Annotated in this window: 102 protein-coding genes (2 of these 102 cut by a window edge); 67 read left to right on the top strand and 35 right to left on the bottom strand. The window is 67.7% G+C overall.

From position 1 onward, the window contains the following. The 3 genes in view from ACFQ9R_RS17845 to ACFQ9R_RS17835 are tightly spaced (at most 19 nt apart) and all read left to right on the top strand, a layout consistent with a single transcriptional unit that may run on beyond the window. Positions 1-132, top strand: partial view of a hypothetical protein gene (locus ACFQ9R_RS17845; protein WP_378629053.1) — the 3' portion only. Its footprint begins 225 nt before the window's first position; the window shows 132 of its 357 coding nt (coding positions 226-357); its start codon lies beyond the left edge, outside the window; its stop codon occupies positions 130-132. Between the two features lie 6 nt (positions 133-138). Next, entirely contained in the window at positions 139-672 is a 534-nt protein-coding gene (locus ACFQ9R_RS17840) for a hypothetical protein (protein ID WP_378991844.1), read from the top strand. A 19-nt stretch (positions 673-691) separates the two neighbouring features. Beyond that, a complete protein-coding gene (locus ACFQ9R_RS17835; RefSeq protein ID WP_378991843.1) occupies positions 692-2,770 on the top strand; it encodes an MMPL family transporter in 2,079 nt (692 codons plus the stop codon). Between the two features lie 5 nt (positions 2,771-2,775). Here the strand turns inward: ACFQ9R_RS17835 and ACFQ9R_RS17830 are convergent, their stop codons facing one another. The 8 genes from ACFQ9R_RS17830 to ACFQ9R_RS17795 form a co-directional block, all read right to left on the bottom strand. Then, the gene (locus tag ACFQ9R_RS17830; RefSeq protein WP_378991841.1) at positions 2,776-3,870 is read right to left on the bottom strand and encodes an asparaginase; all 1,095 of its coding nucleotides are present in this window, start codon (positions 3,868-3,870) and stop codon (positions 2,776-2,778) included. An 87-nt stretch (positions 3,871-3,957) separates the two neighbouring features. Then, positions 3,958-4,746: an SDR family oxidoreductase gene (locus ACFQ9R_RS17825; protein WP_378991839.1), complete on the bottom strand. Its 789-nt coding sequence runs from the start codon at positions 4,744-4,746 to the stop codon at positions 3,958-3,960. Between the two features lie 69 nt (positions 4,747-4,815). Next, on the bottom strand, positions 4,816-5,391 hold the full coding sequence (locus tag ACFQ9R_RS17820; RefSeq protein WP_378991838.1) for a TetR/AcrR family transcriptional regulator: 576 nt from the start codon (positions 5,389-5,391) through the stop codon (positions 4,816-4,818). 81 nt (positions 5,392-5,472) lie between these two features. Continuing rightward, positions 5,473-5,805, bottom strand: coding sequence for a VOC family protein (locus ACFQ9R_RS17815; protein ID WP_378991837.1), 333 nt, complete (start codon positions 5,803-5,805; stop codon positions 5,473-5,475). 199 nt (positions 5,806-6,004) lie between these two features. After that, positions 6,005-6,868: a heme ABC transporter ATP-binding protein gene (locus tag ACFQ9R_RS17810; RefSeq protein WP_378991836.1), complete on the bottom strand. Its 864-nt coding sequence runs from the start codon at positions 6,866-6,868 to the stop codon at positions 6,005-6,007. Then, positions 6,865-7,986, bottom strand: coding sequence for a FecCD family ABC transporter permease (locus ACFQ9R_RS17805; RefSeq protein ID WP_378991835.1), 1,122 nt, complete (start codon positions 7,984-7,986; stop codon positions 6,865-6,867). The genes ACFQ9R_RS17810 and ACFQ9R_RS17805 overlap by 4 nt, the downstream gene beginning before the upstream one ends. Before the next feature lie 31 nt (positions 7,987-8,017). Continuing rightward, on the bottom strand, positions 8,018-9,031 hold the full coding sequence (locus ACFQ9R_RS17800; RefSeq protein WP_378991834.1) for a hemin ABC transporter substrate-binding protein: 1,014 nt from the start codon (positions 9,029-9,031) through the stop codon (positions 8,018-8,020). Positions 9,032-9,048: 17 nt separating this feature from the next. Then, on the bottom strand, positions 9,049-10,026 hold the full coding sequence (locus ACFQ9R_RS17795; RefSeq protein ID WP_378991833.1) for an aldo/keto reductase: 978 nt from the start codon (positions 10,024-10,026) through the stop codon (positions 9,049-9,051). Between the two features lie 240 nt (positions 10,027-10,266). Here ACFQ9R_RS17795 and ACFQ9R_RS17790 point away from each other — a divergent pair, with 240 nt between their 5' ends. The 8 genes from ACFQ9R_RS17790 to ACFQ9R_RS17755 all read left to right on the top strand — a co-directional run bounded on the left by ACFQ9R_RS17790 (position 10,267) and on the right by ACFQ9R_RS17755 (position 16,361). Continuing rightward, positions 10,267-11,196, top strand: a complete 930-nt coding sequence (locus ACFQ9R_RS17790; protein ID WP_378992048.1) for an undecaprenyl-diphosphate phosphatase — start codon at positions 10,267-10,269, stop codon at positions 11,194-11,196. A gap of 32 nt (positions 11,197-11,228) precedes the next feature. Continuing rightward, positions 11,229-11,945: a histidine phosphatase family protein gene (locus ACFQ9R_RS17785; RefSeq protein ID WP_378991832.1), complete on the top strand. Its 717-nt coding sequence runs from the start codon at positions 11,229-11,231 to the stop codon at positions 11,943-11,945. 49 nt (positions 11,946-11,994) lie between these two features. Next, positions 11,995-12,582: a DUF3090 domain-containing protein gene (locus ACFQ9R_RS17780; RefSeq protein ID WP_266288581.1), complete on the top strand. Its 588-nt coding sequence runs from the start codon at positions 11,995-11,997 to the stop codon at positions 12,580-12,582. Between the two features lie 6 nt (positions 12,583-12,588). Further along, positions 12,589-13,386: an SCO1664 family protein gene (locus tag ACFQ9R_RS17775; RefSeq protein ID WP_378991831.1), complete on the top strand. Its 798-nt coding sequence runs from the start codon at positions 12,589-12,591 to the stop codon at positions 13,384-13,386. Positions 13,387-13,629: 243 nt separating this feature from the next. Beyond that, positions 13,630-14,814, top strand: a complete 1,185-nt coding sequence (locus ACFQ9R_RS17770; RefSeq protein WP_378991830.1) for an alanine--tRNA ligase-related protein — start codon at positions 13,630-13,632, stop codon at positions 14,812-14,814. 163 nt (positions 14,815-14,977) lie between these two features. Continuing rightward, positions 14,978-15,343, top strand: a complete 366-nt coding sequence (locus ACFQ9R_RS17765) for a DUF4345 family protein (RefSeq protein WP_378991829.1) — start codon at positions 14,978-14,980, stop codon at positions 15,341-15,343. A gap of 86 nt (positions 15,344-15,429) precedes the next feature. Beyond that, positions 15,430-15,981 carry a dihydrofolate reductase family protein gene (locus ACFQ9R_RS17760; protein ID WP_378991828.1) on the top strand — a complete coding sequence of 184 codons (552 nt, stop codon included), beginning with the start codon at positions 15,430-15,432 and terminating at the stop codon, positions 15,979-15,981. A 122-nt stretch (positions 15,982-16,103) separates the two neighbouring features. Beyond that, positions 16,104-16,361: a hypothetical protein gene (locus ACFQ9R_RS17755; RefSeq protein ID WP_194828263.1), complete on the top strand. Its 258-nt coding sequence runs from the start codon at positions 16,104-16,106 to the stop codon at positions 16,359-16,361. Between the two features lie 51 nt (positions 16,362-16,412). Here the strand turns inward: ACFQ9R_RS17755 and ACFQ9R_RS17750 are convergent, their stop codons facing one another. Both ACFQ9R_RS17750 and ACFQ9R_RS17745 read right to left on the bottom strand, forming a co-directional pair. Continuing rightward, positions 16,413-17,252, bottom strand: coding sequence for an alpha/beta fold hydrolase (locus ACFQ9R_RS17750; protein ID WP_378991827.1), 840 nt, complete (start codon positions 17,250-17,252; stop codon positions 16,413-16,415). After that, complete coding sequence (locus ACFQ9R_RS17745) at positions 17,249-17,671, bottom strand: helix-turn-helix domain-containing protein (protein WP_378991826.1); 423 nt, start codon at positions 17,669-17,671, stop codon at positions 17,249-17,251. The genes ACFQ9R_RS17750 and ACFQ9R_RS17745 overlap by 4 nt, the downstream gene beginning before the upstream one ends. Before the next feature lie 295 nt (positions 17,672-17,966). Here ACFQ9R_RS17745 and mshC point away from each other — a divergent pair, with 295 nt between their 5' ends. From mshC to ACFQ9R_RS17720, 5 genes are all read left to right on the top strand, one after another. After that, positions 17,967-19,205, top strand: a complete 1,239-nt coding sequence (gene mshC, locus ACFQ9R_RS17740; RefSeq protein ID WP_378991824.1) for a cysteine--1-D-myo-inosityl 2-amino-2-deoxy-alpha-D-glucopyranoside ligase — start codon at positions 17,967-17,969, stop codon at positions 19,203-19,205. A gap of 143 nt (positions 19,206-19,348) precedes the next feature. Further along, the gene (locus ACFQ9R_RS17735) at positions 19,349-21,802 is read left to right on the top strand and encodes a heavy metal translocating P-type ATPase (RefSeq protein ID WP_378991822.1); all 2,454 of its coding nucleotides are present in this window, start codon (positions 19,349-19,351) and stop codon (positions 21,800-21,802) included. 130 nt (positions 21,803-21,932) lie between these two features. Next, positions 21,933-22,718 carry a universal stress protein gene (locus tag ACFQ9R_RS17730; RefSeq protein ID WP_378991820.1) on the top strand — a complete coding sequence of 262 codons (786 nt, stop codon included), beginning with the start codon at positions 21,933-21,935 and terminating at the stop codon, positions 22,716-22,718. A gap of 209 nt (positions 22,719-22,927) precedes the next feature. Then, the gene (locus ACFQ9R_RS17725; protein ID WP_378991818.1) at positions 22,928-24,346 is read left to right on the top strand and encodes a hypothetical protein; all 1,419 of its coding nucleotides are present in this window, start codon (positions 22,928-22,930) and stop codon (positions 24,344-24,346) included. Positions 24,347-24,349: 3 nt separating this feature from the next. Then, positions 24,350-25,177, top strand: a complete 828-nt coding sequence (locus tag ACFQ9R_RS17720; RefSeq protein WP_378991816.1) for an Abi-alpha family protein — start codon at positions 24,350-24,352, stop codon at positions 25,175-25,177. A gap of 5 nt (positions 25,178-25,182) precedes the next feature. On the opposite strand, the gene ACFQ9R_RS17715 is transcribed toward ACFQ9R_RS17720, so the two are convergent. Next, positions 25,183-25,839 carry an enoyl-CoA hydratase-related protein gene (locus ACFQ9R_RS17715; RefSeq protein ID WP_378991814.1) on the bottom strand — a complete coding sequence of 219 codons (657 nt, stop codon included), beginning with the start codon at positions 25,837-25,839 and terminating at the stop codon, positions 25,183-25,185. 15 nt (positions 25,840-25,854) lie between these two features. Beyond that, on the bottom strand, positions 25,855-26,463 hold the full coding sequence (locus ACFQ9R_RS17710; RefSeq protein WP_378991812.1) for a TetR family transcriptional regulator: 609 nt from the start codon (positions 26,461-26,463) through the stop codon (positions 25,855-25,857). Positions 26,464-26,676: 213 nt separating this feature from the next. On the opposite strand from ACFQ9R_RS17710, the gene ACFQ9R_RS17705 reads away from it, so the two are divergent. Continuing rightward, on the top strand, positions 26,677-27,222 hold the full coding sequence (locus ACFQ9R_RS17705; protein ID WP_378629092.1) for a TetR/AcrR family transcriptional regulator: 546 nt from the start codon (positions 26,677-26,679) through the stop codon (positions 27,220-27,222). Between the two features lie 82 nt (positions 27,223-27,304). Here ACFQ9R_RS17705 and ACFQ9R_RS17700 read toward each other — a convergent pair whose 3' ends face one another. Both ACFQ9R_RS17700 and ACFQ9R_RS17695 read right to left on the bottom strand, forming a co-directional pair. Continuing rightward, on the bottom strand, positions 27,305-29,164 hold the full coding sequence (locus tag ACFQ9R_RS17700) for a Na+/H+ antiporter (protein WP_378991810.1): 1,860 nt from the start codon (positions 29,162-29,164) through the stop codon (positions 27,305-27,307). A 117-nt stretch (positions 29,165-29,281) separates the two neighbouring features. Beyond that, positions 29,282-30,037: a histidine phosphatase family protein gene (locus ACFQ9R_RS17695; RefSeq protein ID WP_378991809.1), complete on the bottom strand. Its 756-nt coding sequence runs from the start codon at positions 30,035-30,037 to the stop codon at positions 29,282-29,284. Positions 30,038-30,186: 149 nt separating this feature from the next. Here ACFQ9R_RS17695 and ACFQ9R_RS17690 point away from each other — a divergent pair, with 149 nt between their 5' ends. Then, positions 30,187-30,918 (top strand): DsbA family oxidoreductase, encoded by a 732-nt coding sequence (locus ACFQ9R_RS17690; RefSeq protein ID WP_378991808.1) that lies wholly within the window; start codon positions 30,187-30,189, stop codon positions 30,916-30,918. Between the two features lie 25 nt (positions 30,919-30,943). Here ACFQ9R_RS17690 and ACFQ9R_RS17685 read toward each other — a convergent pair whose 3' ends face one another. Then, positions 30,944-31,969: a glucose 1-dehydrogenase gene (locus ACFQ9R_RS17685; protein WP_378991806.1), complete on the bottom strand. Its 1,026-nt coding sequence runs from the start codon at positions 31,967-31,969 to the stop codon at positions 30,944-30,946. Between the two features lie 330 nt (positions 31,970-32,299). Here ACFQ9R_RS17685 and ACFQ9R_RS17680 point away from each other — a divergent pair, with 330 nt between their 5' ends. From ACFQ9R_RS17680 to ACFQ9R_RS17635, 10 genes are all read left to right on the top strand, one after another. Beyond that, positions 32,300-33,088 (top strand): DUF1460 domain-containing protein, encoded by a 789-nt coding sequence (locus tag ACFQ9R_RS17680; protein WP_378991804.1) that lies wholly within the window; start codon positions 32,300-32,302, stop codon positions 33,086-33,088. A gap of 17 nt (positions 33,089-33,105) precedes the next feature. Then, positions 33,106-33,663: an isochorismatase family protein gene (locus ACFQ9R_RS17675; protein ID WP_378991803.1), complete on the top strand. Its 558-nt coding sequence runs from the start codon at positions 33,106-33,108 to the stop codon at positions 33,661-33,663. A 17-nt stretch (positions 33,664-33,680) separates the two neighbouring features. After that, on the top strand, positions 33,681-34,226 hold the full coding sequence (locus ACFQ9R_RS17670) for a class I SAM-dependent methyltransferase (RefSeq protein ID WP_378991802.1): 546 nt from the start codon (positions 33,681-33,683) through the stop codon (positions 34,224-34,226). Between the two features lie 9 nt (positions 34,227-34,235). Continuing rightward, entirely contained in the window at positions 34,236-34,688 is a 453-nt protein-coding gene (locus tag ACFQ9R_RS17665; protein ID WP_378991801.1) for a MerR family transcriptional regulator, read from the top strand. Continuing rightward, the gene (locus tag ACFQ9R_RS17660; protein ID WP_378991799.1) at positions 34,685-35,128 is read left to right on the top strand and encodes a helix-turn-helix transcriptional regulator; all 444 of its coding nucleotides are present in this window, start codon (positions 34,685-34,687) and stop codon (positions 35,126-35,128) included. The genes ACFQ9R_RS17665 and ACFQ9R_RS17660 overlap by 4 nt, the downstream gene beginning before the upstream one ends. Positions 35,129-35,138: 10 nt before the next feature. Continuing rightward, positions 35,139-35,549, top strand: a complete 411-nt coding sequence (locus ACFQ9R_RS17655; protein WP_378629104.1) for a VOC family protein — start codon at positions 35,139-35,141, stop codon at positions 35,547-35,549. Between the two features lie 55 nt (positions 35,550-35,604). Then, entirely contained in the window at positions 35,605-37,986 is a 2,382-nt protein-coding gene (locus tag ACFQ9R_RS17650) for an ATP-binding cassette domain-containing protein (protein WP_378991797.1), read from the top strand. A 50-nt stretch (positions 37,987-38,036) separates the two neighbouring features. Continuing rightward, on the top strand, positions 38,037-38,453 hold the full coding sequence (locus ACFQ9R_RS17645; RefSeq protein WP_378991795.1) for a GNAT family N-acetyltransferase: 417 nt from the start codon (positions 38,037-38,039) through the stop codon (positions 38,451-38,453). A gap of 87 nt (positions 38,454-38,540) precedes the next feature. Further along, positions 38,541-38,981: an Rrf2 family transcriptional regulator gene (locus ACFQ9R_RS17640; protein ID WP_378991793.1), complete on the top strand. Its 441-nt coding sequence runs from the start codon at positions 38,541-38,543 to the stop codon at positions 38,979-38,981. An 82-nt stretch (positions 38,982-39,063) separates the two neighbouring features. Beyond that, positions 39,064-40,488 (top strand): MFS transporter, encoded by a 1,425-nt coding sequence (locus ACFQ9R_RS17635; protein ID WP_378991792.1) that lies wholly within the window; start codon positions 39,064-39,066, stop codon positions 40,486-40,488. 85 nt (positions 40,489-40,573) lie between these two features. Here the strand turns inward: ACFQ9R_RS17635 and ACFQ9R_RS17630 are convergent, their stop codons facing one another. Continuing rightward, positions 40,574-41,476: an aminoglycoside phosphotransferase family protein gene (locus tag ACFQ9R_RS17630; protein ID WP_378991791.1), complete on the bottom strand. Its 903-nt coding sequence runs from the start codon at positions 41,474-41,476 to the stop codon at positions 40,574-40,576. A 264-nt stretch (positions 41,477-41,740) separates the two neighbouring features. On the opposite strand from ACFQ9R_RS17630, the gene ACFQ9R_RS17625 reads away from it, so the two are divergent. Further along, positions 41,741-42,541: a carbonic anhydrase gene (locus tag ACFQ9R_RS17625; RefSeq protein WP_378991790.1), complete on the top strand. Its 801-nt coding sequence runs from the start codon at positions 41,741-41,743 to the stop codon at positions 42,539-42,541. Positions 42,542-42,560: 19 nt separating this feature from the next. Here the strand turns inward: ACFQ9R_RS17625 and ACFQ9R_RS17620 are convergent, their stop codons facing one another. Then, entirely contained in the window at positions 42,561-43,358 is a 798-nt protein-coding gene (locus ACFQ9R_RS17620) for a thioesterase family protein (protein ID WP_378991788.1), read from the bottom strand. Positions 43,359-43,445: 87 nt separating this feature from the next. Between ACFQ9R_RS17620 and ACFQ9R_RS17615 the strand changes: the two genes are divergently transcribed. Next, on the top strand, positions 43,446-44,072 hold the full coding sequence (locus ACFQ9R_RS17615) for a TetR/AcrR family transcriptional regulator (RefSeq protein WP_378991787.1): 627 nt from the start codon (positions 43,446-43,448) through the stop codon (positions 44,070-44,072). Between the two features lie 51 nt (positions 44,073-44,123). On the opposite strand, the gene ACFQ9R_RS17610 is transcribed toward ACFQ9R_RS17615, so the two are convergent. Beyond that, positions 44,124-44,720, bottom strand: coding sequence for a TetR/AcrR family transcriptional regulator (locus ACFQ9R_RS17610; RefSeq protein ID WP_378991785.1), 597 nt, complete (start codon positions 44,718-44,720; stop codon positions 44,124-44,126). A 78-nt stretch (positions 44,721-44,798) separates the two neighbouring features. Between ACFQ9R_RS17610 and ACFQ9R_RS17605 the strand changes: the two genes are divergently transcribed. The 3 genes from ACFQ9R_RS17605 (at position 44,799) to ACFQ9R_RS17595 (ending at position 49,227) form a co-directional block, all read left to right on the top strand. Further along, positions 44,799-46,094 (top strand): DUF3533 domain-containing protein, encoded by a 1,296-nt coding sequence (locus tag ACFQ9R_RS17605; protein ID WP_378991784.1) that lies wholly within the window; start codon positions 44,799-44,801, stop codon positions 46,092-46,094. 29 nt (positions 46,095-46,123) lie between these two features. Then, positions 46,124-47,935 (top strand): AMP-dependent synthetase/ligase, encoded by a 1,812-nt coding sequence (locus ACFQ9R_RS17600; RefSeq protein WP_378991782.1) that lies wholly within the window; start codon positions 46,124-46,126, stop codon positions 47,933-47,935. A 134-nt stretch (positions 47,936-48,069) separates the two neighbouring features. Further along, a complete protein-coding gene (locus ACFQ9R_RS17595) occupies positions 48,070-49,227 on the top strand; it encodes a fatty acid desaturase family protein (RefSeq protein ID WP_378991781.1) in 1,158 nt (385 codons plus the stop codon). 421 nt (positions 49,228-49,648) lie between these two features. On the opposite strand, the gene ACFQ9R_RS17590 is transcribed toward ACFQ9R_RS17595, so the two are convergent. Further along, positions 49,649-50,830, bottom strand: coding sequence for an epoxide hydrolase family protein (locus ACFQ9R_RS17590; protein WP_378991779.1), 1,182 nt, complete (start codon positions 50,828-50,830; stop codon positions 49,649-49,651). An 81-nt stretch (positions 50,831-50,911) separates the two neighbouring features. Here ACFQ9R_RS17590 and ACFQ9R_RS17585 point away from each other — a divergent pair, with 81 nt between their 5' ends. The 4 genes from ACFQ9R_RS17585 to ACFQ9R_RS17570 all read left to right on the top strand — a co-directional run bounded on the left by ACFQ9R_RS17585 (position 50,912) and on the right by ACFQ9R_RS17570 (position 54,952). Further along, complete coding sequence (locus tag ACFQ9R_RS17585; RefSeq protein ID WP_378991778.1) at positions 50,912-51,487, top strand: CGNR zinc finger domain-containing protein; 576 nt, start codon at positions 50,912-50,914, stop codon at positions 51,485-51,487. A 91-nt stretch (positions 51,488-51,578) separates the two neighbouring features. After that, positions 51,579-53,063 carry an FAD-dependent oxidoreductase gene (locus tag ACFQ9R_RS17580; RefSeq protein WP_378991777.1) on the top strand — a complete coding sequence of 495 codons (1,485 nt, stop codon included), beginning with the start codon at positions 51,579-51,581 and terminating at the stop codon, positions 53,061-53,063. A 36-nt stretch (positions 53,064-53,099) separates the two neighbouring features. Beyond that, a complete protein-coding gene (locus ACFQ9R_RS17575) occupies positions 53,100-53,300 on the top strand; it encodes a hypothetical protein (protein WP_378991775.1) in 201 nt (66 codons plus the stop codon). 29 nt (positions 53,301-53,329) lie between these two features. Beyond that, on the top strand, positions 53,330-54,952 hold the full coding sequence (locus ACFQ9R_RS17570; RefSeq protein ID WP_378992047.1) for an AMP-binding protein: 1,623 nt from the start codon (positions 53,330-53,332) through the stop codon (positions 54,950-54,952). A gap of 21 nt (positions 54,953-54,973) precedes the next feature. Here the strand turns inward: ACFQ9R_RS17570 and ACFQ9R_RS17565 are convergent, their stop codons facing one another. Both ACFQ9R_RS17565 and ACFQ9R_RS17560 read right to left on the bottom strand, forming a co-directional pair. After that, on the bottom strand, positions 54,974-55,636 hold the full coding sequence (locus tag ACFQ9R_RS17565; protein WP_378991774.1) for a TetR/AcrR family transcriptional regulator: 663 nt from the start codon (positions 55,634-55,636) through the stop codon (positions 54,974-54,976). After that, positions 55,633-55,953 (bottom strand): hypothetical protein, encoded by a 321-nt coding sequence (locus ACFQ9R_RS17560; RefSeq protein WP_378991773.1) that lies wholly within the window; start codon positions 55,951-55,953, stop codon positions 55,633-55,635. The genes ACFQ9R_RS17565 and ACFQ9R_RS17560 overlap by 4 nt, the downstream gene beginning before the upstream one ends. Positions 55,954-56,185: 232 nt before the next feature. On the opposite strand from ACFQ9R_RS17560, the gene ACFQ9R_RS17555 reads away from it, so the two are divergent. Together ACFQ9R_RS17555 and ACFQ9R_RS17550 are read left to right on the top strand one after the other, a co-directional pair. After that, the gene (locus tag ACFQ9R_RS17555; RefSeq protein ID WP_378991772.1) at positions 56,186-57,370 is read left to right on the top strand and encodes an LLM class flavin-dependent oxidoreductase; all 1,185 of its coding nucleotides are present in this window, start codon (positions 56,186-56,188) and stop codon (positions 57,368-57,370) included. A 2-nt stretch (positions 57,371-57,372) separates the two neighbouring features. Further along, positions 57,373-58,449 carry an alcohol dehydrogenase catalytic domain-containing protein gene (locus tag ACFQ9R_RS17550; RefSeq protein WP_378991770.1) on the top strand — a complete coding sequence of 359 codons (1,077 nt, stop codon included), beginning with the start codon at positions 57,373-57,375 and terminating at the stop codon, positions 58,447-58,449. A 41-nt stretch (positions 58,450-58,490) separates the two neighbouring features. Here the strand turns inward: ACFQ9R_RS17550 and ACFQ9R_RS17545 are convergent, their stop codons facing one another. From ACFQ9R_RS17545 to ACFQ9R_RS17525, 5 genes are all read right to left on the bottom strand, one after another. Further along, positions 58,491-59,264, bottom strand: a complete 774-nt coding sequence (locus tag ACFQ9R_RS17545; protein WP_378991768.1) for an SDR family NAD(P)-dependent oxidoreductase — start codon at positions 59,262-59,264, stop codon at positions 58,491-58,493. Positions 59,265-59,337: 73 nt separating this feature from the next. Continuing rightward, the gene (locus ACFQ9R_RS17540) at positions 59,338-60,168 is read right to left on the bottom strand and encodes an SDR family NAD(P)-dependent oxidoreductase (protein WP_378991767.1); all 831 of its coding nucleotides are present in this window, start codon (positions 60,166-60,168) and stop codon (positions 59,338-59,340) included. An 8-nt stretch (positions 60,169-60,176) separates the two neighbouring features. After that, on the bottom strand, positions 60,177-60,671 hold the full coding sequence (locus tag ACFQ9R_RS17535; protein ID WP_378991766.1) for a nuclear transport factor 2 family protein: 495 nt from the start codon (positions 60,669-60,671) through the stop codon (positions 60,177-60,179). A 156-nt stretch (positions 60,672-60,827) separates the two neighbouring features. Then, a complete protein-coding gene (locus ACFQ9R_RS17530; protein WP_378991765.1) occupies positions 60,828-61,214 on the bottom strand; it encodes a hypothetical protein in 387 nt (128 codons plus the stop codon). Between the two features lie 175 nt (positions 61,215-61,389). Beyond that, positions 61,390-62,616, bottom strand: coding sequence for a PucR family transcriptional regulator (locus tag ACFQ9R_RS17525; protein ID WP_378991764.1), 1,227 nt, complete (start codon positions 62,614-62,616; stop codon positions 61,390-61,392). Between the two features lie 263 nt (positions 62,617-62,879). On the opposite strand from ACFQ9R_RS17525, the gene ACFQ9R_RS17520 reads away from it, so the two are divergent. The 4 genes from ACFQ9R_RS17520 to ACFQ9R_RS17505 all read left to right on the top strand — a co-directional run bounded on the left by ACFQ9R_RS17520 (position 62,880) and on the right by ACFQ9R_RS17505 (position 82,374). Continuing rightward, complete coding sequence (locus ACFQ9R_RS17520) at positions 62,880-79,334, top strand: amino acid adenylation domain-containing protein (RefSeq protein ID WP_378991762.1); 16,455 nt, start codon at positions 62,880-62,882, stop codon at positions 79,332-79,334. A 180-nt stretch (positions 79,335-79,514) separates the two neighbouring features. Then, a complete protein-coding gene (locus tag ACFQ9R_RS17515) occupies positions 79,515-80,261 on the top strand; it encodes an alpha/beta hydrolase family protein (RefSeq protein WP_378991760.1) in 747 nt (248 codons plus the stop codon). Positions 80,262-80,359: 98 nt separating this feature from the next. Beyond that, positions 80,360-81,481 carry a serine hydrolase domain-containing protein gene (locus tag ACFQ9R_RS17510; RefSeq protein ID WP_378991759.1) on the top strand — a complete coding sequence of 374 codons (1,122 nt, stop codon included), beginning with the start codon at positions 80,360-80,362 and terminating at the stop codon, positions 81,479-81,481. Between the two features lie 116 nt (positions 81,482-81,597). Beyond that, positions 81,598-82,374: a MerR family transcriptional regulator gene (locus tag ACFQ9R_RS17505; RefSeq protein WP_378991758.1), complete on the top strand. Its 777-nt coding sequence runs from the start codon at positions 81,598-81,600 to the stop codon at positions 82,372-82,374. A gap of 9 nt (positions 82,375-82,383) precedes the next feature. On the opposite strand, the gene ACFQ9R_RS17500 is transcribed toward ACFQ9R_RS17505, so the two are convergent. The 6 genes from ACFQ9R_RS17500 to ACFQ9R_RS17475 all read right to left on the bottom strand — a co-directional run bounded on the left by ACFQ9R_RS17500 (position 82,384) and on the right by ACFQ9R_RS17475 (position 86,542). Further along, on the bottom strand, positions 82,384-82,863 hold the full coding sequence (locus ACFQ9R_RS17500; RefSeq protein ID WP_378991756.1) for a hypothetical protein: 480 nt from the start codon (positions 82,861-82,863) through the stop codon (positions 82,384-82,386). An 8-nt stretch (positions 82,864-82,871) separates the two neighbouring features. Continuing rightward, positions 82,872-83,282, bottom strand: coding sequence for an NUDIX domain-containing protein (locus tag ACFQ9R_RS17495; protein ID WP_378992046.1), 411 nt, complete (start codon positions 83,280-83,282; stop codon positions 82,872-82,874). A 98-nt stretch (positions 83,283-83,380) separates the two neighbouring features. Then, positions 83,381-83,860, bottom strand: a complete 480-nt coding sequence (locus ACFQ9R_RS17490; RefSeq protein ID WP_378991755.1) for a carboxymuconolactone decarboxylase family protein — start codon at positions 83,858-83,860, stop codon at positions 83,381-83,383. Further along, on the bottom strand, positions 83,857-84,936 hold the full coding sequence (locus ACFQ9R_RS17485) for a dihydrodipicolinate reductase (RefSeq protein ID WP_378991753.1): 1,080 nt from the start codon (positions 84,934-84,936) through the stop codon (positions 83,857-83,859). Before ACFQ9R_RS17485 ends, ACFQ9R_RS17490 begins: the two co-directional genes overlap by 4 nt. Before the next feature lie 49 nt (positions 84,937-84,985). Then, on the bottom strand, positions 84,986-86,098 hold the full coding sequence (locus tag ACFQ9R_RS17480) for a winged helix DNA-binding domain-containing protein (protein WP_378991752.1): 1,113 nt from the start codon (positions 86,096-86,098) through the stop codon (positions 84,986-84,988). 66 nt (positions 86,099-86,164) lie between these two features. Further along, positions 86,165-86,542, bottom strand: a complete 378-nt coding sequence (locus ACFQ9R_RS17475) for a BlaI/MecI/CopY family transcriptional regulator (RefSeq protein ID WP_378991750.1) — start codon at positions 86,540-86,542, stop codon at positions 86,165-86,167. Between the two features lie 215 nt (positions 86,543-86,757). Here ACFQ9R_RS17475 and rox point away from each other — a divergent pair, with 215 nt between their 5' ends. The 5 genes from rox to ACFQ9R_RS17450 all read left to right on the top strand — a co-directional run bounded on the left by rox (position 86,758) and on the right by ACFQ9R_RS17450 (position 91,441). Further along, positions 86,758-88,197, top strand: a complete 1,440-nt coding sequence (gene rox / locus ACFQ9R_RS17470) for a rifampin monooxygenase (RefSeq protein WP_378991749.1) — start codon at positions 86,758-86,760, stop codon at positions 88,195-88,197. Positions 88,198-88,302: 105 nt separating this feature from the next. Next, positions 88,303-89,193 carry an RNA polymerase sigma-70 factor gene (locus tag ACFQ9R_RS17465; RefSeq protein WP_378991747.1) on the top strand — a complete coding sequence of 297 codons (891 nt, stop codon included), beginning with the start codon at positions 88,303-88,305 and terminating at the stop codon, positions 89,191-89,193. A 91-nt stretch (positions 89,194-89,284) separates the two neighbouring features. Then, positions 89,285-89,758, top strand: coding sequence for a flavodoxin family protein (locus ACFQ9R_RS17460; protein ID WP_378991745.1), 474 nt, complete (start codon positions 89,285-89,287; stop codon positions 89,756-89,758). 33 nt (positions 89,759-89,791) lie between these two features. After that, entirely contained in the window at positions 89,792-91,027 is a 1,236-nt protein-coding gene (dinB, locus tag ACFQ9R_RS17455; protein ID WP_378991743.1) for a DNA polymerase IV, read from the top strand. Positions 91,028-91,087: 60 nt separating this feature from the next. Beyond that, positions 91,088-91,441, top strand: coding sequence for a PLD nuclease N-terminal domain-containing protein (locus ACFQ9R_RS17450; protein ID WP_378991741.1), 354 nt, complete (start codon positions 91,088-91,090; stop codon positions 91,439-91,441). Between the two features lie 31 nt (positions 91,442-91,472). On the opposite strand, the gene ACFQ9R_RS17445 is transcribed toward ACFQ9R_RS17450, so the two are convergent. Further along, on the bottom strand, positions 91,473-92,552 hold the full coding sequence (locus ACFQ9R_RS17445; protein ID WP_378991739.1) for a class 1 fructose-bisphosphatase: 1,080 nt from the start codon (positions 92,550-92,552) through the stop codon (positions 91,473-91,475). Positions 92,553-92,678: 126 nt separating this feature from the next. Between ACFQ9R_RS17445 and ACFQ9R_RS17440 the strand changes: the two genes are divergently transcribed. The 18 genes from ACFQ9R_RS17440 to ACFQ9R_RS17355 all read left to right on the top strand — a co-directional run bounded on the left by ACFQ9R_RS17440 (position 92,679) and on the right by ACFQ9R_RS17355 (position 111,504). Continuing rightward, positions 92,679-93,152, top strand: coding sequence for a MerR family transcriptional regulator (locus ACFQ9R_RS17440; protein ID WP_378991738.1), 474 nt, complete (start codon positions 92,679-92,681; stop codon positions 93,150-93,152). After that, complete coding sequence (locus ACFQ9R_RS17435; RefSeq protein WP_378991736.1) at positions 93,149-93,496, top strand: thioredoxin family protein; 348 nt, start codon at positions 93,149-93,151, stop codon at positions 93,494-93,496. The genes ACFQ9R_RS17440 and ACFQ9R_RS17435 overlap by 4 nt, the downstream gene beginning before the upstream one ends. 52 nt (positions 93,497-93,548) lie before the next feature. Further along, positions 93,549-94,481 (top strand): hypothetical protein, encoded by a 933-nt coding sequence (locus ACFQ9R_RS17430; protein ID WP_378991734.1) that lies wholly within the window; start codon positions 93,549-93,551, stop codon positions 94,479-94,481. A 92-nt stretch (positions 94,482-94,573) separates the two neighbouring features. Beyond that, entirely contained in the window at positions 94,574-94,975 is a 402-nt protein-coding gene (locus tag ACFQ9R_RS17425; RefSeq protein ID WP_378991733.1) for a hypothetical protein, read from the top strand. 372 nt (positions 94,976-95,347) lie between these two features. After that, positions 95,348-95,728 carry an NADH-quinone oxidoreductase subunit A gene (locus ACFQ9R_RS17420; RefSeq protein ID WP_056819816.1) on the top strand — a complete coding sequence of 127 codons (381 nt, stop codon included), beginning with the start codon at positions 95,348-95,350 and terminating at the stop codon, positions 95,726-95,728. Positions 95,729-95,738: 10 nt separating this feature from the next. Next, positions 95,739-96,293, top strand: coding sequence for an NADH-quinone oxidoreductase subunit B family protein (locus ACFQ9R_RS17415; protein ID WP_019047013.1), 555 nt, complete (start codon positions 95,739-95,741; stop codon positions 96,291-96,293). After that, on the top strand, positions 96,290-97,042 hold the full coding sequence (locus ACFQ9R_RS17410) for an NADH-quinone oxidoreductase subunit C (RefSeq protein ID WP_378991732.1): 753 nt from the start codon (positions 96,290-96,292) through the stop codon (positions 97,040-97,042). Before ACFQ9R_RS17415 ends, ACFQ9R_RS17410 begins: the two co-directional genes overlap by 4 nt. Then, complete coding sequence (nuoD, locus tag ACFQ9R_RS17405; RefSeq protein WP_378991731.1) at positions 97,042-98,355, top strand: NADH dehydrogenase (quinone) subunit D; 1,314 nt, start codon at positions 97,042-97,044, stop codon at positions 98,353-98,355. The genes ACFQ9R_RS17410 and nuoD overlap by 1 nt, the downstream gene beginning before the upstream one ends. Beyond that, the gene (gene nuoE / locus ACFQ9R_RS17400) at positions 98,352-99,068 is read left to right on the top strand and encodes an NADH-quinone oxidoreductase subunit NuoE (protein WP_378991730.1); all 717 of its coding nucleotides are present in this window, start codon (positions 98,352-98,354) and stop codon (positions 99,066-99,068) included. The genes nuoD and nuoE overlap by 4 nt, the downstream gene beginning before the upstream one ends. Beyond that, a complete protein-coding gene (nuoF, locus tag ACFQ9R_RS17395) occupies positions 99,068-100,387 on the top strand; it encodes an NADH-quinone oxidoreductase subunit NuoF (protein ID WP_378992045.1) in 1,320 nt (439 codons plus the stop codon). Before nuoE ends, nuoF begins: the two co-directional genes overlap by 1 nt. Beyond that, positions 100,384-102,843 (top strand): NADH-quinone oxidoreductase subunit G, encoded by a 2,460-nt coding sequence (locus tag ACFQ9R_RS17390; RefSeq protein WP_378991729.1) that lies wholly within the window; start codon positions 100,384-100,386, stop codon positions 102,841-102,843. The genes nuoF and ACFQ9R_RS17390 overlap by 4 nt, the downstream gene beginning before the upstream one ends. Continuing rightward, the gene (nuoH, locus tag ACFQ9R_RS17385; RefSeq protein ID WP_378991727.1) at positions 102,836-104,626 is read left to right on the top strand and encodes an NADH-quinone oxidoreductase subunit NuoH; all 1,791 of its coding nucleotides are present in this window, start codon (positions 102,836-102,838) and stop codon (positions 104,624-104,626) included. Before ACFQ9R_RS17390 ends, nuoH begins: the two co-directional genes overlap by 8 nt. After that, positions 104,623-105,444 (top strand): NADH-quinone oxidoreductase subunit J, encoded by an 822-nt coding sequence (locus ACFQ9R_RS17380; protein WP_378991726.1) that lies wholly within the window; start codon positions 104,623-104,625, stop codon positions 105,442-105,444. Before nuoH ends, ACFQ9R_RS17380 begins: the two co-directional genes overlap by 4 nt. Beyond that, a complete protein-coding gene (gene nuoK / locus ACFQ9R_RS17375; RefSeq protein ID WP_378991725.1) occupies positions 105,441-105,740 on the top strand; it encodes an NADH-quinone oxidoreductase subunit NuoK in 300 nt (99 codons plus the stop codon). The genes ACFQ9R_RS17380 and nuoK overlap by 4 nt, the downstream gene beginning before the upstream one ends. 1 nt (position 105,741) lies before the next feature. Continuing rightward, positions 105,742-107,628: an NADH-quinone oxidoreductase subunit L gene (nuoL, locus tag ACFQ9R_RS17370; protein ID WP_378991723.1), complete on the top strand. Its 1,887-nt coding sequence runs from the start codon at positions 105,742-105,744 to the stop codon at positions 107,626-107,628. Further along, positions 107,625-109,247: an NADH-quinone oxidoreductase subunit M gene (locus tag ACFQ9R_RS17365; RefSeq protein WP_378991721.1), complete on the top strand. Its 1,623-nt coding sequence runs from the start codon at positions 107,625-107,627 to the stop codon at positions 109,245-109,247. The genes nuoL and ACFQ9R_RS17365 overlap by 4 nt, the downstream gene beginning before the upstream one ends. Beyond that, positions 109,244-110,866, top strand: coding sequence for an NADH-quinone oxidoreductase subunit NuoN (gene nuoN / locus ACFQ9R_RS17360; RefSeq protein ID WP_378991720.1), 1,623 nt, complete (start codon positions 109,244-109,246; stop codon positions 110,864-110,866). Before ACFQ9R_RS17365 ends, nuoN begins: the two co-directional genes overlap by 4 nt. After that, positions 110,866-111,504 carry a class I SAM-dependent methyltransferase gene (locus ACFQ9R_RS17355; RefSeq protein ID WP_378991719.1) on the top strand — a complete coding sequence of 213 codons (639 nt, stop codon included), beginning with the start codon at positions 110,866-110,868 and terminating at the stop codon, positions 111,502-111,504. Before nuoN ends, ACFQ9R_RS17355 begins: the two co-directional genes overlap by 1 nt. A 157-nt stretch (positions 111,505-111,661) precedes the next feature. Here ACFQ9R_RS17355 and ACFQ9R_RS17350 read toward each other — a convergent pair whose 3' ends face one another. Further along, entirely contained in the window at positions 111,662-112,207 is a 546-nt protein-coding gene (locus ACFQ9R_RS17350; protein ID WP_378991718.1) for a GNAT family N-acetyltransferase, read from the bottom strand. Between the two features lie 69 nt (positions 112,208-112,276). On the opposite strand from ACFQ9R_RS17350, the gene ACFQ9R_RS17345 reads away from it, so the two are divergent. Next, the gene (locus tag ACFQ9R_RS17345) at positions 112,277-112,669 is read left to right on the top strand and encodes a VOC family protein (RefSeq protein WP_378991717.1); all 393 of its coding nucleotides are present in this window, start codon (positions 112,277-112,279) and stop codon (positions 112,667-112,669) included. A gap of 56 nt (positions 112,670-112,725) precedes the next feature. Here the strand turns inward: ACFQ9R_RS17345 and ACFQ9R_RS17340 are convergent, their stop codons facing one another. After that, positions 112,726-113,632: the 3' portion of a carboxylesterase/lipase family protein gene (locus ACFQ9R_RS17340; RefSeq protein ID WP_378991716.1), read on the bottom strand. 602 nt of this gene lie beyond the right edge of the window; 907 of the gene's 1,509 nt are visible here — the last part of the coding sequence; its start codon lies off the right edge, out of view — the gene reads right to left on this strand; it ends in the stop codon at positions 112,726-112,728.

The following is a 113,632-nucleotide window of genomic DNA, read 5'->3' as shown; positions in this document are numbered from 1 at the left end:
GAACGCAGCGTCAGCGCCTTCGTGCGCGATCTGCTCCTCGACGCCGACCCTGTCGAGGCGCCCGCAACCAGTGACATCTCCACAGTTCGCGCCATCCTGGGACGGATCAGTGCCGTCATTGATGGTATGTAGATGGTGATGTCTTCCACACTTTCCGCCAGGGCCGCTGCGGCCACCGCCTGCCTCACGGCCCTCGTCGCCCTCGCCGCGTGCGCGGGAACCACCGACGAGGCCTCGGTCGACGCCGCACGGTCTTCGGCCAACGCCTCCCTCGCTTCCTCCGTCGCGACCTCGGCCAGCAAGGCCAATGTGCCGCTGCCGACCGCCCAACAGCTCGACGCGCAGATCAAACGCGCGCTCGACCCCAACCTGCCCGATGTCGAACGCACCGAACTGATCGAAGACGGCGCCGCGTTCTCCGACGCCATCCCCGACATGTACAAGGCGCTGCGCGACAACCCCCACGCGGTGTACGGCGTCGTCGACCCGGTCTTCGACAACCGTGACGGCACACTCACCGCCACCATGCGCCTGGACAAGGACGGTTCGGGCACCAACGTGCGCACCACCATCGTGCATTTCGTGTTGCTCGACGGTAAGTGGAAGATCTCGCGCACCGACCTGTGTGGCATCCTGCGCTCGGCCGACTACCGCACCGCCGCCTGCGGCTGAGATGCGCGAATCTCGATCCATGCGGTGGGGCAGGTTCGTCTACCGCCACCGATTCCTCGTGCTCGGCTTCTTCGTGCTGACCGTGCTGATCTCGGGGTGGTTCGGTCGCGACCTCGCCGACCGCTACACCCAGGAGGGCTGGTTCGACGAGTCGAGTCAGTCGGTGGCGGCGTCCAAACTGGCCGATGACATTTTCGGCCGCGACACCGACGGCGATCTGATCGTCATCTACACCGCCCCACCCGGCACCACTGTCGACGATCCCGCCGTCCGGGGACCGGTGACGGCCGCGCTGGCCGACCTGCGCAAACAGCACGGTGAGCGCATCCACAAGATCGACAGCTACTGGGACAGCCCCTTCTCCGCCAATGCCTCCGACCCGACCAAACAGCACGCCTTCGCCAGCATCGGGCTGGCCGGGGGCGGCGGAACCGCGACGGTCAACAACTACCTCGCGCTGAAACCCCACCTGCACGCCGATGTCCCCGGCGCCGGGCCCGGCGGGACGACAGTGCAGCTGGCAGGGCTGCAGCCGGTGGTCGAGGGCATCAATATCGGGATGCAGCACGACATCAAGCGCGCCGAGATCATCGCCTTGCCGATCGTGGCGATCCTGCTGTATTTCGTGTTCGGTGGGGTGATCGGCGCACTGCTGCCGGTGCTGATCGGTGGGCTCACCATCCTCGGCACCTCCGGGATCTTGCGGGTGCTCACCGCCCATATCGAGGTCAACGTGTTCGCCAGCGCGGTGATGACGTTGGTCGCGCTCGGATTGGCGATCGACTACGGACTGTTCACGGTGACCCGGTTCCGGGAGGAACTCTCGGCCGGGCGATCGGTCGAGGACGCGACCGCGCGGACCGTCGCCACAGCGGGGCGCACGGTGCTGTTCTCCGCGGCGATCATCGCTTTGAGCCTCGGTGCGCTGTTCATCTTCCCGAACGGGGTGCTGCGCTCGGTGCCCTACGGTGGCATCTCCGCGGTGATGCTGGCGGCGCTGCTGTCGGTCACCGCGCTGCCCGCCGCCTTGAGTATCGCCGGCCACCGGATCGACTGGCTGGGCTGGAAACGTTTCTCGCGCAGCAAGACCGAAGCCGAGATCGATGCCGGGTTCTTCTCCCGGCTGGCGCAGTGGGCGATGCGACGGCCGTGGGCGGTGGTGATCCCGATCGTGCTCGGACTGCTCGCGCTCAGTATTCCGTTGCGCCACATCGAGTTCGGTGGGATCAGCGAGAAATACCTGGCTGCCGACAACCCCGCGCGGGTGGCTCAGGAAGACTTCGATCACCTGTTTCCCGGTTTTCGCACCGAACCGCTGAAACTGATCGTGGTCGGTGCCTCACCCCAGCAGTTGAGCGATATCCGGTTCGAGGCCAATCAAGTTCCCGGACTGACCGGGCGGTTCGAACCTGCGGCGGCGACCAAGGACAACGTCAACGTGCTCTCCGCCGGGCTCGGCGACAAACGCGACGCCGACCGCGTGATCGACGCACTGCGTGCGCTGCCCGCCCCACCGGGCGTGCAGGTGATGGTCGCCGGCATCCCCGCGCTCGAACGCGACAGCATCAACGGGTTGATCGACGGGTTGCCACTGCTGTTGGCGATCCTGATCGCGGCGGCGCTGGCATTGATGATCGTGGCGTTCCGGTCGGTGATCCTGGCGGTGAAGGCCGTCGCGATGAGCGCGCTCAGCCTGGTCTCGACCCTGGGTGTGCTGACCTGGATCTTCGTGGAAGGGCACGGGTCCGGGGCATTCCAGTTCACGCCGGGACCGCTGATGTTCGCGGTCGTCGCGTTGATCGTGACGGTGATCTTCGGATTGTCCACCGACTACGAGGTGTTCCTGCTGTCCCGGATCGCCGAGAAACGGGCCGCGGGCGCCGATGCCGCCGAATCCATCCGCTACGGCGTGGCCCACACCGGCGGGGTGATCACCTCGGCGGCCGCGATCCTGATCGTGGTGACCGGCGCGTTCGGCTTCTCGGATCTGGTGCTGATGAAATACATCGCCTACGGGATGATCGTGGCCCTGATCATCGACGCCACGATCATCCGAATGGTGCTCACACCGGCCCTGCTGAAGATCATCTGGAAATAGCCCGCTCAGAACTGCTGATTGCCGTAATCACGGAACCAGGCCACGATCTGGTCGTGGTCGGCGGTTGTGGCCAGTGCCAGCAGGAGCAGCAGGCGTGCCTTCTTGGGTGCGAGGTCGCCGCCGCTGACGACGCCCATACTCGGGTCGACGGTGATCGCGCCCGAGCCGTAGCCGTTGGTGGCGACCAGGGCGATGCCCTTGGTCGCCATCGCGGCGCTCGCCTGGCTCGGAGACGGAGTGCCCGCGAACACGATGCCCTTGGCGCCCGCGGCGACGGCGGCGGTGATGGGCTCGGCGGGGGCGTCGAGGTAGCTGTGGGCGATGTCGACACGGGGGAGGGTGTCGCGGGGGATCGTGGTGAGGTCGAACGGGGTCGTCCAGCGGGCGGGGTCGTCGCAGTGCCGGATGCGGGCGGGGGCGCGTTGCACGCGGATGCCGGCCTGGTCGATGGTGCCGAGGTCGCCGTATTCGTGGGTGGTGAAGGTGTGTACGCGGGTCGAGTCGGTTTTGGTGGCGTCGCGGGCGGGCAGGATCTGCTCGTTGAGGGCGATGACCGTGCCGAAACAGGTGGTGCGGTTGCTCGCCGCGAGGCGGATCGCGTTGTACAGGTTGATCGGTCCGTCGCTGCCGATCGCGGTCCACGGTCGCATCGCCCCGGTCACCACCACCGGTTTCGTGCTGCGCACGGTGAGGTCGAGGAAGTAACTCAGTTCTTCCATGGTGGCCGAACCGGTGCTGACCACGACCGAATCATGGTCGCGGAGGCGACGTTCGACCAGCTGCGCCAGGTCGTAGAGGTCGGCGACGGTGTATTCGCCGGATCCCTTCTGCCCGAAGTCCTCGGTGGTCACGGCGGCGACGTCACCGATTTCGGGGCGCAGCGAGTCGACGAGTTCGGCGATCGGGCGGGTGCCCGGCCGATAGCTTTCGAGGTCGGTGCGCCGGTCGGAGGTGCCTGCGATGGTGCCGCCGAGGCCGATCACCGCGACTCGTTGCGCGGCACCGGTCGGTGCGGAGTCGGCTGAGCTGACACCGATTCCGGCACCGGCGACGGTTCCGGCGAGAGCGATCGTGGCGGCGATCTTCGAGACTGTGGGCATATCACTCACGCTAGGAACGCCACCTGCCCGACCACATCACTCCCGCGCGGTACCTCGATCTGATACCGAGGTACCGCGCGGGCCAGATCAGATCGTCTTGATGATGCCGCCGTCGATCACCACGTCGGCGCCGAGGATGTTGGCGGACTTGGCCGAGGCGAGGAAGGCGATCAGCGCGGCGACCTCGTCGGGTTCGGAGATCCGGCGCGAGGCGATGTCGAACTGTTCGGGCAGCGCCTCGAGCAGTTGCTCGTGGGAGATGCCTTGGGCGGCAGCCAGTTTGGCGCCGATGCGGTGTTCGTCGCGCCAGATCCTGGTGCCGACGGGGCCGGGGGAGACGGTGTTGACCCGCACGCCCTGCGGGCCGAACTCCTCGCTGAGCCGTTTGCCGAGGGAGGTGAGGGCGGCTTTGGCTTCGCTGTAGCCGGTGGGGCCCACCGCGGGCAGGTGTGCGTTGATGGACGAGACGTTGATGATGGTGCCGCGGCGATCGAGCAGGCTCGGCAGCGCCGCGCGGGTGGCCCGGATCGCGCTGAACAGGTTGATGTCGAGGAAGTGGTGCCACTGGTCGTCGGTGGTGTCGAGGAACCCGGCCAGCGTGAGCCGATCCGGGTCGCCGCCGCCGACATTGTTGACCAGGATGTCGATGCCGCCGAGTTCCTCCAGCGCGGTGTCGATGACTGTGGCGACGCCCTGCGCGGTCCCCAGATCGGCGGCGACCGTCGCGGCCGCGACCTTGTCGAGCTCGGGAGTGATCGTGCGTGCGGCGCCGACGACACGCACGCCCTCCGCGGCGAGTGTTTCGGCGACGGCCAGACCGATGCCGCGTGAGGCTCCGGTGACGACGGCGGTCTTGCCGGTGAGTTCGAGATCCATGCTCGTACCTTTCTTGAACTACAGGTCAATAATTAGGGCATGCGGAAAGTGCTGGCGGGAAGAAGGGTTTCAGAGGGTGGTCAGTGCTACGTCGACGAGGCGGTACAGCTGGGCGGCATCGTTGGTCTTCGCCATGAGACGCAGACCCGCGCTGGTGGTGAACAACAGGGCCGCAATCGAATTCGGGTCCACCTCACGGTCGACGTCGCCGTCGCGGCGGCCCTGGTCGATACGGGCTGCCAGGGTGGCGACGATGCGTTGTTCGATGCCGCGCAACACCGCGGTGGCTGCCGCGTCGTGACCGCCGAGTTCTGCCGCGGTGTTGACGGCGAGGCAGCCGCGCCGGGTCGGCGAGGCCATGTCGAGATCGACCGCGGCGCGCAGGTATTCGCGCAGACACTCGCGGGTGGTTCCGGGCCGGGACATGTAATCCTCGGCCATGGCCACGCCGAGTCGGCCGTAGCGGTCGAGAACGATGTCGAACAGGGCGCGTTTGCTGCCGAAGGTGTTGTACAGGCTGCCTTTCCCGATGCCGGTGGCATCGGCGAGCTGTGCGGGGGAGGTGTTGGCGTAGCCGTGGGTCCAGAACTGGTCCATCGCGCGGTCGAGGACCGTGTCGGTGTCGAAGTTCTGGGGCCTGGCCATGTCTCGACGGTAGACGTTCTATACCTCTAGGTCAATAACTCGGGCGAAAGATCGTGGCCGTGCGTGCCACGATCTCGTGCGCTACTTGCCGATGATGCCGAAAGCGTTGCCGTCGGTGTCTTCCAGGACGCAGATACGGGCGCCGGGGCTGACTTCGCGCGGGGCGGTCCGTTCGGTCGCGCCCGCGGCGATCGCCGCTGCTCTGGCCTTGTCCACATCGTCGACTCCGGCGAAGGCGACCGGACCCGCCGTGACGTCACCGCTGGGGTCGAGGCCGATCTGGACGTCTCCGACTGCCCAGCCGACGTAGTACGGCTCGTCGGTGTGGGGTTCGCCGTAGAGGGTGGTGTAGACGGCTTTCGTCGCGGCCAGATCGGATACGGGGATGACGACGCTGGCGATGGTGGGGCTCATCGGATCTCCTCTTACGATAGGAGCGAGCCACGTTCGCGAGCGACGAGTGGACCGATCGTCGTGTGCGATGGTGACCGCGGTGGACGAATGACCTCGGCGCCCAGCCTACTCAGCCCCGCTCAGCCCTCCGTCGCTGCTGCGGCCCGCGTGTCGACGCTTCCTCGGCACGGTCGCGTTCGATCAGGACGAACCCGTTGCGTCAGTGGTGACCGCGTTCGGGCAAGACGAGTTGGGCGCCGGTAGTCGGGTGGTCGAAGACGTCGACGGGGTGGTGGTAAACGGCGGTGAGCAGTTCGCGGGTGAGGATCTCGCGCGGGGGGCCGTCGGCGGCGACGCGTCCCGCGTCCAAGACGGTGACCCGGTCGGCGTAGGCGGCGGCGACCCCCAGGTCGTGGACCACGACGACCACAGCGGCGCCCTCGGCGGCGCGGGTGGCGGCCAAGCGCAGGACGGCTTCCTGGTGACCGAGGTCGAGGGCCGCGGTCGGTTCGTCCAGCAGCAGGGTGGCGGTGTCCTGGGCCAGAACGCGAGCCAGGGCCACCCGGGCACGCTCGCCGCCCGACAACGACGGGAACACGCGCGTGGCGAGGTGGGTGACGTCGGTGGCGGCCAGTGCCGCGGTGATGAGGGCGTCGTCGTCGCCGGCGGCGGGCGTGTGCAGCCACGGGGCGCGGCCCATGGCGACGACCTCACGCGCGGTGAACGGGAAGCCCACGGCGTGCGATTGGGGCAGCACCGCGCGGCGGCGGGCCATATCGGCGGGGGTCCAGTGCGAGAGCGCGTGGCCTTCGAGTTTGACCGTGCCTGCGCTGGGCTCGAGTTCGCCGGCGAGCGCGGCGAGCAGGCTGGACTTGCCCGCACCGTTCGGGCCGACGAGCGCGACGATCTCTCCGGCCGCGACCTGGAAGTCGACCTCGTCGAGGACGGTACGGGTGCCCCGCTCGACGGTGAGCCCGGTGGCGCGCAGGGTGACGGCGCCGAGCTCCGGGCGCGTGGGCACGTCGGGGGTTCGTGCGAACAGCGAACGCCAGGATGCGCGGCGCTCGCGGGTGGTGTCGGTCATCCCCAACCTCCTGCGCGGGCACGGGTGCGGCGCAGCAGCCAGAAGAAGAACGGGCCGCCGATCAGGGAGGTGAGCATGCCCAGTGGCAGGTCCGCGTTGTGGACCAGCGTGCGGGCGACGACGTCGGCACCGAGCAGCACCACCGCGCCCACGATCGCGCTGAGCGGGACGAGCACCCGGTGGCCGGGGCCGACCATCATGCGCACCAGGTGCGGCACGATCAGGCCGACGAACAAGATGATGCCGCTGAACGCCACGCCCGCGGCGGTGAGCACGGCGACCACCACGATCACCTGCCTGCGCAGCCGCTCCACGTCGACACCGAGGTGGCGGGCCGCGGAATCGCCGAGCGCGAGCAGATCCAGGCGTGGTGCGATGAGAATCGCGGCCAGGATGCCGACCGAGGCCAGCGCCGCCACCACCGCCACCGACTGCCAGGTGGCGCCGTTGAGGCTGCCGAGCTGCCAGAACACGATCTGATCCCGCGCGGCGGGGCTGGCGACGAACAGCAGCAGCGCGATCAACCCGCCGGCGAAGGCGTTGATCGCGACACCGGTGAGGATGAGGGTCACCACTTCGGTGCGACCGCCCGACCTCGACAGCACGTAGACCAGCGCGGTGGTGATCAGACCGGCGACGAAGGCGGCCGCTGCCACCGACCACGCGGCGACGAACGCGCCGCCGACCACGATCACGGTGCCCGCCCCGACCGCCGCGCCGGCCGACACCCCGATGACGCCGGGTTCGGCCAGCGGATTGGCGAACACGCCCTGCAGCAACGCACCCGCTGTCGCGAGCGAGGCGCCGACCAGGACGGCCAGGGCCACGCGAGGGAACCGCACCTCCCACAGCGTCACCTCACCGGCCGGATGCGCGGGCAGGGGCCCGATATCGAGGCCGATCCGGTGCGCCACGCTGCCGAGCACCTCGGCGGCGGTCGTGGGGACCTGCCCGAGCACCGCCGACACCACGGCCAGCACGAGCAGGGCGAGCAGCGCGACCGCGAACACGACGGTCACGCGCGTGGCCCGGTGCGCGGTGGGCGGCAGCGGATCAGGAGTGGAGTCGGTGATCCGCGGGGCGTTCGCGGACTCGGTCAGGTCGGGCACCTCGCTCATGCGGTGTCCACCCGGCACGGTTGCTGATCGCTCATGCCGATTTGCCGTAGACAGCGTCGGACAGCGCGGAGACGACGCGGCCGGTGTTGGGGCCGAAGCTGAGGATCACCGCGTCGGACATGTCGACCACGCGCCGATTGCGCCCCGCCGGAGTCTGGGCGATGCCGGGCACCTTCTCCAGTCCCTCGACGCCACCCACCGATTTCAGCCCGTCCGACATCACGAGCAACACATCGGGGGCGGCGGCGATCATCGCCTCGCTGGTGATGGACACGAACGGTTCGTTCACCCCGGAGGCGGTGCCCGCGTCCACGCCACCGATCGCGGTGATCAGCGAATCGGCGCCCGAGCCGCGTCCGGCGATCATGGTGATCGCGGCACTGCGCAGATACAGGAACGCGATCTTGGGCTGTGGATCCTGCTTCGGCACGCGGGCGGTCGCGGCGGCGATCTCGTCGTGGGTGCGCGCGCCGAGCTGCTTGCCCGCCTCGGGAACGCCCAGTGCGGTGGCCACGGCCTCGATCTGCGGGACGACGCCGTCCATGCTGCGCTCGGGGTCGAAGTAGACGACGGTCACCCCGGCTGCGCGTAGCTGCTCACGCACGGCGGGGGCCGCGCTGGTGGTGTCGGTGAGGAACACCGACGGGCGCAGGTTCAGGACCGCTTCGACGCTGAGGCTGCCGTTGCCACCGGCCACATTGGGCACGGACGCGACGGCGGGGAACGAGGCCGAGGTGCTGCGGCCGACGAGGTTCGCGCCGAGGCCGAGGGCCCAGACGGTTTGGGCGAGGGTGCCGTACCGGTCGACGGCGATGATCCGCGAGGTGTCGGTGATCGTCACATCGGTGCCGTCATGGGACTTCACCGTCACCGGCAATCGCGGACTCGGCGCGGGTCCGATCGGTACGGGGTCGAGGTCGGCGAGCTGGGCTGTCACCGGCCCACCGGAATTGGCAGTCGATGCAGGATTGCTTGCGGTGCAAGCGACGGCGCCGGTCAGCACCGTCGCCGCGAGCATCGCCGTCAGCACACCACGCAGTTTCATGCAGGTAAGGCTAGCCATCATTCGGAACGGGCGCTCACATCGTCCAGCGCTGCCGCGATCGCTCGCGGCAACTCGAGTGTCTCGGCGGCCAGCACACCGGTGAGCTGACCGATATCGCGGGCACCGACGATCATGCTCGTGATGCCCGGCCGATCACGGATCCAGGCCAGCGCCACCGCCAGCGGCGACGTGCCGAGCCCGTCGGCGGCGGTGACCAGCGCGTCGACCACCCTGGTCGCGCGATCGTCGTCGAGCCTGCGCCGGATCTCGGCCGCGGTCGCCTCGTCGGCACCCCGCGAATCCGCGGGGACACCGTCGCGATACTTGCCGGTCAGGATCCCACCCGCCAGCGGCGCCGACGCGATGACGCCCACCCCGTGGTGGCGGGCGGCGGGAATCACATCGTTCTCGGTGCCACGCGCGAGCAGCGAATACGGCGTCTGCGCGGCGCTGATCGGCGCGATCGCGGCCAGACTCGCCAACTGCCACGCCGCGAAACCACGCACCCCCGCGTACCGGGTGCGTCCGGTACGCACCGCGGTCTCGAGGGTTGCCGCGACCTCATCGAGCGGGGTGTACGGATCCCAGGCGGCGATGCTCCAGATGTCGAGATGGTCGGTGCCCAGTTCGAGCAGGGTCCGATCGAGTTGTTTGAGCAGCGTGCGCCGCGACGCGTCGACCACCGGACCCACCGCCGCGGGCGCGGGCACCGAGTCGCCGACCCCGGCGCCGGGCGCGTGCATCACCACACCCGCGCTTCCGCTGAGCACCAATTCGTCACGCGACACCAGGTCGCCGAGCAGGTCCGCCAGGATCCGCTGCGCCACCCCCTCGCCGTAGACGGGCGAGAGGTCGACGAGCGTGCCACCGGCCTCGGTGAACGCCGCCAACTGCACCGATGCCTCATCGGCATCGGTATGTGTCCCCCAGGTATGGGTCGCCAACCCGATTCGCGACACCCGAAGTCCGCTGCGTCCCACCGTTCGCTGTTCCATCACCGCGCCCGCGCATTCGTCACGGCGACAGCCTAATGCGCGCACCACCACTGCCTCGCTCGGCGACCCGTGCCACGGCGCGGCAGAACTCGATCTCGGTGATGGGAGGGCGACGACCGACCGCGACGACGGGTAGGGTCGCTGCGAGATCGTGGCGGTCACAGCCGCAGGTGCAGGAAAAGCCCAGGAGGACGCCGTCTTTCGGGCGCGAGTCAGCAGGAGGACGTGTTGGGCGAGTCGATGACCTGGTTCCAGGCATTGGTACTCGGATTGGTGCAGGGACTCACCGAGTTCCTGCCGATCTCCTCCTCCGGACACCTTCGGATCGTCTCGGGCGTGTTCTTCGGCGACGACGCGGGTGCCTCGTTCACCGCTGTCACTCAACTCGGCACCGAACTCGCGGTCCTGGTGTACTTCGCCAAAGACATCTGGCGCATCCTCGTCGCCTGGTTCACCACCCTCGGCATGCGGTGGCGGGAACGCTCGCAGCGTGAGGTCGCGGTCGGCGATCGGGTGACCACGAAACTGCCGGTGATGGACCGCAGCGCCCGCGAAGCTCATGAACGTGACACCCAGCGCGAACTCGACTATCGCATCGGCTGGTACGTGATCATCGCCACGATCCCGATCGGTGTGTTGGGGTATCTGTTCAAGGACGAGATCCGCACCGGTGCCCGCAATCTGTGGCTGGTGTCGTTCATGCTGATCGCTTTCGCCCTCGTGATCGCAGCCGGTGAGTACTTCGGTAAGAAAGAACGCCCCATCGAACAGCTCACCACCCGCGACGGCATCGTCATGGGCTTGGCACAGTGCCTGGCGCTGATCCCGGGCGTCTCCCGCTCCGGCGCCACCTCCACCGCGGGTCTGTTCCTCGGCTTGAAGCGTGAGGCGGCTGTGCGGTTCTCCTTCCTGCTGGCGATCCCCGCAGTGACCGCGTCCGGGCTGTTCAGCCTGCCTGACGCGTTCGAACCGGCAGGTGAGGGGCTCAATGCCAGTGGGCCGCAGTTGCTGGTCGCTACCGTGCTGGCGTTCTTCGTCGGGTATGCCTCGGTGGCCTGGCTTTTGAAGTTCGTCGGCAAGCATTCGTTCTACTGGTTCGTCGGGTATCGGATCATCGTCGGCCTCGCTGTGATGGCCCTGCTGGCCGCCGGCGTCGTCTCCGCCACCTGATCCCGACCCCGACCCATGGTTAGGCTGGTCCCATGACGGTGATCCTGCTCCGGCACGGAGTGTCCACCTCCAACACCGCGCGCACCCTCGCGGGCCGCGCCCCCGGTGTCGAACTCACCGAGCGCGGTACCGAACAGGCCGCCGCGGTGGCCGACCGGCTCGCGATGCTGCCGATCGAACACATCGCCAGCTCGCCGCTGCTGCGCTGTCAGCGCACGGTGGCGCCGCTGGCCGAGAAACTCGGTCTCGAACCCGACCACGACGAACGCCTCATCGAGGTCGACTACGGCGACTGGACCGGGCGCCCGATCGCCGAGCTGGTCACCGAACCACTGTGGCGGATCGTGCAGGGTCACGCCTCGGGCGCGGTGTTCCCCGGTGGGGAAGGGCTGGCCCAGGTCCAGCAGCGCGCGGTCGCCGCGATCCGCGACATCGAACGCACGCTGGCCGAGAAAGCGGGCCGGGATGTGCTGTGGGTGGCGTGCGCGCACGGCGACGTCATCAAATCGATCCTTGCCGACGCCCTCGGCCTGCACCTGGACAGTTTTCAGCGGATCGCGGTGGAACCGGCCTCGATCAGCGTCGTCCGCTACAGCCCGCACGGGCCGTCGGTGTGGAAGTTCAACGACACCGGCGCCGATCTTTCCGCGCTGGCCGCGTCCGCACCGACGACACCGACACCTGGTGGAGAGGTACCTGCGGCCGCGAACGCGGATAATGGGAATGCGGGGCACCGCGATTCTCCTTAGAGGAGTGTGTTCGTGAGTGTCGATCAGGGTCACGTATCAGGAGGTGCATGTGTCACGCGCAATCCATGTATTTCGCACCCCCGATCGTTTCGTCGCCGGGACCGTCGGTGAACCGGGCGATCGTTCGTTCTACCTGCAGGCTGTGCAGGAGCCGCTGGTGGTGAGTGTGCTGCTCGAGAAGCAGCAGGTGAAGGTGCTCGCCGACCGGATGGGTCTGCTGCTCGACGAGGTAGCGCGCCGCTTCGGCGCCGAGGTGCCACCCGAAGGTGAGGACGTGCGCGATGTCGCGCCGCTGGTCACCCCCATCGACACCGAATTCCGGGTCGGCACCATGGGTCTGGGCTGGGATTCCGACGCAGGCGCCGTGGTGGTCGAGTTGCTCGCGATCACCGAGACCGAGGTCGACGAATCGGTGGTGCTCGACGACACCGACGAAGGCCCCGACGCGGTGCGGGTTTTCCTGACCCCCATCCAGGCACGCGAGTTCGCGTTGCGGTCGGCGCGGGTGATCGCGGCAGGCCGCCCACCGTGCCCGCTGTGCGGGGAACCGCTGTCCTCGCGGGGGCACATGTGTGTGCGCACCAACGGGTACAAGCGCGGCGAGATCTTCGGCGCTGCCGAGCTCGAAGAGGAGTGATCTTCTGTGCCGGTACTCACCGAAGGTGACCTCGACATCGTCGGCCGGATCGGCGTCGCCAGCAACCTCACACTGGTGTGTGAGATCGCCGCACCCGAACCCGACGGTGCCCCGCTGCGGGTGGTGTACAAGCCGGTGCGTGGTGAACGGCCGCTGTGGGACTTTCCCGACGGCACCCTCGCGGGCCGAGAGGTCGCGTCGTATCTGATCTCCGAACACCTCGGCTGGGGTGTGATCCCCGAAACGGTGCTGCGCGACGGGCCGCTGGGGCCGGGCATGGTGCAGCGCTGGGTCACCTCGGTCGACAACCGCACCGATGCCCGTCAGCGCCTCGACCTGGTCGATCTGTGCACGCCGGGAACCGTGCCCGCGGGATTCTGCGAAGTGCTGCGCGCGCTCGACGAGCAGGGCAACGAGGTCTCGCTCATCCACGCCGACGATCCGCGCCTGCAGCGGATGGCGGTGCTGGATCTGTTGCTCAACAACGCCGATCGCAAAGGTGGGCACGCGCTGGAAGGTGTCGACGGGCAGGTCTACGGCGTCGACCACGGCATCTGTCTGCACGCCGAACCGAAACTGCGCACCGTGCTGTGGGGCTGGGCGGGACGACCGGTGCACGAGTCGCTGATCCCCGACATCACCACCTTCGCCGCGAATCTGCCCGGCGTCGTGGCCGATTCGCTGGCCATCCACATCACCGACGCCGAGATCACCGCTCTGGCCGAACGGGCGAAGGCCTTGCTGGATCACCCGGTGATGCCTGTCCCCAACTCCTCGCGTCCGATCCCCTGGCCCGCATTCTGACAGCAGGTCCGGCGCCGATAAATCGGTCGTGCTCCGCCCGGCCCGGTTGCTACCGTTGCCGCCATGAAGGTCGAATCCCGATTCGCTGCCGCGACCGCACGAGCTCTCAGCTCGCCGGTCGCTGCCGCCTGACCTTCTCTCCCATGCCGGCGACCGGAAACGGTCCGCTGGCGTGCGTCGGTCTTGTCGCTGTTCGTCATGGTGGCCGCTTCCGGTCGATGTCACCTCGATGGAGCAACCACCATGATCACCACAGACCAGACCGTTCGGACCTTCCTCGACTATTTCCGCGAACGCGGGCACGAACTCACACCGGACGGATCACTCATTCCCTCGCCGGGGGATCCGGTGCTGTTCACCACCTCCGGGATGCACCCGTTGACCCCGTATCTGAGGGGTCGGCCCCACCCGCTGGGCCGGCGACTCACCGGCTCACAGCGATGCTTGCGCACCACCGATCTCGACGAAGTCGGTGACGACACCCACCTCACCGTGTTCGAGATGCTCGGATCGTGGTCACTCGGCGACTACAGCGGCCCGCAGAGCCTGCGGTGGGGAGTGGAACTGCTGCGCGACGGCTTCGGTATCGACCCGAACCGGATGCACGTCACGGTGTTCGGCGGTGACGACCACGTCGAGCCCGACCACGAGTCGTGGCGCACCTGGGACGAGCTGGGTCTGCCGGTCGAACCGACCGTCGACGAGAACTGGTGGTCCAACGGCCCGACCGGACTGTGCGGGCCCGACTCCGAGATCTTCGTCTGGACCGGAGACGACACGCCGCAGGGCACACCGATGACCGATGACCGGTGGGTGGAGGTGTGGAATCACGTCATGATGCGCTACCTGCGCCATCCCGACGGCAGCCTCGAACCGATGCGCCGACCCTGCGTCGACACCGGGCTGGGGCTGGAACGGCTGGTGCGAATCCTGCGGAACTCACAGTCCGTCTTCGAGATCGACCTGTTCGAGCCCTGGCTGAACACCCTGCCCCGAATCTGGGGCCCGCTCGATGATCGGTCGCTGCGAGTGCTGTCGGACCATCTGCGATCGAGCATCGTCGTCCTCGGCGACGGGGTCACCCCGTCCCCGTCGGGCCGTGGTCACATCCTGCGGCGTTTGCTCCGCCGCACCCTCACCACGTTGTGGCGCGACGATCCGACCCGCACTCTGTCGGACCTGCCGATCGAGCTGGTGGACCACACCCTCGGGCACTTCCGGCAATCCGTGCGCTCCCAGGACGTGCGCACCCTGCTGGTCGAGGAGGAACACAAATTCGATCTGCTGCTCCGGCGCGGGCGAAAGGTCTTGTCCCACCGTCGTTTCAGCGGACCCTTGACCGACGGCGACTACCATTACCTGCACGACACCCACGGTCTGCCCCGCGATCTCGTGGTGTATCTGACCACCGAATCCGGGGTCGGGTGAGCGGGTTCGGATTCTGGGTCCTTCGTGGCGGTAGCAGGTTTTCGGAAGCGCAAGGCCGGACCGGGTGTGAGGATCGCCGGACAACGATGCGAGGAGAAGAGATGCGACAACATGCTGGTCCGGCTCCGTCGGTTGCGCAGTGGCGCGTGGTCGGGGGAAGCCGATGAGAACCGTCGTGCTGAGTCTTGTCGCGGTGCTGTTCGCGGGGATGGGGTTGTACGCGCTGGCCGCTCCCGCCGCGCTGGCACGTCCGTTCGGGACGACGGTGGCGACGGCGGTGAGCCGGGCCGAGATTCGCGCGGTGTACGGCGGTTTCGGGCTGGCCGTCGCCGGGGTGCTGTTCTGGTCGGCGTTCGGTGCCGACGATCTGCGGTCCGGGGCAGCGCTGACTGTGGGTTTCGCGCTGGCCGGGATGGCGGGCGGTCGCATCATCTCGCGACTGGTCGACAGCGCGACGCGCTTCTATCCGAACTGGTTCTACTGCCTGATCGAGCTCGTGGGCGCCGCGCTCGTGCTCGGTGTCGCCTGACAGATCCGGTCGGACACCTTCCCGTAGTGTCCGAAACGGTGAGGTGGGGGCCGATGAATTTCGAGCGCGAAGGAGGTCTACACGGTATGAGGAAACTGATCTACGGATTCGGCGTGTCAGTCGACGGTTACGTCAACGACCGTGACGGCAGAATCGACTGGACCGACCCCGACGACGAGCTGCACCAGTTCCACAACGACAGATTCCGCGGGCTCGAGGTCGCGGTGAACGGTCGCAGGCTCTACGAGCTGATGGCCGAGTACTGGCCGCACGTGCCCGAGGACGCACCGCCCATCCAGCGCGAGTTCGGCGAACTCTGGACCCGCACACCCAAGGTCGTCTGCTCCCGCACGCTCACCGAGGTCCACTGGAACAGCACCCTGGTCAGCGAGAACGTCGTCGAGGAAGTCCGCAGGATCAAGGCCGAAGGCGACGGCGTCATGGAGGTCGGTGGTGCGAGCCTCGCGTCCGCGCTGATGCCACACGGGCTCATCGACGAGTACCAGCTGTTCGTCTCGCCGATAGTGCTCGGCGGTGGCACACCGATGTTCCCGGCACTGGATCAGCGGATCGGGCTGCGCTTGGTCGAGACGCGGCGCTTCGAAACGGTGATGCTGATGCGCTATCAGGTCGACTGAGGTCCGCGCACCGCGGCTGTAGCTGCGGTTTCTCACGGTGGCCAAGGCTCTGTTGCCTGGTCAGCGCCGGTGCTAGTGTGCTCCAAGCACTTTCGTTATCCCCGTGAGATCTGAGGAAACCTATGTCGACCCGTTCTATCGTCACCGCCTCCGCAGCCGCGTTGCTGCTCACCGGTGCTGCCGCTGCTGTTGCCGCGCCCGCGCAGGCGTTCCCTGCCGGGTGGTGGGCTGAGAAGACCTATGTGTGTTCCTCCACCAACCAGGCCGGCGCGCCGCTGCCCGACGTTACGGTGAAGGCCGGCAACGAGGTTGGTGCGGCGTATTACGCGACCCAGCAGCTCGGCCCGGACGCGGCGCAGATGCAGTGCCGCGAACTGTGATGTGATCATGTTCGGTGTCGCCGCACGTCGGGGAGCGGTGGCACCGAAGTCTCATCCCGCGTGCGAGAGCACGAATTCGCTTACCGCAGCAGACTGATTCAGTAGCGCGTGCCCGACTCCGGGCAGGAGCCGCACCTCGCCTCGGGTGAAGGCGCGGGCGCGTTCGGCGGTGCGTGCGGAGTCGAACAGAGCGTCGCGTTCGCCGACGATTATCAGGACCGGGATGTCCACTTCGCGTAGTTGTTCGTCGCGGAAGATGGGCAGTTTTCCAGGGCGGGGCGAGAAATGGGTGAACGTCAACGCGATGTCGTCGACGATCGGATCCGCTTGCGCCCCATCCAGGCCGAGGCCCAGGCGTGCCATCTCGCGCACGCTGTGCCTGCCGATCATCCGCAGCCCGATCGCCTTCACGAGCCAGCCGTAGCGGTGCTTGCCCAGTCCTCCCGGGCACAGCAGGACCAACGTCGTAACCCGGCCCGGCCTGCGCAGGACGTAATCGAGTGCGGTCCACCCACCCAGCGACATGCCGACCAGTGCCACGGTGTCGAGGCCGAGTCCGTCGATGACCTCGTCGAGCCAGCTCGCGGTCGCATCGCTGTCCAGTGCCAGCCGGGTGGGGACGCTGAAGCCGGGTTCGCCGGGCAGATCCACCGCATACACGCGGAAGCTTCTCGACCAGTCCGCGATGTCGGCGCGCCAGGTGCTCGCGTTGGCTCCTGAGCCGTGCAGCACGACCAGCGGCGGTGCGTCCGCCGGTCCGGAGGCCACGACGAACGTTTCGCCGATGCCGGTGTCGATCCGCAGTTCCTCGCGTGGCACCGGCCAGGCGTCGAGGTGTTCGCGGTAGCGCTGCTCGACGAGCCGTCGGCCTTCGTCGGTTTTGTAGATCATGAGCGCAGGATTCCGTCCAGGTAGTCGAGCAGGCGGGAACTGTCGGCGAGGCTGCCGAGCAGGATCACTTTGAGGCGGTGCCGGGCCGGGTCGTAGCTGGTCTCCACGCGCATCCGCTGACCGCCGCCGCCTCGGGTACCGGCGGTGGCGGTGAGCAGAGTGGTGATCCGGTCGACGGTGGCGCGGTCGATGTCGTCGATCTCGACGATGCAGGAGGACTCGGCGTGTCGACGCGGTGTCGTCTGCGGTGTGGTGATCGGCAGTCCGGTGAAGGTCTCGAGGTCTTCGTGGGTGATGCGGTACTGCTTGCCGATGCGCACGGCGGGGAGTTTGCCGTCGCGCACATAACTGCGCACGGTGCGGACATGCAGTCCGAGCAGTTCGGCGACCTGCTCCACCGAATAGAGACGATCTGTCATGAAACAACCGTAAACGAAGGTACATATAGGGATCAATAGGGATGTTTTGTGAGTTGTGGACTGTGACAATGATCGCGATGGCAACCGTTCGCCCAGGTGGGACCGCACACTGGGCACGACACGCCCGATCCGCCCCGCTACCCCCGTGACCAGCGGATCTGCTCGAGCGCAAACCTTGACGCTCGCGCCGCGACACGTTTGTGTGCAGGTAGCGGGCCGTGCCGCGACGCCGCGAGCAACCCCATGTGCCGGGCCGCGGGCCGAGCACCTCGACAGGGGCTCTACCCTCGAAGACATGCAGTCCTGGTCCGATATCGCCCTGCCGACAGTCCCCGGAACAGGGCCGCCGTTGCGTTTGTACGACACCGCCGACCGTCAGATCCGCCCGGTCACCCCCGGCGAGACCGCGAAGATGTACGTCTGCGGCATCACGCCCTACGACGCCACCCACCTCGGTCACGCCGCCACTTACCTGACGTTCGACCTGGTCAACCGCGTCTGGCGCGACGCGGGCCACGACGTGCACTACGTGCAGAACGTCACCGACGTCGACGACCCGCTGTTCGAACGCGCCGACCGCGACGGTATCGACTGGCGCGACCTCGGCAGCCGCGAGATCGACCTGTTCCGCGAAGACATGGCCGCACTCCAGGTGCTGCCCCCACGCCACTACATCGGTGCCATCGAATCGGTGGAGGAGGTGGTGGAGCTGGTGCAGAAGTTGCTCGCGGCCGGCGCGGCCTACATCGTCGACGATGCCGAGTACCCCGACATCTACTTCCGCACCGACGCCACCGAGCAGTTCGGCTACGAATCCGGCTACGACCGCGCCACCATGGAGACGCTGTTCGCCGAACGCGGCGGCGACCCGGACCGGCCGGGCAAACGCGACACCATCGACGCGCTGCTCTGGCGGGCCGAACGCCCCGGTGAACCGTCGTGGGAGGCGCCTTTCGGCGCCGGCAGGCCCGGCTGGCACATCGAGTGTGCGGCGATCGCGCTCAACCGCATCGGCGCCGAGTTCGACATCCAGGGTGGCGGCTCGGATCTGATGTACCCCCATCACGAGTACTCCGCCGCGCACGCCGAGGCGATCACCGGCGCCCGCCGCTTCGCCCGCCACTACGTGCACGCCGGCCTGATCGGCCTGGACGGCGAGAAGATGTCGAAGTCCCGGGGCAACCTCGTCCTGGTGTCGAAGCTGCGCCGCGCCGGTGTCGATCCCGCCGCGATCCGCCTCGGCCTGCTCGCCGGTCACTACCGCGCCGACCGTATGTGGACCGACGAGGTCCTCACCGCCGCGCAGCACCGCCTCGACCGCTGGCGTGAGGCCGTGTCGCTGACCTCGGGCCCCTCGGCCACCGACACCGTCGCCCGGCTGCGCCGGCACCTGGCCGACGATCTCGACACGCCGAAGGCACTCGACGCGATCGACAACTGGGCCGAACAGGCCATCGCCTACGGCGGCGCCGACACCGAAGCCCCCGCCCTGATCCGCGCCGCCGTCGACGCGCTCCTGGGCGTCAGTCTCTGACACGATCGCAGGTCAGCGCGGCGAGGCCCTTCCTGATGCCGCGGTGACCTGCGCCGACCTGTGACACGCTGCCGGTAGAGTCGCCGGGAAGTGAAGCGCGGGGCGCTGTCGCGTCGTGTGCACGACCGGCGACAGGAGCGGCGATGCCCGACCCGCAGGATCAACCGGCCTCCGCCACCACCGTCCTGCACGTGGGTGGGCAACTGCGCGCCAGCTCCCACGGGAGACTGACCAACGGGCTGCGCCACCGGCCCGGCGTCCTCGCGGTCGACCCCAATCCGGTCGCCCAAACCGCCACTGTCACCTACGACCCCACCCGAACATCCGTCGCCGACCTGCGCACCTGGGTCCGCGACTGTGGCTATCACTGCGCGGGGCGCTCGGTCCCGACCCACGTCTGCGACCCGGCGAGCGAGCCGACCACGCATACACGGCCCGCCCCGCACGGTGCCGAATCCGCCACCGCACCCGAGCAGTCCGCCGATTCCGTGGTCGGCCATGCGCCGCCTGCGATGCCCTCGCACGGCGAGTCCCCGAGTCATCGCGTGCCGAGTCGGGATCAGCCCCACGCCGCGCACGGCGGTGGGCACGAGCACGGCGGGCACGCGTCGATGTCGATGGACGACATGGCTCGCGACATGCGCAACCGATTCCTCGTCGCGCTGGTCTTCTCCACCCTGGTGATGCTCTGGTCGCCGATGGCCACCCACATGCTCGGCCTGCACCTGCCCGTCCCGTTCGGGATGCGCGCCGACATCTGGATGCTCGTCCTGAGCGTGCCGGTGATCTTCTACTCCTCGACGATCTTCTTCACCGGGGCGTGGGCGGCGTTGAAGGCCCACACCCTCGACATGATGGTGCTGGTCTCGGTGGGTATCGGGACGGGATGGCTGTACTCGCTGTATGTGACGTTCACCGGCGGCGGTGAAGTGTTCTACGAGGCCGCCACGATGCTGGCGACATTCGTGCTGCTGGGCCACTGGTTCGAAATGCGGGCGCGCAGCGGCGCCGGCGACGCGGTGACGAGCCTGCTGGATCTGTCGCCGCCGAAAGCCGTTGTGCTGCGCGACGGTCAGGAAGTGCGGGTGCCGACCGCCGACGTGCGGGTGGGTGAGGTGCTGCTGGTGCGGCCCGGCGCGAAGATCGCCGTCGACGGCACCGTGCTGGACGGGTCGAGCGAGGTCGACGAGTCGATGGTGACCGGTGAGAGCATGCCGGTGCCCAAGCAGCCGGGTTCGGCGGTGATCGGCGCGACCATCAACACCACCGGCAGCCTGCGGGTGCAGGCCACCAAGGTCGGGTCCGACACCGCTCTGGCTCAGATCGTCGAATTGGTGCAGCAGGCACAGAATTCGAAGGCCCCGGGTCAGCGGCTGGCCGATCGGGCCGCGTTCTGGCTCACCCTGGTCGCGCTGCTGGGCAGCCTGACCACCCTGGCGGTGTGGTTGCTCGTCGGTGCTTCGCTGAGCACAGCACTGTTGTTCGCGATCACCGTGGTGGTGGTGACCTGCCCGGACGCGCTCGGGCTGGCGACACCCACGGCGATCATGGTCGGCACCGGGCTCGGCGCCGAACGTGGTGTGCTGTTCAAGAACGCGACAGCGCTGGAGGACGCGGCGCGCATCGACGTGGTGGTGCTGGACAAGACCGGCACCCTCACCACGGGCGCACCCGAAGTCACCGACGTGATCACCGCGCCCGGCGTGGACACCGACCGGGTGCTGGCACTGGCCGCGGCGGTGGAACTCGAATCCGAGCACCCCCTCGCCGAGGCCATCGTCGACTACGCGAAAGCCCATGGTGTGGACACCCTTTCGGCCACCGGGTTCCAGAATGTGGCCGGCCGCGGCGCGACGGCCACGGTCGACGGGCTGCACGTGATCGTGGGCAACCGCGGACTGCTCGACGCCGACCACATCGAGCTGGGCGAGTTGGCGAAACACCGTGACGAACTGGCGGCCTCGGGCCACACCGCAGTCCTGGTCGCCGTCGACGGTCACGCGCACGCGGTGATCGCGCTGGCCGACGCCGCACGCTCGACCTCCGCCGACGCCGTGCGGGCACTGCACGACCTCGGTGTCGGCGTGGTCATGCTCACCGGTGACAACGCAGGCACCGCCGAACGCATCGCCCGCGACCTCGGCATCGACACCGTGATCGCCGATGTCCTACCGAAGGACAAGGCCGACCGGATCGCCGATCTGCAACGCACCGGTAAGAAGGTCGCGATGGTCGGCGACGGGGTGAACGACGCGCCCGCCCTGGCCCGTGCCGACCTCGGTATCGCCATCGGCGCAGGCACCGACGTGGCCATCCAAACCGCCGACGTGGTGCTCATGCGCTCGGACCCGTACGCGGTGTCGACGGCCCTGCGTATCGGTCGCGGCACGGTCCACAAGGAACGCCAGAACCTGGGTTGGGCAGTCGGTTACAACGGCATCGCCCTGCCCATCGCGGCCGGTGTCTTCGCCCCGTGGGGTCTGACCATGCGCCCGGAGATCGCCGCGATGGCGATGTCGGGGTCGAGCCTGATCGTCGCTCTCAACGCGTTGCACCTCAAACGGCTGTCGCTGCCCTCCGCGCCCCAGCACCAGTGAGGGCCGCCCACAGCCCAACGTGGGCCCGCGACCTCGCGGACGGGCACCACCGCGCCGGTTGCCCGCAGTGTGCTGCGCTTATACTGTGGGCCACAGCGCAGCTGACCTGCCGTCGATCGGAGAGCGTCACATGGGGTGCTATCAGCGCATCGTCGTGGGAACCAACGGCTCGGAGGCCGCGCAGACGGCGGTAGCGGTGGCGGGGGAGTTCGCGATGCGCCTCGGTGTCGCGGTCACCGCGGTGAGTGTGTGGAAGGACGCGGGGCGCAAGTCGGCCACCGACGCCGAATGGGCCGAAGCCAACACTCGGGCAGCCGCCGAAGCCCTGCTCGAAGCCGGCGTGACCGAGGTCGCCCGCACCGAACTCGACGGCACGGCAGGCGCGTTGCTGCTCGAGATCGCCGAACGTGAACCCGCCACGTTGCTCGTGATCGGCGGCGGCAGCCTGGGCAGTTCCAAGGCGCGACTGCTCGGCTCGACCGCCAATCACGTCTCCCACCACAGTCAGACCGACGTCGTGTTCACCAACAAGGTCCCCAAACGCTGGACCACCATCGGGCTCACCACCGACGGATCGGCGAGTTCGCTGACCGCGGTCCGTCGCGGCTACGAGCTCGCCCTGGCGCTGGGTGCGCGCCCGTTCCTGGTGGCTTCGGCCAAGACCGATGACGACGGTGCCGACATCCTGATCGACGTCGAAGGTCAGATCGCGGTCGAGGACCCGGAACTGTTCGGACGCGACATCCTCACCGGGGTCCCCCCGGCGGAGGCAATCTGCAACTCGGCCTGGAAATACGATCTGGTCGTGATCGGCAACCGTGGAATGAGCGGTCCCGCACGTCTTCTGGGCTCGGTGGCCAACAAGGTAACCCACGACATCGACACCAACTTGCTGCTGGTCAACACCACGCACTGAGTCATCGGCCCTCGCGTGCAGGAGGTGTCGGCCACCCACTGGTGACTCCACGCGTGGTGATTGCCGTTCGAACGGGAGCGCCGAGTCCGGTCTGATCAGGTGTTTGCTCCGGTTTAGCGGGTAACCGCGGAACTTGCCCGGACCGGGGAGTTCGGTCGCCTATGATGACCGTACGCGCGATGTTCGCCACACAACGGAGTGGACGCCGGATGAATGCTGGGATCGAGGCGGCGGGTTTCTTCGGCCTGCTGGACTGGGAGAAGACGACCGGTCTGAGCAAGTTCTGGGTCGACATGATCACCATCCCGATTTTCAGTGCCATGGCCGGTCTGATCACCAATTGGACCGGGGTGATCATGCTGTTCGCGCCGGTGCGGTTCACCGGCTTCTACGTGCCGGGCCTGAAAACGATCTTCCCGCTGTTGCCGCGCAAGGTGCAGATCCTGCCGACCTTCGCCCCCGGTGGCATCCTCGGCTTCCAAGGCTTCATTCCGGCGCGCTCGGAGAAGATGGCGAGCCTGATGGTCGACAACGCGGTCGCCAAGATCGGCACCGCCAAGGACTTCTTCGACCAGATGGATCCGCGCAAGATCTCCGCACAGGTCGCGCTGGTGGCGATGCCGAACGTGCGCTCGATGGTCGACTCGATCATGGTCGCCGAGCATCCGCGCCTGTGGGCCGACATGCCGCCGCGCGCACGCGAAGCCGTCTACACCCGGGTCGAGGCCGAGCTGCCCGCGATCACCGATCGTGCGTTCGACTTCATCGGCGAGAACATCGACCAGCTCCTCGATGTGAAGCTGATGGTCGTGGGCTACCTGCGGCGCAGGCCCGAACTGCTCAAGGACGTGATCTACGGGCTCGGCGCACCGGAATTGCGGTTCATGATCCGCAGTGGGGTGCTGGGATTCCCGTTCGGGGTGATCGTGGCGCTGTGGTTGTCGTTGCTGCACTACAGCACCCCCCACGGTGACACCCCCGCGGTGATCTCACTGCCGGGCTGGCTCTACGAGATCCTGCATTTCCTGCCCGCGTGGGCGTGGGTGCTCGCCGGTGGCGCGACGGTGGGTGTGCTGGTCAACATCATCGCGATCAAGGTGGTGTTCGAGCCCGCCGTGCCGCAGCCGCGCTACCGATATCCGTGGGGGGTCGCGAAATTCGCGAAACGGCAGTACCAGGCGGCGGCGGATCTGGGGCATGCGATCGGGTATCAGATCGTCACCCTCGATGTCGTCACCGAGCAATTGCTCGACGGGCCCAGTGGTGACAAGACGCGCGCGGTCATCGCGCACTTCCTCGAGGCCGAGATCGACCGGATTCTGGGCCCGCTGCGGTCGGTGACCCGGCTCGCGATCGGACCCCGCCATTTCGACGCTATCCAGGCCACCGCGGGCGCGAGCCTGGCTACCGAGATGAAGCCGTGGTTGGTCGAGGACGTGGAGTTCTCTCAGACCACCGCGGCCAGCGTCGACCGGCTCGCCACCGAGAAACTGCGTGAACTGCCGCCCGAGGAGTTCGTCGAAATGCTCTACACCGCCATCGAACAGGACGCGTGGCTGCTGTATCTGCACGGTGGCGTGCTCGGTGCCTTCATCGGCGCGCTGCACCTGCTGATCTTCGGAGTGTGAGCAATGGAGCCCAACCCTGATCGCGAACCCAGGATCCCGACCGATCTGCTCGGTTTGGCGCGGATCGCGGGATTGTCGTTGCGCCACATCGTCGGCACGGTGGCCAAGGGCGCTGTGCACACCGCCACCGATCTGGTCGACGACCTCCGTTCCGGCGAACCGATCTCGCAGATCGTCGACGAACGCGTGGAGCTGTTTCGGCGGGCGGCGTTGAGCGCGCTCGGTCTGACCAGCACCGCCACCGGCGTCTACGGCCCGGTCGAAACCAAGGTCGACGCCGAGGATCTCAAGGCGATGGGCGATGCGATGATCACCGAGGGTTGGGACTCCGCGCAGCAACCGCGTGAGCTGCACCCCTCGTTCGTGCCGATCCTGCACGACCTGACACCCGACGAAGCCCGGATCCTGCGCTTCCTGGCTGTCGCCGGGCCGCAGCCCGCGATCGACATCCGCACCAAGGCGCCGTTCGGGATCGGCTCGCAACGGCTGGCCGACGGCATCAACATGATCGCCGCCATGGCCGGGTGCGCGCTGCCCGACCGCGACCACCACTACCTGGGCAACCTCAGCCGCCTCGGACTGGTCCGCTTCTCCACCGAACCGGTCGCCGACTTTCGCCGCTACGCGTTCCTGGAAGCGCAACCACCGGCGCAGGCGGCCTACAAGTCGGTGAAGATGCGAGCCATCAGCTCCTACCGCAGCATCTACCTGACGGTGTTCGGAAAGCAGTTCTGCGACTCGTGTTTCGTGCTGGGCGACTATACCGGGGGCGGTTGGGCAGGCGATGACCGTGGCGACATCTACCTGGGCAAGGGCCCCCGGCTGCCCTGATCGGTTCAGTCCCGGTTGCGCAGCGCGTCGAGGACTTCGGCGAACATCACGGATTTGATCGCTGTCATCGTGGTCTGGTCTTTGCCGCCCAGCGGTGCCACCAAAGCCAGTGCGGTATCGAGGACTTCGCTTTCCGCGGCGGTGGCGTCGACCAGGTCCAGTGCCAGTGCGTCGGGGCCACCGAAGCGGCGGGCCGTGGTCATGCTGGCCACGGCGGTCTTGGGGGTCGTCTTGGCCTGGATGAGCGCGGCCATGCCGTTGGTGAACGGGATGCGGATGTCGGCCTCGGGGAAACAGAAGTAACCACGGTCGGCGCGCATCACCCGGTAGTCGTGCGCCATCGCCACCATCGCACCCGCACCGAAGGCGTGTCCGCCGATCGCGGCGACCGTCGCCATGGGCAGGGTGAGCACCCGGGCGAACAGGGTGTGCACCGCCGCGACGTATTCGGCGGCCCGGTCACCGTTGGCCGAGAGCCAGTCCAGGTCGAGACCGTTGGAGTAGATCTTGCCGGTCGCGGTGGTCACCAGCGCGGACGCGCCCTCGGCGACGACCGCGTCGAGGTGGGTGTTCATCTCGTCGAGGAAGTCGGGGGAGAAGCGGTTCTCGCCGTCGCCGAGGTCGAGCACGGCGATCGAATCGTGGTGGCGCAGTGTGGGCATGGGGCTGTTTCCTTTTCAGTGGGGACCGAGGTCGAGGACGGCACGCACGGCAGCACGCAGCTGAGCGCGGGCCAGGGGGTCGATGAGCCGGTCGCGGCGCAGCAGCAGCGCGGTGGGCAGGTCTACCAGGCAGGTGGTGACGGTGGCGACGCCGCGCCGGTCGGCGCGACCCCACAGGGCGCGCGCGAGCCGGTTGAGCGCGGCGACGAGCGCCTTCTCGGTGTCGGCGATCTCCTGTGCCAGTGCGGGCGCGATGTCGCCGGCGAGCAGTTCGGCGCGGTCGACGATCAGCAGCAGACGCGCGGAGTCGGGATGGTTTTCGGCCAGTCGCGCCGGTGCCTCGGCGGCGTCGAGGACCGCGTCGATGCGGGTCTCGGTGTCGGGCGCGGTGACCGCGCGGTCGATATCGGCCGACTGGAGGGCGAGGAATCGGTGCGCGGCGCGTAACCATGTGCGCGCCAGGACAACCTGGCGGGACTGAAATGTGTGATAGAGCGCGCCATTGGATACTCCGGTAGCGGCGGCGACCGCGCGCACTGTGACAGCGGCGGGTCCGGCGCCTGCTGCCAGCTTTTCGGCGGCGTCCAGCACGGTCTCCGGGTCGTGGGTGCGCGGTCTCGGCATGAACAAAAGTTTACAGAGCGTGCGCTCTGCTATTCCATTCGGATGCGCTTTTGGGCCGTTGTGCACGTATTTCGTTCCGCCACTTGGTATTTCGTCGTCCCTACGGTCCACCCGGGCACAGCGTAGACAACGTTACGTACGCGCGAGGGCTCGATACGATGGGGTACTGTTCGGATTCTTCGGCCCTGCCCGCACGAACAGAACGGCATCGCGATGTCCCGAGTGGTCACCAAGGAGCAGTACTTCGACACCGCGGTGGCGGTGCTCGCAGAGTTCGGCTTCAAAGGTCTCAACATCGGGGTGCTGTGCCGTCGCCTCGGCGTCACCAGCGGCTCGTTCTATCACCACTTCGGCTCCTGGCAGGGCTTCGTCGACACTCTGCTCGAACACTGGGAGAACCGTCAGATGGTGGAGCTACGCGCGCTCGACGTCGGCCACGGTGACGCCGACGCCGACGTGCGGGCGATGTCGGTGCTCGCCAGCGGACTCGAACACGGCGCCGAAGCCGCGCTGCGCGCCTGGGCGGCCAACGACGAATCGGTACACGTCACCGTCAAGCGGGTCGACGAGTCGCGGCGGCGCACCGTGCACCGTGTCATCGACGGCGTCGTCGACGACACGGCCACCGCCACCGTCGTCACCGAATTCGGCATGGCGATGATCATCGGCTATCAACAGCTCGCTGCCGCGGGCGAATCCACCGAACTCGACCACCTGCTCGCCGAATACGCGCGACTGATCTACTCCCACCGCGGCTGACGACCACGTCGGTGCGACGACTGCGTCAGGGTCTCGTGCCGCGCTGATTCGCGACCCCTGGCCGGACGGACACTTCCGTGAGCTAGCCGAGCAATTGGTCCACGTAGCACCATCGCCAGGCTTCCCCGGGCTCCACACTGCGCATCACCGGATGCGCCGAGTCCCGGAAATGGGCGCTCGCGTGGTCACCGATCGAGGACTCACAGCAGCCGATGTTCCCGCAGGCGGTGCACATTCGCAGATGCACCCAGCGCAGACCCTCGTCCAGACACGTCTGACACACCAGCTCACCAGCGGGCGGTTCCGCCAGGGCCGGCGCCTCCTCCAGATGGGCGCACCCCACCGCACCGGCGGCGGTGGACAGCGGTTCGGCGCGGCGGTCGTCGTCGCTCTCGTCGAAACGGTCGATCATCGATTCCTCGAGGTCGAGCCGGGCCAGCACATGTTGGAGGACTTCGTAATCCACCGCCCCCGCGTCGCGAACCGTCAGCACCGCATCGCGTTCGGCGGCCAGCATCGCCAGTCGTAACCGCCGGTACTCCGCGGTCGGTGTCACCAGTTCGGCCTCCGGGCGGCCCAACCGCTCCCAGGCGGCGTTGGAGCGCCAGATCAGTCGCTGTCGCAGCGATTCGATCACCGGTTCGGGGGTGTCCGGTCCGATCCTGCGGTCGAGTTCGGCCAGGCCGGCGGTCGAAGCCTGTTGCAGCAGATCGGCTTTGGCGAGTGCGTCTTCCTCGCGACTGGGTCCGCGCAACCGCAGCAACCGCACCAGCCACGGCAGCGAACTGCCCTGCACCAGCAGCGTGCCGCCGACCACCACCAGGGCGAGCAGTTCCAGCACCGGCAACTGCGGTGTCGAGTCGGGCAGCAACAACACCGCCGCCAAGGTCACCACCCCGCGCATGCCCGCCCACGACACCACCGCCGCATGACTCAACGGTTCGGTCGCGCGCCCGAACAACCTGGCCACCAGCACGGGCGTGAACACCCACACCGGGCGCGCCAGCATCACCGCGGCCAGCACACCCACCGCCGCGACGACGAGCGTGGCGTGATCCAACCCGCTGTGCCAGGCGGCCTCGACGATCCAGCGCACCTGCAACCCGATGATCAAGAACACCGCGCTCTCCAGAATGAACTGGATGGTGCGCCAATTGGTGGTCTCGGCGACCCGCGAGGCCGCGCCCTGCCACCGTTGCGCGCCGTGGCCCAGGATCATCCCGCACGTGACGACCGCGATCACGCCCGAGGCGTGGAAGTGCTCGGCGGGCAGATACGCCACGAACGGGGCCAGCAGCGACACCGAGGTATCGAGCACCGGGTCGGTGATCCGCCGGCGCAACATCACCAATGCCGCCGCCACCACGGCCCCGATGACACCGCCGCCGACGGCCGCGAGCAGGAAATCGCCGCCGATCTGCCATGCGGTCACCGCACCGGCCATCGCCGCGATCGCCGAACGCAACGCCACCAGCGCGGTGGCGTCGTTGAACAGCGACTCGTCCTCGAGCACCGTCACGATGCTGCGCGGCATCCCTGTGCGTCGGGCCACCGCGGTCGCTGCCACCGCGTCCGGGGGAGCGACCACCGCACCCAACGCGACCGCCGCCGCGAACGGCACCGGCAGCAACCACCACACCACCAACGCCACCGCGAACGTGCTGAACAGCACCAACCCCACCGACAGCGACGCGATGGTGCGCAGGTTGTCCTTGAAATCGACCAGCGAGGTGCGCAGCGCGGCGGTGTAGAGCAGCGGCGGCAGCAACCCCAGCAGCACCACCTCCGGCTCGAGATGTACCTGCGGCACCATCGGCAGGTACGACGCGGCCACCCCGGCCAACGTCAGCACCAGAGGTTCCGACACCCCGAATCGCCGCGCCAGCGCCGCCAGCGCGGTCGCCGAGCCGATGAGGACAACCAGACCGATCGCGACATCCACTCGCGCATTCTCCCACCGACGGACCCATCAGTCCGTCGACGCCACCCAACGACAGCCGCGTCGGCACCGACCATCACGAAAACGGTTGCGGCCGACATCGGTCAGTCGCGCCGGCCCCTAGCCCGTGTCCGCGTCCATCGCGAGGTGGTCGACCGAGCCCCACACACGCAACGCCAGTCGTGGGCCCTCACGCCGCCACTGTGACACCGACGCGTTGGGCACCGGCTCGAGCGAATCCGGTACCGGCGCACCGAGTCCGTCGAGGATGTAGCGCAACGACACCACCACCGCGTCGTGCGTCACCACCAGCACCTGCTCGCCCGCGGCCACCACGTCGAGCTCGTCGAGGAAACTGCGCACCCGCAATGCCACATCGGCCAGCGACTCCCCGCCCGGCGGGCGATAGACCCAGTTGCCGACCAGTTCACGACGCAGCCCCTCCTCGGGCGCGCGTCGCCGGATCGCCCGGTACGGATGCAGTTCGAACACCCCCATCTCCCGATCACGCAACCGTTCGTCGACCAGGGTGCGGATCGGGTGCAGGTGCCGGTTGCGGGAGGCGGCGGCCTCGGCCATCACCGCCCAGGTGACTCTGGTGCGCAGGTAGGGCGAGCAGACCACCAGGGTGGGTCGCTGCGTGCCCGCCAGCCCGGCCAGCCAGTCGCCCAGACAGCGCGCCTGCCACTGCCCGTGGGTGGTCAGTTCCACCGCGGAATCGGTGCCCCGCATCGGCCGCTGCTCGGTCGCCGGGTCGGAGAACCACACATTGGCCTCACTCTGTGCGTGGCGCACCGCCCACAATCCCCCCAGCGCGCGTGGCACCACCAATCCTTCGGGCACCTGCACCCACCCCCTCCGCTGCTCGAACTCCATCGATACCCCTCGTGCTCGTCCCGTCGTGCCCGGACGCGCCAGGGAATAGCGGCCTCGTTGCCGGCGTTACATTCCCCGAATTCGAACGCCTGTCCAGAACTGTCCGGCGGACCACCGCCGCACCCCTCGATGCGCCGCAGGAGGCCCGCTTGTCCACCAGAGTAGAGATCTGGACCGACATCAATTGCCCGTTCTGCTACCTGGGCAAAGCCCGCTTCGAAGAAGCGCTGGCCGGCTTCGCGCACCGGGACGACGTCGAGGTGGTTCACCGGTCCTTCGAGCTCGATCCGACCTTGCCCGCCGGTTCCACGCGTCCGGTCATCCCGGCGATCGCCGAGAAATACGGCATCACCGTCGACCAGGCCGCCGCCAACGAACGCGGCATCGGCGCCCAGGCCGCGGCGATGGGTCTGCCCTACCGAACCGCGGGCCGCGACTCGGGCAACAGCTTCGACATGCACCGGCTCCTGCACTACGCCCTCGACCAGGGCAAGCAGGAAGCCCTGCTCGACGCCCTCTACGCAGGCAATTTCGCCGAACCCGAGCCCGTCTTCGGCGATACCGAACGCCTGGTGGCCTTGGCTGTGCGCGCGGGTCTGGACGAGAACTCGGTGCGCGCGGTGCTGGCAGACCCCGATGCCTACGCCGACGCGGTCCGCCGCGACGAAGCCGAGGCCGCCGCGCTCGGTGCCACCGGTGTCCCGTTCTTCGTCTTCGACGGCAAGTACGCGGTCTCCGGCGCCCAACCTCCCGAAACGTTCACCCGGGCACTGAACACCGCCTGGAACGATCGACCTGCTCCCCAGCTCATCGCCGACGGCGACAGCTGCGGCCCCGACGGCTGCGCGGTCCCCACGACCGAGGTCGCGGCGGCCGACTGACCACCGCGGACCTCGCTTCGGCGAGTCAGGCCAGGTCGATGACGACCTTGATATCGGACCCGCCCGGGTCGAACGCCTCGAGCGCCTTCTCCAGCGGCAGCCGCCGGGTGATGAGGCGTTCGAGCCACGACTCGTCCGCTTTGGCCAGCGCTTCGGCGCCCTGTTCGTAGTGGTGACGGTTCGCGTTCACCGAACCGAACACCACCGCGTTGTCGAGCACGATGTTGCGGTTCAATCCGCCGACATCGACATCGGTATCGACACCGGGGGTCGACACCCCGGTCAGGCAGACGATCACGCCGGGATTGTCGATCTCCATCGCCTGCAACGCCACCGCAGGCGCACCGGTCGCCTCGATCACGATGTCGGGGCTGATCTCTTTCGCGGCGGCGGCCGCCGTCCCCGTGTGGAACGTGCCGCCCAGCGCCTGGACCAGCTCTTCTTTCGTCCCGCCGCTGGTCCGGTCGAGGACGTGCACGTCCAGGCCGCGTTGCTGCCCGAGCAGCGCCGCCAGCAGACCGATCGGCCCGGCGCCGGTGACCAGAACGGTGCGCGGATCGAACCAGGCGCGGTTGTTGATCTTCTCGATCTGATCCCAGGCCTTGGCGACCACGGTCGTCGGTTCCAGCAGGACCCCGACCTTCTCCAGTGCCGGATCGAGTCGCACCGCGAAGTCCTCGCGCACCACCCAGGACGTCGACCCGTACCCGTCGATCTCCTTGATCCCGCGCTCGACGTACATCCCGTTGCGGCACATGTCCCATTGGCCGCGCGCGCACGCCCCGCACGGCACCGGATCCGGCCTGCGCACGATCCCGACGACGAGGTCGCCAGGGGCGAATGCGCTGCCCGCGGGCGCGGTCTTCACCCGCCCCAGAGATTCGTGCCCGAGCACCATCTGCGACTTGCCCGGTGGCAGCCAGCCGTAGTTGCCCTGCGCGATATCGCGGTCGGTGCCGCAGATACCCAGCGAGATCCCGTCGACGAGCAGTTCGCCGGGACCGACGACCGGGTCGGGCACATCCTCCACCCGCAACGATTGCTTCTGCATGGGAACCACTGTCAACGCACGCATTTCGGCATCCCTTCCGCCCGGACGGGCCAACGGTCGACGTCTGCACGAACCACATCCACGACACCCGGGGGAGCAACCCCATCGCGAACACGCCGCGAACACGGACTACCTGCGCCAACGGTACGCGAACAACCCACCGACCGGTCGATACGAGACCATTCGCGAACAATCGGCATCACCGATGGCCGAACGTCACACTCCGCCATCATCGCGGCATCGGGAACCCTGAGTCGCCGATCCTGTCCGCCGTCTCGGCTACGGTGGACAGCGCTCGCACCGACCGACCCGTGGCCAGCTGGAGGCGTCTTGCGCATCATCGTCCGGATCATGCTCGTGCTCGCCGCGCTCGTGTGCGCGCTGGCACCGGCCTCGGCCGCACCGTCGGTCGATGACGTTTCCGCGCGCAAGATCGACGAACTCCTCACCGTGCGCGCCGAATCGGGCGGTCTGGGCCGTGGCGAACTCCTCGAACGGCTCTCCGCGCGGCTGCTCGGCACCCCGTACGGTGCGAACATGCTGATCGGTTCGGCCAGCGAGCCCGAACAGCTCGTCGCGGATCTGCGCCGCGTCGACTGCTTCACCTACCTCGACTACATCGATGCCGCCTCCCGCTCCAGCACCCGCGACGAGTTCCTCACCAACCTGGTCAGTACTCGCTACATCGATGGTCGCGTCGAATTCGCCCAGCGCAAGCACTTCTTCACCGACTGGGCCACCCGCGAACGGCTCGCCGCCACCGACATCACCGCGAGCCTGAGCCCCGCCGCGGTGACCATCACCAAGCATCTCAACGCGAAAGCTGACGGCAGCACCTACCTGCCGGGCGTTGCCGTGGTCGACCGTGCCGTCACCCATATTCCCGCGGCCGCCGTCGACGGGGCAGTCCAGGCCGCCCTTCGCACCGGCGACTTCCTCGGCGCTTACACCCCCGACGCCGGGCTCGACGTGACCCACGTCGGCATCATCGTCGCGACCCCCACCGGCCCGGTCTTCCGCAACGCCTCCTCGCTCGCGGCGAACAACCAGGTCGTCGATACCCCCTTGACCGAGTATCTCCAGACCGTCCCGGGCGTCGTCGTCCTTCGCCCGCTCTGACCGCCAGAGGAATCGCCATGACCACGCTGCCCGACCGCCCGAACACCGCGCTGCTCGTCGTCGACGTGCAGAACGGCGTCGTCGACGAAGCACCCCGCCGCGACGAGGTCGTCGCGAACATCAACGCCCTTGTCGACCGTGCCCGCACCGCCGATGTCCCGATCATCTGGATCCAGCACTCCTCCGAGGATTTGGTCGAACACAGCGATCCCTGGCACTACGTCCCCGAACTCACCCGCACCGACACCGAACCGCTGGTTCACAAGCACTACGGGGACTCCTTCGAAGACACCGAGCTCGAGGGACTGCTCGCGGCGGTGGGCGCCGGTCACCTGGTGGTCACGGGCGCGGAATCCGACGCCTGCGTCCGTTCGACCATCCACAGCGCGTTCGTGCGCGGATACGATGTCACCCTGGTCGCCGATGCCCACACCACCGGCGACAAGACCCGGTGGGGCGCACCGAAACCCGAAGACGTCATCGCCCACACGAACCTGTACTGGCAATTCCAGCAAGCACCCGGTCGCACCGCGGCCGTGCGCCCGACCGACGAGCTTGACTTCAGGTCGACCTGAACAACCACGGTGGTCTCATGACCACTTTCGGATACGAACAGAGCCTCGGCTACGACCGGCGCGCCACCCGGCTCCTCACCGGCCTGTACCGGCGGATCGCCACCGACATCGACGCCATCACCACCGATTCGGCCACGGTCCTCGACCTCGGCACCGGCCCGGGAAAGCTGTTGTCCCACGTGGCGACTCGTCGCCCCGACCTGCGCCTGCACGGCATCGACCTGTCCCCGCACATGATCGAGATCGCCCGGCGCACCCTCGCTGGGCAGCCGATCGACCTGGCCGTCGCCGACGTCGCCGAGCTGCCCCACCCGCACGCGAGCATCGACTTCGCCGTGTCGAGCCTGAGCATGCACGAATGGCCGGACCTGCCCGCCGCCGTCACCGAACTGCGTCGAGTACTCCGCCCCGGCGGCGGCGCCGCGATCTTCGACTTCCGCTTCACCCGAACCCGCGAGATCCGGCGCGCACTCAGCACCGCATTCGGCTCGGTCGACACCGAAACAGTCCGTCTGCCTTGGCATCCCGTCGCCGTGATCACCTGCTACCGCGTCACCGCATAGGCTCGGCGGATGGCCGGGGAACACACCACGATCGGTGCGGTGGCAGCCCAGTTCGGGCTCGCGACCCACGTGCTGCGCCACTGGGAAGACCGCGGACTGCTCACTCCAGCCCGTGACTCGGCCGGACGCCGCCACTACCGCGGCACCGACATCGACACGATCGCGATGATCGTGCTGGGCAAGAAGGCAGGCTTGTCCCTCGACGATCTCGCCATCCTGTTCATCCGTTCCCCCGATCGGCGCACCCGCCGAGAAGTACTCGAAGCCCATCGCGACCGCCTCGCCGACCAGATCGCCCGCACGCGCGCCGCCCTCGACGCCGTCACCCACGTCCTGGACTGCGACGCCGAGGACTTCCGCACCTGCCCTCACTTCCGTGCCGAACTCGCCGGGGTCCTCGACACCCACACCGACCCGCCGGTGTCGGCAACACCGTCCGACGTGGGACGATCGGCCATGTGACCGGCCCACCCGCGAAACCACAGCACTTGCGCGACCTCGCGCTGCTGCGTCGTGTGCGCGACCGCATCGACCGTGAGTACGCCCAGCCGCTCGACGTCGAAGCGCTCGCCCGCGGCGTCCACATGTCGGCCGGGCACCTCAGCCGGCAATTCCGCCTCGCCTACGGGGAATCGCCGTACTCCTACCTGATGACCCGCCGCATCGAACGGGCCATGGCACTGCTGCGCCGCGGCGACCTGAGCGTCACCGAGGTGTGTTTCGCGGTCGGCTCGTCCTCGCTGGGTACCTTCAGTACCCGCTTCACCGAACTCGTCGGGGTGCCGCCCAGCACCTACAAACAGCGTCAGGACGAACAGACCGCGGGCATGCCGTCGTGCGTGGTCAAGAAGGTGACCAGACCGATCAGGAATCGAGAAGCTTCCGCTCCGGCCGACAATTAGCGTGGTCGGCATGAACCTCACCATCCACTCGAGCTACCTGCCACAGGACGACCCCGACGCCGCGCTCGCCTTCTACCGCGACACACTCGGCTTCGAGGTGCGCAACGATGTGGGCTACAACGGGCTGCGCTGGATCACCGTGGGCCCCACCGGCCAGCCCGACACCTCCATCGTGCTGCACCCACCGGCCGCCGACCCCGGCCTCACCGACGACGAACGCCGCGTCATCAGCGAAATGATGGCCAAAGGCACCTACGCCGGCGTCAACCTCGCCACCGACGACCTCGACGGCCTGTTCGAGAAGCTGCAGGCCGGAGACATCGAGATCGTCCAGGAACCCACCGATCAGCCTTACGGCGTGCGCGACTGCGCCTTCCGCGATCCCGCCGGAAATATGGTCCGCATCCAGCAGACCAAGTAACCCATCGCGCCGGTAGATTCGATGTCCGGCGATGTCGACTGATCAAGGGAGACCCATGAGCACGGCCAAGAAGACCGGCACCACCATAGAGCCGGCCGACAGCCACGATGTGATCCGCGTGCACGGCGCGCGGGTCAACAATCTGCGCGATGTGAGCATCGAGATCCCCAAGCGCAGGCTGACGGTCTTCACGGGCGTGTCCGGATCCGGTAAGAGCTCCCTGGTCTTCGGCACCATCGCCGCCGAATCACAGCGCCTGATCAACGAGACCTACAGCGCGTTCGTGCAGGGCTTCATGCCCAGCCAGGCCCGCCCCGACGTCGACGTCCTGGAGGGTCTGACCACCGCCATCCTGGTCGACCAGTCCCGGCTGGGCGCCGACCCGCGTTCCACAGTCGGCACCGTCACCGACGCCAACGCGATGCTGCGGATCCTGTTCAGCCGCCTCGGCGACCCGCACATCGGGTCGTCGCAGGCGTTCTCGTTCAATGTCGCCTCGATCAGCGGCGCCGGTGCCGTCGAGGTCGAGAAGAACGGTGTCACCGTCAAGGAACGCCGCAGCTTCGCCATCACCGGCGGTATGTGTCCCACCTGTGAGGGCAAAGGCCAGATCAACGACATCGACCTCACCGAGCTCTACGACGAGAACCTCTCCCTCGACGAGGGCCCGTTCAAGATCCCCGGCTACAGCATGGACGGCTGGATGGGCCGCATCTTCAAGGGTTCGGGCTTCTTCGACCCGGCGAAGCCGATCAAGAAGTACACCAAGAAACAGCTCGCCGACCTGCTGTACAAGGAACCGACCAAGATCAAGGTCGAGGGCATCAACCTCACCTACGAAGGACTTATCCCCAAACTGCGCAAGTCGATGCTGTCCAAGGACATCGATTCGCTGCAACCGCATGTGCGCGCCTTCGTCGAACGTGCCGTCACCTTCGGCACCTGCCCCGACTGTGCGGGCACCCGGCTGTCCGCCGCGGCCCGCTCGTCCAAGATCGACGGCATCAGCATCGCCGACGCCTGCGCCATGCAGATCACCGATCTCGCCGAATGGGTCAAGCAGGTCGAGGACCCGTCGGTGGCGCCGCTGCTGGAGTCGCTGCGCCAGACCCTGGACTCGTTCGTCGAGATCGGCCTGGGCTACCTGTCGCTGTCGCGTCCTTCGGGCACCCTGTCGGGCGGTGAAGCCCAGCGCGTCAAGATGATTCGCCACCTCGGCTCCTCGCTCACCGACGTCACCTATGTCTTCGACGAGCCCACCGCGGGCCTGCACCCGCACGATATCCAGCGGATGAACGACCTGCTGCTGCGCCTGCGCGACAAGGGAAACACGGTGCTCGTCGTCGAGCACAAGCCCGAAACGATCGTCATCGCCGACCACATCGTCGACCTCGGCCCCGCCGCCGGTTCCAAGGGTGGCACCATCTGCTTCGAGGGCACCGTCGACGGGCTGCGCGCCAGCGACACCGTCACCGGCCGCCACTTCGACGACCGTGCCGCGGTCAAGGACTCGGTGCGAAAGTCGACCGGCGCCTTGCAGATTCGTGGCGCCACCGCCAACAACCTCGACAAAGTCGACGTCGACATCCCTCTCGGCATTCTGGTGGCGATCACCGGCGTCGCGGGCTCGGGCAAGAGCTCGCTCGTGCACGGCTCGATCCCGATCGACGAAGGCGTCATCTCCGTCGACCAAGCCCCGATCAAGGGCTCACGCCGCAGCAACCCCGCCACCTACACCGGTCTGCTCGACCACATTCGCAAAGCGTTCGCCAAGGCCACCGGCGCCAAACCCGCCATGTTCAGCGCCAATTCCGAGGGCGCCTGCCCGAACTGCAACGGTGCGGGCGTCGTTTACACCGACCTGGCGATGATGGCCGGCGTGTCGACGATGTGTGAGGTGTGTGAGGGCAAGCGCTTCATGGCCGAAGTCCTCGAATACACCTTCGCGGGTAAGAACATCAGCGAAGTGCTCTCGATGCCCGTCGACGAAGCCCGCGCGTTCTTCGGCGACGGCGAGGCACGCACCCCCGCCGCCCACAAGATCCTCACCCACCTCACCGAAGTGGGCCTGGGCTACCTCACCATCGGCCAGCCACTGACCACCCTGTCCGGCGGCGAACGCCAGCGCCTCAAGCTCGCCACCCACATGTCCGACAAGGGCGGGGTCTACATCCTCGACGAACCGACCACCGGCCTGCACCTGGCCGACGTCGAACAACTCCTCGGCCTGCTCGACCGCCTCGTCGAATCCGGCAAGTCCGTCATCGTCGTCGAACACCACCAGGCAGTGATGGCCCACGCCGACTGGATCATCGACCTCGGCCCCGGCGCGGGCCACGACGGCGGCCACATCGTCTTCGAAGGCACCCCCGCCGACCTCGTCGAAGCCCGCTCCACCCTCACCGGCGAACACCTGGCCACCTACGTCGGCGCCTGACTTCGTGCGGCCGGGCTCACTCCGAGCCCGGCCGCACCTATTCTGGACCGATGCTCGAGATCTCCACCGATCCCGCCGCCGTCGATCTCGACTGGCTCCACCACCGCCTGTCGACCGATGCCTACTGGGCCCCCGGCCGCAGCCGCGAGCGCGTCCGCCGCGTCGTCGAGAATTCTTTGCCCTACAGCGTGTTCCACGACGGTTCCCAGATCGCCTTCGCCCGCCTGGTCACCGACCGCACCACTTTCGCCTGGCTTTCCGACGTCTACGTAGACCGTTGGCAGCGCGGAAAAGGCGTCGGCAAACTCCTCCTTGACCGGATCATGGCCGACGCCGACGACTGGGGGCTACGCCGTATGGCCCTGGCTACCGGCGATGCCCACGACATGTACCGCCCCTACGGCTTCACTGCTCACCCCGAACCGGACCAGTGGATGGAAAAGACCTGGCCGGCCGATCCCGCTTGAATCACGACCGGCCCTCGTTTTCGCCGTGCACGGAAACCGCAACCGTGTTAGTTTCAGTTTTGAAGGTCAACGGCACCGGGAGGATGCATGAGCGTCAGCAGCAGAAGCGCGGTCGCCATTCACGCATTGACGAAATTGGCGCAAGGCGGGGAGAGTTCGTTGACGTCTGTGGAGATCGCGGAGAGCTTGGCGAGCAATCCGGTGCTGGTTCGACGCATCCTCGGCAACCTGCGTGACGCCGACCTGGTGCGGTCCACGGAGGGTCGCGGCGGGGGCTGGACGCTCGCCCGCCCTGCTCGCGAGATCACTCTCTTCGACGCCTATCGCGCCGTCGAAGGTTCGCCGGTGCTGTCTCGACATGCCCACCCGCCCAGCGCCGAGTGCGAGGTCGGTCGTCATATGCAGGCGATCGTCGACGAGCAGTTCCGCAACGCCGAGCAGGCCATGGAGGAGCAGTTGGGTCGGACGACCATCGCGCACCTGCTCCAGAAGGTATTCGACATCGAGCGAGCGGCGCGTATGCGCTGATCACAGGACGGCGGGAGACCGCCGTTCTTTTTTACCCGAACTGTAACCGTATTGGTTGCGGTAAAGCTGGGAGAGGGAACCCATGACATCCACGAGACTCGAAACCGACCACGCTGGTTCAGGCCTGGCGTTACTGGCGGTGCTCATGCCCGCGATGCTGGCGACGGTCATCGCCAGCGACATGGTCAATCTGCTGCTACCGGCGATAGGCGCCGAGTTCGACGCCTCGGAAGCCGAATTGGCATGGGTCGTCACCGGATTCCTGCTGATGTTCTCCGTCGGCATCCCCTTCTACGGACGCCTGTCGGACCGAGTGAGCCTGCGGACCCTGTTCGTGGTCTGCCTGACAACCTATGCCGCGGGCAGCCTGGTCAGCGCGCTCGCCCCGAGTCTGCTCGCGCTGGTGGCGGGGCGCATCGTGATGGGCATCGGCGCGGCCGGGATCCCGGTGCTCACGATCCTGGGCGTGACCCGGTTGCTGCCGGCGGAAAAACGCGGGATGGGCATCGGGGTGATCTCCGCCGCGGCAGGAATCGGCACCGCGGCCGGACCTGCCCTCGGTGGGGGCATCGGACAGCTGCTCGGCTGGCACGCACCGTTCTGGCTGATGGTCGCCATCGCGCTCGTACTGCTGCCGTTGATCTGGCGAGTCCTGCCCGCTGACTCACCGACCACCGCCGAGCGGTTCGACCTCACCGGCGGCATCCTGCTCGGTGCAGGCGCCGGACTGCTGCTGTTCGGAATCACCCAGGCTCAGGTCGCCGGATTCACGGCGCCCTCGGCGTGGGGATGCCTCGTCGTCGGCATGGTCACACTCGTGGTGTTCGTCGGTCGCAATCGGCGCATCGACCGGCCGTTCGTCCCACCCGCACTGTTCGACAACCAGGTCTTCCGGATCGCTGTGATCGTCGTGTCGCTGGCAATGAGCATCAACCTCGGCGCCCTGGTGTTCGTGCCGATAGTGCTCGTCGACGTCGACGGCCTCGATCCGGGCACCGGCGCGCTGGTCATGATCCCGGCCGGCCTCGCCGTCGCGATGCTCTCACCGCTGAGTGGACGCCTGGCCGATCGCATCGGTGCCCGCACCCCTACGCTGACCGGTCTGGCTGTGATGGGACTGTCCGCAGTATTCCTGTCCACTGTGGCCGGAGGCGGTTCGCTGGTCCTCACCGCAATCGGGATCACCGCACTGTGCGCCGGCTTCATCTTCGTGACGACGCCGATCATCAGCGCCGCGGCAGGCGCTCTGGCTCCCGCACAGGCCGGCATCGGGCTCGGGATCCTCCAGGGCGCCCAATTCCTCGGCGCCAGCGCGGGTCCGGCGCTCTTCGGCGCCTTGGTCAGCGCACGACGACAAGCCGGTACCGACGCCCTCAACCCCCTGAACGACACGGGATCCGGGGCGGCATTCTCGGACGCCTTCCTCGCGATGGCCTTCGTCGCCTTCACCGCACTGATCATCGCCCTGTGGATGCGCCCTACTCCCGCATCGAACGAACTGCCATGAAGACCCTGCTTGGAAGTCCTTACTGGCAAGCCGCTGGACCCCACCTCGAGGCCCTGGCCGAATCGAGAGACGGCCGATCGCGACCTCACCACAGAATCTCGGTCAGACGGTCGGTCGCTCGGATCAACCAACCGGGATCGCCGTGCCGACGCCCCCAGAGTGCGGCCTTGATCGCCCGGACCTGCGCCCATCGACGGGCACGATCACGGTCGATACCCGCTGCTTCGCAAAACAAGTCCAGTCCGCGACGAATACCGGCGGCCGGATCGGGGGCGAACAGCAGCGGCGCGAACCGGTAGCTGCGAAGGACGGTGATCGTGTCGTAGGCGGGGTCGCCGACATACCCCTTGGGATCGATCGCGAGCCAAGGCTCCCGTTCTCCCACCAGCACATTCGCATCATGAAGGTCGCCGTGGACGAGGGTCTCGGGCTGGCCCGGACCGAGATCACGCAAGGTCTCGGCCGCGGCATCCAGAACGCGGCGGGGGAGTGGATCGCCCAGTTCGGCGGCCGTCGTGCGGAGCTCGTCCGTCCAGTCGGCGACCAGGTCGCTCAAGCGCGGCAGCCCGGCGGGGGCGTCGATCGCCAAGCGGTGGGACAGTTGCCCGAGTATGCCGACTGCCTCGTCGAAGTCGGCGATGCTTGCGAGAGTTCGGTGGCCCGCACGCTCGAGCAGCATCGCGAACCGTTCGTCATCACGGTCGAACAATTGCACCGCACCCCGTCCGTTCCAGGTGGCGAACGCGTCCGGCTCGAACACGTTGCCCAGGTGCGGAAAGGAGATCTTGACAACCGCGGGCGGCAGATCCGGACACAGCACCGGAATGACGATCCCGACGTGGCCGTGCATGACCGGCCCGTCAGGAGTGCACGACCACCGTTGCAGTAATTCATCCGCCAGCCGGGGCAGTGTCGCGATCCATACCCGCCCGGGTTCACCTTCCCGACTGATTGTTTCGCGGGTGAAGACCTCTGGAATCTCGATCATGAGACGACCCTAGGCGTCCATCTCGAGCCGCGGACACCGCCGATGTGACGTATCTCGCCGCCCTCGAGTCTGGTCTCCGCGATGACGACCGGCATAGCCTGAGACACCGCGCAGGAGCGAAATCGACTGCACTAGAAGGATATTCGGTGCAAACCGGACATTCTCGGTTCGGTAGTCGGCCAGCTGGTTTCGACACGCGCACACTGCCGTCCCGGGACGTCTACATCCGGGCCGACGGCAGAATCATGGCAAGGAGCTACACCGGTGCCGGTTCGTCACAATGACCTCAGCCCCGTCATCACCCGCCGCGGCGCACTCGCCGCACTGGCACTGCTCGCTGCTGCCGGCTGCGGCGGTTCGGTCGCGGCCACCACCGGCAAGCCGCACTGGGACTACGACGCCGAGGGCCCCGAGCACTGGGCCGACCTCGACCGCGGCTACTCGGCCTGCCGAGTCGGCCACGCCCAATCGCCGATCGACCTGGACAGCCCCACCGAACTACACCCGTCCGACCACATCGAGATCGACTACCGCCCCATCCCGTCGGTGAACCTGCTGAACAACGGGCACACCGTGCAGGTGAGCGCCCCAGCGGACTCCGGCAACCGCATCGTCGTCGACGCAACGCCGTTCACCCTGACCCAATTCCACTTCCATCTCCCCAGCGAGCACACCGTCGACGGTGCCGAGACCGCCATGGAACTGCATTTCGTCCACACCGCCCGATCGGGCCGGTTCGCCGTTCTCGCCGTCCTCCTGAACGCGCACACCGACCCCACCCCGCTGAGTCGGATCCTCACCGCCGCCCCGAACCGCTCAGGGCTCACCCGCGCGGTCGCCACTGTCGACCCGCGCGATTTCCTCCCGGCCGACCTCGCCCAATTCCGCTACCAGGGCTCCCTGACCACGCCCCCGTGCACCGAAGGTGTCGAGTGGATCGTGCTGCGCCACCCCGCGCCGGTCGCAGCCCCTGATGTCGACAACTACCGCGCCCTGTTCCCGCACAGCAACCGACCCACTCAACCGCGCAACGGCCGCCCGGTAGTCCTCGCCGGACCCAACTGAGCCCGCTCGGCACAGGCACCTAATCCTGTGGACGGAGGGTGAGAATCTGTTCGGCAACCCCGACCGGGCCGCGAATGTCGTGCAGGACGGTACTGGTGAGTCCTTGCCCGGTGTGGCCGAAGGTGACGGTCGTGTCGAGACCGGTCCATTCGCCTTCGGGTTGCCGATAGAGATGGACCGTCAGGTCCAGGTTGGGAAACATCCACTTGGTGGGCTCCTGTCGCACCGCGATGCCGTTCGCGGTGTCGACGAGCGCGAGGTAGGAAGCCAGGGGATCGGCTGGTTCCGCGGACACCAAGTCCATCGGTGAGTGCACCCACGCGGTGGTCCGCCCGGGTTGGGGAATGCCGACCGGGCGGGTATCGAGCGAAGCGATGTAGCCGCCGGGCCACACCGAGGTCAGCGGCCAGGACGCCAATGATTCGGGGGTGGGAAGCCGCTCGGGCTCCCCACCCGCGACGCCCGCACTGTCCTGCGCGCTCAGAAACCACGCGCGGGCCGAGACGACGCTGCGCCCGGCGATGGTGACGGTCGCCTCGACCAGTTCGATGGTGCGACCCGGGCGGATGGTCCGAACGTCGATGTCGAACTCCCCGAACGCGATCCTGCCCAGGATGTCGAAACTGATCCGGCTCATGGCCAACGCTGGGCGCTGTTCGTGGGCGCGTGTTCGCTGGATCTCGTGCACGATCAGCCCGCCGAGGGGGCTGAAGTGCTGCTCGGCGGTGTCCCACGCTCCACCCGCGTGGGCAGTCGGCGCGAAGCGGTGAGCACCGACCCGGTGGAAGTAGGACGTGGGTGCGATCGTATCTCTCACATTTATCAACCTACGGGTCGAATTTTCATCCTGCAAGTCGTCTGATCGTCCTGATGGTCGGCTGTTGGTGGCAGATAGAATCATGCGATGACCGCGACCACGGACGAGAGCGTCGCGCCCGCAGGGCGTGCGGAGAGACGACGCGATCGACGCAAGGCGGAGATGATCGACGCCGCATTGCAGATCTTGTCCAGCGTCGGCTATCAGGGAATGCGATTCGAGGACGTCGCCGAACGCTCCGACATCGCGAAAGCGACTCTCTACTACTACTTTCCGAGCAAAGACGCCTTGGTCTCGGCAGCATTGGAAAAGCTGACCGCTGACGTGCTGACCCATCTCGGCGAGGCACTGGAGACCGCGGCCGGGCTCTCCTCGGCCGAACAGCTGCGCTCGCTCATCGCCGAGCAGTTGCGCGTTCTGACGGTGCTCTACCCGGAAGTGGGCAAACTCTTCTCCTTCCCCGCGCCGTGGCCCGACGAGCACGGTGAATCCATCAAGACCATGCGTCGACGCCACGACCGGATCTTCCGTGCGGTCATCGATCGCGGTGTCGCGTCAGGTGAGTTCGATTGTTCGGACCCCTCCGTGGCGCTGCACTGCCTGCACGGGATCCTGAATCATGCTTCGATCTGGCTCCGGCCCGCCGCGGACCCGGAGGGGCGAACGCGTGAGGCCGTTGTCGACGAATCCATGCGGCTGTTCCTGCGCGCCTGAAGCCTTGTCGGCCATCGCCTTCCGCACGTCAGGATGCGGTTCGCGGCATCGTCAGTCGGCAGCGCGGGGGAGCAGTCCCAGGGTGAGGTGGCGGACCAGGTCGTCGAGTAGCTGCTCGGAGTCGTAGTCGGCGGTGTAGCCGGAGCCGACGAACGTGGCCAAGCCCTGGAGAGCGGCCAGGGCGGTGACGCCGAGCCGTTTCGGGTCGCCTGCCACGATCTCGCCGGCGGCCTGACCATCGGCGATGAGGGTGATCGGCACCGCGAACGCCCGGTCGGCGGCCTGCTGGATGTCGGCGGAGGTGGAGTTGTTTCGGCGCGCGAACATCAGCGGCAAGAGCTCGAGGTTGTCGACGGCGAATCGGAGGTAGGCGTAGGCGACGGTTTGCAGGCGTGCCGTGATGGGTCCTTCGATCACGGCTTGTTCGAAGCAGGCGCCGAGGCGTTCGAGCCCGGTGACGGCCAGCGCGTCGAGCAGTGCCTGCTTGTCGCGGAAATGACGACTCGGGGCCGCATGGCTGACGCCGGTGTCGCGGGCCAGTTGACGCAGCGACAGCCCGTCCACGCCGGCCTCGCGCAGTGTCGCCTCCGCGCGCGTCAGCAGCGCGGCGCGGAGGTCTCCGTGGTGGTACGGGGTGTGCAGGGACATGGTACGAGCAGGATATCTGACGGCCACCCAATGTTTGCGTTGACTACTTTGTTGTCGCTGACTACATTGACGATTGCCATGACTGACAACACCGCGCCCACCCGCACACAGCGCAGCATGCCGATCCGCGAATGGCTGGCCCCGATCACCCTGGTCACCATCCTGGCGGCGCTCCTGGGCACCATGTACCTCGGCTACACCGCCGACCCCGAAAAGCACCTGCACGACTTCCCGATCGCCCTGGTCAACCAGGACGTCGGCGACACCGTCGGTGGCAAACCCGCCAACATCGGCGCACAGATCACCTCCGCGCTGAGCGAGAACATCCCCGCCGACAAGATCGACCTGCGCCCACTCGGCATCAACGAAGCCCAGCAACAGCTGCAGAACGGCGAGGTCTACGGCGCCATCGTCATCCCCGGCGACTTCACCAAACGCGTCGCCATCCTCGGCGCCGCCTCGATCGTCCCGGGCCAGGTCGAGCAGCCCATCATCTCCGTGCTCACCAACCCGCGGGCGGGCACCCTCGCCGCACAGATCATGAACACCGTCGCCGACCAGGCCATGACACAGGTCAACAGCACCGTCGGCACCCAACTCGCCGAACAGGTCCGCACCGCGGCCGGGGCCACACCACTCAGCGGCGCCGCACAGCTACAGCTCGCCGAGCCGATCGACGTCGTCGTCACCGCCTACCACCCGCTCCCCGAAGGCACCGGCCAGGGCTTGGCGGCCTTCTTCTACACCCTGGTCCTGCTGATCGTCGGATTCAGCGGCGCGATGATGATCAATTCACTCGTCGACGCCTCACTCGGCTATGTCCCCGCCGAATACGGCCCATGGCACAAGGCCACCACCCCGGCCCCGATCAGCCGCTGGCGCACGCTGCTCATCAAATGGGGGATCGCCGCGATCAGCGCCCCACTGGCCTCCGGCGTGTTCCTCGGCGTCGGCACCCTGCTGACCATGGCGATCGAGCGACCACTGATGCTGTTCCTCTATGGCACACTGGCCATCGCCGCCATCGCGGTCACCGCCCTGTCGGTGATGGCCGCCTTCGGCACGGCAGGCCTGATGATCAACCTCATCGTGTTCGTGGTGCTCGGAATCCCGTCATCGTCGGGCACCATCCCGCTCGAGGCGACACCGCGCTGGATCGCCGACATGGCGACGTTCGAACCCATGCACCAGATCTACCTGGCCGTACGCGCCATCCTGTTCTTCGACGGACACCTCGAAGCAGGCATGGCACAGGGTCTCTGGATGACCTGCGCGGGACTGGCGATCGGCCTGATCGTCGGCGCGGTCGCCACCAACACCTACGACCTGCGCGGCATGCTGCGACTCGGCATCGAGCACGCGCCCGCGCAGTAACTGATCAATCCATGTGGAAGGGCCCTGTGATGCATGAGTTCGAAGCCCCGGCTTCCTACACGATTCCCGAGCACGCGAACAATTCCGACAGTGTGTTCCTGCACGCCGAGCACTCGCCCCACACGGTGTTGTTCAACGTCTCCAACGGCAGCGGCGAACTCACCGATGTCACCGCGGCCGAGTTCGCCCGAACGGTCACCGACGTGGCGAAGGGCCTCATCGCGTCGGGTATCGAACCCGGTGACCGGGTAGCGATCATGGCGCCCACCCGCTACGAGTGGGTCGTGCTCGACCACGCGATCTGGGCCACCGGCGGCTGTACCGTGGCCATCTACGACAGCTCCGCCGCCGAGCAGGCCAAGTGGATCCTGCAGGACTCCGCGACGAAACTGCTGATCGTCGACAGCGACCAACACCGCCGGATCATCGAGGAGATCGACGACCGCGCCCTGCCCGACCTGCGAGAAATCCTGCAGATCGACACAGGTGCCGTCGCGGAATTGACCACGCGCGGCGCCGACCTCGACGACGCGGCCGTACACACCCGCCGAGCCGAGGTCGGCGCGAGCTCCCCGGCCACCCTGATCTACACCTCGGGCACCACCGGACGCCCCAAAGGCGTGATCCTCACCCATGGAAACCTCTACGCCGAGTCGAAATCCGACCGAATCGCGCTGGGGGAGTTCGTCACCGAGGGCAACAAGACACTGATGTTCCTGCCGCTCGCCCACGTCTTCGCGCGCGCGGTGACGCTGGCCGCGCTCGACGCCAAGGTGGTCGTCGCGTTCAGCTCCGACTGGTCCACACTCGTCGACCAGTTCGGCAGCTTCCGGCCGCATTTCATCCTGGCGGTGCCGCGAGTGTTCGAAAAGGTCTTCAACGGCGCCAAGCAGAAGGCACACGCCGGCGGCAAGGGAAAGATCTTCGACCTGGCCACCGAGACCGCCATCGCCTGGAGCGAATCCCAGGACACCGGCGGCCCCGGAATCGTCCTCGGACTGCGCCACGCCCTGTTCGGCAAACTCGTCTACCGCAAGCTGCGCCTGGCGCTCGGCGGACGATGCGAGGCGGCGGTATCCGGTGGTGGACCGCTCGGCGCGCGGCTCGGTCACTTCTTCCGCGGCGTCGGGATCCCCGTGTACGAGGGCTACGGACTCACCGAGACCACCGCGGCGATCACCGTGAACACCCCGGCCGATACCCGGGTCGGCACCGTCGGACGCCCGACCGAAGGCCACGCCGTCAAGATCGCCGACGACGGCGAACTGCTGCTACGCGGCCCTGTCGTGTTCCACGAATACTGGGGAAACCCACAGGCCACCGACGACGCCTTCGCCGACGGCTGGTTCCAGACCGGCGATCTCGGCAGCATCGACCGCGACGGCTACCTCACCATCACCGGCCGCAAGAAGGAAATCATCGTCACCGCGGGCGGAAAGAACGTCTCCCCGGGCCTGATGGAAGACTCGCTGCGCGCCCACCCGCTGATCAGCCAGGCGATGGTGGTCGGTGACGGCCGTCCGTTCGTCGGTGCCCTGATCACCCTCGACCCCGAAGCACTCCCGGCCTGGAAGCAAAGCCACAACCTGCCCGCCGACACCACGAACGAGGCTCTGATCGACAACCCGGATCTCGTCGCGGAGATCGATACGGCCCTCGCCGACACCAACAAGAAGGTGTCCCATGCCGAGGCGATCAAGAAGGTCCGCATCCTGCCCGTCGACTGGACCGAGGCCACCGGCGAACTGACACCGAAGATGTCACTCAAGCGAGCAGAGGTCATGAAGAAGTACGCCACCGAGGTGGACAAGATCTACGAACCCGCCGCCAGTAGTCACTGACACCCATTCCGGCACTTCCGGCTGTTACGTCTAACTAAATACCGCGCACAGTACCGAACCAACCCCGTCGAGTTCGTACTCTCACCTGGACCGCGCCCGGCGCGCGGCACCGGAACAGGGGTTGAACACAGCAGATGGCTATATCTGACGTCGAGGCGTACACGCATCTCTCGCCGACCGACATCGAAGAGTTCGGGCAACGCCTGGACGCGTTGCGCAGACAGATCGAATCCAGCCTGGGTGAACGCGACGCGAAATACATCAAGACCGTCATCCGCGTTCAGCGAGCATGCGAGATAGCCGCCCGGCTCGTGCTGATCGACTCGGGTCGGAAAAGCAGTTGGTGGTGGGGGACAGGCCTGCTCACCTTGTCGAAGGTGCTCGAGAACATGGAGATCGGGCACAACGTCATGCACGGCCAGTGGGACTGGATGAACGACCCGGAAATCCACTCCACCACCTGGGAATGGGACCATTCCATGCCCGCCGCCCATTGGAAGGAAGCGCACAACTACCGCCACCACGTCTTCACCAATGTGCTCGGGCTGGACCCCGACGAAGGGTACGGGCTGCTCCGCATCACCCGTGACCGGCGCTGGCGTCCGTACCACCTGGGCAACTTCGTCTACCTCGTCCCGGTGTCACTGCTGTACGAGCTGGGTATGTGCGTGTACCACCTGGAGATCCCGCGTGTGCTGGCGGGCAAGAAGGACAAGAAGAAGTTCCGGCAGGCGCGCGACGAAATCGCCCAAAAGGCAGGTAAGCAGCTGCTCAAGGACTATGTGATCTTCCCGGCGGTAACCGGTCGGAACTGGAAATCGACGATCCGCGCGAACGTCACCGCCAACCTCACCAAGAATGTGTGGGAGCAGATCATCACCTTCTGCGGACATTTCCCCGACGGCGCGGAGAAATTCACCAAGCGCGATATCGAGGGTGAGACCCGTGGCGAATGGTATCTGCGCCAATACCTGGGCAGCGCGAATATCGACGTCGGTCCCCTGATGCGCATCCTTTCCGGCACGCTCAGTCATCAAATCGAACATCACCTGTTCCCGGACCTGCCGAGCAACCGGCTGCCCGAAATCCAGCGTGAAGTGCGCAAGCTCGCGGCCGAATATCGCCTGCCGTACACCACCGGCAGCCTGGTCCGTCAGTACGCGCTGACCCTGCGCACCATCGCCAAACTGTCGTTGCCCGATAAGTACCTCACCGCCGATGCCGACAACGCACCGGAAACCAGCTCCGAAAAGGCTGCCGAATCGCGCCGGCTCACCGCCGTTTTGGTCTGATCCTCTATGGCACACCGCATCACGCGATAAAAGCTATGCGGTGTGCCGTCCAGGCACCTTCGATGGTTTCGTCACTGTGACGAATTGAAGCCGGGGAAGTGGGAGGGGGAGTGCTGGAGCCTTGGGCGGCCGGTTCGGCTTACCGAGGATACGGGCCCAGATTCGCCGATGAGCACATTCGCCGCGAACGGTCATGAATCGACCAGACCGAGAAATATCCGGATTCGCCAGCTTTCCTTCGGATGTCCCAGGATGTGGCCAATCGAGCTCGCGAGTACTGGAAGTGCGCACACCGACGCGGCAATCCAGGGAAGCGACAGCGAGTGCCTGTCAGTATGCGATGCAACTATGCATGCACGGCAAACATTCGCAAAAACCCCTTCCGACAGGCCGCCTTCAAACGCCGATAATGCACATTATGTCAAGTAGTCACTACCCTGGCGGCCAGCACAGCTGCGAGACCTTCCCGCAGGTCCTTGACGAAGTACTCGGGAACCTCCAGCGACGGGAAATGTCCCCCGCTGTCGGGCGATCCCCATCGGACGATCTGCCGGTACCGCTCTTGCGCCCAGACCCGCGGGCACTTGTCGACGTCACGTGGATACATGGTGATTGCCGATGGAACGTCGACACGAAGTTCGGGGTCGAGCGAGTTGTGGCTTTCGTAGTAGATACGAGCGGCCGATGCGCCGGTCCGCGTGAGCCAGTACAGCGTGACGTTGTCGAGAACCCGGTCAATGGAAATCGTCTCGAACGGGCTGTCTTCGGTGTCTGTCCACTCGGCGAACTTGTCGAGGATCCAGGCCAGGAGTCCGACCGGTGAGTCGACGAGCGAGTAGCCGATGGTCTGCGGTCGCGTCGCCTGCTGCTTCGCGTATGCCGCGCGGTGCCGCCAGAAATCGCGAGTCTCCTCGGTCCAGGTGCGCTCGGCGGCTGTCAGCCCGTCCGTCGTCAACCCGGGCGGTGCCTCGGCGAACGTCGAGTGGATGCCGAGAACGTGCGCCGGGAATCTGCCACCGAGAACCGTGGTGATATTGCCTCCCCAGTCGCCGCCGTGAGCCAGGAACCTGTTGTAGCCGAGCCTTGTCATCAGCTCTACCCAGGCGGCCGCGATCTTCTCGGTCCCCCAGCCTGTGGTGGCCGGTTTGTCGCTGTAACCGAACCCGGGCAGCGAGGGAACGACAACGTGGAACGCCGGCGCGTCCGCGTCCTGCGGATCCGCCAACTCGTCTACTGCATCGGTGAACTCGGCGATGCTGCCCGGCCAGCCGTGCGTCATGATCAGCGCGGTGGCATCGGCGCGCGTGGATCGGCGGTGCAGGAAGTGGATTTCCAGACCGTCGATGGTTGTGCGGAACTGGCCGATCCGGTTGAGGCGCTCTTCGAACGACCGCCAGTTGTATTCGGTGCGCCAGTAGTTCACGACCTCGACGAGGTCGGCGAGCGGAACCCCCTGCTCCCATCGGCGCGGGTCGGGCGCGGCGCGATAGACAGTCTCGGGCTCCGGTAGTCGTGCCGCGGCCAGTCGTGCGCGCAGATCGACGAGGTCGGTGTCGGGTGCGTGGGCTTCGAATGCTTGGACATCGCTGATCGGATTGGGCACGAGACCTCCTGCGATTGGTGAACCGTCTTAGACGGTTCTAACATGACGATATGTCAGCGCGCAACCAGCTAAGGTGGTTCCATGCATGCTGAGTTCCCTGACTTCCGCCTCGGCACTGTGCTGGCGACCAGCTTCACGGCGACGCTGACGGAGCGCTCCGGCGACGCGGTGGAGCGCATCCCCACGCCGCAGCGGCTCGTCGACTGGCTGACGGTGAGCGGCCTGGCCGTGAGTTCCTGCACCACCGCCCAGCTCGCACTCGCACGGGAATTGAGGGAGGCGATTCACCTCGCCGCGACCGCGACCGCGATGCACGACACTCCCCCGGCCTCTGCAGTCCGAGTCATCAACGACCGCAGCATTCAGGGCCGCGCGTCGGCGGTCCTGACGCCCGAGGGCGATCGGCACTGGCGACTCAACTCGGATTCCCGCGTCGACGACGCGCTGGGTGTCATCGCCGCCGATGCGATCAGCATCCTCGCCGGCGAGCGCGACGGAAAATTGGCGTTGTGCGCATCGCCGACCTGTCGAGCCGCATTCTTCGACACCAGCCAGAGCCGCACCCGCAAATGGTGCGACATGAACACGTGCGGGAATCGTCAGAAGAAGGCGCGCTTCAATGATCGGAAAGCAGGATTACCCGTAGCGAACAGGTAATCAGCAGGCGGTCTCCCGGTGGATGGACACTCCCCCGTCCGACGTGCGCGAGAACTCCTTAGCGTGCGCAGCACAGCGGATGGGAGTTGTCATGAACACACACACTTCGGTAGCACCCGTCGATGCGGGCGATGTCGGGCAGGTCGACTACGAAACCGATGTTCTGATCGTGGGATACGGGTGCGCGGGTGCGGCAGCTGCGCTCGAGGCGTTTGCCGCGGGCGCCGATGTCATCGTGCTGGAGAAGCTGAGTGGTGGCGGCGGGTCTTCCGCGCTGTCGGGCGGCGAGATGTATCTGGGCGGCGGCACCGAGATCCAGCGGGCCTGCGGGTTCGACGACACCGCGCAGGATATGGAAGCGTTCCTGCTGGCCGCGCTGGGACCGGACGCCGACCGGGAGAAGGTCGGCCTCTACAGCCGGGAGAGCGCACGGCACTTCCAGTGGCTCGTCGACCACGGCGTCCCGTTCAAACCCTCGTTGTGGGACTCCCCCACCTGGGTGCCGCCCACTGATGACGGTCTCATGTGGATGGGCGAAAAGGCTTGGCCTTTCGCCGATCTCGCGAAGCCGTCGCCGCGCGGACACCGGGTCACCTCCGACGGTTTCGGTGGCAAGGTGCTGATGCAGAAGCTGTTCGAGGCCGTCGCCGCGACCGCGGTGGCAGTGCACACCGACACCAACGCGATCCGGCTCGTCACCGAAGCCGGACGTGTGGTCGGTGTCGTGGCGAAGCAGTACGGCCGGTACTACACCTACCGTGCTCGACGTGGCGTCGTCTTGACCACGGGCGGGTTCGCCGACAATGCCGCGATGGTGGCTCAGCACGCACCGCAACTGGTCGGGCTCGGTGTCAACAGTGACGGCGGTGACGACGGGCGCGGCATCGTGATGGCACAGGCTGTGGGCGCCGCGGTGCGGCACATGTCCGCCGCACAGGTGGGGATCTCGCTGATTCCGGGGATGATGGTGCGCGGCATGATCGTCGACGACATCGGCAGGCGCTTCATCAACGAGGATGTCTATCCCGGGCTGGTCGGCCAGGCCGCGTTGTTCAAGCACGGCCTGAAGGTGTGGGTGATCCTGGACGAGCAGGCCTACGAGGAAGTGCCGGAGAACGAACGGTGGGGCGTACAACCGCATTTCGTGGCCGAGACTCTCGACGATCTCGAACAGCAGATCGGTATGCCGCCCGGCGCGCTGGCGACGACGGTCGCCGAATACAACCGGCACGCGGCTGACGGGCAGGACCCTTACTTCCACAAGGCGGCGCACTGGCTGCGGCCGCTGCGGGCACCGTTCGCCGCGATCGACGTCCAGCGCGGCATCGCCCCGCCCGAGTACGGCGAAGCGGGCCGTGGCGGAGCTGAGGTGTTCACCATCGGTGGACTGCACACCACGGTCGACGGCCGAGTCCTCGACTTGGACGGCGCACCGATCCCGGGTCTGTTCGCCGCGGGCAGGGCAACGTCGGGCCTGCATTCGTGGGGCTACATCAGCGGCACGTCGCTCGGCGACGGCACCTTCTTCGGTCGCCGCGCCGGTGTCGCCGCGGCCGCGCCGCCCGCTGCGTCCTGAACCGAGTCGGCGGCTACCGAAACAGGGAGTCTCACCATGGCGATCGTCGAGCCGGGCAGTACCTGGGCGCCGTTCGGGCAGCGCTTGGCCACCACCACGAACGAGCGGCACCGCACGGTGCTCGGAATGGCACGCCGCAGCAACGTGCTCGAATCCGAGCTGGATCGGCTGGTTGTCGATGATCATTGTGTGGTGAACGAGGGTTTCCTGAAACTGATCTACGCGGAGTCGGAGTGACAGGCGCGCGCCGGGCGGACATCGCGACCATGCTGCTCGACCGGCTCGGTGACCAGCGGCTCGGCCTGCGCACCCGCGACGCCGAGTGGAGCTGGGATGCGGTGGTCCGGGAGTCGGCTGCCCGTGCGGAGCTTGCCCGCACGCTGCGCCGCGACGGCCCGTTCCATATCGGGGTGCTGTTGGACAATGTGCCCGATTTCGTCTTCTGGCTGGGCGCGGCGGCTTTGGCGGGTGCGACGGTGGCGGGTCTCAATCCGACCCGGGGCGACGCCCAATTGGCTGCCGATATCGGGTATGTCGACTGTCAGTTGATCGTCACCGATGCCGCGGGGATGGCGCGGCTGCGGCAGCTGGATCTCGATCTGGCCGGGGATCGGTTCCTGCTGGTCGATGATCCAGGCTATGGCGCCCGGATCGATGCCTGCCGGGTGCCGCCTGCGGCGGTGGGTGGGCCGGACTCGCTGCTGCTGTTGCTGTTCACGTCCGGCACCACCGGTGCGTCGAAGGCGGTGCGGTGCACTCAGCGCCGTCTGTCGGTGGTTGCCTACGCGGCGACGGCGAAGTTCGGGCATGTGCGCGAGGACGTGGACTACTGCTGTATGCCGCTGTTTCACGGCAATGCGATCATGGCGTTGTGGGCGCCTGCGTTGTCGGTCGGTGCGACCGTCTGCCTGACGCCGAAATTCTCTGCGTCGCAGTTCCTTCCGGATGTTCGGTACTTCGGGGCGACCTTTTTCACCTATGTCGGCAAGGCGCTGGGGTATCTGCTGGCCACGCCCGAAACCGCAACGGATTCCGACAATTCGCTGGTGCGCGGATTCGGTACCGAGGCGTCGGTGGCCGATCAGGACGAGTTCCGGCGCCGTTTCGACGCGCAGCTGTTCGAGGGGTACGGCTCCAGCGAGGGCCCGAGCCTGGCCGCCCTGGATCCGGCCGCGCCGCCCGCTGCGCTCGGCAGGCCGGCGCATCCCGGTGTGGCGGTGGTGAATCCGGATTCGTTGCGGGAGTGCGCACGGGCCGAGCTCGACGAGTACGGCCGGGTACTCAACCCGGATGAGGCCATCGGGGAGATGATCGACAAGGCCGGTGCGCTCGCGTTCGAGGGCTACTACAAGAACGAAGTCGCCGACGCCGACCGTCTGCGCAACGGCTGGTATTGGACCGGGGATCTCGGCTATATCGACACCGGCGGATTCCTGTACTTCGCCGGTCGCAAGGGCGACTGGATCCGGGTGGACGGCGAGAACACCTCGGCGCTGATGATCGAGCAGGTTCTGCGCCGTCATCCCGCTGTCATCGCCGCCGCCGTGTTCGGAGTGCCCGATCCGCGTTCGGGCGATCAGGTGATGGCCGCCGTCGAGGTCGCCGATCCGGGTGGTTTCGATGTCGACGCGTTCACCGAATTCCTCTGTGCGCAATCCGATCTCGGCGGCAAAGGTCTCCCCCGGCTGCTGCGTGTCTCGGCGAATCTTCCGGTGACGGGATCGAACAAGGTGCTCAAACGCGAACTGCAAGAGCAGGCGTGGCGCACCGATGAACCGGTGTACCGGTGGGTGGGGCGTGGCCGACCGGTCTACGGGCGCATGACCGAGGCGGACCGGCGGTCGGTGGAGTCGGAGTTCGCCGCGCACGGCAGGCAGCGCATGCTGTGACCAGCTCGCGCCTGCGAGACCTCAGGTGAGTAGCCGGATCAGGCCGCCTGCCAGGTAGGTCACCTGGTCGTCGAAGAAGTGGACCAGGTCGTCGGCGCTGGGGATCGCGCCGCGGCGGTGGTTCCATTCCTCGGCGCGGCTCAGTGCCTGGAGGAAGACCATGAGCGCGGTGGCCCAGCGCTGTTCGAGCCGGATGGGGTCGGTGTCGGGAAAGGTGCGCCGGACCTGGTGCAGCAGGACCGCGCGCAGGTCTTGTTCGGCGGCGTCGAGCGCGGGGTGGTTCTGTGCCGACATCTGGGCGACGATAGCGATCCAGCGCATGCCGCGCGTGCGGTGGCGCGAGAGCAGTTCCCGGTACGGGTCGGTGACGGCGCCGACGAGTTCGTCGACGGTCGGCGCGTGCTCGCGGCCGGCGAGCGCGTCGACGTTGGCGCGGATGCGGTCGCGCACACCGGCTCCCAGGTCCAGCAGCACCGCGGCCAGCAGGTCGTCTTTCGTGCCGAAGTGGTAGTTGACCGAGGCGGGGCCCAGCCCGGCGGCGGCGTTGACCGCGCGGACCGAGACCGCGTCGACGCCGTGGGTGGCGAAGAGTCGCTCGGCGGTCTTCACCAAACGCGTGCGCGTCGCGTTTCCTTGGCGATTGGCGACCGGAGTGGTCGGATTCGTGTCGACTGTGCCGGTCATCGGGTCTGCCAGCGGCAGTGCGCGCGGACGCTCAGGCCGGACTCGTCGAACCAGCCCTGGGCCAGGGCGTAGTCGAGCATGGCGGTGAATCGTTCCCGCCAGGTGAGGTCGGTGCCGAAGTGGTCGCCGAGTTCGTCTTCGAGGCGCTGGGTGCTCAGCCACACGTGGGTGCCGTCGAATTCGCCCCAGCCGAGGAGTACATCGTGGAGGCGCACTGTTTCGGGTGTCGCGTGGACGAGTACCGACAGCGAGTCGAAGTCGGTGGACTGGGCCAGCGTGACCGGTGGCTTCCGCCGCGGATCGATGTCGAGAAACATGGTCGGACTCCTCGCGAATCGGCGCCGGTGACCGCCGGGAAAATTGGATCAACTGATCCAATCATCGACATCTGACACGGCCGGTGTCAACAGTCGGATCGGTTGCTTCTTCGGTGAATCGCAGCCTTTCCCGCTGATCGGGAGAAGCACTTCTGGATCAGTTGATCCAAGTCGAAGCTGAGGACGACGCCGTGAGCCCGCTCACCGCACCGTTTCGATGAGGAGACGCACCATGTGGAGCCCCAGTTCGATCAGATTCGGCGCCTTTCTGGCTCCCTATCACCCGCTCGACGCCGACCCAGCCCTGCAGCTGCGTCGCGACATCGACCTGATGGAGCACCTCGACCATCTCGGATTCGATGAGGCGTGGATGGGCGAGCACCATTCCACCGGCGCCGAGATCGTGCCCGCGCCGGACCTGTTCATCGCCGCGGCGGCCGAACGCACCCACCGCATCCGGTTCGGTACCGGGGTGGTGTCGCTGCCCTACCATCACCCGCTGGTCACCGTCGACCGCATCACCCAACTCGACCTGCAGACCCGCGGCCGGGTCATCTTCGGCACGGGGCCGGGCAAGATCCCCCTCGACGCGCACATGATGGGCATCAACCCGTCCGATCAGCGCCGTCGCCAGGGCGAAGCACTCGAGGCGATCCTGGGGCTGCTTCGTGGCGATGTTGTCGACATGCAGACCGACTGGTTCACCCTGCGCGATGCACGCGCCCAGCTGCCCACCTACGACCCGGCCGGTATCGAGGTGGCCACCGCGTCCACCATCTCCCCGAACGGATCGGTCCTGGCGGGAACGCACGGACTGTCATTGCTGTCACTGGCCGCGGGTTCGCCGACCGGTTTCGCGGCGCTGGACCGCAATTGGGGCGTCTACGAGAAGACCTGTGCCGAGCACGGTCATCTCGCCGATCGGGCGAACTGGCGGCTGGTCACCCCGATGTTCTTGGCCGAATCGCGCGCCGATGCCGAGCGCGCGGTCTCGCGGCGCATCGGGGCCATGGCTGCTTACGTCAACCGGCAGACCGGGCAGCGCCCGGACTGGGCGCGGACCTCTCACGGGATCGTCGAGCAGTGGCGCAACGACACGCTCGGTGAGTTCGGGCAGGCCGTCATCGGCACACCGGACGAGGCCATCGCGCAGATCCAGCGGTTGATCGACAAGACCGGCGGATTCGGCACGTTGCTGATCCTGCACGTGGACATGGCCGATTGGGAGGACACCAAACGCAGCTACGACCTGTTCGCCTCCGAGGTCGTCCCACACTTCAAGAATCGCAATGCCGGACGCCGGGCCAGCCTCCAGTTCGCCGAGGATCACCGCGAGTTGCTGATCGGGCAGTTGGTCACCGCGATCACCGAGGCCACCACCGACTACTACGGCGCCGACGCCGTGACGGGAGCGTGAGGATGCGCGCCGTGCGATTCCTCGACGGAGAATTCACCGTCGGCGAGGTACCCGAACTGCCCGAGACCGGTCCCGGCCAGGTTCGCATCGCGGTGGCTGCCTGCGGAATCTGTGGCAGTGACCTGTCGGTGTCCAAGGATGCGTGCCGCTTCGTCGAAGTCGCCGAGGCGGGCGGGTACCCGCTGGCCGCGTTCGACACCGAACGACCGGTGGTGCTCGGGCACGAGTACGCCGGGGTGATCACCGAGCTCGGTGCCGGGGTCACCGATTTCGCGGTGGGCGACCGGGTGGCGGGTATCGGCTTGGCCACCGATGCCGCGACCGGCATCCCGACGATCATCGGCTACTCCAACACCTACCACGGGGCGTTCGGTGAGGCGATCATCGTCGATGCGTGCTGGGTGCGCGCAGTCCCCGACGACCTGCGACTGGACCATGCGACCCTCGCCGAGCCGCTGCACGTGGGTGAGATGCACGTCCAGCAGTCGGGGCTCACCGCCGCGGATTCGGCGCTGGTGATCGGTTGTGGGACCATCGGTTTGGGCGCCGTCGTCGCGGCCAAGGCTCGTGGCGCGAGGATGGTGATCGCCTCCGAGCCCTCGCCTCGGCGCCGGGAACTGGCGACGCTCATGGGCGCCGACATCGTCGTCGATCCGACCGAGCAGAATCCCATCGAGGTGTGGAACGCCCTGGTCGCCGACGCCGGCTCCGTTGTCGGTGCGGCCGCGAACGGAATCCTGATCGCCTACGAATGCAGTGGGCGTGCCGGGATACTGAACGAGCTCACCCATCAGATGCCGTTCAATTCGCGGATCCAGGTGCTCGCCGCCGGGTTCACGGCCGAAACCATCACCCCGGTCGTGCCCCAATTCCGGCGCATCGCCGTCAATTTCGGTCACGGGCCCTACCAGGACGCCTATGACATCACGCTGCGGCGGCTGGCGGCCGGGTCGATCGACGCGGAGGCGATCATCACCGCGCGCGTGGATCTCGGCGGTGTCGCGGACGCGTTCACGACCCTGCGTAGCCCACAGGATCACGTGAAGATCATCGTCCGGCCCGGTCTTTCCGCGGACTGACCCCCACCGTACGCGGGCAGACCGGGTCTGCCCGCGTACGTTCAGATGCCGAAACCGCCGGAGACCGACAGTTGCTGACCGGTGATGTACCCGGCCTGTTCGGAGGCCAGGAACACGCAGGCGGCGCCGATGTCGGCCGCCGTGCCCCATCGTTTCATCGGCACGAAGCGGCGGGCTTCGGCCTCCCAGGCCGCGTCGACCACGCCCGTGGCTTTCAGCTCGAGGAACATACCTGCCTCGATGACGCCGACCAGCACCGAATTGGCGCGGATATTGTGCCTGCCTTCCTCTTTCGCGATGCCGCGGACCAGCGCCTCGTTGGCGGCCTTGGGCAGCACGGACAGACCGTCGAGCCGGGGCCACCACCGGTCACCGGCGGAGCCGAGGTGGATCACCGAGCCGCCGCCGTGCTCGCGCAGATGCGGCAGCACGGCGTGCACGGCGGTGAACATGCCGAGCGCTTCCACCTCGATCGACTGCCGGTAGCGGTCGGGTTCGGTGTCGGCGAGGGTGATCTGGTCGACGACCGGGCCGGCACCCCACACCAGCGTGCGGATCCGTCCGTGCTCGGCGATCACCTCGGCGATCACCCGGTCGACGGCGGCCGTGTCGCGGACATCGACCTGATGGGCGCTGGCCCGCACGCCGAGCGCACGCAATTCGGCCACGGTGGTCTCGGCGACGGATTGTTTGCTGCGGTAGCAGATCGCCACGTCACCGCCCGCCCGTGCGAAGTCCGCGGCGACGGCGCGGCCGAGGCCGCCACTGCCACCGAAGACCAGTGTGACACCGTCGAGAAGAGTCAGTTGCATCATGGGGGAAAGCTAGCGGCGCCGTGTCTTTCGCCGCATGCGGGTCTCCCGCCCAGCGGGAGCCACGACTGCCGCCTCAACGGACGCCGAAGAGCGCGCCGCCACCGAATGCCGCGCGATGCGAGACCGGTTGTCCGCCATCGATATCGGTGATCCCGTAGTCGACGGCGGCCTCGGCCGTGATCACCGTACTGCCGCTGCGCGCGCCGACCTCGGGATCGGTGGCCAGGGCCAGGACGACCCGGCCGACGAATTCCGGTGTCTCCGCGCCGGCGATCGGGAACCCCTCGATGTCCTCGACACCCAGTGCCAGGACCTGCTCGGTGCGCACGATGCCGGGCCACAGCGACAACGTGCTCACGCCGGTGTCGCGCAGTTCTACGGCCATGTCGGCCGCCATCTTGTCCAGGCCGGCCTTCGACATTCCGTACAGCACCGAGTGCAGGTAGCCGCGGGTGCCGAACGAGGAGATGTTGGCGATGACGCCGCTTCCGCGAGGCACCATGAGCCGTGCCGCTTCGACCGAGGCCACGTAGTGCGCCCGCAGGCCGACACCGATCAGGGTGTCCCAGTCGGCGACGGGCCGTCGCCAGAACGGATCACTGAATCCGGCGAAACCGTCGGGATTGGCCCAGACGTTGTTGACCAGCAGGTCGAGCCCGCCCTGCTCGGCGGTGATGCGAGTGAACACCGCGGCGATCTGCGCGTCGTCGCGGTGGTCGCAGCGCACGGCGATGCCGGCGCCACCCCGAGCGCTCACCTCAGCGGCCGCGACCTCCAGAGGGCCGCCGTCACCTTCGGTGCCGCGCCCGGTCAGATACACCGTCCAGCCTGCTGCGCCCAGTGCCAGCGCGATTCCCTTGCCCACGCCACGGCTGGCGCCGGTCACCAGAGCGATCTTCGACATGTCCGCTCCTACTGCGCGATCCGGGTGGCGTCATCGAGGGGGCGGGTGATCGCCCACAACTGGTGGAACGTGCATGTCGCGATCTTCCAGTGCCCGTCCTGCACCCGGTATTCGTCGGCGTACTCACCGGTGGCGACGGTTTCGGTGCGCTCGATCAGGTTGACCTGGCGAAAGCGCAGCGTCCACCGGCCGCTGGCCGTGCCGTCCTCGCGCACGGTGATGTCGGGGTGCACGCCGTGGTGCATGTCGAGGATCGCGTTCTTGCCGTCCACCTGCTGCAGCGCGATCGAGGCGAAGACCGCGGCCATGCCGTCGGCGTCGGTCGTACCGAGCGTGCCGTAGTCCAGTACCGAGCCGGCCGCGACGAAACAGTCACGGAACCCGACCGGGTCTTTGGCATCGCAGGCACGGAAATAGCGGTGCTTGAGCGCGGTGATCGACTCGATCGCCGCCAACCGTGCGAGGTGGCGGGCCGGGTCGTCGGACGGCGGTGTTGCAGACATCGAGCTCCTTGGTCGAATCGACAGATCAGACGTGAAGAAGCTCGAATGGCTGTGAGCGTCCGCTACGTCCCGCGGTCGCCACCGTAGGCCCGGAACGCGGTCACCGCCTGCCTGTCTTCCCGCTCATCGGGAACGCCCGCGGGCCTGTGTACACGCTCAGGGGCGGTCGACGTCGGCGATGATGACCTCGGGCTTGAAGATGACCTTGTAGTGGTAGCGACTCACCTCGGCGGCCTCGAGCTGCTCGACGAAGTAGCTCACGTTGTCCGAGAGGCCGAGAAAGTGCTTCTTGTATTCGTCATCGCCGGTCTTGCACGTCACCTCGAGCTGGTTGTTCTCGTCCTTGATCGAGCACTTGCCCTCGATGGACAGCAGGTACTTGTCGGTGATCCCGTTGAAGAACACCACGCGTCGGTTGATCTTGAACTGGTCCGATTCCTTGGACAGGTTCTTGGAGACCACGTCGGCGTCGCTCGAGCACCCGGTCACTGCGATGGCACCTGCGAACAGCGCCGCGACAGCGGCGATCAGTTTCTTGTTCATTCCCCCACCTCGTTCGTCCTTCTTCAGACCATCATGAGTGTCAGCGGTCGAGATCGCCACTGTCAGTGCCATTCCCACCCGATTCGGGCGATGGCACGTCGTACGGCGTCGAGCTGGTCACCGACCCGATGGTTGCGCCCCGCCCGGCTGTGCGTCCCGCACAAACCAGCTGGACTCAGATTGTCCGAGTCAGAACGTGGGGGTACCAGCGGCAGATGCCCAGGGCGAAGCGTAGTTCGAAGGTGTCGGTCTCGACGGCGATGCCGTAGCGGCCGGTGACCTGTTGGATGCGGTACTGGACGGTGTTGCGGTGGACGTCGAGGACGCGGGCGGTGCGCGAGTAGCTGGCGCCTTCGGCGAGGAACACCTCGAGAGTGTTGCGCAAGAGTTCCACTTTGGCGCCGTCGCCTGCCAGCGATCCGAGGACGCGGTGGACGAGGCCGGTCAGCTCGTCGGGATCGTCGGACAGCAGCGCGAAGGGCGCGATCGTGTCGTAGTCGACCACAGCGGGCGCGGTCTCCCCGGCCGAGACGACGAGCGCCTTGGCCCGTGCCGCGCTGCGGGCCGAGCGCCGGAAGCCCGGCAGCCCCTCGCCGACCGGCCCGAGCGCTACCCGTATCGGCAAGCCGGAAGCCGCGAGCTGGGCGGTGAGTTCCTCGACCGCGCAGGGCTGTCCGGTCGGGAACCACAGGCACATGGCGCGGTCTCCCGACGCGGCGACCAATTCGGCGCCACCGGTACCCATCGCCGCGGCGAGCAGCTGTCGGGCCTGCTCGAGCGCGCGCACAGCCTCCGCGCCGGTGACCGTCGACCACACTTCAGTGGCGTAGTGCCACTGATCGAGTTGGTAGCCCAGCACTTCCTGGGCGGCGGCGACATCGACATCGTCGTTGTCGAGCAACCGTGCGATCCATTGCTGGCGTGCGGCTTGGCGGCTGCTGAGCCAGCGGTCCCGTTCGGCCTCGTAGATCCGCCCCATCGACGAATTGAGGCGATCCAGGTAGGTGCCCGCGAATTTGAGCAGTTCGGCGATCCGGGCGGGCTGGTCAGGGCCGGGAACGGCCAGGACGAGCCCGATCGCGGCGTCGAGGATCCGGTACTGCCCGAGCCCGTAGGCGCGCAGCAGGATCGTCAGCGGCACACCGCGCCGGGCCAGCCGTTGGGCGTAGGCGGCGGCCCCGGGGGGCGGGCCTGCGGTGGCCGGGTCGATGCCGTTCGCCAGCACGTACTGCACGGCGGCGATGTTCTCGGCGATGCTGGCGGCTCGCATCTCGGCCAGATCGGCGGCGACGTCGTTGAGCGGGATCATCTGCTCGGTCACCCGGATGAGGTCGGCGGTGATGGCGTCGACGCGCGGGCCCAGGGCCTGTCCCACCCACACCAGGGATCCGTATGCCGCCATGCGCGCTTCCGTCCGTTGAACAAAAACCGTCGACGGCATTGTGCCATCCGCACAAATTTCTGGTCGATTCGGTCTCGGCGTCGATAAACAAACCGGTCATGTGGTCGTGACAGCGTGACATGTGGTGTCATGGTCGCCGAACGCCCCGATATCGACTCCTTCTTGCTTGTTCGACACTGGTCCGCCCCGGTAGGCCGAATCCGACAGGGTTCGTGGGTCATCGCAGAGCTGTGGGCCGGTTAGCTGAAGGATGTTGTACTCGAATGCGTGAAGCGCGCACCTCTCCACGTGAAGTTCGTCGTGCGCCGCGCGGTCGAGGCAACCGGAAGTCGAGTGCTCCCCTCTTCCCTCAGCTGCTGACCGCGGCGGTCGACACCGCCGGTGATGCCGTCGCTGTGTCCTGTACCCCGGCCGACGGTGCCCGCCGCGAACTCACCTACACCCAACTCGACGAATACTCGTCCCAACTGGCCAGAGACCTGATCGCGCGTGGCATCGGTCCCGGCGATGTCGTCGCGCTCGGATTCACCCGGTCGATCGAGTCGGTGGCGGCGGTGTGGGCAGTGGCCAAGACCGGCGCTGCCTACGTCCCTGTCGATCCGGCGCTGCCCGCCGAGCGGATCGCCTATCTTCTCGAAGACTCCGGCGCCGTCCTCGGTCTCACCGGCACGCCACATCGGGAGATGCTGGGCGATTCGGTCGACTGGCTCGACATCGACGCCCCTGCCCAGCGCGACCGCATCGCCACCTACCCCGCCCACCCGATCTCCTACCTCGACCGAGTTCGTCCGCTGATCGATCAGCACCCGGCCTATGTCATCTATACCTCCGGTTCGACCGGGCGTCCCAAAGGCGTGGTCGTCACCCACACCGGTCTCGGTGCCTTGGTCGCGGCCGCCCGGGAACGCTATTCGGTCGACGAAGGCGACCGCGTGCTGCACGTGTGTTCGCCGAACTTCGACGTCTCGGTACTCGAGCTGCTGGTGGCATTCAACTCCGGTGCCACGCTGGTGGTCTCACCGTCGACGGTCTTCGGCGGCCCCGAACTCGCCGAGCTGCTGCGCCGCGAACGCGTGACCCACCTGCTGATCACCCCGGCGGCGTTGGAATCTGTCGACCCCCGCGACCTGGACGCCCTGCGTGTCGTCGTCGTAGCGGGCGACGCTTTCGGCCCGACCCTGGTCGATCGCTGGGCCGACGGGCGTGCCTTCTTCAACGGCTACGGCCCGACCGAGGCCACCATCCTCGCCACCGGCACCACCGCGCTACGGCCCGGACAGCCCATCACGATCGGCACGGCGTTCGCCGGAGTCGGTGCGACAGTGCTGGATTCGCGCCTGCGCCCGGTTCCCGCGGGCGTGGCGGGTGAGCTGTATCTGTTCGGGCCCGCGCTGGCCCAGAGTTATCGGGGCAGGCCGGCGCTCACCGCCGAACGATTCGTCGCCTCACCTTTCACCGATTCCCGCATGTACCGGACCGGCGACCTGGTCCGGCGCACCGCCGACGGTGACATCGAATACCTCGGCCGCTCCGATTTCCAGGTCAAGATCCGCGGTTTCCGCGTCGAACTCGGCGAGATCGACGCCGCACTCACCGCCCACCCCGACATCGAGTACGCGGTCACCCTCGGTACGAAAGCCGACTCGGGGGCGACCGTGCTGGTGTCGTATGTGCTTGCCCAGCAAGGCAAGTCGATCGACGCCGACGCAGTAGCGCGCTTCGTGGGCACCTCCCTGCCCGCCCATATGGTGCCGACAGTCCTGATGACCCTCGACGAGATCCCGTTGACCCCCAACGGCAAACTCGACCGCAACGCCCTGCCCGCACCGGTTTTCGGGGCTGTGGGTTCGCGTGCGCCCGAGGGCCCGGTCGAGACCGCCATCGCCGAACTGTTCACCCAGATCCTGGGTCTGGAGCAGATCGGTGCCGAGGATTCGTTCTTCGCCGCCGGTGGTGACAGCATTCTGTCCATCCAGCTCGTGTCGCGCGCGCGCAATGCCGGCATCACGTTCACCCCGCAGGCTGTGTTCGAGCACCGCACCGTCGCCGGGCTGGCGCGGGTGGCGGTGGTGGGTGCCGAGTCCGCGCCCACGTTGACCGAACTGCCCGGCGGCGGTGTGGGCATGATGCCGTTGACGCCGGTGCTGGCCGCGTCGCTGGCCGGTGGGCGGGTGTTCGGCCGGTTCACCCAGCAGATGGTGTTGGCCCTGCCTGCTGGTATCGACCGAAATGCCCTGGTGGACACCCTCACCGCGGTGATCGACCACCACGACATGCTGCGGGCCGGTCTGCGACAGGTCGACGGGCAGTGGGAGCTGCACACTCTGCCGCCGGGCGCGGTGGACGTGGGCGACCTGCTCCAGCGCGTCGATGTCCCGGCGGGCACCGACGCGCTCGGTGAGATCGCCGACGCCGCGATGGATTCCGTGCTCGCGGCGCTGGACCCGCAGGCGTACCGGATGATCGGCTTCGCGTGGCTCGCTCGTCCGGACGGCCCCGACGGTTTGGTGGTCGCCGCCAACCACGCGGCGATCGACGGAGTGTCGTGGCGAATCCTGTTGTCGGACCTGGTCGCCGCGGGGGCCCAGGTCGGCCGACGTGTCGTCCTGCCCCCGGTCGGCACGTCGTTTCGTCGCTGGGCGCACGGCCTGACCGAGGCAGCGCCGAACAGGCGCGAGGAACTCGACCACTGGCGCCGGACCCTGTCGGTACCCGACCCGCTGCTCGGCGATCGCCCGCTCGACTCCCGCGATACCGCCTCGACGGTGCGAACCATCACCGTCGAAGTTCGCGCCGACATCACCCAGGCGATCCTGACCGACCTGCCCACCCGGTACCGCGCGGGCGCCGAGGACGGCTTGCTCGCCGCCCTGGCCATGGCTGTGCGCACGTGGCGGGCCCGGCGCGGTGTCGACGCCCCCACGACCCGCGTCCGTCTGGAAGGCCACGGCCGCGAACAGTCCGCGGTCGACGGCGCCGATCTGACCCGCACGGTCGGCTGGTTCACCAGCATGTATCCGATCGCCCTCGACCTGAGCGAGGTCGAGGGCGACGCCGCGTGGCACGGTGGCGACGCCACGGCCGCCGTCGTCAAGGCCATCAAGGAACAGCTGCGTGCGGTGCCGCACAAGGGCATCGGTTTCGGCATGCTCCGCCATCTGGACCCGGAATCGGCATCGCGGCTCGACGGCCCCCTCGGCCAGGTCGGCTTCAACTATCTGGGCCGGATCACCGCGGGCGATCTCGGCGATACCGACCACAGCTGGCTACCCACCGCCGGGTGGGGCGAGCCCGTCGCCGAACAAGACCCCGATCTGCCCGCTGCCGCCGTCATCGACATCAACGCCCTGGCCACCGGTACCGACGCCGGCCTGATTTTGCGCGCGTCGTTCTCCTACGCCTCCGGCATCATCGACGAGGCGTCGGTGCGCGAACTGGCCGACTGCTGGACCGCGGCCCTGACGGTCCTCGCCGAACACCTGCGCGATCCGGCAGCCGGTGGACTCTCGCCCGCCGACGTGCCGCTGGTCCAGGTCACCCAGGCAGAACTCGACACCTGGCATCGCGAACGCCCGCACCTGACCGATGTGCTGCCCCTGGCGCCGCTGCAGCTCGGTCTGTTCTTCCTCGCCCAGGTGTCGCCGGCCGACCCGTATCTGGTCCAGCTCGCGGTCGAGCTGACCGGCGAGGTCGACACCAACCGCCTGCGCCGAGCCGCCCGAACCGTCCTCGACCGCCACGCGATCCTGCGCACGGCCTTCGGATCGTCGGCGGCGGGCACGCCGGTCGGTTTCGTGGCCGAGGGTGTTGCGGTGCCGTGGCAGATCATCGACACCGAACTCGACGATGCCGACGAGTTCCTGGCCGCCGAGGCGCGGACCGGTTTCGAACTCTCCACTGCGCCGCTGCTGCGCTTCACGCTGTACCGCCGCACCCACGGCATGCATCTGGTGTTGACCGCGCACCACCTCCTCGTCGACGGCTGGTCGATGCCGTTGCTGATGCAGGAACTACTGCTCTGCTACGCCACCGACGGCGCCCCGGCGGTGCTGCCGCGGGTACGCCCCTACCGTGACTACCTCGCCTGGCTCGCGGGCCGAGACCGTTCCGCCGCGTTGCGCGGCTGGCGCGAAGCGTTGACCGGGCACACCCCGACCCTGCTGACCACCGCAGTCGCACCGCCAACCGAGCCGTGCGAGGGCCACGGGATGTGCACCGTCGAGCTGTCACCGGCGGAGGCCCAGGACTTGGCGGCCTGCGCCGCGGCCAACGACGTCACGGTCAACACCCTGTTCCAAGCGGCATGGGGTGTGGTGCTGGCCGGTGCGTTCGGCCGCGGCGACGTGGTGTTCGGTGCGGTGGTCTCGGGTCGCCCGCCACAGTTGGACGGCGTCGACACCATGGTCGGACTCTTCGCCAACACCATCCCCGTTCGCGTCCGTTTCACCGAGTCCGAGCCGTTGCGGAACATGTTGTCGCAGCTACAGTCCGAGCAGATCGCCGTGCTGGACGGCCATCACCTCGGTCTCGCCGAGATCCAGCGGGCCGCGGGCACGGGCGAACTGTTCGACACGCTCATGGCCTACGAGTCCTATCCGGTCGACACCGAGGGAATGCGACGCGCGCACGGCTCCATCGACGGCCTCGAGATCGTCGATATTCGAGCCGCCAACGCCACGCACTACCCGGTGGCCGTGGGTGTCGAGGTGGGCGAGGGGATTCGCGTCGGCCTCCAGTACCGCCTGGACCTGATCGACACCGGCATCGCACAAGCTCTCGCGCACCGCCTCCGCGCCACCCTCGACGCCTTCGTCCACACACCCGACCAGACCGCCACACAGCTCCTGGACACCCTCGACCAGCACAACGATCCGATCGCGGAGGCCGGCTACTGGCATCGCGTCCTCGCGGACCTGCCTGCCGAACTGAACCTTCCGACAGATCGCGCCCGGCCCGCGAGCCTCGTGTCGGCCGACGCCCGCGTCGGCTTCGAGATCCCCGCCGAACTTCATGACCGCATGCGGAATTTCGCCGATTCCCGCGACACGACGGTCTTCAGCCTCGTGCACACGGCCTTCGCGGTGCTGCTGGCCCGGCTGGCCAACACCGAAGACATCGCGATCGACACCCCGTGCCCGCAGTCTCCGGATGCCCGCCTGGTGTTGCGACTGCCGGTGTGCGGCGCGACCTGTGTCGACGAGCTGCTGGCTGAGGCGACCACGGTCGCCCGGCGAGCATTCGGGCGAAACGGGTTGTCGCACAGTAATCTCCAGACCGTCCGCGACGCGGCCGGGCCACTGGTGCGGGTCACTGTGATGTCGGACGAATGCCCGACTGTGGCTGCCGTGGAGCGCGACCTCGTGCTGTCGCTACGCGCCCCGAGCTCCGACGACCATCGACGATCAGGCGCCGCGGATGAGCACCGAACAGGTGTCGCCGCCGCCAGCGACCGCCCGGCCGGTCCCATCACCGCCGAATTCGTTTACGCGAGTGCGCTGTTCGACCGGGCAACGGTCGACGTGTTCGCGCAGCGCCTGATTCGCCTGCTGGCGGACGCGATCGAGCGCCCGGACACCGCTGTCGGTGATCTCACCATCCTCGATGCCGCGGAAGAATCGGCCCTCACAGCGCGCAACACCGACACCGACACCGCCCTGTTCCCCGACCTGATCGCACGCGGCAACGCGCTGGGCCTCGACAGGATCGCCGTCCGGCACGAGAGTCGTTCGATCACCTACGGCGAACTGACCGAGCGGACCACCCGCTGGGCCCGCGAACTGATCGCCCAAGGCGTCGGCCCCGAAGTCGCTGTCGCCGTTGCCCTTCCCCGGTCCTACGACATGGTCGCGGCCGCGCTCGCCATCGCCGCGGCGGGTGGGGTGTATGTGCCGATGGACCCGCGCAATCCCACACGTCGCCTCCAGCACCTGGTCACCGACTCGGGCGCGATACTCGGCATCACCGCCGCCGCGCACCTCGGCGACCTGCCCGACGACCTGACCTGGCTCACCCTCGACGACCTCGACCGAGTCACCGCCACCCACCCGACGACACCGATCACCGACGCCGACCGCCGCGCACCCCTGCGCGTCGACCACCCCGCCTACCTCATCTACACCTCCGGCTCCACCGGTCTGCCCAAGGGCGTCACCGTGACCCACGCCGGTCTGGCACCGCTGGTCGAGGAGGCGGTCCGCCGCTACCGCCTCGAATCCGAGCACCGCTTCCTGCACATCTGCGCCCCCTGGTTCGACCCCTCCGTGCTCGAATGGCTGTGCGCCTTCACCACCGGCGCGACGCTGGTCGTCGTCGGGTCCGACATCGTGGGCGGGATCGAACTCGCGGATCTGCTGGCCGCCGAGTCCGTCACCCACGCCATCATCACCCCCGCGGTCCTGGGCACCCTCGACCCGGCCGGTCTGCACGCACTGGAATCGTTGTCCGTCGGCGGCGACGTGACCACCCCGGAACTGCTCGCGAAATGGCAGCCCGGCCGCCGCTACCTCAACGGGTACGGCCCCACCGAGACCACGATCATCTCGTCCTACGCCGAACTCACTGCCGGACAACCGATCTCGATCGGCGCCCCCGTGCGCGGCACACACGCGATGATCCTGGACGCCCGCCTGAACCCGGTCCCGCCGGGTGTCACCGGCGAGCTCTATCTGAGCGGGCGCGCGTTGGCGCGCGGCTACCGCAATCAGCCGACGACGACCTCGGCCCGATTCGTCCCCGACCCGTGGGGTGCGCCCGGCACCCGCATGTACCGCACCGGCGATCTGGTGCGCCTGCGCGACACCGGCGAGATCGACTACCTCGGCCGTGCCGACACCCAGGTGAAGGTGCGCGGTTTCCGGATCGAACCGGGCGAGATCGATGCCGTGCTCGTCAGCCACCCCGATGTCGAATTCGCGGTGACCGTCGGACGTCGGAGCCCCGCCGGATCGACCACGCTGGTGTCCTATGTGCTCGCGGCACCGGATCGTTGCGCCGACCCCCTCGCCCTCACCGCGTACGCCACCGACCGCCTGGCCGCGCACGCGGTGCCGTCGGCGATCGTGGTGCTCGACGCGCTGCCCCTGACCTCCAACGGCAAACTCGACCGCAACGCCCTGCCCGAACCGGTCGTCGCCACCGCGCCCACCGCGGCACCCATCGGTGCGAGTCAAACCCTGCTGGCCGAGCTGTTCGCCCGCGTCCTCGGCATACCGCGCGTCGGCGTGCACGATTCGTTCTTCGCGCTCGGTGGCGACAGCATCCTGTCGATCCAGCTGGTGTCGCTGGCCCGCGCCGCGGGCATCGTCTTCACCACCCGTGACGTGTTCGAACACCGCACCGTGGCAAAGCTGTCCGACATCGCCGCGCTCGACAGCCCACAGTCGCCCGTGCTGGCGGAACTGCCCGGTGGGGGCATCGGCGATATCGCGTTGACGCCGGTCCTCGCCGAGTTCCTGACCACCGGTTCCAGCGACCGTTTCGCCCAGACCATGGTCCTGGCACTCCCCGAGAACATCGACCGCCCAGCTCTGGTCGCCATCATCGCCGCGGTCCTGCGCCACCACGACATGCTGCGCTCGCGCCTGCGACGCGACAGCGACGACTGGCAGTTCGAAGTCCTGCCACCCCATCGTGTCGACGCGGACTCTCTGATCACCGAGATCGACGCGTTCTCGGCGCTCACACCGGATGAGCTGACCCGAATCGGCACGGCCGCCATGGATTCGGCGCTCTCGGCGCTGGATCCCGCCACCGCCCGCATGATCGCCTTCACCTGGATCCGCAGGCACGGCGCTCGCGATGTCCTCGCGGTCGCCGCCCATCACTACGTCATCGACGGTGTCTCCTGGCGGATCCTGCTCCCCGACCTGGTCGTGGCGTGGGCCCAGTACGCAGCAGGTCAGCGGATCGCCCTGCCGCCGGTCGGTACGTCGTTCCGCCGGTGGGCGCACGGCCTCGCCACCGCCGAGCGCACCGCCGAACTCGACCACTGGCACCAGGTCCTGTCCACCCCTGACCCGCTGCTCGGCGCCCGCGCGGTCGACAGCAGCCTCGATACCGAGGCGACGATGCGGTCGATCACCGTGCAGATCCCCGCCGAGATCACCGAACCCCTGCTCACGACGCTGCCCGCGCAATACCGGGCAGGCGCCGATCACCCGCTGCTCGCGGCCTTGGCCTTGGCCGTGCGGGTCTGGCGTGCCCGGCGCGGTGTCGACGCTCCCACTCTGCGACTGCGACTCGAAGGCCACGGCCGCCAGGAGGACGCCGTCCCCGGCGCGGATCTGACCCGCACCGTCGGCTGGTTCACCACCGTCTACCCCGTTGCCCTGGACCTGTCCGCGATCACGCCGGCGGTCTTCGACGACGAAGCCCTCGCCGCGACGATGCGCACCGTCAAAGAACAGCTGCTGGCCGTGCCGGACAACGGTATCGGCTTCGGTGTGCTGCGCCGGAACCCGCACACCCGAAACCGGTTGTCCGGCACCATCGGCCAGATCGGCTTCAACTACCTGGGTCGCGCGAGCACCGCGGCGCAGACCACCGACGACACCGCGTGGCTGCCCACTGCCGACCTCGGTGACATCGCCGTCGACTACGACCCCACCCTGCCCGCGCACACCGTTCTCGACATCAACGCGATCGCCGTCACCACCGACACCGGGCCGCGACTGCGGGCGGACTTCCGCTACGCCACCGGCATCCTGTCCGAGTCCGAGGTCCAGGAGCTGGCCGACGACTGGACGAGCTGGCTCACCGCACTGGCCGACCACACCCTCCACCCGTCCGCGGGCGGGCTGACCCCCTCCGATGTTGCCCTGGTACAGGTTTCGCAAAACGACCTCGACACCTGGCGCACGACCCACCCGGGTCTGTCGGATGTGCTGCCGCTGTCGCCGTTGCAGCACTCGTTACTCGCACTGGGCGAGATGCTCGACGAGTCGGTCCACGCCTACGTCATCCAGCTCATGGCCGAATTGACCGGCGAGCTCGACATCGACCGGCTTCGCCACGCGGCCGCGACAGTGCTGAACCGGCACGCCAACCTGCGCTCGGCCTTCGTCACCACCCCCGACGGCACCCCCGTTCAGCTCGTCGCCGATGCCGTCGAGGCACCGTTGCGGATCGTCGAAGCCACCGACACCGAGCTGCCCGCTCTGCTCGCCGCTGATCAACAGGCAGGTTTCGACCCCACGATCGCGCCGCTGCTGCGATTCACGGTGTACACCATCGGTTCCGGGCGCAGCCACCTCGTCCTGACCGGCCATCACATCCTCCTCGACGGCTGGTCCATGCCGCTGCTGATGAAGGAACTGCTCGTCCTCTACGCCACCCACGGCGACGCGACCCCGCTGCCGCCGGTGCGCCCCTACCGCGACTACCTCGCCTGGCTCACCCGCCAGGACCGCACCGCCGCGGAGCGCGCGTGGTCGGAGGTCCTCGACGGGGTGTCGGCGACGATGATCGCCCCCGAGCTCACCTGGCCGCCGGCGACCGGCCACGGCTACGGCCTGTGCGAGTTCGAACTCGACGCCGCGCGGACGTCCGCGCTGACCGCCGTCGCCGCGGCCGCCGAGGTCACCGCGAACACCGTGTTCCAAACAGCCTGGGGCCTGGTCGTCGCCGCGAGCACCGCACGCGAGGATGTCGTGTTCGGTGCGACCGTGTCCGGGCGCCCGCCCCAGCTGGACGGCGTCGGCGACATGATCGGGCTGTTCGTCGACGCGGTCCCGGTGCGGGTGCGCATCGACCCCACCGCCACCGTCGGTGACCTGATCCGCGCCGTCCAAGCCGAGCAGGCCTCGCTGCTCGATCACCACCACCTCGGCCTCGGCGCGATCCAGCGCGTCGCGGGACCGGGCGAGCTCTTCGACACCATGCTCGCTTTCGAGTCCTACCCCGTCGACGTCGAAGGTCTCCAACAGGCCGGCGGCGCGCTCGACGACCTGAGCATCGACGACCTGCACGGCGCCGACCACACCCACTACCCGATCACGGTCCTGGTCTTCCTCGGTGCCCGCACCCAGGTGCAGATCAAGTACCGCCGCGACCTCGTCTCCGATCCCGCGGCTCGCGCGCTCACCGACCGTCTCCGCACGGCGATCGACAACCTCGTCGCCGCCCCGACCACGCCTGTCGTCGACCTCGCCCACCAGCTCACCACCGACCCCGCCGACCCGATCACCCGATCCCGCTACTGGCGCCAGACGTTGGCCGACCTGCCGGCTCGCCTGGTCCTGCCCACCGACCACGTGGTCGCCGGCGGCGCACGCCCCGACCTCTCGCGCGCGCAGAGTGGGCATGCGGACAATCGCCTCGGCGCCGAGCACGGTTGTGCCAGGTCGACCGTCCCGACGACGGTGCACCGAGCCCTCCATGAGCTCGCCGGCACCGCGAACGTGAGCAGGCAATCGCTGGTCGGCACCGCCTTGGCTGTACTCCTCGCGCGACTCACGGCATCCGACGACATCGTGATCCGAACCCGCACTCCTGATCTGTTGCTGCGCATCGCCATCGATCTCGCGGCACCCTTCCTCGATCTGCTCACGCGGGCACACGAGGCCGAGACGCTGGCGCTGGCTCATGCGGGAATCCCGCTCTCGGACTTCGCCGAGCTGCTCGGCGTCGAGCCCCGCGCGCTGGGACAGGTGTCGCTGGAAGTACGGTCCACCGGCTCATCGGACGACCCGTTGCCCGTGCCCGCCGCGGCGACGACCGCAGCCGGTTCGGATGCGCGGCACACCCGGCCCGGGGACGACGCCGTGACAGCCGGCGAACTCCTCGTGACGGTGCTCGAGACGACGTCGGGCGCGGCGATCGAGATGTCTTTCGCCCGAACCGTTTTCGATGACCACGAAGCGGACACGTTCGTGCGGCGCCTGGCCCGGCTGCTCACCGCGATCGCCGCCGACCCACGGATCCCGGCCGGTGACCTACCGCTGTCCGATCACGCCGAGTACACCTTCTTGACTCATCTCGGCGACGGCCCGACTCCGTCGGCCACCTCCACCCTGCCCGAGCTGCTCGTGCGCGGCACCGGCTACGGCCAGCATCGAATCGCCGTGCGCGACACCGCGAACACCTACACCTACGGCACCCTCGACGCCGATTCCTCACGCTTGGCCCGAGTCCTCATCGACGAGGGAATCGGCCCGGAAACAGTCGTCGCCTCGGCGGTCCCGCGCTCCTACGAGTCGATCCTCGCGTTCTGGGCCATCGCCAAAGCGGGTGGCGTGTACCTTCCCGTCGACCCGAACTACCCCGAAGACCGTGTCCGTCACATGCTCGCCGACTCCGGCGCGACCATCGGCCTCACCGTCGCCGCGAGGGCGAACAACCTGCCCGGATCGCTGCGCTGGCTGGCGCTGGACGAACCGGCCGCCCGGGCCCGCACCGCCGCCCGCTCGTCGACCCCGGTACGCGACCGCGACCGCCGAGCACCCTTGCGCCGCGACAACATCGCCTACGTGATCTACACCTCCGGCTCCACCGGCACACCCAAGGGCGTCTCGGTCACCCATGCGGGACTCGGCGCCCTCGTCACCCACTCGGCGGCCCTGATGCGCCTGCGCCACGACCACCGCATGCTGCACGTCTGCTCACCCAGCTTCGACCAGTCGATCGAGGAACTCGCCACCGCCTTCCACCGCGGCGCCACCCTGGTCATCGCCCCGCCCGACGCCCTGGGCGGCATCGACCTCGACGACCTGCTGCGCACCGAACAGGTGACGCACACGATCATCACCCCCGCCCTGCTGAGCACCCTGAACCCGACCACCCTGCCCGACCTGCGGTGCGTGTCCGCCGGCGGCGAAGCCACCGCCCCCGAACTGCTGGCCATGTGGCAACCGGGCCGCAGCTTCCTCAACGGCTACGGTCCCACCGAGGCAACGATCGGCGCGACCTACTCGGTGCTGCGTGCCGGGGACCGCGTCACGATCGGTCGCCCCGTGCCGGGCATGCGCGCCGTGGTCCTCGACGCCCGTCTGCACCCGGTGCCGGTGGGCGCCACCGGTGAGCTCTATCTCGCGGGTCCCGCACTCGCACGCGGGTACCGTGGCCGCCCCGCCGCCACCGCGGATCGTTTCGTCGCCTGCCCCTGGGCCGGACCCGGCGCACGCATGTACCGCACCGGCGACCTCGTCCGCTGGGTGCACGGCGACACCTACGAGCTGGAATACCTGGGCCGCACCGACTTCCAGATCAAGATCCGCGGCTTCCGGATCGAGCCCGGTGAGATCGACGCCGTCCTGCTGCGGCACCCGCAGGTGAGTTTCGCTCTCACGCTCGGCACGCAGAACCCCGCCGGGGACACCGTGCTGGTCTCGTATGTGACAGGCCGCGAGATCGACCCCGGCGCCATCACACGGTGGTCCGCGTCGATGCTGCCCGCGCACATGGTCCCGGCGGCCGTCGTCGTCCTGGACCGTATCCCGCTCTCGGCCGCCGGGAAGATCGACCGGACTGCGCTGCCCGCACCGGAGTTCGTGACGCGCACTTACCGTGCGCCCGCGGCCGGGCTGGAACGTACCGTCGCCGAGGCGTTCGCCGAGGTGCTCGGTGCCGAACGCGTCGGCGCCGACGACAGCTTCTTCGATCTGGGCGGTAACTCGCTGCTCGCCACCCGCCTGACCGCTCGGATCGGTGCCGCACTCGACATCCGGGTGCCGGTGCGCGTGCTGTTCGCCGCACCCACCGTCGCCGAATGCGCGCACGAGATCGCCGGATTGGCCCGCGCGGCCCGTCGACCCGCTCTGCAGGCGCGCCCACGACCTGATCACATCCCCCTCTCGCCCGCCCAGCAGCGCATGTGGTTCCTCAACCGCTTCGATACCGGAACCGCCGCCTACAACATCCCGGTCGTGCTCCGCCTGACCGGCGAACTCGACACCACCGCGATGCGGCAGGCCTTCACCGATCTCGTCGCACGCCACGAGATCCTGCGCACGATCTACCCGACTGTCGACCAGGTACCGGCCCAGATCGTTCTGCCTCCGGACCACCCGGATGTACCGCGCCTGCACGTCACCACGATCGCCCCGGACGTCGACGAAAGCCTGACCCCCGCAGTGACAGCAATGGTGTCGACCGTTTTCGATGTCACCCGAGAAGTGCCCTTGCGTGCCACCCTGTTCGAACTCGGCCCGGACGACCATGTCCTGGCCATGGCCGTGCACCACATCGCCGGTGACGGCTTCTCCGGCGGACCCCTCACCCGCGACCTCGTCATCGCCTACACCGCACGCGCGCAAGGACAGAGCCCCACCTGGGCACCGCTGCCCGTGCAGTACGCCGACTACGCGATCTGGCAGCAGACCCTGCTCGGCGACGAAACCGATCCCACCTCGGTGTCGGCCACCCAGCTCGCCTACTGGCGGCAAGCTCTGGCCGAGCTGCCCGACCAACTCGAACTACCCCGCGACCGGCCACGACCGGCGATCCAGTCCTACGCGGGCGGCCGGGTTCCGTTCACCGTCGACACCGCCACCCACGCCGCCCTCGCCGAACTGTCGCGGACCCACGGCGCGACCCTGTTCATGGCCGTGCACACCGCCTTCGCGGTGGTACTCGCCGAGCTGTCGGGCACCACCGACATCGCCATCGGCACACCGGTCGCCGGCCGCGGCGACGCCGCCCTCGACGACCTGATCGGGATGTTCGTCAACACCTTGGTCTTCCGCACCCGCGTCGACGCGGGTGCGAGCTTCGCCGCACAGCTCACCCGCCAGCGCGACACCGACCTGGCTGCCTTCGCCCACGCCGACATCCCGTTCGAACGGCTGGTGGAAGTCCTCAACCCGGCCCGCTCCACCGCCCGCCACCCCCTGTTCCAGGTCGGTTTGTCGTTCCAGAACCTGGCCGAGGTGCGCATGGACCTGCCCGGCACGAGTGTGTCGTCGGTAGAACTCGATCGGGAGCTGTCCCAGTTCGACCTGCACCTGATCGTGGCCGACCGCTACACCGCCGAGGGTTCTCCGGCGGGCATCACCGGCTACTGCACCTACGCCGCCGACCTGTTCGACGCAGCCACGGTCGCAGGTTTCCTGGCTCGGCTCACCCGCCTGATCACCGCAGTGGTCACCGACCCGGGCGCACCGCTGTACAGCATCGATCTGCTCGCCCCCGACGAACGAGTCCGGATCCTCGACACCTGGAATCACACAGCGCGACAACCAGATCCGGCCGCGACCCTCGCCTCGATGTTCGATGCGACCGTCTCGCGCGCCCCGGACGCCCTGGCCCTCGTCGCCGACGACACCCGGCTGACCTACGCCGATCTCGACGACCGGGTCAACCGCCTGGCCCGCTATCTCATCGCCGCGGGCGTCGGCCCGGAAACCCGGGTGGCACTGGCGATGCGGCGATCGATCGACCTGGTCGTGGCGATGTACGCGGTCAGCACCGCGGGCGGGGTGTACGTGCCGGTCGACCCCGACCACCCTCGATCGCGCACCGGCTACATCCTGGACACGGCCGCCCCGCTGCTCGTCCTCACCAACGCCGACACCTGGCTCGGCGCGGCCGAGGACCTCGCGACAACCCGTGTTCGCTGTGTCGAGCAGGTGGACCTCGCCGCACACAGCCCCGCCCCGATCACCGACCGTGATCGCCGCGCGCCCTTGCGCCCCGCGAACACCGCCTACGTGATCTTCACGTCGGGATCGACGGGCCGCCCGAAGGGTGTCGCCGTCTCCCAAGCCGCGATCGTCAACCAGTTGCGCTGGAAGACAGCTGAATTCGGTCTCACCGCACAGGACAGCGTGCTCCTCAAGACCGCGGCCACCTTCGACCTGTCGGTCTGGGAGTTCTGGTCCGCGGCGATCTGCGGTGGTCGACTGGTCCTCGCCGCGCCCGACGGCCACCGTGATCCGGCCTACCTCGCCGACCTGATGCGCCGCGAAGAAGTGACAACTCTGCACGTCGTGCCGTCGATGCTCGACACCTTGGTCACCGAGCAACTCCCCTCCTCGCTGCGCCGCGTCCTGGCCATCGGTGAGACTCTGCCGGTCGCACTGACCCGCCGATTCGCCACCGCGGCGCCGAACACCGCCCTGTTCAACGTCTACGGCCCGACCGAGGCCGCGGTCTCGATCACCTGCCACCGGGTGAGCGCTGCCGACACGACCACCGTGGCGATCGGCACACCGGTCTGGAACAGCCAGGTCTACGTCCTGGACGCACGGCTACGCCCGGTCCCCGTCGGTGTCCCGGGCGAGCTGTACCTCGCGGGTACTCAGCTGGCCACCGGCTATCTGGGCCGTCCCGACCTCACCGCCGAACGCTTCGTCGCCAACCCGTTCCACGCGGGCAACCGCCTGTACCGCACCGGCGACCTGGCCGCCTGGCGCGCCGACGGCGAACTCGAATACCGCGGCCGCACCGACTTCCAGCTCAAGATCCGCGGCTTCCGCATCGAACTCCAGGAGATCGATGCGGTGCTGGCTTCCCATCCCGACGTCGGCTTCGCCGTCACCGTCGGTCGTGAGAACCAGGCCGGGGAAACAGTTCTGGTGTCCTACGTGGTGGCCTCGCACGGCCACGAGGCCGACATGGACAGTGTCGCGCGATGGGCGGCTCAGGCACTGCCCACCCACATGATTCCGGCCACGATCACGGTGCTCGACGAAGTCCCCCTGTCCCACACCGGCAAACTCGACCGCGCCGCGCTGCCCGCGCCCGCACTCGCCACCCGCGCCTATCGGGCCCCGGACACGGCCATCGAACACACCGTCGCCGCAATCTTCGCCGACGTCCTGCGCCTGGACCGCGTCGGCATGGACGACCACTTCTTCGAACTCGGCGGCACCTCACTGAGCGCCACCCGCCTGTCGACCCAGCTGGGTGCCGCGACGGCCGCGACCGTCCCCGTCACCTGGATCTTCACCACCCCCACCCCGGCGGGCATCGTCGCGGCACTGCGCGCCGAGGGCACCGACAGCGCCGGCATCGACGCCGCTTTCGACGTCCTGCTGCCTTTGCGCACCGAAGGCACCGGCGAACCGCTGTTCTGCGTCCACCCCATCAGCGGTATCGCCTGGTCCTTCAGCGGCCTCGCAGCCCACCTCGACCGCCCGCTGTACGGTCTCCAGTCACCTGCGCTGAGTTCGAGCGAGCCGCTGCCGGATTCGATCGAGGAATGGGCGCTGCGCTACCTCAAGGAGATTCGCGCGGTGCAGGCCGAAGGTCCGTACCATCTGCTCGGCTGGTCCCTGGGTGGTGTCATCGCGCACGCCATGGCGGTGCAACTCCAGGAGGACGGCGAGCAGGTGGCGGTGCTGGCCATGCTGGACAGCACCCTGTCGTCGGCTTCGACGGCTGTCGCGACGACGGTGACCGCCGCCGACCTGCTCGGCGGATTCGCCGGCACCGAGCAGGTGGACCTCGCCGACCCTGTCGACATCCACCAGCTCGCCCGGACGCTGTTCGAGCGCTCCGCACCACAAGCCGCGGTCGACCCGTCCCGCATCGACCGGATCGTCGACGCGGCGACCACCTCGGTCGCCCTCGACGCCGCCTACCACCCCCGCCGTTTCGACGGCACCATCACCTATTTCACCGCGGCCCACAGTGATCCGACCGGAACCACCGGTGCGTCGTCCTGGTCCGAGGCGGTGACCGGCACCGTCGACAATCATGCGGTGGCCGCAACCCACTGGCGCATGACCGAAGACCACGCCCTCACCGTCATCGCCGACACGCTCCGCAAGGAACTGGGCTAGCCGAAACCGAGTGCGGCGCGGCGCTGTCGGCCTGGTAGCGTCGCGGTGTCCGTGACATCGCAGAAGGAGGTGAGACCCATCAACGCAGTAGTCCATGGGTGCTCCCGCCCAGCACGGTCGGCCGCCTGACGCCAAGGTCGCCGGGAGCGCCCCCACAAGGCACTCCCGAAGGGCACAATCATGCATTTCACCGCACACACATCGTCGAACGGTGTCGCCGAACGCCATTTCACCTTGGGTGAGATCACCGGCGTTCTCTGGTCTCGCGCAGCCGATTCCGGCACCATCGCCCCGGTGGTGCTGATGGGCCACGGCGGCGGTCAGCACAAGCAGGCACCGGGCATCGTGGCGCGTGCTCAGCATTTCGTCACCGCCTGCGGCTTCACCGTGGTCGCGATCGACGCTCCCGGCCACGGTGGTAGGCCACGAACTCCCGCGGACGACGACCTCATTGCCGCGCTGCGGCATGCCCGAGCTGCGGGCGAGCCCGTCGCACCGATCATCGTGGAATACAACGCTTCGCTGGCCGCGCGCGCCGTCCCCGAATGGCAGGCAACCCTCGACGCAGTGCAGCAACTTGCGAGCATCGGTGTCGACGCCCCCGTCGCGTACTGCGGCGCCGCGCTGGGTACCGCCATCGGTGTCGCGCTGACCGCGGCGGACCCCCGGATCTCCGCCGCCGTCTTCGGCCTGCTCGGTCACCGATCCCTGACCGAGGCGGCCGCCTCGATCACCGTCCCCGTCGAGTTCCTGCTCCAGTGGAACGACGAATACGTCGACCGTGACAGCGCGCTCGCCTTGTTCGACGCGTTCGGCTCGGCGGAGAAGACCTTGCACGCCAACCCCGGTGGGCACGCCCAGGTCCCGGCGTTCCAGCTGAACGCCACCACCGAATTCCTGACCCGCCACCTGGCCCGAACAGCCTGACACCGGCGTGTCCGGGTCCGGCACGATCAGACCCGGACACTCCGAGTGACCCAGATCACTCTTGCGGTTGACCTTGGGTCAACGTGGACGCTCATCTCATGACTTCGAACGCGAACACCACAGCGAGCACCACCACAACCACTGCCGCACAGCACTATCCGACCCTGCAGCAGACCATCGAGGAGATCGTCGCCACCGGATTCGTCGGCCTGCACGTGCGAGTCGACGACGAGCAGGGCGTGTGGGTCGGCAGCGCCGGGCGCAGCGAGCTGGGCCAGAGCGCACCACCGCCGATCAACGGGCGCGTCCGGATCGGCAGCAATACCAAGACTTTCGTCGCGACCGTGGTCCTGCAACTGGTAGCCGAGGGCACGATCGCCCTCGACGCTCCCGCCGTCGACTACCTGCCCCGGTTCGAGTTGGATCCGCGCGTCACCGTCCGCATGCTGTTGCAGCACACCAGCGGGATCTTCAACTTCACCGGCGAGTTCTACGAAGACGGGACGAGCGCGCCGGGAGTCGTCGCCTGGAGTGGCAAAGACTGGGTGGACAACCGTTTCCAGACCCACCACACCGACGAGCTGGTGCGGTTGGCATTGGCAAAGCCCGCGCGGTTCGAACCGGGCACGGACTGGAGCTACGCCAACACCAATTACGCGCTCGCCAAGCTGTTGATCGAAGCGGTCACCGGACACTCGCTGGCCGAGGAGATGCAGCGACTGATCCTGGGCCCGCTCGGGCTCTGCGACACCGTCGTGCCGGAGACCTCGACCGAGATCGGCGGACCGCACGCCCACGCCTACTACCGCTATGACGACGCCGGGGTGGAGCAGACGGTCGACGTCACCTCCCAGAACCCGTCCTGGATTTCCAGCGGCGGCGACATGATCTCGACCAGCAAGGACCTGCACACCTTCCTCTCCGCACTGCTGCGCGGCACGCTGCTGCCCGCCCCGCTGCTGGCCGAGATGCTCACCCCCGAAGCCAAGGTCGGCTACGGCCTTGGGGTGTTCGTCCAGCAGACCGAGACCGGCACCGTCATCACCCACAACGGCGGCCACGGTGGCCATGCTGCGCTGATGTACAGCACGCTCGACGGCACCAAGACCATGACCGCCGCACTCAACTACATCGACGACGCCGACCTGTCGATGTCGGCGACGTTCCAGGCCGCGACGCAGCGACTGCTCGACGAAGTGTTCGGTGCCGCTACGGCCTGAACGCACCTTCCGGGGTCGCGCCCAGCTGGTCACGACCCCGGATGCTTGACCTCGACGCACCATCAAGGTCAACTTTCTGAGTAGGACTACCTCGAACAAGGCGGACTGAGCAGATGATGAACGGCGTCACGATCGGCCAGGCCGCGGTTTTCGCCGGTGTCACGATCAAGACCGTGCGGCACTACGAGAAGAACGGTCTGCTCGACGAACCGGCCCGCGACAGCTCCGGCTACCGGCGCTACGGTTCGGCCGAACTTTTGCGGTTGGTGCAGGTCAGAACCCTCGCCGCCGCCGGAGTTCCGCTGGCCGAGATCGGATCGCTGCTCGACGCCGACGCCGACGCGTTCGCCACCGAGCTCGCCGACGTCGAACGGCGTCTCACCGAGCGGATCGAGGAACTGATCGTGCGCCGAGACACGCTGCACCGGCTGGCCGACGGCGACCGCACGCTGCTGCCTGACCGTGCGGTGGAGCTGCTCGCGCGCCTACCCGGCCTCGGCTTTCCCCCGGCGGAGGTGGCCGCGGCCAGGGAAGGGTGGGTGCTGGCCAGAGCGCTCGTCCCGGAGGGCTTCGACGATTACCTCACCAACGTCGAGAACGCCCTAGAAGACACCGAGTTCCTCGCCCTGAGCAGGCGCGCCTCGGAATCGGCCAGCTGGGAACCGGACGACCCGCGCGTCGAGGAAGTGGCTACCGCGCTGGCCGAGCACTATCTCGCCCACCCCGACCAGCTGAAGATCGTGACGGGCCTGCAAGCCCGCACAGACGCCGCGACACGCTACAAATTGATCCGCCACCATGGTGAAGAGCAGGAATCGGCCCCGGCCCGGCTCTCGGCCCTTGTCGAGGCGAAGCTGCGGGCCGCCGGCGTCTACATCCCCGGATCTCGCTGACCCGCACGCTCAGATCTGCCGCACCCACGCGACGAAGAACAACCCGCCCGCCGCCACGAGAACCAGGGCGACCGGAATCGCCCACCACGACCGGTCACCGCCGAGGACAGTCCGCGTCACCCGCAGCTGTAACCGGCCGCACAGGGCGATCACCGCGACGAATGCCGGCGCGATCAACGCACCCGACACCGCGTGCACCAGCCACGCGCCCGCCAGCGTCGGCCCGCCCCACGAGGTCTGGTAACTGTCGGCGGCAACCAACGGATAGGCGAACCCACGCACCAGAACCAGCACGCTGAGCATCGCGAGGAACCAGCCGAGCAGCCCGACACCACCGGAGAGCACCGATTGGATCAGGCAGCGTCGCAGGGAAATGTCGTGGGCGCCGACAGGTTCGCGCAAGAGCAGTCGCGGCACCCGCAGCCGGGTCCGCACCCGGGTGAAGGCCAGTGGCAGTGCCAGCAGTTCGTAGAACGCCGACCGTGCCACCGCGCCGATCACCGCAGCGACCCGGCCGCCGCGAGGTCGTCGAACAACAACTGGTCGACCGGGGGAACCAGATCGCGGTCACCGAATCCGAACCAGGCCAGCGCCTCGATCTCGCTGCTTGCCGTGAGCACCCCGCGATAGTCGGCGGTGTAGCACGCCATCCGGACGACGGTGTCGTGCCCGTCGGCGATCGCGGCCTCATAGGTGCCGACGTGGGTGGCGCTGTCGGGCGTGAGCTCGACGGTCAGTTCTTCGGCGACCTCGCGGACCAAGGTCTGCAGGTCGGTCTCGACGCCTTCCCGTTTGCCGCCGGGGATGAAGAACACGTCCTTGCCGCGCGGGCGGGCACACAGGATGCGACCGTTCTCGATCAGTACCCAGGCCACCGTATCGATGAGCTGCTGTCTCGCAGGTTCCATCACGGCCCGCAGCTTAATCGGCGCGGGCGCGACGGTGTTGCCCAGTCCCTGGCGCCCGGCCGCCGGCGAGGCGGTGCTACCTCTGGCGCACCCGGCGGTCAGTGGCCGGGCAGCACGCACACGGTGTCCAGCCCGAGCACCCGGTTGAGGCGGCCGAACGCCAGCCAGGAACCGATGCTCATGCTCAGCTCCACCACCTCGGCCTGGGAGTACTCGGCGAACATCCTGGCCCAGAATTCGTCGTCGAGGCCGTGGTGGTCGGTGGCGTAGCGCTCGGCGTATTCGGCGGCGAGGCGGGTCCGTTCGTCGAACCGGTCGGTGTCACGCCAGTGGGTGACGGCATCGGGGAATTCCGCTTCGACCTTCTGTCCGTCGCGTTCGGTGCGCCAGTCCTGACAGAACAGGCAGCCGTTGATCTGGGCGATCCGCAACCGGGCCGCTTCGAATTCACGCAGGCCGAGGGTGGAGTGCTCGTAGACCGACAGCGAGAATGCCGCCGCGGCGACGCCGATGCCGGGCACCATCTCGCCCCATACGTAGCCGATGGGATCTTTGCCCTCGGGAATGTCGATGATCATCGTGGTGTCCTTCCGAGTTTGCCGACCGCGGCGCGCAGCGGCACATCGAGTGCGTCATAGAGACCGGGCGGCGCCTCGACCAGCCAGTCGATGGCATTGACCAAACGTCCCACCGCCGTGGCGTTTCCGCCCGCCGCGCGATTGCCGCCTTCATCGGTCGCTTCGACGCTGACCTCGATGCGTGGCGAACCCTCGATGATCACCCGGTGGGCACCGTCACCGTCGGGTGGTGTCGGCCAGTCCGGTGCGCAGCTGGGATGGATGCGGGTGACGTGCTCGATCACGATGCGCGCCTGCCCGTCGACGATGCCTTGTACCTCGAACCGCACCGCCCCCTGCGTGCCCGCGTCGAACGCCCCCATCTGGGTGGTCTGCACTGTCGCGTCGAGGGCGCGCCGGTCGACGGTTTCGCGGATCTCGTCGAGTTCGACACCCAATGCTCTGGCCATCAGCCGGATCTGGCCGCCCCACACCATCGTCGGCACGCTCGCCATCAGCATCGGCGGCTGGTAATCCATCGGCTGTCCCATCCCGACGAGGTAGCGCACCGAGTCGGGTTGGTCGTAAGTGGAGTAGTCGAAGATCTCCTGGCAGCGCACCACGTCGATGGTGGCGGCGAGCCCGCTGATCAACAGCGGCAGCACATCGTTGCCCCAGCCGGGATCCACCCCGGAGACGAACAGCGAACCACCGCCCGCGGCAATGGCTTCCAGCACCGGCTCGCGCATTTCGGCCGGTGCGTTGCGCGGATCGTAGAGGGCGTAGAGGGCCGGGGTGACCACGACGGCGCCGGCCCGGATCGCCCGCACGATGTCGGCGAGCGCGTCGTCGGGCCGGATGTCTCCGGACGCCGCGTACACCACCGCCTGGGGTCCGGTGGCGAGTAGCGCGTCGATGTCGTCGACGGCGGCCACCCCCAATTCGGTGTCGAGGCCTGCGAGCGTGCCCGCGTCTCGGCCGACTTTGTCGGGGTTGTGCACGAGCACCCCGGTGAGAACCAGCGCCGGATGGGCAGCCACGGCACGGATGGCCGCGCGGCCGACGTTTCCGGTGCCCCAGACGATCGTGGGGATCATCGAGCCACCGTAGCAAGCGCTTGGTTCGTCGACTGGCGTATCCGAAATCTCAGCTCGCGCGGACGCCCAGCCCTGGTGTGCCGGTAGCCGCTGCCAGCCGGTTCACCGCTGCGGTCAGGGCGCGCTCGGGGAGTTCGCGCGCGTCGAACATCGACACGACGACCGTGTCGTCGACCTGTTCCCACGTGCCCATGATGCGACCGTCGACCAGCACCAGCGGCGAGATCCAGCCCGCCGTCCTGCTCACCTTCGACCGGTGCTCGGCGGGCAGCAGCACGGTGTCGGCGGTACCGGGTCCCAGAACGTACTGGTCGAACGGACCGAGCAGATGGACACCGCCGTCGAGCGTCGCCGCGGCGAGATCGTCGGCGAACTCGCTCGGAATCCAGCCGATCCGTCCTTCGACGTCGACCTCGGTCAGCGCGTCACCCATCGCCGCGAACCACCCGCGCAGCACGGTTGTGCGCACGCTGTTGCGACTGAGCCACGCGTCGAAGGCCGCCGGGGTCGCGGGACCGTACGCGCCGAGATAAGCGCGGATCAGCGCCGGTGCGGCGATATCGGGTTCCGGGATGCCCTTCCACCCGGGAGTCAGGTCGCCCGGCGCGGTGAAGGTGACCTTGCTCCCGCGCGCGGGACCGTGGCACAGCGCGCCCTGCCAGGCCAACGGCTTGAGCACCGCACCCCAGCCGGAGCGCAACTGCTCACCGAGGTGGGCGAAGCCGGGTTCGGCGAGGACCGCCTCGACCAGTTCGTCCCGGGTCAGGACCTGACCGGCCAGGACTCCCGACACCACCTCCACCAGACCGGCCACCTGCGCCGGGGTCGCGCCGAACGTCTTCTGCCACGACGGTTTCTCCCACGTCCGCGCCGATCCGATCAGCGACAGCGCAGCCGCGGCCTGCTCGGGCACCATCGCGTGCAGCGTGCCGCGCATCGCCCAGGTCTTGATCAACGTGCCCGCGGCCAACGCCGCACCGACACCGAGGCCGCGGGAATCGGGACTGCGCACCGCCACAGCCATCTCCGCCGCCGACGCCACCTGCGCCTGCACCCCGGCCAACCGGGTCGCGACATCCTCGGCAGAACCCGCGGTCGGTGCCGCGACGAACTGGCGGCCCAGCCGCCAGGCGAACACCTGATCCCATCCGACACTCAGCATGCGTCCCGTCCCCGTGACCGATCCCATCGGTGTCCCATCAGATCAGATCACTCCGACACGATCGGGCTAACTCGCCTCGGTCCGCCGGGTGGCGACACGGCGCAACGCGGCTCGCAATCCCGCGAATTCGTCGTCACTGATCCGGTCGACGAAATAGTTGAGGACGAGGTCGGAGCGCCCGCCCACACCGAGCGCCTCGTGCATGAGCCGGGCGCTGTGTTCCTCGCGGGTCACCGTCGGCCAATACCGGTACGCGCGGCCCTCACGCTCGCGGGCCAGCCAGCCTTTGCGGTGCAGATTGTCCATCGTCGACATCACGGTGGTGTAGGCGATGTCGCGCTCGGTCGCCAGCTCGTCGAACAGTTCGCGCACCGTGGTCGTGTCCACATCGCGGTCCCACAGCCGATCCATCAGCACTGCCTCGAGATCCCCGAAACCACGCACCGCCGACCGACTCCTTCACCTTGCCCGAACCGCTTCACAGTACCGGCACCGCCTCGGTGAGAGTCGCGAGCATGGCAAAGGCAAGGAGGGAAAACCACTCCTCGCCACCTCTAACATATAGCGCACCCCGGGGCTTGCGGCAAGACCCCGGTGATGCCGCACAATCTTTCGGCGAGCCCGCAACCTGCGGGAATCTTGTCGAAGGGGAGTAGTCGATGATCGACGTGATCGTGGTCGGCGGTGGACCGACCGGCATGATGCTGGCCGCCGAATTGAGGCTGCAAGCGGTGCGGGTGGTCGTGCTGGAGAAGGACGCGGAGCCGACGAAGATCGTCCGCTCGCTCGGCCTGCACGCGCGCAGTATCGAGATCATGGATCAGCGCGGCCTGCTCGACCGGTTCCTCGCGCTCGGACGCCGGCATCCGCTCGGCGGATTCTTCGCCGGCATCCCCACACCGGCGCCCGAGCGACTCGACACCGCCCACCCCTATGTCCTGGCCATCCCGCAACCCCGCACCGATCAGCTGCTGAGCGAGCACGCCACCGCACTCGGTGCCGAGATCCGGCGCGGCACCGAAGTGGTCGGCGTGAACCAGCGCGACGACGCGGTCACCGTCGAACTGGCCGACGGCACCTGGTTGCGTACGCGCTATCTCGTCGGCTGCGACGGTGGCCGCAGCACCGTGCGCAGGCTGCTCGGTGTCGCGTTCCCTGGAGAGCCGAGCCGGGTCGAGACCCTGCTCGGCGAAATGGCATTGACCGCGTCACCGGAAACGATCACCGAGGTGATGACCGAAGTCCGCAAGACCCAGCTGCGATTCGGCGCGATGCCCCTGGCAGACGGGGTCTACCGCGTCCTCGCCCCCGCGGCCGGAGTCGCCGAGGACCGGGCTGTCGCGCCCACCCTCGAGGAAATGAAACGACAGCTCATCGCCACCGCGGGCACCGACTTCGGCGTGCACTCGCCGCGGTGGCTGTCGCGTTTCGGCGACGGCACCCGCCAAGCCGAGCACTACCGCGTCGGCCGCGTGCTGCTGGCAGGCGACGCCGCCCATATCCACCCGCCCACCGGCGGACAGGGCCTGAACTTGGGCGTGCAGGACGCGTTCAACCTCGGCTGGAAACTGGCCGCCGAGATCAACGGCTGGGCGCCGCCGGGCTTGCTCGACACCTACCAGACCGAACGCCACCCCGTGGCCGCCGACGTGCTCGACAACACCCGCGCCCAGATGGAGCTGATGTCGCTGGACGCGGGACCACAGGCAGTACGCAGGCTGGTATCCGAGCTGATGGAATTCGACGAGGTGAGCCGCTGTCTCACCGAGAAGATCATCGCCATCGCGATCCGCTACGACTTCGGCGAGGGCGACCCACTGCTCGGTCGGCGATTGCGCGATATCGCCTTGAAACGCGGTCGCCTCTACGCGCAGATGCACGCGGGCCGTGGACTGCTGCTCGACCAGACCGGCCACCTCTGCGTGCGGGGATGGGCGGACCGGGTCGACCACATCGTCGATGTCAGCGAAGAACTCGACGCCCCCGCGGTACTGCTTCGCCCTGACGGGCATGTGGCATGGGTCGGTCGAGAGCAGCAGGATCTCCTCGACCAGCTGCCTGTCTGGTTCGGTCAGCGCGACAGCACCGCAGCGATATGAGGTGTCGCCCGCAGCATCGACGGGGATCGTCTGCGCGACAGCGTGGTTGCGCTGACTCGCTGTCGCCCGGAATCATCGGTGTATGAGGCGCGCAGGGGTGGCCCGATGACCGAGTCCGACACATTCGCCACATTCCGGCCACTGCTGTTCACGATCGCCTACGAAATCCTGGGCTGTGCCGCCGATGCCGAGGACGTGTTGCAGGACAGCTACCTTCGCTGGCGCGACGCGACGGAGGTGACGCATCCGCGCGCGTATCTGGTGCAGATCGTCACCCGTCAGGCGATCAATCATCTCCGCACGGTCCGGCGGCGCCGCGAGGATTACGTCGGCACCTGGCTGCCCGAACCGATCCGTACCGCGCCCGACGCGGGGCAGGATGTGTTGCTGGCCGAATCGGTGTCGATGGCGATGCTGCTCGTGCTGGAAACTCTCGGTCCCACCGAGCGCGCGGTGTTCGTGCTGTCGGAGGTGTTCGGACACAGCCATCGCGAGATCGCGCAGATGATCGACAAATCCGACACCGCCGTGCGGCAGATCGCCCACCGGGCCCGCGCACACGTCGCGTCGCGGCGACGGCGCTTCCAACCGGACTCCGACACCAGCCGCGCGGTGATCGGCCGCTTCCTGCTGGCCGCCAACACCGGCGACGTCAGCGCCCTCATGGCGGTGCTCGCGCCCGACGTCCTCCAGATTTCCGACGGAGGTGGCCGTGTGAGTGCCGCGCGCCGCCCGATCATCGGCGCCGAGCCCGTGGCGCGGTTCCTGATCGGGCTGACCCAGAACTCGATGGCGGGCGCGACAGTCGAATTCGGCAGTTTCAACGCGCAGCCCACGGTGATCGCCCGATCGAAGAACGGCGCCCTGGATACCGTGCTGGTGGTCGAACTGACCGACGACCTCGTCACCGGGCTCTACGCGATCCGCAACCCCGACAAACTGCAGTCCATCGACGTCGTGCGCATTCTCGACATCGCGGCCGAACGCACGCTGTGACGGAGGGCACAGCACCTGCATGTCACGCTCGGAACCCGAGCGGTGTCTCCGAGGGTGTCCAGCAACGCAGCGGAACGAAAGGACCATCCCCATGAAGGTCATCCTCGTGTGCAAGTCGGTCTCGCACGGCAACACCCAGCGCGTCGCCGAAACCATCGGCCAGGTGCTCGGCGGACGGGTCGTCGCCCCCGCCGACATCGATCCGGCCGGGCTCGCCGACTACGACCTCGTCGGCTTCGGCTCGGGCATCTACAACATGGCTTTCCATCCGGAACTGCGCCGGTTCATCGCCTCCCTGCCGGCCGGACACGGGGGCAAGGCGTTCGTGTTCCGCACCAGTGGATTCCCGGAACCGCCGTTTCGCCGCTATGTCACCACCTTGACCCGCGACATCGAGAAGAAGGGCTTCGACGTGGTCGACGCGTTCGACTGCCGGGGCTTCGACACCTGGCTGCCGCTGCGCCTGGTGGGCGGTATCCGCAAAGGCCACCCCGACGCCACCGACCTCACCGCCGCGCGCGAGTTCGCCGAAAACCTGCAGGCCAGGACTATCTCCACACCCTGAAAGGCCGAACTCGTCGGACCCCGATGCGAACATATGTTCGTGTCCGATTCCGCCGCCCCGCGTCGCCCGCGTATCCAGTCCCGCGCCGAGGCCTCGATCCTGCACGCCGACCTCGACTCGTTCTACGCCTCGGTCGAGCAGCGTGACCAGCCGTGGCTGCGTGGCAAACCGGTCATCGTGGGTGGCGGGGTGGTGTTGGCGGCCAGCTACGAGGCCAAGGCGTTCGGGATCCGCACGCCGATGAACGCGGGCCAGGCGCTGCGCCTGTGTCCGCACGCGATCGTGGTGCCGCCACGGATGTCGGCCTATGCCGAGGCAAGCAAAGCGGTGTTCGCGGTATTCCACGACACCACCCCGGTGGTGGAGGGGATCTCGATCGACGAGGCGTTCCTCGACGTCAGCGGGTTACGCCGGATCAGCGGCGACCCGATCGACATCGGGCACCGGCTGCGCGCGCAGGTGGCCGGCCGGGTGGGCCTGCCCATCTCCGTGGGCATCGCATGCAACAAATTCCTCGCCAAGGTCGCCTCCGCCGTCGCCAAACCCGACGGGTTACGCTTTGTCGAACCCGGCAAGGAGCTCGACTTCCTGCATCCACTGCCGGTGGAGCGATTATGGGGCGTCGGCAAAGTCACCTCGGCGACATTGCACGCCAACGGCATCACCCGCATCGGCCAGCTCGCCGAACTCGGCGAACCCCACCTGCGCGCCATCCTCGGCCCCGCCGCGGCCCGTCACCTGTTCGCCCTGTCCTGGGCTCGCGATCCACGCCGCGTGGAAACCGGCAAACGACGGCGCTCGATCGGCGCCCAACGCGCCCTCGGCCGCCGCCCGCGTGACCCCGACGAGATCGCCGCCTACCTCGACGGCCTCACCGACCGCCTCGGCCGCCGCCTGCGCGCCGCCGACCGCGTCTGCCGAACGGTGGTGCTGCGCTTACGTTTCGACGATTTCACCCGCGCCACCCGATCGCACACCCTCGTCGAAGCCACCGATGCCTCCACCGCGATCCGCCACGCCGCCCGCCTGCTGCTGCACGCCGCTCAACCGCTGATCATCGAACGCGGCATCACCCTGATCGGCCTCTCGCTGACCAACCTCGACGACGCCGACACCATGCAACTCACCCTGCCGCTGGACGCGCGCGCCGAGAACACCCTCGACGCCACTCTCGACGACCTGCGCCGCCGCTTCGGTTCCACCGCCGTCACCCGCGCCGCACTCCTGCGCAGCGGCGAAGGGCTCTCGGTCCCGCTCCTGCCCGACTGACATCGGTGGTCACCGACCACTACAAATCCACCGTGCGAGTGGGCGTGGAATAATCGCCGAATGCCATACGCCGTCATCGGCTTTCTGACTCTCGCCCTGTGGGTGTATTGCCTGGTCGACATCATCACCAGACCCGACGCGGGCATCCGGCACCTACCGAAGATGGGGTGGATCATCGTCGTCGTGCTGATCCCGACGATCGGTGCGCTGCTGTGGCTGTTCGCGGGCAGGCCGGTCGGCGAGTCAGGACCTGTCTCGAATACCCGGTTCGGTGAATACGATCGCCCCGGTCGCCGGGTCGCGTCGAATCCCGACGACGACGAGGCCTTCCTGCGCGGCTTGCGCGAGCGTGCCGAACAGCAACGTCGCGAGGCCCGCAGGCAACAGCAAGAACGCGACCAGGACCCGGCCTGATCGCCCGCGAAGCACTGTGCCGATCGCGCATCTACGTGCGCTGATCGTGTTTGGCGGGCCGGAACAAGGACCGCGTTCCGAACAGTGAACTGTCGAACCGCTTGCCCGCGTCCGGTTCCCGGTGATACCGCTCGATGCGCAGCACCTCGTTGCGGGAACCGAAGATGAACGGCACCCGCTGATGCACCTGGGCCGGGGGAACCTCCATCATGCGCTCGTGCCCGGTCGTGGCCGCCCCGCCCGCCTGCTCGACGATGAACGCGATCGGGTTCGCCCCGTACAGCAGCGAGACTCGGCCCGGCTGTGCGGGATTTCGCGTATCGCGCGGGTACAGATACAGCCCGCCCCTGGTCAGGATGTGGAAGGTATCGGCCACCAGTGACGCCACCCACCTCATATTGAAATCGCGCCCGCGTGGCCCTTCGACTCCCTCCAGGCACTCGAGCACATACCGGCGCACGGGCCGCTCCCAGAATCGCTCGTTGGCGGCATTGATCGCGAAACCCGAGGTGTCCTCCGGGATTCGCATCTGCGGATGAGTCAGCACGAACGCACCGATCTCCCGATCGAGGGTGAACCCGTCGACGCCACTGCCCGTGGTGAGGACCAACATCGTGGCGGGCCCGTACAGGGTGAACCCCGCACAGACCTGCTCCACTCCTGGCTGCAGGAAGTCGGTGTCGGCAGGTTCGGCGTCGCCGGCGACCACCGCTTCCGGCGCCCGCAGAATGCTGAAAATCGAACCGACAGGCAGATTCACGTCGATATTGCTCGACCCGTCCAACGCGTCATACGCCAGCAGGTACTTCCCCCGGCGCTGCGTCGCGGGCAGCACCGTCGCATGCTGCTCGGACAACAACCCGGACAGATGCCCCGACCACTGTGTCTGTCCCACCATGATCTCATCGGTCAACACATCGAGCCGCCCACTCACCGACGTCTCGTCCTCGACCCCCGACCCGATGATCGCCCCGCGAGTCACCTGATTGGCAATGATCTTCGCCGCCGTTGCCACCACATTCACCAGCGCGGAGAATTCCCCCGACGAACCGGGATGCCGATGCTCTTCCTCGATCGTGTACCGCGTCAGCGTTTTCGGTCCATTCGGCATTCGGTCACGACCCCCTGCGAAATCCGGTGCGTCCCTTGCCCTTTTCAGAATGGCTCACCGACCGCCGATAGGCAATGTGAACTCTCACTTGACCTTGCCCCTGGGGGCAGCGTTTACATTCGCTGCATGAGGATCGGAGAGCTCGCGCGGCTGGCTCAGCTCAGCCCCAAGGCCATCAGGCGGTACGAGGCACTCGGGCTGGTCGCACCCGAACGGCACCCCAACGGCTTCCGCGAATACGACGACCACACCGTCCGCCTGGTGCGCGAAATCCGATCCCTGAACCGTCTGGGCATCCCGGTAGAGGAGACTCGCCCATTTCTGGACTGCCTGGCAACCGGCAGCGAACACGTCGACGACTGTCCCGCCTCCCTGGCCGAATACCAGCGGACCATCGACGCACTGACCGCGGAAATCGACGCCCTCACCGCCCGCAGAGACGCCCTCACCGATCGCCTCCGCGAGGCCGCACACCGCCACAGCACCACCCGACGGCTTCCGTGGCCGACGGCCGTCTCCGTTCTGCAGCCCTCCGATGCGGCGACCCAGCAGGCCGAGCGAACACACGACATCCCCACCGAACAAGAGGAATCCCGATGACCCTGAGTTCTGCGATCGCCGGCACCGTCGCGGTGACCGATGAGACATTCGACCACGACGTGCTCGCCCACCCCGGCCTCGTTCTCGTGGACGTCTGGGCCACGTGGTGCCCTTCGTGCAAAATGATCGCCCCCGCGCTGGCCGACGTTGCCCGCGAACGTGCGGCCACACTCGCCGTTCGCACGCTCAATGCCGATGAGAACCCACTCACGGCCCGCACCTACCAGGTCATGGCCGCTCCGACGCTGCTGCTCTTCCGCGATGGCCAACTCCTGCGCACCCTCGTCGGCGCCCGCTCCAAGGCCCGGCTCCTCGCCGAGTTGGACGACGCAGTGCGTCACTGATCCCGAAACCTCCGCCCCCACAAGAACACCCATCGATCGCTGTCGGTGGGCTGTGCACATACAGGTGTGGGATCGGCGACCGGCCGACGAGGGCGAGTGGCAGCAGGTCAGCGAAGCCCGGCTACACATCGGCGAGCACGGGCTGACCATCAGTTCACCCGTCGACGGCTGGGCCGACGCACCCGTGCCGCCCGGCGACTACCTTGCCGAGATCGCCGGAACGGGTTTCGCGAACTACGGCTGGCCTGGCGACACCACCCCCGGCGACCACTGGCGAATCCGGCTCTGGCCCGACGACGGCACCGCTCCTCGAACGGCCCGACAGTGGGACATGCCCGGCTACGGCATTCCCGCCAACAGCGCCGCACCGCCGACCGAGCCTGCCCCGAATCTGCCCGAGCCCGAATCGGACCGGCAGCGAGAGCTCCGCACACAGGCCCAGGCCAGAGACCGCGAGGAATGGGGCGGCGACCCGATACCAGCCTTCGCCGGCAGCTATCACGGACGCGAACTCGCGGGCTACGACCGTGCGTTGGCCGAGTCGATAGCCGCCACGCGATTGCGTCGACTGGCCGAGTACTGCGCACAGCGCGCCTACGACCTCGCCGGTCTCAGCGATCGTGTCTGGGTGCGCCCCGCGTTGGACGCGCTCGCATCCGGCGCACCGCTGCCCGAACCCTTCCACGACAACGACGCCGCGTTCGCGCGACTGGAGAAAGACCAGTACGGACCCGACGAGGCGAGCTTCCAGAGCAGCGTCGTGCGGGAAGTGGCGCAGGCCCCCAGCCCCACGCCGAATCCGTACGACCGCGGCAACATCAGTCGCCCCCATTTCGCCCTCAACACGGTTTTCCATGCGCGGCATACCGATCCGTTGCAGGGCGCGCTCTCCGCGATCACCGAAGCCGCGATCACCTTCGGCCCAGACGTCGAGAGCCTGTTCACCGGCATCCGCGGCGTGTTCGATCTACCTCCGCGGTCGTGAGCGCCGGGCCCGCTGTCATCGATACCACTGCGCGACTGGTCGATCCGGCGAACCTGCCACGGTGGCGCCACCCTCGGACGTACGATCCGAGCGTGGCCGAATCCCATGGTTCCACCCCTCTGCGTGTGCTGGTCTACAGCAACGATGCCGATACCCGCCAACAGGTGATCCTCGCGTTGGGCCGTAAGCCGCGCGCCGACCTACCGGAGCTCGAATTCTTCGAGGTCGCTACCGCGCCGGTGGTCATCGAGCAGATGGATGCCGGTGGGATCGATCTGGCGATCCTCGACGGTGAATCCGCCCCGACGGGTGGACTCGGTATCGCCAAACAGCTCAAAGACGAGATCGATCAGTGCCCGCCGGTGGTCGTGCTCACCGGCCGACCCGATGACGCCTGGTTGGCCAACTGGTCGCGCGCCGAGGCCGCCGTCTCCCACCCGATCGACGCCATGCAGCTCACCAACGCGGTCGCGGGCATCCTGCTCGCCCGCTGAACAGGACCATCCGGGCATCGTCCCGACCTGTCGGATAGTCCGCTTCGCACCTTTCTATCTATCACCACTGGTAACGCCAGTGGTTCGCCGCCGCATGCCCGGAGCCGATTACCCCCGTATCGCTCATGAATCGCGGTACCGATATCGATCAAACCCCACCCCGGAAACGTGCGGCGGACCCCCGAAACGGCGGTAGTCTGTGCTCTAGCTCACACGAGCACGGGCTCTTGTATAACGCTCCGCCATCGCTGCACAGCCTTGCGCGAGCCCCGGTTCGGCGGACAACGTTGTCGGCCCCGTCTCGCCGAAAGCTGCCGTCCGCGGCCGGGCCACACGGCTCGGCCTGCTCCAGCGAGGAGGGGAAGTGCAGTCGTGAATATCGAGGTGCCCGCACTCGTACTCGGCGCCATCGCCGCGGCGTTCGCGGTGTTCTCCGTCATCATGGCGTCGCTGATCGGCCCGAAACGCTACAACCGGGCCAAACTCGAACCCTATGAATGCGGCATCGAGCCGACCCCGCACGCCATCGCCGGCGGTCCGGGAAACGCAGCGGGACAGCGCTTTCCGGTGAAGTACTACCTCACGGCGATGCTGTTCATCATCTTCGACATCGAGATCGTGTTCCTGTACCCGTGGGCCGTGCATTTCGACACGCTCGGGCTGTTCGGTCTCGCCGCGATGGCGCTGTTCATCGTCAATGTGTCTGTCGCCTACGCCTACGAGTGGCGTCGCGGCGGCCTCAGCTGGGAATGAGTGGGAAATAATGGGTCTCGAAGAGAAACTGCCCAGCGGGTTCCTGCTGAGCACGGTCGAGGATTTCGCCGGCTACCTGCGTAAGGGTTCCGTCTGGCCCGCCACGTTCGGGCTGGCGTGCTGCGCGATCGAGATGATGGCCACCGGCGCCGGACGATTCGACATCGCCCGCTTCGGCATGGAAGCGTTCCGCGCCTCCCCACGCCAGGCCGACCTGATGATCGTGGCGGGCCGGGTGAGCCAGAAGATGGCGCCGGTGCTGCGCCAGGTCTACGACCAGATGACCGAACCGAAATGGGTCCTGGCCATGGGGGTCTGCGCGTCCTCGGGGGGCATGTTCAACAACTACGCAATCGTGCAGGGCGTCGACCACATCGTCCCGGTCGACATCTACCTGCCCGGCTGCCCGCCCCGCCCGGAGATGCTGCTCAACGCGATTCTGGCGCTGCACGCGAAAATCGCCGAGATGCCGATGGGCGTCAACCGCGAGGAAGCGATCCGCGCCGCCGAGCAGGCCGCACTGGCCAGCACGCCGACCATCCGGATGGAGGGCCTGCTGCGATGACGTTCGACTCCCCCGACAACACCGACAACCCTGCGGGACACCCGGTTCCGGAGGAATCGCCCGCGCCGGCGCAACCCAAACCGCCACAGGACGAGGTGATCGGCACCCGGCGCGGCATGTTCGGCGTCAGCGGCACCGGTGACACCTCCGGCTACGGCGGCCTGGTCACCCCCGTCGCCCTGCCCGCGGGCACACCTCCCCCGTACGGCAGCTGGTTCGACGCCTTCGTCGGCACCTTGCGCGCCGCACTCGTGGGCCGGGTCATCGCCTTCGATACCGTGATCGAGAGGATCGTGGTCTTCCGCGACGAACTCACCCTGCACGTGAAGCGCGAACACCTCGTCGCGGTCGCGAGCGCGTTGCGCGATGACAGCACACTGCGATTCGAACTGTGCCTGGGTGTCAACGGCGTGCACTACCCCGACGACGACGGCCGCGAACTGCACGCGGTCTATCACCTGAAATCGATCACACACGGACGCCGTGTGCGGCTGGAAGTGTCCGCGCCCGATGCCGATCCGCACATTCCGTCGCTGTTCTCGGTCTATCCGACGACCGACTGGCACGAACGCGAAACCTACGACTTCTTCGGCATCCTCTTCGACGGTCACCCCTCCCTGACCCGCATCACCATGCCCGACGACTGGCGCGGGCATCCGCAGCGCAAGGACTACCCGCTCGGCGGGATCCCGGTGGAGTACAAGGGCGCGCGCATACCACCGCCCGACGAGCGGAGGACCTACAGCTGATGACCGACACCGACTTCCGCCGCGACGAACCACCGGTAGTGACCGTCGCAGGCCAGGACTGGGACCAGGTCAGCGAAGTGATCGACGGCGGCGCCGAAGAACGCATCGTGGTGAACATGGGCCCGCAGCATCCGTCCACGCACGGGGTGCTGCGCCTGATCCTCGAAATCGAAGGCGAAACCGTCACCGAGGCCCGCTGCGGCATCGGCTACCTGCACACCGGCATCGAGAAGAACCTGGAATTCCGCAACTGGACCCAGGGCGTCACCTTCGTCACCCGGATGGACTACCTGTCCCCGTTCTTCAACGAAACCGCCTACTGCCTCGGCGTGGAGAAACTCCTCGACATCACCGACCAGATCCCCGAGCGCGCCACCGTGGTGCGCGTGCTGCTGATGGAGCTCAACCGCATCTCCTCGCATCTGGTCGCCCTCGCGACCGGCGGCATGGAACTGGGCGCGCTCACCCCGATGCTGTTCGGTTTCCGTGAACGCGAACTCATCCTCGACGTCTTCGAGTACATCACCGGCTTGCGGATGAACCATGCCTACATCCGTCCCGGCGGCTTGGCGCAGGATCTGCCCGCCGACGGCGTCACCAAGGTCAGGGAACTGCTCGACCTGCTGCCCGGACGCCTGCGCGACATGGAGCACCTGCTCAGCGCGAACCCGATCTGGAAGAAGCGCACCCAGGACATCGGCTACCTCGATCTCACCGGCTGCATGGCCCTCGGCATCACCGGGCCGGTCCTTCGCGCCACGGGCCTGCCGCACGATCTGCGCAAATCAGATCCGTACTGCGGGTACGAGAACTACGAATTCGACATCCCGACGACCACCGGCTGTGACTGCTACGGCCGCTACATCATCCGGATCGCCGAGATGACCGAGTCGATCAAGATCGTCGAACAGTGCCTGGACAAACTGCGCCCGGGACCGGTGATGATCGACGACAAGAAGATCGCCTGGCCCGCCGACCTGGAACTGGGCCCCGACGGTCTGGGCAACTCACCCAAGCACATCGGCAAGATCATGGGCACCTCCATGGAATCGCTGATCCACCACTTCAAGCTCGTCACCGAGGGCATCAGAGTGCCTGCCGGACAGGTGTATTCGGCAGTGGAATCCCCCCGCGGGGAACTGGGTGTGCACATGGTCAGTGACGGCAGCACCCAGCCCTACCGGGTGCACTACCGCGACCCCTCGTTCACCAACCTGCAAGCGGTGGCCGCGATGTGCGAGGGCGGCATGGTCGCCGACGTGATCGCCTCGGTCGCCAGCATCGACCCGGTCATGGGCGGAGTGGACAGATGACAATCGACAACCCCACCAGCACACCGATTCTCCTGAGCCTGAGCACTCGTCCCGAACCGTATCCGCCGCATGTGCGCGAGCGTCTCGAACTGGACGCCAAAGAGATCATCACCCGCTACCCGCACTCCCGCTCGGCCCTGCTCCCCCTGCTGCACCTGGTACAGGCAGAAGAGGGGTACGTGACGGGCACCGGCATCGACTTCTGCGCCGATCATCTGAACCTCACCGGCGCCGAGGTGACCGCGGTCGCCACGTTCTACTCGATGTACCGGCGCACCCCCACCGGCGACTACCACGTCGGGGTCTGCACCAACACCCTCTGCGCGATCCTCGGCGGCGATGCCATCTACGAAGCACTGCAACAACATCTGGCCGTCGAGCACGGCCAAACCACACCCGACGGGGCCATCACCCTCGAACACATCGAATGCAACGCCGCCTGCGACTACGCCCCGGTCATGATGGTGAACTGGGAATTCTTCGACAACCAGACTCCCGAATCAGCAGTCGCGATCACCGACGCCCTCCGAGCGGGCCACCAGGTCCGCCCCACCCGTGGCGCACCACTGTGCACGTTCCGCGAGACCGCCCGCATCCTCGCCGGATTCCCCGACGAGCGTCCCGGCGCGCTCGAAGGAACACCGGGCGCCCCCACCTTGGCAGGGCTCGACATCGCTGCCGCAGAAAAGGACTCGGCAGGGGGTTCGCGATGATGACCCTCACCCCGGTACTCAGCGAACACTGGGCCACCCCGCGGTCCTGGACCCTGGAAAGCTATCGCGCGACCGGTGGCTACGACGGTCTCCGCGCCGCCTTACGCAAGACGCCCGACGAGGTGATCCACACCGTCAAGGACGCGGGTCTGCGCGGTCGTGGTGGCGCGGGCTTTCCCACCGGGATGAAGTGGTCGTTCATCCCGCAGGGTCCCGGCCCCGACGGCACCACGAAACCGCACTACCTCGTCGTCAACGCCGACGAATCCGAACCCGGCACCTGCAAAGACATCCCGTTGATGCTGGCCACCCCGCACACCCTCATCGAAGGCATCGTGATCGCCGCCTACGCGATCCGGGCCGCGACCGCGTTCATCTACGTGCGTGGCGAAGTGGTGCCGGTATTGCGCCGACTGCAAGCCGCCGTCGCCGAGGCCTACGCGGCCGGCCTGCTCGGCCACGACATCCTGGGCTCGGGATTCGACCTGGACCTGATCGTGCACGCCGGCGCGGGCGCCTACATCTGCGGCGAGGAAACCGCACTGCTCGATTCCCTCGAAGGCAGGCGCGGACAGCCCCGTCTGCGCCCACCGTTCCCCGCCGTCGCGGGCCTGTACGCGTGCCCGACGGTCGTGAACAATGTGGAATCCATTGCCAGCGTGCCCTCGATCCTGCGCAACGGCACCGAGTGGTTCCGCTCGATGGGCAGCGAGAAGTCACCCGGCTTCACCCTGTACTCCCTGTCGGGGCATGTGGCCCGGCCCGGCCAGTACGAGGCCCCACTGGGCATCACCTTGCGCGAGCTGCTCGATTACGCGGGCGGTGTGCGAGCCGGGCACACCCTCAAGTTCTGGACCCCCGGCGGTTCCTCGACCCCGATGTTCACCGACGAACACCTCGACGTCGCCCTCGACTACGAGGGTGTCGCCGCCGCCGGATCCATGCTGGGCACCAAGGCCTTACAGATCTTCGACGACACCACCTGCGTGGTGCGCGCGGTCCTGCGCTGGACCGAGTTCTACGCCCACGAATCCTGCGGCAAATGCACACCGTGCCGCGAAGGCACCTACTGGCTGGTGCAGTTGCTGCGCCGACTCGAAGCCGGCGACGGAACCGAAGCCGACCTGGACAAGCTCGCCGACATCGCCGACAACATCAACGGCAAATCGTTCTGCGCGCTCGGTGACGGCGCGGCCAGCCCGATCTTCTCCTCGCTGAAGTACTTCCGCGACGAATACCTCGCGCATCAGCGACTCGGCGGCTGCCCGTTCGACCCGGCCGCCTCGACCGTGTGGGCACCAGCGAAAGAGGACCGATGACAGCCATCGCGCCAGGCAACAGCAGCGATGTGGTGCCCGCCGACATGGTGAGCGTCACCATCGACGACACCACGATCGAAGTTCCCGTGGGCACCTTGCTGATCCGTGCCGCCGAACTGATCGGCGTGCAGATCCCTCGCTTCTGCGATCACCCCCTGCTCGACCCGGTCGGCGCGTGCCGTCAGTGCCTCGTCGAGGTCGAAGGGCAGCGAAAGCCGGTCGCCTCCTGCACGATCCCGGTCACCGACGGCATGATCGTGCGCACCCAGGTCAGCTCCCCGGTCGCCGAAAAAGCCCAGCGCGGGGTGATGGAGCTGCTGCTCATCAACCATCCGCTGGACTGCCCGGTGTGCGACAAGGGCGGCGAGTGCCCGCTACAGAACCAGGCGATGTCCACCGGCAGCGCCGAGTCCCGATTCGACGGCGAGAAGCGGACGTATCCGAAGCCGATCCCGCTGTCCACGGCGGTGCTGCTCGATCGGGAGCGGTGCGTGCTGTGCGCACGCTGTACCCGGTTCTCCCAGCAGGTCGCCGGCGACCCGTTCATCGAACTGATGGATCGTGGTGCGCTGCAACAGGTCGGCATCGCTCGAGCCGAACCCCTCGACTCCTACTTCTCCGGCAACACCGTCCAGATCTGTCCCGTGGGCGCTCTCACCGGTACCTCCTACCGTTTCCGGGCCCGCCCGTTCGACCTGGTCTCCACCCCGAGCGTGTGCGAGCACTGCGCCTCCGGATGCGCACAACGCACCGATCACCGCCGCGGAAAAGTGTTGCGCCGCTTGGCCGGTGACGACCCGCAGGTCAACGAAGAATGGAACTGCGACAAGGGTCGCTGGGCCTTCGCCTACGCCACCGAGCGCGACCGCCTCACCACGCCGATGGTGCGCGGCTGGGACGGCGTTCTCGCCGCGGCCTCCTGGCCCGAAGCTCTCGCCGCCGCCGGAGCGGGCCTGAGCGCGGCGATCGGCAATGCCGGAGTGCTCGTCGGCGGCCGCGTCACCGAGGAAGAAGCGTACGCGTACAGCAAGTTCGCGCGCATGGTCCTCGCGACCAACGACATCGATTTCCGCAGCCGGGTGCATTCGGAGGAGGAAGAACGATTCCTCGCCGCCCGCATCGCCGGACGCGGTGTGCGGGTCGACTTCGCCGCGCTCGACCGAGCCCCCGTCGTGCTGCTGGTCGGCTTCGAACCGGAAGAGGAATCGCCCATCGTCTACCTGCGGCTGCGCAAGGCCGCACGGACCCGCGGGCAACGGGTGGTGTCGCTGGCACCGTTCGCCTCCCGCGGCCTCGAACGTATGTCGGGCGCGCTCATCCAAACCCCGCCGTGCGGGGAAGCCGACGTGATCACCTCGATCATGGCCGAAACGTCCGCCGACGCCGCCGAACTCCTGACGATGCTGAACACGCCCGGCGCGGTCGTCATGGCGGGCGAGCGGCTCGCGGGCAGTCCCGGCGCGCTGTCGGCGGTGACCCGCCTGGCCGATGCCACCGGCGCGGCACTGGCGTGGGTGCCCCGTCGTGCGGGCGAACGTGGCGCGCTGGAAGCCGGTGCCCTGCCCAGCCTGTTGCCCGGCGGCAGGCCTGTCGTGGATCCTTCGGCGCGTCAACAGGTCCGGCATCGGTGGCAGGCCGGTGAACTCCCCGTCACCGTCGGGCGCGACGCCAACGCGATCCTGGCCGGCGCCGCACAGCTGGGTGCGCTGGTCATCGGCGGCGTCGACCCGGCCGACCTGCCCGACCCGGCCGCCGCCCTGGCCGCGATCGATGCGGCCCGGTTCGTCGTCAGCCTCGAAATGCGGCACAGCGCCGTCACCGAACGCGCCGACGTCGTGTTCCCGGTGGCGACCGCGATGGAGAAGTCCGGCACCTTCCGCACCTGGGAAGGCCGCCCGCGCCCATTCGCCGCGGCCTCGCTCGACACCACCCGCCGCGTCGCCGCTCCCCTGTCGGACCTGCGGGTGCTCAACTCGCTGGCCGCGCAGATGGGCGTCCCGATCAACCTGCCCGACCCCGCCGCCGCCCGCACCGAACTCGACGGGCTCGGCGCCTGGAACGGTGAGCCCATCCCCGCTCCGGAGCTGACCAGCCAGACCCGACCCGTGCCCGGGCCAGGAACGGCGGTGCTCGCCGGATGGCGGATGCTGCTCGACGCCGGCCGCATGCAAGACGGTGAACCCAATCTCGCCGGTGTCGCCCGCCCGCCGGTCGCACGGCTCTCGGCCGCGACCGCCGCCGAGATCGAAGCCGACGATGCCGATCACGTCATCGTCTCCACCGACCGCGGCGAGATCTCGGTGCCGTTGATGATCACGGACCTGCCCGACCGGGTGGTGTGGCTGCCGCTGCACTCACCCGGTTCGACGGTCGCCGCCGAACTCGGTGTGACACCCGGCGCCGTGGTGCGCCTGCGTCGCGCCGACGACAGGATGAAGGAACACCGTCATGAGTGATCGAGTCCTACTCCTCGCGGCCGACGCCGGACCTGTCTTCGGCACCGATCCGCTGTGGCTGGTGGTCGTCAAGGCACTCGGCGTGTTCATCTACCTGATGCTGGTGCCGTTGATCGCGGTCTACGCCGAACGCAAAGTCGTCGCGTGGATGCAGATGCGGATCGGGCCCAACCGGATCGGTCCCGGCGGCATGCTCCAGTCGATCGCCGACGGCGTGAAGATGGCGCTCAAGGAAGACATCATCCCGGCGATCGTGGACAAGCCGATCTTCGTGCTCGCTCCGATCATCTCGGTGATCCCGGCGTTCATGGCCTTCGCGGTGATCCCGATGGGCCCGGAGGTCTCGATCTTCGGCACCCACACCGCGTTGCAGCTCACCGACATGCCCGTCGCGGTGCTCTACATCCTCGCCATCACCTCTATCGGCGTGTACGGCATCGTGCTCGCCGGCTGGTCCTCGGGTTCGACCTATCCGCTGCTCGGCGGCCTGCGCTCGACCGCGCAGGTCATCTCCTACGAGATCGCGATGGCGCTGACCTTCGCCACGGTGTTCCTGCTGTCGGGCACCATGGCGACCTCCGAGATCGTGAGCGCACAGGAGGGCACCTGGTATGTGTTCCTGCTGCTGCCCTCGTTCCTCATCTACTGCGTGTCGATGGTCGGCGAGACCAACCGGGCACCCTTCGACCTACCCGAAGCCGAAGGTGAACTGGTCGGCGGTTTCCACACCGAGTACTCGTCACTGAAGTTCGCGATGTTCATGCTCGCCGAATACGTGAACATGGCCACGGTGTCCGCGCTGGCGACGACGCTGTTCCTCGGCGGCTGGCGGGCCCCGTTCCCGATCAGCCTGTGGGAGGGCGCGAACTCCGGTTGGTGGCCGCTGCTGTGGTTCACCCTCAAGGTGTGGACGTTCGTGTTCGTGTTCGTCTGGCTGCGCGGCACCCTGCCCCGACTGCGCTACGACCAGTTCATGAACCTCGGCTGGAAACTGCTCATCCCCACCTCACTGGTGTGGGTGATGGTCGTGGCCACCGCACGGGTACTCGACCTCGAAGGCATCCCCGGCCAGAACTTCATCCTGGTCGGTGTGGGGCTGGTGATCACTGCCGCCATGATCGCGATGTTCCTGCGCGCGGGCCGCAGCAAGGGGCTACCGCCGTTGCCGCCGCAGGAGCCGTCGACCTCGTCGGTGTTCCTCGGTTTCCCGGTGCCACCGATGCCGGCCCGCCCCGCGAACGACCAGCCCGAGTTCGGGTTGTTCGACCCGCTCGCCGGTTTCGCGGTCACCGCGGCCACCATGTTCAAGAAGCCCAATACCGAGTCCTACCCCGAGCAGAAGGTGCCGACCGCGCCGCGCTATCACGGCCGCCACCAGCTCAACCGCTACGACGACGGACTCGAGAAGTGCATCGGCTGCGAACTGTGCGCGTGGGCGTGCCCCGCCGACGCCATCTTCGTCGAAGGCGCCGACAACACCGAGGAGCAACGGTTCTCCCCCGGTGAGCGGTACGGCCGCGTCTACCAGATCAACTACCTGCGCTGCATCGGCTGCGGCCTGTGCATCGAGGCCTGCCCGACGCGCGCGCTGACGATGACCAACGAATACGAACTCACCGACGACAACCGCGCCGACCTCATCTACGAGAAGGACCAGCTGCTGGCCCCGATGCAACCGGGCATGACCCCCGCGCCGCACCCGATGGCACCGGGCACCGACGCGGCCGACTACTACCTCGGCCGGGTCGGTCCCGCACCGTCTGAGCAGGAGGTACTGCGATGAGCACCGCACACGTGCTGGCCGCCGAAGTCGCCCGCACCTCCACCGGTGAGGGTGTGCTGTTCTGGGTACTCGCCCCGATCGCGGTGCTCGGCGCCCTCGGCATGGTGACCGCGGCCAAGGCCGTGCATTCGGCGATGTGCCTGGCCGCCACCATGATCGCGCTCGCCGTGTTCTACATCGCGCAGGGTGCGCTGTTCCTCGGCGTCGTGCAGATCGTGGTGTACACGGGCGCGGTGATGATGCTGTTCCTGTTCGTGCTGATGCTCGTCGGCGTCGACTCCGCGGAATCGCTGCGGGAGACGTTGCGCGGTCAGCGCATCGCCGCCGCGATCGTCGGACTCGGATTCGGGTTGCTGTTCATCGGCGGCATCGGCGCGGCCCTGCGCGACAGCGGAACCAGCTTCCCCGGCCGTGGTTTCGGCGACCGCGACGTGATCGCCGAACTCGCCGAGTTGATCTTCCTGCGCTATGTGTGGGCGTTCGAACTCACCGGCGCACTGCTGATCACCGCCACGATCGGTGCGATGGTGCTGGCCCACCGCGAACAGTTCACCCCGAAACGCGGACAGCGGGAAATGTCGCGCGATCGCTTCCGCACCGCCGGCGAACGGGCCACCCCGCTGCCGACACCGGGTGTCTACGCACGGCACAACGCCGTCGACAGCCCCGCCCAGCTTCCCGACGGCTCCTTCGCCGAACTCTCGGTGAGCACGATCCTGCGTCACCGCCGCAACCGCGCCCACACCGAAGCCGCTGTGCTCTCGGTCGGCACGGTCCGCGACGACAATCCGACGGCCGACGAGGAAGGCAAGCAGTGAACCCCCAGAACTACCTGTTCCTGTCTGCGCTGCTGTTCACCATCGGCGCAGCGGGAGTGTTGTTGCGCCGCAACGCGATCGTGGTGTTCATGTGCGTGGAGCTGATGCTCAACGCGGTGAATCTGGCGTTCGTGACCTTCGCCCGGATGCACGGCAACCTCGACGGTCAGGTGATCGCGTTCTTCACCATGGTGGTCGCCGCCGCCGAGGTCGTCGTCGGCCTGGCCATCATCATGACGATCTTCCGTGCCCGCCGGTCGACCTCGGTCGACGACGCCAACCTGCTGAAGTTCTGACATGGGTACCGCAACGCTGTGGCTGCTGCCCGCCCTCCCGCTCGCAGGCGCGATCGTTCTGCTCCTGTTCGGTCACCTCACCGACCGCTGGGGCCCCTACCTCGCCACGACGGCCGCGCTGTCCTCGTTCGTCGTCGCCGCTGTCGCGTTCTTCGGCATGCTCGGGCGCGCCGACGCCGACCGGGCCGTGCACAAGGAACTGTTCAACTGGGTGCCCGTCGGTGATCTACAGGTCGGGTTCAGCCTGCAACTGGACCAGTTGTCGATCTGCTTCGCACTGCTCATCACCGGGGTCGGGTCGCTGATCCACCTCTACTCGATCGGCTACATGAGCCACGATCCGGGCAAGCGCCGGTTCTTCGGCTATCTCAACCTGTTCCTGGCCGCGATGCTCGTCCTGGTCCTGGCCGACAACTTCCTCGTGCTCTACCTGGGCTGGGAAGGCGTGGGCCTGGCGTCCTACCTGCTGATCGGCTTCTGGTACGAGAAGCCCTCGGCCGCAACGGCAGCCAAGAAGGCGTTCGTGGTCAACCGGGTCGGCGACATGGGCCTTGCCATCGCCATGATGGTCATGTTCGCGGCATTCGGTTCCTTCGACTTCCGCACTGTGTTCGCCGCGACCCCGGGCGCGAGCGAAGGCACCCTCACCGCCATCGGTCTGCTGTTGTTGCTGGCCGCCTGCGGAAAATCCGCGCAGGTGCCCCTGCAGTCGTGGCTCGGCGACGCGATGGAAGGCCCCACTCCGGTCTCGGCGCTCATCCACGCCGCCACCATGGTCACCGCCGGTGTATACCTGATCGCCCGCGCCAACCCGATCTACGACCTCGCGCCGAACGCGCGCACGGCGGTGCTCGCCGTCGGCGCGGTGACGTTGCTGTTCGGCGCCGTCATCGGCTGCGCCAAGGACGACATCAAGAAGGCCCTCGCCGCCTCGACGATGAGCCAGATCGGGTACATGATCCTGGCCGTCGGCCTCGGCCCGGCCGGGTACGCGTTCGCGATCATGCACCTGCTCACCCACGGCTTCTTCAAGGCAGGGCTGTTCCTCGGCGCCGGCTCGGTGATGCACGCGATGAACGACGAAACAGATATGCGCCGCTACGGCGGCCTGCGCACGCTGATGCCGATCACGTTCATCACCTTCGGCCTGGGCTATCTCGCCATCATCGGAGTGCCACCGTTGTCCGGGTTCTTCTCCAAGGACAAGATCATCGAGGCAGCCTTCGACCACGGCGGATCCACCGGAATTCTGCTCGGCGCGGTCACTCTCGTCGGCGCCGCGCTCACCGCGTTCTACATGACCCGCGTCATGCTGATGACCTTCTTCGGTGAGCGCCGCTGGAAGCCCGACACCCACCCGCACGAGTCACCGGCGGTGATGACCGGGCCGATGATCCTGCTCGCGTTCGGATCGGTCTTCGCCGGTGGTCTGTTCGTCTGGGGCTCGTCGCTGGTGAACTGGCTCGAACCCGTCGTCGGTTCCCATCACGCGGAGCCGGTGATTCCCGCGGCGGTGGTCACCGGTCTGGCATTGACCGCGGTCGCCATCGGTGTCGCCGTGGCCTACCGCAAGTACGCCGAGAGCCCGATCCCCGAGGTCGCGCCCGAGCCGGTCAGTGTGCTGACCGGGGCCGCCCGTGCCGATCTCTACGGCGACAAGATCAACGAAGCCGTGTTCGAACGCCCGGGCCGCCACCTCACGAGGGCGCTGGTGTTCCTCGACGCGAAGGGCGTCGACGGGATCGTCAACGGAACCGCTGCCTCGATCGGCGGACTGTCGGCGCGAATTCGCAAGGTGCAGACGGGTTTCGTGCGCTCCTACGCCCTGTCCATGTTCACCGGCGCGGCCCTGGTGGCCGCCGCCCTGCTGGCGGTGAGGTTCTGGTGAACTCGTTTCCCTGGCTGACGACGCTCTGGCTCGCCCCCACGATCGGGGCGGGTGTGGTGCTCGTCCTGCCCGCCGCCCGCCGCACGGTGGCGCGTGGCGTGGCGTTCGCGGTGTCGATCGGTGTGCTCGCACTGGCCGTTGTCCTTGCGGTGCGGTTCAAGCCCGGCGGTGCCCAGTACCAATTCGTCGAATCCCACGAATGGATCCCGACATTCGGTGTGGGCTACACACTCGGCCTCGACGGTATCGCCACCGCCCTGGTCCTGCTGACAGCGGTGCTGGTGCCGCTGCTGATCCTGGCAGGCTGGAACGACGACACCCCCACCGGCGACGGACCCAAGACCATCCACCTCTACATGGCGTTGATGCTGCTGGTCGAGTCGATGGTGCTGATCTCCTTCCTCGCCCTCGACATCCTGCTGTTCTACGTGTTCTTCGAAGCGATGCTGATCCCGATGTACTTCCTCATCGGCGGCTTCGGCACCCGCACCACCGACGCCGCGGTCCGTGCCCAACGCTCGCGCGCGGCGGTGAAATTCTTGCTCTACAACCTCTTCGGTGGGCTGATCATGCTCGCCGCGGTCATCGGGTTGTACGTGCTGACCGCCCAGGCGGGCCTCGGCGAGGGATCGGCGGGGACCTTCGATCTGCGTGTCGTGGTCGCCGCGGCCAACAACGGTGAACTCGGGGGCAGCACAGCGGTTCTCAACGCCCTGTTCCTCGGGTTCATGTTCGCCTTCGCCGTGAAGGCGCCGCTGTGGCCGCTGCACACGTGGCTGCCCGACGCGGCGGTCTCGGCCACCCCGTCCAGCGCGGTGCTGATGATGGCGGTGGTCGACAAGGTCGGCACCTTCGGCATGCTGCGCTACTGCCTGCTGTTGTTCCCACTGGCATCGGACACCTTCGCGCCCTTGGTGATCACCCTGGCCGTCATCGGCATCCTCTACGGCGCGCTGCTCGCCATCGGCCAAACCGATGTGATGCGCCTGATCGCCTACACCTCGATCTCGCACTTCGGGTTCATCATCCTCGGCATCTTCGCCATGACCAGCCAGTCCCAATCCGGGGCGACGCTGTACATGGTCAACCACGGACTGTCCACGGCCGCACTGTTTCTCATCGCCGGATTCCTCGTCTCCCGGCGTGGCACCAGGATGATCGCCGAGTACGGCGGCGTGCAGAAGGTCGCGCCGGTGCTGGCAGGCACGTTCTTCATCGCGGGCCTGGCCACGCTCTCGCTGCCCGGTCTCGCGCCGTTCGTCAGCGAATTCCTGGTCCTGATCGGCACCTTCCCGAAGTACCAGGTGGCAGCGGTGATCGCGACCGGCGCACTGGTCCTGGCCGCGATCTATGTGCTGTGGCTGTATCAGCGGTTGATGACCGGCCCACTGAAGAAGGGCAACGAACACCTGCGTGATCTGGTGCCGCGCGAGCTGGCCGTGGTGGTGCCGCTGCTGGTCGCGCTACTGGTGCTCGGGTTCTATCCGAAACCGATCCTGGATCTGGTGGATCCCGCGGTGGGACACACTCTCTCGACGATCGGTAAGCACGATCCCGCTCCGACGGTCCCCGCTCCCGAAGCAGGTGCGGCCACCCCGCCCGCAGGCGGCCACAAATGAGGACGGACTCCGTGACCATCACCGAGCTCGCGGCCATCGCGCCCGCACCGAGCATCGAATACCACCTGCTCGCCCCGATGCTGATCGTGTTCGGTGCCGGCGTGGTGGGTGTACTCGTCGAAGCGTTCGTGCCGCGGCCTTACCGGTATCCGACGCAGTTGGTGCTCGGGTCGGCCGGTGTGGTCGGCGCTCTGGTGGCCGTGGTGCTGCTCGCGGGATCCGAGGGCACCGCGGTGGTGGGCGCGGTCGCGATCGACGGGGTCACGCTGTTCCTGCAGGGCACGATCCTGCTGGTCTCGCTGCTGGGCTTGCTGCTGATCGCCGAGCGTGGGGCGGTCCCGCGGGCGCGCAGCGGGCCGGGCACGTGGAGTCGGGCGGCGGCCGCGTTGGATCGAGGGGTCGACGCGTTCACACCGCAGGCCTCCGCGGTGCCCGGCAGCGCGCACGAGCTCGCGGCGGTGCGCTCGGGGGTTTCGACCACCGAGGTGTTCCCGCTGACGATGATCGCGGTCGGTGGTCTGCTGCTGTTTCCCGCGTCGAACGATCTGCTGACGATGTTCGTCGCGCTCGAAGTGCTGTCGCTGCCGCTGTATCTGCTGTGTGGGCTGGCTCGCCGCAGGCGGTTGCTCTCGCAAGAGGCGGCGATGAAGTACTTCCTGCTCGGTGCGTTCTCCTCGGCGTTCTTCCTCTACGGTGTCGCGCTGCTCTACGGGCAGACCGGCACGGTGTCGCTGCCGGGAATCGGTGCGGCACTGGACAAGCAGCCCGAGAACGCGACTCTGGCCCTGCTCGGTCTCGGCATGCTCGCCGTCGGGCTGCTGTTCAAGATCGGTGCAGTGCCGTTCCAGGCATGGGTGCCCGATGTCTATCAGGGCGCCCCGACCCCGATCACCGCGTTCATGGCCGCCGCCACCAAGATCGCGGCCGTCGGGGCGACCATGCGGGTACTGATGGTGGGAGTCGGTGCGCTGGGCTCGGATTGGCGCCCGGTGCTCGCCGCGGTCGCGGTGGCGACGATGGTCGTCGGTGCGATCATGGCGATCACCCAGACCGATGTGAAGCGCATGCTGGCCTACTCCTCGATCGCGCACGCCGGTTTTCTGCTCGTCGGTGTCGTCGCCGCCGACAGCGCCGGTGTGGCCGCCGTGCTGTTCTACCTGCTGGCCTACGGCCTCGGCACCGTCGGCGCGTTCGCGGTGGTCAGTCTGGTGCGTGACGCCTCCGGTGACGAAGCGACCGCGCTGTCGCAGTGGGCGGGCCTCGGTCGCCGATCCCCGTGGCTCGCTTCGGCATTCGCCCTGTTGCTGCTGTCTTTTGCCGGTCTCCCGCTCACCAGCGGATTCGTCAGCAAGTTCGCGGTCTTCGCTGCTGCCTCCGGTGCGGGCTATACCGCCTTGGTGATCGTCGGTGTCCTCTGCAGCGCCATCGCGGCTTTCTTCTACGTCCGGGTCATCGTGCTGATGTTCTTCACCGACCCTCCGGCCGACGCGCCCATCGTGACCGCCCCGTTCGCCACCACCTTGGTCGTGGCGTTCAGCGCGGGCGCCACCGTGTTGCTCGGTCTGTTCCCCCAGCCGGTTCTCGACCTCGCCGACCGCTCCAACCTGTTCATCCGCTGATGCCGCCGAGTTCCCCGCCCGACCCCCGCCCACCGACCAGCCACGAACGCCAGGCCGGTCAGCCGTGGAACGCGTCCTATCTCGACGGCCCCGCACCGTGGGACATCGGTACCCCGCAGCCCGCTGTCGTGCGGCTGGCCGAATCAGGCGGGTTCTGCGGACCGGTCCTCGATGTCGGGTGTGGCACCGGCGACAACGCCCTGTTCATCGCCGCCCGCGGGTTGCCCGTGCTGGGTGTCGACGTGGCCGAAACGGCGTTGGCCACCGCCAGGCAGGCAGCCGACGATCGCGGGATCGAGGTGGCCTTCGCCATGGCAGACGCCCTACATCTCCAGCGCCTGTATCGCCGCTTCGAAACAGTCCTCGACTGCGGCCTGTTCCACACATTCGACGAGTCCGAACGCACCGAGTACGCGGCAAGCCTGGCCTCGGTCACCGACTCCGGTGGCACCCTGTACGTATTGTGCTTCAGCGATACCGGTCCCGACACCGGTCCGCACCCCGTCACCAGGCAAGCCCTCACCGCGCCCTTCGATGACAACCCCGCCTGGCATATCGCCGCCATCGCCCCCGAGCATCTCCGAACACGCTTCGCCGACTCGACCTCCGCCTGGCTCGCCACGATCGAACGCCGATAACAGCTCGGCCGATTTCGGGCGTGACCTGAAGGGTGTTTGAGCTCTTCACAGTTGGCCGACGAGCACGGTGCTTAATAGTTCCACGGCCAGATCATGACCATCGCTGCGGCCATTCGCCCAGCAGGCCGACCGTTCGCTCACCCCTCCCGCCAGTGGCCTACGTGCGCGACTCCCCGACCGTGATCCGATACCGCCGTGCCGGACCGAGTTCGGTGTCCTGGATGCTCTCGAGGACGCCACCACAGCGCTCGATCGTCTTCACCGACCCGATATTCTCGGCCGCGCAAACAACCAGTACTCGGTCCATCCCAGCCACTCGCGCCTCAGCGATGATCTCTCCCAATGCCCACGTGGCCAGCCCTCGACGGCGCGCGGACGGCCGGATCCCGTACCCGATATGCCCGACCGCCCGCACAAGTTCACCGTCCCCGTGCCGCAAAGCGATCCCGCCGAGTACACGATCACCCTCGACTATCCAGCGATACGAGCAACGCCCGTCCCCTGACGCGGTGATGAGCCGCGCGACCCAGAGCTCGAATCCGCTCGCCGAGTCGACATCGTCACTCGGCAACAAACCGAAACCGTCCTCGTGGACACCGGGCCCCCATTCGACATGCGCGTCGCGCCATTCTCCGTACATATCGACACTGGGTGAGATCAATCTGTGCCCGGACCCGACCGGAATTCCATTGGAGGTGAACACTCTTTCAATCTAATGGGCGAACCGGATCGAACCGCCGGGAATTCGCGCCCGCTTGCTAGTCTCGCCGATGTGACCATTGCACGGAGCTTTGTGAACATCCTTAGCGACCAACTCGCTACGACGCGTGACTTCTACGTCGACCTATTGGGTTTCCAAGTCGCCTACGACAGCGATTGGTTCGTACAACTCGTCGACTCGGGCTCGGAGACAACCATCGGCATCATGGCGCGCGATCACGAGCTGGTGCCCGACCATGTTCGTGGCGGGTTCGGCGGCTCCTACCTCACCATCGTCGTCGACGATGTGGAAACTGTCTACGCCCGTGCCAAGGACCTCGGCATTCCCATCGTCGAGGAGCCCCGGGATCTGTTCTACGGCCAAAGACGTTTGCTGGTAACCGATCCCAACCGTTTCCTCGTCGACGTATCGAGCCCGACCGTGTCACCGCCCACCGACCTCTGACGTAGCTTCTTCGAAAGGTGCGGCCGGCGCATGCCGGACGAGACCGGCTGGGTGATTCAGCTCGGGAGGTCCAGAGTGTCGAACTGGTGGGCTGACCAGATGCGGCGGGAGCCTTCTTCGGGGTAGGGCTGGGTGATGGGTTCGGCGTGGTAGACGCGCGTGGTTCGCGCCTGTGGATCGTAGGGCGCCCAGCCGGAGGTTCCCGAGGTAGCGAAGTTCACCCAGTCGGTACGCATGCGGTGGGCGACATCGGTGATTTCGTTCGCGGCGTTCGGATGGGCGAAGCGGTGGGCGCGGACCTCGTCGGGACCGAGGGTGCCGAGGACGAGCAGGAAGTCCAGGCAGTGCGCGGCGCCCTGTTGCGAGTTGAAGCTCCACGCCAGTTCGCACAGCCACACGCGCCCGCCGCCCGCGTGCGCAGCATCGGCCAGATGCAGGCTCGGCATCCGGAACAGCCAGTCGGAGTTGAGGATTTCGAACAGCTGGCCAGATGTCGCCTCCGGATAGGCCGCTCGGTAGCGCCTGTCACCATCCGTGCCTGGTGCGAGGTGGCGAAAAGCTGCGGTCATGGTCTCCGGTGCCGGTTCGCTCCCCGGGCGAGATGTGTAGAGCCGGAACTCGTCACGGGTGTGGCTGACGATCAGGTCGACGTCGCGTGCGGCACCGCCCGCGATCGCACGCCACGGCGCGCACGGCAATATCTCACCGTCGACAACAGGGGAAAACGGGGTGGGCGTGAGCGCCATCGGACCCCAGATGTCGACGAACTCGGGCATCGCGGCGATCACCGCGGTGGTGGCGTCGGTGAGTGCGCGTGGCGGCAGCAGGGCGAGGTCTTCGACGGTGGCCTGGACGCCGAGCTGTGCGGTGATCGTGGTCGAGATCGCGGCGGCGAGGCTCGGAGTGAAATAGGTGCCGGGCATGCTCTGGCTGATCGCTCTGCGAAACAGTCCGGCCGCCATC

The organism is Nocardia sp. NPDC056541 (genome assembly GCF_042794235.1).
Taxonomy (GTDB): Bacteria; Actinomycetota; Actinomycetes; order Mycobacteriales; family Mycobacteriaceae; genus Nocardia.
Note: the sequence above shows the minus strand (reverse complement) of the source record. Positions and strands in the feature narration are given on the sequence as shown.

What these genes read in the sequence shown, in the direction of transcription:
- ACFQ9R_RS17840 (WP_378991844.1), top strand. Translation starts at nt 139, where the DNA reads ATGTCTTCCACACTTTCCGCCAGGGCCGCTGCGGCCACCGCCTGCCTC.
- ACFQ9R_RS17835 (WP_378991843.1), top strand. Translation starts at nt 692, where the DNA reads ATGCGGTGGGGCAGGTTCGTCTACCGCCACCGATTCCTCGTGCTCGGC.
- ACFQ9R_RS17830 (WP_378991841.1), bottom strand. Translation starts at nt 3,870, where the DNA reads ATGCCCACAGTCTCGAAGATCGCCGCCACGATCGCTCTCGCCGGAACC.
- ACFQ9R_RS17825 (WP_378991839.1), bottom strand. Translation starts at nt 4,746, where the DNA reads ATGGATCTCGAACTCACCGGCAAGACCGCCGTCGTCACCGGAGCCTCA.
- ACFQ9R_RS17820 (WP_378991838.1), bottom strand. Translation starts at nt 5,391, where the DNA reads ATGGCCAGGCCCCAGAACTTCGACACCGACACGGTCCTCGACCGCGCG.
- ACFQ9R_RS17815 (WP_378991837.1), bottom strand. Translation starts at nt 5,805, where the DNA reads ATGAGCCCCACCATCGCCAGCGTCGTCATCCCCGTATCCGATCTGGCC.
- ACFQ9R_RS17810 (WP_378991836.1), bottom strand. Translation starts at nt 6,868, where the DNA reads ATGACCGACACCACCCGCGAGCGCCGCGCATCCTGGCGTTCGCTGTTC.
- ACFQ9R_RS17805 (WP_378991835.1), bottom strand. Translation starts at nt 7,986, where the DNA reads ATGAGCGAGGTGCCCGACCTGACCGAGTCCGCGAACGCCCCGCGGATC.
- ACFQ9R_RS17800 (WP_378991834.1), bottom strand. Translation starts at nt 9,031, where the DNA reads ATGAAACTGCGTGGTGTGCTGACGGCGATGCTCGCGGCGACGGTGCTG.
- ACFQ9R_RS17795 (WP_378991833.1), bottom strand. Translation starts at nt 10,026, where the DNA reads ATGGAACAGCGAACGGTGGGACGCAGCGGACTTCGGGTGTCGCGAATC.
- ACFQ9R_RS17790 (WP_378992048.1), top strand. Translation starts at nt 10,267, where the DNA reads ATGACCTGGTTCCAGGCATTGGTACTCGGATTGGTGCAGGGACTCACC.
- ACFQ9R_RS17785 (WP_378991832.1), top strand. Translation starts at nt 11,229, where the DNA reads ATGACGGTGATCCTGCTCCGGCACGGAGTGTCCACCTCCAACACCGCG.
- ACFQ9R_RS17770 (WP_378991830.1), top strand. Translation starts at nt 13,630, where the DNA reads ATGATCACCACAGACCAGACCGTTCGGACCTTCCTCGACTATTTCCGC.
- ACFQ9R_RS17765 (WP_378991829.1), top strand. Translation starts at nt 14,978, where the DNA reads ATGAGAACCGTCGTGCTGAGTCTTGTCGCGGTGCTGTTCGCGGGGATG.
- ACFQ9R_RS17760 (WP_378991828.1), top strand. Translation starts at nt 15,430, where the DNA reads ATGAGGAAACTGATCTACGGATTCGGCGTGTCAGTCGACGGTTACGTC.
- ACFQ9R_RS17755 (WP_194828263.1), top strand. Translation starts at nt 16,104, where the DNA reads ATGTCGACCCGTTCTATCGTCACCGCCTCCGCAGCCGCGTTGCTGCTC.
- ACFQ9R_RS17750 (WP_378991827.1), bottom strand. Translation starts at nt 17,252, where the DNA reads ATGATCTACAAAACCGACGAAGGCCGACGGCTCGTCGAGCAGCGCTAC.
- ACFQ9R_RS17745 (WP_378991826.1), bottom strand. Translation starts at nt 17,671, where the DNA reads ATGACAGATCGTCTCTATTCGGTGGAGCAGGTCGCCGAACTGCTCGGA.
- mshC (WP_378991824.1), top strand. Translation starts at nt 17,967, where the DNA reads ATGCAGTCCTGGTCCGATATCGCCCTGCCGACAGTCCCCGGAACAGGG.
- ACFQ9R_RS17735 (WP_378991822.1), top strand. Translation starts at nt 19,349, where the DNA reads ATGCCCGACCCGCAGGATCAACCGGCCTCCGCCACCACCGTCCTGCAC.
- ACFQ9R_RS17730 (WP_378991820.1), top strand. Translation starts at nt 21,933, where the DNA reads ATGGGGTGCTATCAGCGCATCGTCGTGGGAACCAACGGCTCGGAGGCC.
- ACFQ9R_RS17725 (WP_378991818.1), top strand. Translation starts at nt 22,928, where the DNA reads ATGAATGCTGGGATCGAGGCGGCGGGTTTCTTCGGCCTGCTGGACTGG.
- ACFQ9R_RS17720 (WP_378991816.1), top strand. Translation starts at nt 24,350, where the DNA reads ATGGAGCCCAACCCTGATCGCGAACCCAGGATCCCGACCGATCTGCTC.
- ACFQ9R_RS17715 (WP_378991814.1), bottom strand. Translation starts at nt 25,839, where the DNA reads ATGCCCACACTGCGCCACCACGATTCGATCGCCGTGCTCGACCTCGGC.
- ACFQ9R_RS17710 (WP_378991812.1), bottom strand. Translation starts at nt 26,463, where the DNA reads ATGCCGAGACCGCGCACCCACGACCCGGAGACCGTGCTGGACGCCGCC.
- ACFQ9R_RS17705 (WP_378629092.1), top strand. Translation starts at nt 26,677, where the DNA reads ATGTCCCGAGTGGTCACCAAGGAGCAGTACTTCGACACCGCGGTGGCG.
- ACFQ9R_RS17695 (WP_378991809.1), bottom strand. Translation starts at nt 30,037, where the DNA reads ATGGAGTTCGAGCAGCGGAGGGGGTGGGTGCAGGTGCCCGAAGGATTG.
- ACFQ9R_RS17685 (WP_378991806.1), bottom strand. Translation starts at nt 31,969, where the DNA reads ATGCAGAAGCAATCGTTGCGGGTGGAGGATGTGCCCGACCCGGTCGTC.
- ACFQ9R_RS17675 (WP_378991803.1), top strand. Translation starts at nt 33,106, where the DNA reads ATGACCACGCTGCCCGACCGCCCGAACACCGCGCTGCTCGTCGTCGAC.
- ACFQ9R_RS17670 (WP_378991802.1), top strand. Translation starts at nt 33,681, where the DNA reads ATGACCACTTTCGGATACGAACAGAGCCTCGGCTACGACCGGCGCGCC.
- ACFQ9R_RS17665 (WP_378991801.1), top strand. Translation starts at nt 34,236, where the DNA reads ATGGCCGGGGAACACACCACGATCGGTGCGGTGGCAGCCCAGTTCGGG.
- ACFQ9R_RS17655 (WP_378629104.1), top strand. Translation starts at nt 35,139, where the DNA reads ATGAACCTCACCATCCACTCGAGCTACCTGCCACAGGACGACCCCGAC.
- ACFQ9R_RS17650 (WP_378991797.1), top strand. Translation starts at nt 35,605, where the DNA reads ATGAGCACGGCCAAGAAGACCGGCACCACCATAGAGCCGGCCGACAGC.
- ACFQ9R_RS17645 (WP_378991795.1), top strand. Translation starts at nt 38,037, where the DNA reads ATGCTCGAGATCTCCACCGATCCCGCCGCCGTCGATCTCGACTGGCTC.
- ACFQ9R_RS17640 (WP_378991793.1), top strand. Translation starts at nt 38,541, where the DNA reads ATGAGCGTCAGCAGCAGAAGCGCGGTCGCCATTCACGCATTGACGAAA.
- ACFQ9R_RS17635 (WP_378991792.1), top strand. Translation starts at nt 39,064, where the DNA reads ATGACATCCACGAGACTCGAAACCGACCACGCTGGTTCAGGCCTGGCG.
- ACFQ9R_RS17630 (WP_378991791.1), bottom strand. Translation starts at nt 41,476, where the DNA reads ATGATCGAGATTCCAGAGGTCTTCACCCGCGAAACAATCAGTCGGGAA.
- ACFQ9R_RS17615 (WP_378991787.1), top strand. Translation starts at nt 43,446, where the DNA reads ATGACCGCGACCACGGACGAGAGCGTCGCGCCCGCAGGGCGTGCGGAG.
- ACFQ9R_RS17610 (WP_378991785.1), bottom strand. Translation starts at nt 44,720, where the DNA reads ATGTCCCTGCACACCCCGTACCACCACGGAGACCTCCGCGCCGCGCTG.
- ACFQ9R_RS17605 (WP_378991784.1), top strand. Translation starts at nt 44,799, where the DNA reads ATGACTGACAACACCGCGCCCACCCGCACACAGCGCAGCATGCCGATC.
- ACFQ9R_RS17600 (WP_378991782.1), top strand. Translation starts at nt 46,124, where the DNA reads ATGCATGAGTTCGAAGCCCCGGCTTCCTACACGATTCCCGAGCACGCG.
- ACFQ9R_RS17595 (WP_378991781.1), top strand. Translation starts at nt 48,070, where the DNA reads ATGGCTATATCTGACGTCGAGGCGTACACGCATCTCTCGCCGACCGAC.
- ACFQ9R_RS17585 (WP_378991778.1), top strand. Translation starts at nt 50,912, where the DNA reads ATGCATGCTGAGTTCCCTGACTTCCGCCTCGGCACTGTGCTGGCGACC.
- ACFQ9R_RS17580 (WP_378991777.1), top strand. Translation starts at nt 51,579, where the DNA reads ATGAACACACACACTTCGGTAGCACCCGTCGATGCGGGCGATGTCGGG.
- ACFQ9R_RS17575 (WP_378991775.1), top strand. Translation starts at nt 53,100, where the DNA reads ATGGCGATCGTCGAGCCGGGCAGTACCTGGGCGCCGTTCGGGCAGCGC.
- ACFQ9R_RS17570 (WP_378992047.1), top strand. Translation starts at nt 53,330, where the DNA reads ATGCTGCTCGACCGGCTCGGTGACCAGCGGCTCGGCCTGCGCACCCGC.
- ACFQ9R_RS17565 (WP_378991774.1), bottom strand. Translation starts at nt 55,636, where the DNA reads ATGACCGGCACAGTCGACACGAATCCGACCACTCCGGTCGCCAATCGC.
- ACFQ9R_RS17560 (WP_378991773.1), bottom strand. Translation starts at nt 55,953, where the DNA reads ATGTTTCTCGACATCGATCCGCGGCGGAAGCCACCGGTCACGCTGGCC.
- ACFQ9R_RS17555 (WP_378991772.1), top strand. Translation starts at nt 56,186, where the DNA reads ATGTGGAGCCCCAGTTCGATCAGATTCGGCGCCTTTCTGGCTCCCTAT.
- ACFQ9R_RS17550 (WP_378991770.1), top strand. Translation starts at nt 57,373, where the DNA reads ATGCGCGCCGTGCGATTCCTCGACGGAGAATTCACCGTCGGCGAGGTA.
- ACFQ9R_RS17545 (WP_378991768.1), bottom strand. Translation starts at nt 59,264, where the DNA reads ATGATGCAACTGACTCTTCTCGACGGTGTCACACTGGTCTTCGGTGGC.
- ACFQ9R_RS17540 (WP_378991767.1), bottom strand. Translation starts at nt 60,168, where the DNA reads ATGTCGAAGATCGCTCTGGTGACCGGCGCCAGCCGTGGCGTGGGCAAG.
- ACFQ9R_RS17535 (WP_378991766.1), bottom strand. Translation starts at nt 60,671, where the DNA reads ATGTCTGCAACACCGCCGTCCGACGACCCGGCCCGCCACCTCGCACGG.
- ACFQ9R_RS17530 (WP_378991765.1), bottom strand. Translation starts at nt 61,214, where the DNA reads ATGAACAAGAAACTGATCGCCGCTGTCGCGGCGCTGTTCGCAGGTGCC.
- ACFQ9R_RS17525 (WP_378991764.1), bottom strand. Translation starts at nt 62,616, where the DNA reads ATGGCGGCATACGGATCCCTGGTGTGGGTGGGACAGGCCCTGGGCCCG.
- ACFQ9R_RS17520 (WP_378991762.1), top strand. Translation starts at nt 62,880, where the DNA reads ATGCGTGAAGCGCGCACCTCTCCACGTGAAGTTCGTCGTGCGCCGCGC.
- ACFQ9R_RS17515 (WP_378991760.1), top strand. Translation starts at nt 79,515, where the DNA reads ATGCATTTCACCGCACACACATCGTCGAACGGTGTCGCCGAACGCCAT.
- ACFQ9R_RS17510 (WP_378991759.1), top strand. Translation starts at nt 80,360, where the DNA reads ATGACTTCGAACGCGAACACCACAGCGAGCACCACCACAACCACTGCC.
- ACFQ9R_RS17505 (WP_378991758.1), top strand. Translation starts at nt 81,598, where the DNA reads ATGAACGGCGTCACGATCGGCCAGGCCGCGGTTTTCGCCGGTGTCACG.
- ACFQ9R_RS17495 (WP_378992046.1), bottom strand. Translation starts at nt 83,282, where the DNA reads ATGGAACCTGCGAGACAGCAGCTCATCGATACGGTGGCCTGGGTACTG.
- ACFQ9R_RS17490 (WP_378991755.1), bottom strand. Translation starts at nt 83,860, where the DNA reads ATGATCATCGACATTCCCGAGGGCAAAGATCCCATCGGCTACGTATGG.
- ACFQ9R_RS17485 (WP_378991753.1), bottom strand. Translation starts at nt 84,936, where the DNA reads ATGATCCCCACGATCGTCTGGGGCACCGGAAACGTCGGCCGCGCGGCC.
- ACFQ9R_RS17480 (WP_378991752.1), bottom strand. Translation starts at nt 86,098, where the DNA reads ATGCTGAGTGTCGGATGGGATCAGGTGTTCGCCTGGCGGCTGGGCCGC.
- rox (WP_378991749.1), top strand. Translation starts at nt 86,758, where the DNA reads ATGATCGACGTGATCGTGGTCGGCGGTGGACCGACCGGCATGATGCTG.
- ACFQ9R_RS17465 (WP_378991747.1), top strand. Translation starts at nt 88,303, where the DNA reads ATGACCGAGTCCGACACATTCGCCACATTCCGGCCACTGCTGTTCACG.
- ACFQ9R_RS17460 (WP_378991745.1), top strand. Translation starts at nt 89,285, where the DNA reads ATGAAGGTCATCCTCGTGTGCAAGTCGGTCTCGCACGGCAACACCCAG.
- dinB (WP_378991743.1), top strand. Translation starts at nt 89,792, where the DNA reads ATGTTCGTGTCCGATTCCGCCGCCCCGCGTCGCCCGCGTATCCAGTCC.
- ACFQ9R_RS17450 (WP_378991741.1), top strand. Translation starts at nt 91,088, where the DNA reads ATGCCATACGCCGTCATCGGCTTTCTGACTCTCGCCCTGTGGGTGTAT.
- ACFQ9R_RS17445 (WP_378991739.1), bottom strand. Translation starts at nt 92,552, where the DNA reads ATGCCGAATGGACCGAAAACGCTGACGCGGTACACGATCGAGGAAGAG.
- ACFQ9R_RS17440 (WP_378991738.1), top strand. Translation starts at nt 92,679, where the DNA reads ATGAGGATCGGAGAGCTCGCGCGGCTGGCTCAGCTCAGCCCCAAGGCC.
- ACFQ9R_RS17435 (WP_378991736.1), top strand. Translation starts at nt 93,149, where the DNA reads ATGACCCTGAGTTCTGCGATCGCCGGCACCGTCGCGGTGACCGATGAG.
- ACFQ9R_RS17415 (WP_019047013.1), top strand. Translation starts at nt 95,739, where the DNA reads ATGGGTCTCGAAGAGAAACTGCCCAGCGGGTTCCTGCTGAGCACGGTC.
- ACFQ9R_RS17410 (WP_378991732.1), top strand. Translation starts at nt 96,290, where the DNA reads ATGACGTTCGACTCCCCCGACAACACCGACAACCCTGCGGGACACCCG.
- nuoD (WP_378991731.1), top strand. Translation starts at nt 97,042, where the DNA reads ATGACCGACACCGACTTCCGCCGCGACGAACCACCGGTAGTGACCGTC.
- nuoE (WP_378991730.1), top strand. Translation starts at nt 98,352, where the DNA reads ATGACAATCGACAACCCCACCAGCACACCGATTCTCCTGAGCCTGAGC.
- nuoF (WP_378992045.1), top strand. Translation starts at nt 99,068, where the DNA reads ATGACCCTCACCCCGGTACTCAGCGAACACTGGGCCACCCCGCGGTCC.
- ACFQ9R_RS17390 (WP_378991729.1), top strand. Translation starts at nt 100,384, where the DNA reads ATGACAGCCATCGCGCCAGGCAACAGCAGCGATGTGGTGCCCGCCGAC.
- nuoH (WP_378991727.1), top strand. Translation starts at nt 102,836, where the DNA reads ATGAGTGATCGAGTCCTACTCCTCGCGGCCGACGCCGGACCTGTCTTC.
- ACFQ9R_RS17380 (WP_378991726.1), top strand. Translation starts at nt 104,623, where the DNA reads ATGAGCACCGCACACGTGCTGGCCGCCGAAGTCGCCCGCACCTCCACC.
- nuoL (WP_378991723.1), top strand. Translation starts at nt 105,742, where the DNA reads ATGGGTACCGCAACGCTGTGGCTGCTGCCCGCCCTCCCGCTCGCAGGC.
- nuoN (WP_378991720.1), top strand. Translation starts at nt 109,244, where the DNA reads ATGAGGACGGACTCCGTGACCATCACCGAGCTCGCGGCCATCGCGCCC.
- ACFQ9R_RS17355 (WP_378991719.1), top strand. Translation starts at nt 110,866, where the DNA reads ATGCCGCCGAGTTCCCCGCCCGACCCCCGCCCACCGACCAGCCACGAA.